Origin of the sequence: Pseudomonas citronellolis (assembly GCF_001586155.1) — a bacterium.
Lineage (GTDB): Bacteria > Pseudomonadota > Gammaproteobacteria > Pseudomonadales > Pseudomonadaceae > Pseudomonas > Pseudomonas citronellolis.
In genome coordinates, this window is record NZ_CP014158.1 from 5,966,590 (window position 1) to 6,080,126 (window position 113,537).

General features: G+C 66.3%; 98 protein-coding genes, 2 tRNA genes, 1 other RNA gene and 1 riboswitch (2 of these 102 only partly in view). Of the genes, 52 read left to right on the top strand and 49 right to left on the bottom strand.

Features of this window, described 5'->3' with window-relative positions; translation table 11 throughout:
- Window positions 1-139, bottom strand: partial view of a penicillin-binding protein 1B gene (gene mrcB, locus PcP3B5_RS26135; RefSeq protein WP_009612951.1) — the 5' end (the start) only. The gene continues 2,183 nt to the left of window position 1, outside the view; the window shows 139 of its 2,322 coding nt (coding positions 1-139); the start codon lies at window positions 137-139; its stop codon lies beyond the left edge, outside the window.
- Between the two features lie 219 nt (window positions 140-358).
- Here mrcB and PcP3B5_RS26140 point away from each other — a divergent pair, with 219 nt between their 5' ends.
- The 3 genes from PcP3B5_RS26140 to PcP3B5_RS26150 all read left to right on the top strand — a co-directional run bounded on the left by PcP3B5_RS26140 (window position 359) and on the right by PcP3B5_RS26150 (window position 3,311).
- Window positions 359-1,921 carry a bifunctional aminoglycoside phosphotransferase/ATP-binding protein gene (locus tag PcP3B5_RS26140; RefSeq protein ID WP_061562783.1) on the top strand — a complete coding sequence of 521 codons (1,563 nt, stop codon included), beginning with the start codon at window positions 359-361 and terminating at the stop codon, window positions 1,919-1,921.
- Window positions 1,922-2,130: 209 nt separating this feature from the next.
- Window positions 2,131-2,403 carry a TfoX/Sxy family protein gene (locus tag PcP3B5_RS26145; protein WP_009612953.1) on the top strand — a complete coding sequence of 91 codons (273 nt, stop codon included), beginning with the start codon at window positions 2,131-2,133 and terminating at the stop codon, window positions 2,401-2,403.
- A gap of 107 nt (window positions 2,404-2,510) precedes the next feature.
- Complete coding sequence (locus tag PcP3B5_RS26150) at window positions 2,511-3,311, top strand: Crp/Fnr family transcriptional regulator (protein ID WP_009612954.1); 801 nt, start codon at window positions 2,511-2,513, stop codon at window positions 3,309-3,311.
- 797 nt (window positions 3,312-4,108) lie between these two features.
- Here the strand turns inward: PcP3B5_RS26150 and PcP3B5_RS26155 are convergent.
- Genes PcP3B5_RS26155 through PcP3B5_RS26175 form a run of 5 tightly spaced genes read right to left on the bottom strand, consistent with a single transcriptional unit; the run spans window position 4,109 to window position 8,765 of the window.
- The gene (locus PcP3B5_RS26155; RefSeq protein WP_061562784.1) at window positions 4,109-4,993 is read right to left on the bottom strand and encodes a ChaN family lipoprotein; all 885 of its coding nucleotides are present in this window, start codon (window positions 4,991-4,993) and stop codon (window positions 4,109-4,111) included.
- Between the two features lie 11 nt (window positions 4,994-5,004).
- Window positions 5,005-5,772 (bottom strand): heme ABC transporter ATP-binding protein, encoded by a 768-nt coding sequence (locus tag PcP3B5_RS26160; protein WP_061562785.1) that lies wholly within the window; start codon window positions 5,770-5,772, stop codon window positions 5,005-5,007.
- Window positions 5,772-6,755, bottom strand: a complete 984-nt coding sequence (locus PcP3B5_RS26165) for a FecCD family ABC transporter permease (protein ID WP_099049139.1) — start codon at window positions 6,753-6,755, stop codon at window positions 5,772-5,774. Before PcP3B5_RS26165 ends, PcP3B5_RS26160 begins: the two co-directional genes overlap by 1 nt.
- Before the next feature lie 50 nt (window positions 6,756-6,805).
- Window positions 6,806-7,699: a heme/hemin ABC transporter substrate-binding protein gene (locus PcP3B5_RS26170; protein WP_061562786.1), complete on the bottom strand. Its 894-nt coding sequence runs from the start codon at window positions 7,697-7,699 to the stop codon at window positions 6,806-6,808.
- Between the two features lie 10 nt (window positions 7,700-7,709).
- Window positions 7,710-8,765, bottom strand: a complete 1,056-nt coding sequence (locus PcP3B5_RS26175) for a hemin-degrading factor (RefSeq protein WP_061562787.1) — start codon at window positions 8,763-8,765, stop codon at window positions 7,710-7,712.
- Between the two features lie 185 nt (window positions 8,766-8,950).
- On the opposite strand from PcP3B5_RS26175, the gene PcP3B5_RS26180 reads away from it, so the two are divergent.
- Together PcP3B5_RS26180 and PcP3B5_RS26185 are read left to right on the top strand one after the other, a co-directional pair.
- Window positions 8,951-11,161 carry a TonB-dependent hemoglobin/transferrin/lactoferrin family receptor gene (locus PcP3B5_RS26180; protein WP_061562788.1) on the top strand — a complete coding sequence of 737 codons (2,211 nt, stop codon included), beginning with the start codon at window positions 8,951-8,953 and terminating at the stop codon, window positions 11,159-11,161.
- A gap of 82 nt (window positions 11,162-11,243) precedes the next feature.
- Entirely contained in the window at window positions 11,244-11,573 is a 330-nt protein-coding gene (locus tag PcP3B5_RS26185) for a Rieske (2Fe-2S) protein (RefSeq protein ID WP_061562789.1), read from the top strand.
- A 147-nt stretch (window positions 11,574-11,720) separates the two neighbouring features.
- Here PcP3B5_RS26185 and sfsA read toward each other — a convergent pair whose 3' ends face one another.
- Window positions 11,721-12,428, bottom strand: a complete 708-nt coding sequence (gene sfsA / locus PcP3B5_RS26190) for a DNA/RNA nuclease SfsA (protein WP_061562790.1) — start codon at window positions 12,426-12,428, stop codon at window positions 11,721-11,723.
- A complete protein-coding gene (locus tag PcP3B5_RS26195; RefSeq protein WP_043269046.1) occupies window positions 12,428-13,600 on the bottom strand; it encodes a pyridoxal phosphate-dependent aminotransferase in 1,173 nt (390 codons plus the stop codon). The genes sfsA and PcP3B5_RS26195 overlap by 1 nt, the downstream gene beginning before the upstream one ends.
- Before the next feature lie 191 nt (window positions 13,601-13,791).
- On the opposite strand from PcP3B5_RS26195, the gene dksA reads away from it, so the two are divergent.
- From dksA to PcP3B5_RS26285, 19 genes are all read left to right on the top strand, one after another.
- Window positions 13,792-14,235, top strand: coding sequence for an RNA polymerase-binding protein DksA (gene dksA / locus PcP3B5_RS26200; RefSeq protein ID WP_009612973.1), 444 nt, complete (start codon window positions 13,792-13,794; stop codon window positions 14,233-14,235).
- 85 nt (window positions 14,236-14,320) lie between these two features.
- Window positions 14,321-15,208 (top strand): tRNA glutamyl-Q(34) synthetase GluQRS, encoded by an 888-nt coding sequence (gluQRS, locus tag PcP3B5_RS26205; protein WP_061562791.1) that lies wholly within the window; start codon window positions 14,321-14,323, stop codon window positions 15,206-15,208.
- 84 nt (window positions 15,209-15,292) lie between these two features.
- Entirely contained in the window at window positions 15,293-15,469 is a 177-nt protein-coding gene (locus PcP3B5_RS31705; RefSeq protein WP_003095129.1) for a hypothetical protein, read from the top strand.
- A complete protein-coding gene (locus PcP3B5_RS26210; protein WP_058070040.1) occupies window positions 15,453-18,404 on the top strand; it encodes a sensor histidine kinase in 2,952 nt (983 codons plus the stop codon). The genes PcP3B5_RS31705 and PcP3B5_RS26210 overlap by 17 nt, the downstream gene beginning before the upstream one ends.
- 26 nt (window positions 18,405-18,430) lie before the next feature.
- Complete coding sequence (locus PcP3B5_RS26215) at window positions 18,431-19,867, top strand: sigma-54-dependent transcriptional regulator (protein ID WP_061562792.1); 1,437 nt, start codon at window positions 18,431-18,433, stop codon at window positions 19,865-19,867.
- Window positions 19,868-20,624: 757 nt separating this feature from the next.
- A complete protein-coding gene (locus PcP3B5_RS26220) occupies window positions 20,625-22,028 on the top strand; it encodes a polynucleotide adenylyltransferase PcnB (RefSeq protein ID WP_061562793.1) in 1,404 nt (467 codons plus the stop codon).
- Window positions 22,025-22,510 (top strand): 2-amino-4-hydroxy-6-hydroxymethyldihydropteridine diphosphokinase, encoded by a 486-nt coding sequence (gene folK, locus PcP3B5_RS26225; protein WP_061562794.1) that lies wholly within the window; start codon window positions 22,025-22,027, stop codon window positions 22,508-22,510. Before PcP3B5_RS26220 ends, folK begins: the two co-directional genes overlap by 4 nt.
- 124 nt (window positions 22,511-22,634) lie before the next feature.
- Complete coding sequence (gene panB, locus PcP3B5_RS26230; protein WP_009613015.1) at window positions 22,635-23,435, top strand: 3-methyl-2-oxobutanoate hydroxymethyltransferase; 801 nt, start codon at window positions 22,635-22,637, stop codon at window positions 23,433-23,435.
- A complete protein-coding gene (gene panC, locus PcP3B5_RS26235; RefSeq protein WP_061562795.1) occupies window positions 23,432-24,283 on the top strand; it encodes a pantoate--beta-alanine ligase in 852 nt (283 codons plus the stop codon). Before panB ends, panC begins: the two co-directional genes overlap by 4 nt.
- 109 nt (window positions 24,284-24,392) lie before the next feature.
- Window positions 24,393-24,773: an aspartate 1-decarboxylase gene (gene panD, locus PcP3B5_RS26240; protein ID WP_009613020.1), complete on the top strand. Its 381-nt coding sequence runs from the start codon at window positions 24,393-24,395 to the stop codon at window positions 24,771-24,773.
- Window positions 24,774-24,841: 68 nt separating this feature from the next.
- Complete coding sequence (gene pgi / locus PcP3B5_RS26245; RefSeq protein WP_061562796.1) at window positions 24,842-26,506, top strand: glucose-6-phosphate isomerase; 1,665 nt, start codon at window positions 24,842-24,844, stop codon at window positions 26,504-26,506.
- Window positions 26,507-26,911: 405 nt separating this feature from the next.
- Window positions 26,912-28,849 (top strand): acetate--CoA ligase, encoded by a 1,938-nt coding sequence (gene acs / locus PcP3B5_RS26250; protein WP_061562797.1) that lies wholly within the window; start codon window positions 26,912-26,914, stop codon window positions 28,847-28,849.
- A gap of 87 nt (window positions 28,850-28,936) precedes the next feature.
- Window positions 28,937-29,815, top strand: coding sequence for an oxygenase MpaB family protein (locus tag PcP3B5_RS26255; protein WP_009613024.1), 879 nt, complete (start codon window positions 28,937-28,939; stop codon window positions 29,813-29,815).
- Window positions 29,816-29,930: 115 nt separating this feature from the next.
- Complete coding sequence (locus tag PcP3B5_RS26260; protein ID WP_061562798.1) at window positions 29,931-31,109, top strand: acetyl-CoA C-acetyltransferase; 1,179 nt, start codon at window positions 29,931-29,933, stop codon at window positions 31,107-31,109.
- Between the two features lie 77 nt (window positions 31,110-31,186).
- The gene (locus tag PcP3B5_RS26265; RefSeq protein WP_009613026.1) at window positions 31,187-31,807 is read left to right on the top strand and encodes a response regulator transcription factor; all 621 of its coding nucleotides are present in this window, start codon (window positions 31,187-31,189) and stop codon (window positions 31,805-31,807) included.
- 91 nt (window positions 31,808-31,898) lie between these two features.
- Window positions 31,899-35,081, top strand: a complete 3,183-nt coding sequence (locus tag PcP3B5_RS26270; protein WP_061562799.1) for a DUF748 domain-containing protein — start codon at window positions 31,899-31,901, stop codon at window positions 35,079-35,081.
- 11 nt (window positions 35,082-35,092) lie between these two features.
- Window positions 35,093-35,383, top strand: coding sequence for a DUF2845 domain-containing protein (locus PcP3B5_RS26275; protein WP_043318563.1), 291 nt, complete (start codon window positions 35,093-35,095; stop codon window positions 35,381-35,383).
- 16 nt (window positions 35,384-35,399) lie between these two features.
- Window positions 35,400-35,696, top strand: coding sequence for a DUF2845 domain-containing protein (locus tag PcP3B5_RS26280; protein WP_058488403.1), 297 nt, complete (start codon window positions 35,400-35,402; stop codon window positions 35,694-35,696).
- 59 nt (window positions 35,697-35,755) lie between these two features.
- Window positions 35,756-37,207, top strand: a complete 1,452-nt coding sequence (locus PcP3B5_RS26285) for a rhomboid family intramembrane serine protease (RefSeq protein WP_061562800.1) — start codon at window positions 35,756-35,758, stop codon at window positions 37,205-37,207.
- A 54-nt stretch (window positions 37,208-37,261) separates the two neighbouring features.
- Here the strand turns inward: PcP3B5_RS26285 and PcP3B5_RS26290 are convergent, their stop codons facing one another.
- The 18 genes from PcP3B5_RS26290 to rlmE form a co-directional block, all read right to left on the bottom strand.
- Window positions 37,262-37,459 carry a CsbD family protein gene (locus PcP3B5_RS26290; protein ID WP_061562801.1) on the bottom strand — a complete coding sequence of 66 codons (198 nt, stop codon included), beginning with the start codon at window positions 37,457-37,459 and terminating at the stop codon, window positions 37,262-37,264.
- Between the two features lie 52 nt (window positions 37,460-37,511).
- Window positions 37,512-37,862 (bottom strand): BON domain-containing protein, encoded by a 351-nt coding sequence (locus tag PcP3B5_RS26295; protein ID WP_009613032.1) that lies wholly within the window; start codon window positions 37,860-37,862, stop codon window positions 37,512-37,514.
- A 194-nt stretch (window positions 37,863-38,056) separates the two neighbouring features.
- On the bottom strand, window positions 38,057-39,475 hold the full coding sequence (locus tag PcP3B5_RS26300) for a hypothetical protein (protein WP_061562802.1): 1,419 nt from the start codon (window positions 39,473-39,475) through the stop codon (window positions 38,057-38,059).
- Window positions 39,476-39,565: 90 nt separating this feature from the next.
- Entirely contained in the window at window positions 39,566-41,671 is a 2,106-nt protein-coding gene (gene pnp / locus PcP3B5_RS26305) for a polyribonucleotide nucleotidyltransferase (protein WP_009613034.1), read from the bottom strand.
- A gap of 166 nt (window positions 41,672-41,837) precedes the next feature.
- The gene (rpsO, locus tag PcP3B5_RS26310) at window positions 41,838-42,107 is read right to left on the bottom strand and encodes a 30S ribosomal protein S15 (RefSeq protein ID WP_009613036.1); all 270 of its coding nucleotides are present in this window, start codon (window positions 42,105-42,107) and stop codon (window positions 41,838-41,840) included.
- A gap of 99 nt (window positions 42,108-42,206) precedes the next feature.
- Entirely contained in the window at window positions 42,207-43,121 is a 915-nt protein-coding gene (gene truB, locus PcP3B5_RS26315) for a tRNA pseudouridine(55) synthase TruB (protein WP_043269015.1), read from the bottom strand.
- Window positions 43,122-43,124: 3 nt separating this feature from the next.
- Window positions 43,125-43,514 carry a 30S ribosome-binding factor RbfA gene (gene rbfA, locus PcP3B5_RS26320; protein WP_009613040.1) on the bottom strand — a complete coding sequence of 130 codons (390 nt, stop codon included), beginning with the start codon at window positions 43,512-43,514 and terminating at the stop codon, window positions 43,125-43,127.
- A 103-nt stretch (window positions 43,515-43,617) separates the two neighbouring features.
- Window positions 43,618-46,143, bottom strand: coding sequence for a translation initiation factor IF-2 (gene infB / locus PcP3B5_RS26325; RefSeq protein WP_009613042.1), 2,526 nt, complete (start codon window positions 46,141-46,143; stop codon window positions 43,618-43,620).
- A gap of 27 nt (window positions 46,144-46,170) precedes the next feature.
- Window positions 46,171-47,652 (bottom strand): transcription termination factor NusA, encoded by a 1,482-nt coding sequence (nusA, locus tag PcP3B5_RS26330; protein WP_009613044.1) that lies wholly within the window; start codon window positions 47,650-47,652, stop codon window positions 46,171-46,173.
- Window positions 47,653-47,698: 46 nt separating this feature from the next.
- Window positions 47,699-48,157, bottom strand: a complete 459-nt coding sequence (gene rimP, locus PcP3B5_RS26335; RefSeq protein WP_009613046.1) for a ribosome maturation factor RimP — start codon at window positions 48,155-48,157, stop codon at window positions 47,699-47,701.
- 128 nt (window positions 48,158-48,285) lie between these two features.
- A tRNA-Met gene (locus PcP3B5_RS26340) sits at window positions 48,286-48,362 on the bottom strand.
- Window positions 48,363-48,451: 89 nt separating this feature from the next.
- Window positions 48,452-48,537: transfer RNA gene (locus PcP3B5_RS26345), tRNA-Leu, on the bottom strand.
- Window positions 48,538-48,550: 13 nt separating this feature from the next.
- Window positions 48,551-48,943, bottom strand: a complete 393-nt coding sequence (gene secG, locus PcP3B5_RS26350; RefSeq protein WP_043269011.1) for a preprotein translocase subunit SecG — start codon at window positions 48,941-48,943, stop codon at window positions 48,551-48,553.
- Between the two features lie 2 nt (window positions 48,944-48,945).
- Window positions 48,946-49,701 (bottom strand): triose-phosphate isomerase, encoded by a 756-nt coding sequence (gene tpiA, locus PcP3B5_RS26355; protein ID WP_009613048.1) that lies wholly within the window; start codon window positions 49,699-49,701, stop codon window positions 48,946-48,948.
- Window positions 49,702-49,766: 65 nt separating this feature from the next.
- The gene (glmM, locus tag PcP3B5_RS26360) at window positions 49,767-51,107 is read right to left on the bottom strand and encodes a phosphoglucosamine mutase (RefSeq protein WP_009613051.1); all 1,341 of its coding nucleotides are present in this window, start codon (window positions 51,105-51,107) and stop codon (window positions 49,767-49,769) included.
- On the bottom strand, window positions 51,104-51,973 hold the full coding sequence (folP, locus tag PcP3B5_RS26365; protein WP_061562803.1) for a dihydropteroate synthase: 870 nt from the start codon (window positions 51,971-51,973) through the stop codon (window positions 51,104-51,106). Before folP ends, glmM begins: the two co-directional genes overlap by 4 nt.
- A gap of 9 nt (window positions 51,974-51,982) precedes the next feature.
- Window positions 51,983-53,902, bottom strand: a complete 1,920-nt coding sequence (gene ftsH, locus PcP3B5_RS26370) for an ATP-dependent zinc metalloprotease FtsH (RefSeq protein ID WP_024128095.1) — start codon at window positions 53,900-53,902, stop codon at window positions 51,983-51,985.
- 198 nt (window positions 53,903-54,100) lie between these two features.
- Window positions 54,101-54,724, bottom strand: coding sequence for a 23S rRNA (uridine(2552)-2'-O)-methyltransferase RlmE (gene rlmE / locus PcP3B5_RS26375; protein WP_009613054.1), 624 nt, complete (start codon window positions 54,722-54,724; stop codon window positions 54,101-54,103).
- 78 nt (window positions 54,725-54,802) lie between these two features.
- On the opposite strand from rlmE, the gene PcP3B5_RS26380 reads away from it, so the two are divergent.
- Entirely contained in the window at window positions 54,803-55,117 is a 315-nt protein-coding gene (locus PcP3B5_RS26380; RefSeq protein ID WP_061562804.1) for a YhbY family RNA-binding protein, read from the top strand.
- Between the two features lie 49 nt (window positions 55,118-55,166).
- Here PcP3B5_RS26380 and PcP3B5_RS26385 read toward each other — a convergent pair whose 3' ends face one another.
- The 9 genes from PcP3B5_RS26385 to grpE all read right to left on the bottom strand — a co-directional run bounded on the left by PcP3B5_RS26385 (window position 55,167) and on the right by grpE (window position 66,055).
- Window positions 55,167-55,571 (bottom strand): hypothetical protein, encoded by a 405-nt coding sequence (locus tag PcP3B5_RS26385; RefSeq protein ID WP_024128096.1) that lies wholly within the window; start codon window positions 55,569-55,571, stop codon window positions 55,167-55,169.
- Window positions 55,572-55,581: 10 nt separating this feature from the next.
- The gene (gene greA, locus PcP3B5_RS26390) at window positions 55,582-56,058 is read right to left on the bottom strand and encodes a transcription elongation factor GreA (RefSeq protein WP_009613057.1); all 477 of its coding nucleotides are present in this window, start codon (window positions 56,056-56,058) and stop codon (window positions 55,582-55,584) included.
- The gene (gene carB / locus PcP3B5_RS26395) at window positions 56,055-59,276 is read right to left on the bottom strand and encodes a carbamoyl-phosphate synthase large subunit (RefSeq protein ID WP_009613059.1); all 3,222 of its coding nucleotides are present in this window, start codon (window positions 59,274-59,276) and stop codon (window positions 56,055-56,057) included. Before carB ends, greA begins: the two co-directional genes overlap by 4 nt.
- A 19-nt stretch (window positions 59,277-59,295) precedes the next feature.
- Window positions 59,296-59,946 (bottom strand): leucine efflux protein LeuE, encoded by a 651-nt coding sequence (gene leuE, locus PcP3B5_RS26400; RefSeq protein ID WP_099049140.1) that lies wholly within the window; start codon window positions 59,944-59,946, stop codon window positions 59,296-59,298.
- Window positions 59,947-59,972: 26 nt separating this feature from the next.
- On the bottom strand, window positions 59,973-61,109 hold the full coding sequence (carA, locus tag PcP3B5_RS26405) for a glutamine-hydrolyzing carbamoyl-phosphate synthase small subunit (protein ID WP_043269001.1): 1,137 nt from the start codon (window positions 61,107-61,109) through the stop codon (window positions 59,973-59,975).
- A 229-nt stretch (window positions 61,110-61,338) separates the two neighbouring features.
- Window positions 61,339-62,145: a 4-hydroxy-tetrahydrodipicolinate reductase gene (gene dapB / locus PcP3B5_RS26410; protein ID WP_009613065.1), complete on the bottom strand. Its 807-nt coding sequence runs from the start codon at window positions 62,143-62,145 to the stop codon at window positions 61,339-61,341.
- An 87-nt stretch (window positions 62,146-62,232) separates the two neighbouring features.
- Window positions 62,233-63,363, bottom strand: coding sequence for a molecular chaperone DnaJ (gene dnaJ / locus PcP3B5_RS26415; protein ID WP_009613066.1), 1,131 nt, complete (start codon window positions 63,361-63,363; stop codon window positions 62,233-62,235).
- Window positions 63,364-63,485: 122 nt separating this feature from the next.
- Complete coding sequence (gene dnaK / locus PcP3B5_RS26420) at window positions 63,486-65,402, bottom strand: molecular chaperone DnaK (RefSeq protein ID WP_009613067.1); 1,917 nt, start codon at window positions 65,400-65,402, stop codon at window positions 63,486-63,488.
- 89 nt (window positions 65,403-65,491) lie between these two features.
- Entirely contained in the window at window positions 65,492-66,055 is a 564-nt protein-coding gene (gene grpE, locus PcP3B5_RS26425) for a nucleotide exchange factor GrpE (RefSeq protein WP_009613068.1), read from the bottom strand.
- 169 nt (window positions 66,056-66,224) lie between these two features.
- On the opposite strand from grpE, the gene recN reads away from it, so the two are divergent.
- Window positions 66,225-67,901, top strand: a complete 1,677-nt coding sequence (recN, locus tag PcP3B5_RS26430; protein ID WP_061562805.1) for a DNA repair protein RecN — start codon at window positions 66,225-66,227, stop codon at window positions 67,899-67,901.
- A 384-nt stretch (window positions 67,902-68,285) separates the two neighbouring features.
- Here recN and fur read toward each other — a convergent pair whose 3' ends face one another.
- Complete coding sequence (fur, locus tag PcP3B5_RS26435; RefSeq protein WP_009613072.1) at window positions 68,286-68,690, bottom strand: ferric iron uptake transcriptional regulator; 405 nt, start codon at window positions 68,688-68,690, stop codon at window positions 68,286-68,288.
- A 96-nt stretch (window positions 68,691-68,786) separates the two neighbouring features.
- Here fur and PcP3B5_RS26440 point away from each other — a divergent pair, with 96 nt between their 5' ends.
- Window positions 68,787-69,320: an outer membrane protein assembly factor BamE gene (locus tag PcP3B5_RS26440; RefSeq protein WP_043268997.1), complete on the top strand. Its 534-nt coding sequence runs from the start codon at window positions 68,787-68,789 to the stop codon at window positions 69,318-69,320.
- A 60-nt stretch (window positions 69,321-69,380) separates the two neighbouring features.
- On the opposite strand, the gene PcP3B5_RS26445 is transcribed toward PcP3B5_RS26440, so the two are convergent.
- Both PcP3B5_RS26445 and PcP3B5_RS26450 read right to left on the bottom strand, forming a co-directional pair.
- Complete coding sequence (locus PcP3B5_RS26445; protein WP_061562806.1) at window positions 69,381-69,689, bottom strand: RnfH family protein; 309 nt, start codon at window positions 69,687-69,689, stop codon at window positions 69,381-69,383.
- Window positions 69,682-70,116 (bottom strand): type II toxin-antitoxin system RatA family toxin, encoded by a 435-nt coding sequence (locus tag PcP3B5_RS26450; protein ID WP_043268992.1) that lies wholly within the window; start codon window positions 70,114-70,116, stop codon window positions 69,682-69,684. Before PcP3B5_RS26450 ends, PcP3B5_RS26445 begins: the two co-directional genes overlap by 8 nt.
- A gap of 172 nt (window positions 70,117-70,288) precedes the next feature.
- On the opposite strand from PcP3B5_RS26450, the gene smpB reads away from it, so the two are divergent.
- Entirely contained in the window at window positions 70,289-70,768 is a 480-nt protein-coding gene (smpB, locus tag PcP3B5_RS26455) for an SsrA-binding protein SmpB (RefSeq protein ID WP_043268990.1), read from the top strand.
- A 150-nt stretch (window positions 70,769-70,918) separates the two neighbouring features.
- Here the strand turns inward: smpB and PcP3B5_RS26460 are convergent, their stop codons facing one another.
- Complete coding sequence (locus PcP3B5_RS26460) at window positions 70,919-71,683, bottom strand: FCD domain-containing protein (protein WP_009613080.1); 765 nt, start codon at window positions 71,681-71,683, stop codon at window positions 70,919-70,921.
- A 318-nt stretch (window positions 71,684-72,001) separates the two neighbouring features.
- Between PcP3B5_RS26460 and PcP3B5_RS26465 the strand changes: the two genes are divergently transcribed.
- The 9 genes from PcP3B5_RS26465 (at window position 72,002) to ssrA (ending at window position 83,074) form a co-directional block, all read left to right on the top strand.
- The gene (locus PcP3B5_RS26465; RefSeq protein WP_061562807.1) at window positions 72,002-73,678 is read left to right on the top strand and encodes a lactate permease LctP family transporter; all 1,677 of its coding nucleotides are present in this window, start codon (window positions 72,002-72,004) and stop codon (window positions 73,676-73,678) included.
- A gap of 70 nt (window positions 73,679-73,748) precedes the next feature.
- Window positions 73,749-74,894, top strand: coding sequence for an FMN-dependent L-lactate dehydrogenase LldD (lldD, locus tag PcP3B5_RS26470; protein ID WP_061562808.1), 1,146 nt, complete (start codon window positions 73,749-73,751; stop codon window positions 74,892-74,894).
- Window positions 74,895-75,033: 139 nt separating this feature from the next.
- Window positions 75,034-77,865, top strand: coding sequence for an FAD-binding and (Fe-S)-binding domain-containing protein (locus PcP3B5_RS26475; protein WP_061562809.1), 2,832 nt, complete (start codon window positions 75,034-75,036; stop codon window positions 77,863-77,865).
- 241 nt (window positions 77,866-78,106) lie between these two features.
- On the top strand, window positions 78,107-78,781 hold the full coding sequence (locus PcP3B5_RS26480; RefSeq protein WP_009613084.1) for a response regulator: 675 nt from the start codon (window positions 78,107-78,109) through the stop codon (window positions 78,779-78,781).
- A complete protein-coding gene (locus tag PcP3B5_RS26485; RefSeq protein ID WP_061562810.1) occupies window positions 78,778-80,163 on the top strand; it encodes a sensor histidine kinase in 1,386 nt (461 codons plus the stop codon). Before PcP3B5_RS26480 ends, PcP3B5_RS26485 begins: the two co-directional genes overlap by 4 nt.
- 92 nt (window positions 80,164-80,255) lie before the next feature.
- Window positions 80,256-80,507, top strand: a complete 252-nt coding sequence (locus PcP3B5_RS26490; protein WP_043268982.1) for a hypothetical protein — start codon at window positions 80,256-80,258, stop codon at window positions 80,505-80,507.
- 112 nt (window positions 80,508-80,619) lie between these two features.
- A riboswitch (yybP-ykoY riboswitch) is annotated at window positions 80,620-80,789 on the top strand.
- A gap of 63 nt (window positions 80,790-80,852) precedes the next feature.
- Window positions 80,853-81,863 carry a sodium:calcium antiporter gene (locus PcP3B5_RS26495; protein WP_061562811.1) on the top strand — a complete coding sequence of 337 codons (1,011 nt, stop codon included), beginning with the start codon at window positions 80,853-80,855 and terminating at the stop codon, window positions 81,861-81,863.
- Window positions 81,864-81,967: 104 nt separating this feature from the next.
- The gene (locus PcP3B5_RS26500) at window positions 81,968-82,645 is read left to right on the top strand and encodes a type 1 glutamine amidotransferase domain-containing protein (RefSeq protein WP_058488390.1); all 678 of its coding nucleotides are present in this window, start codon (window positions 81,968-81,970) and stop codon (window positions 82,643-82,645) included.
- Between the two features lie 73 nt (window positions 82,646-82,718).
- Window positions 82,719-83,074: a transfer-messenger RNA gene (gene ssrA, locus PcP3B5_RS26505) on the top strand.
- 10 nt (window positions 83,075-83,084) lie between these two features.
- Here ssrA and PcP3B5_RS31895 read toward each other — a convergent pair.
- Window positions 83,085-83,249 carry a hypothetical protein gene (locus tag PcP3B5_RS31895; RefSeq protein ID WP_159458823.1) on the bottom strand — a complete coding sequence of 55 codons (165 nt, stop codon included), beginning with the start codon at window positions 83,247-83,249 and terminating at the stop codon, window positions 83,085-83,087.
- Window positions 83,250-83,681: 432 nt separating this feature from the next.
- Here PcP3B5_RS31895 and PcP3B5_RS26510 point away from each other — a divergent pair, with 432 nt between their 5' ends.
- Window positions 83,682-83,936, top strand: coding sequence for a hypothetical protein (locus PcP3B5_RS26510; protein ID WP_061562812.1), 255 nt, complete (start codon window positions 83,682-83,684; stop codon window positions 83,934-83,936).
- Window positions 83,937-84,131: 195 nt separating this feature from the next.
- Here the strand turns inward: PcP3B5_RS26510 and PcP3B5_RS31710 are convergent, their stop codons facing one another.
- Entirely contained in the window at window positions 84,132-87,644 is a 3,513-nt protein-coding gene (locus PcP3B5_RS31710) for a PIN domain-containing protein (protein ID WP_145923949.1), read from the bottom strand.
- 608 nt (window positions 87,645-88,252) lie between these two features.
- Window positions 88,253-88,459: a hypothetical protein gene (locus PcP3B5_RS26520; RefSeq protein WP_061562814.1), complete on the bottom strand. Its 207-nt coding sequence runs from the start codon at window positions 88,457-88,459 to the stop codon at window positions 88,253-88,255.
- 160 nt (window positions 88,460-88,619) lie between these two features.
- Between PcP3B5_RS26520 and PcP3B5_RS26525 the strand changes: the two genes are divergently transcribed.
- From PcP3B5_RS26525 to PcP3B5_RS26550, 5 genes are all read left to right on the top strand, one after another.
- On the top strand, window positions 88,620-88,868 hold the full coding sequence (locus PcP3B5_RS26525) for a hypothetical protein (protein WP_009613099.1): 249 nt from the start codon (window positions 88,620-88,622) through the stop codon (window positions 88,866-88,868).
- 51 nt (window positions 88,869-88,919) lie between these two features.
- The gene (locus tag PcP3B5_RS26530; protein ID WP_061562815.1) at window positions 88,920-89,432 is read left to right on the top strand and encodes a hypothetical protein; all 513 of its coding nucleotides are present in this window, start codon (window positions 88,920-88,922) and stop codon (window positions 89,430-89,432) included.
- Between the two features lie 178 nt (window positions 89,433-89,610).
- Window positions 89,611-90,063, top strand: a complete 453-nt coding sequence (locus PcP3B5_RS31715) for a hypothetical protein (protein WP_070065516.1) — start codon at window positions 89,611-89,613, stop codon at window positions 90,061-90,063.
- 130 nt (window positions 90,064-90,193) lie between these two features.
- Window positions 90,194-90,454, top strand: a complete 261-nt coding sequence (locus PcP3B5_RS26545) for a hypothetical protein (protein ID WP_009613102.1) — start codon at window positions 90,194-90,196, stop codon at window positions 90,452-90,454.
- A 104-nt stretch (window positions 90,455-90,558) separates the two neighbouring features.
- Complete coding sequence (locus PcP3B5_RS26550) at window positions 90,559-90,903, top strand: hypothetical protein (RefSeq protein ID WP_061562818.1); 345 nt, start codon at window positions 90,559-90,561, stop codon at window positions 90,901-90,903.
- 15 nt (window positions 90,904-90,918) lie between these two features.
- Here the strand turns inward: PcP3B5_RS26550 and PcP3B5_RS26555 are convergent, their stop codons facing one another.
- On the bottom strand, window positions 90,919-91,839 hold the full coding sequence (locus PcP3B5_RS26555) for a LysR family transcriptional regulator (RefSeq protein WP_061562819.1): 921 nt from the start codon (window positions 91,837-91,839) through the stop codon (window positions 90,919-90,921).
- Between the two features lie 158 nt (window positions 91,840-91,997).
- Here PcP3B5_RS26555 and PcP3B5_RS26560 point away from each other — a divergent pair, with 158 nt between their 5' ends.
- Window positions 91,998-93,689 (top strand): AMP-binding protein, encoded by a 1,692-nt coding sequence (locus PcP3B5_RS26560; protein WP_061562820.1) that lies wholly within the window; start codon window positions 91,998-92,000, stop codon window positions 93,687-93,689.
- Complete coding sequence (locus PcP3B5_RS26565) at window positions 93,686-96,958, top strand: carboxyl transferase domain-containing protein (RefSeq protein ID WP_061562821.1); 3,273 nt, start codon at window positions 93,686-93,688, stop codon at window positions 96,956-96,958. The genes PcP3B5_RS26560 and PcP3B5_RS26565 overlap by 4 nt, the downstream gene beginning before the upstream one ends.
- A gap of 692 nt (window positions 96,959-97,650) precedes the next feature.
- Here the strand turns inward: PcP3B5_RS26565 and PcP3B5_RS26570 are convergent.
- From PcP3B5_RS26570 to gntR, 3 genes are all read right to left on the bottom strand, one after another.
- A complete protein-coding gene (locus tag PcP3B5_RS26570) occupies window positions 97,651-98,982 on the bottom strand; it encodes an OprD family porin (protein ID WP_061562822.1) in 1,332 nt (443 codons plus the stop codon).
- Between the two features lie 276 nt (window positions 98,983-99,258).
- Window positions 99,259-101,916, bottom strand: a complete 2,658-nt coding sequence (locus tag PcP3B5_RS26575) for a bifunctional diguanylate cyclase/phosphodiesterase (protein ID WP_061562823.1) — start codon at window positions 101,914-101,916, stop codon at window positions 99,259-99,261.
- A 255-nt stretch (window positions 101,917-102,171) separates the two neighbouring features.
- Entirely contained in the window at window positions 102,172-103,206 is a 1,035-nt protein-coding gene (gene gntR, locus PcP3B5_RS26580) for an HTH-type transcriptional regulator GntR (RefSeq protein ID WP_043318641.1), read from the bottom strand.
- A gap of 204 nt (window positions 103,207-103,410) precedes the next feature.
- Between gntR and PcP3B5_RS26585 the strand changes: the two genes are divergently transcribed.
- From PcP3B5_RS26585 to PcP3B5_RS26595, 4 genes are all read left to right on the top strand, one after another.
- Entirely contained in the window at window positions 103,411-103,932 is a 522-nt protein-coding gene (locus PcP3B5_RS26585; RefSeq protein ID WP_043268902.1) for a gluconokinase, read from the top strand.
- Between the two features lie 74 nt (window positions 103,933-104,006).
- Window positions 104,007-105,359, top strand: a complete 1,353-nt coding sequence (locus PcP3B5_RS26590) for a GntP family permease (RefSeq protein ID WP_061562824.1) — start codon at window positions 104,007-104,009, stop codon at window positions 105,357-105,359.
- Window positions 105,360-105,395: 36 nt separating this feature from the next.
- Window positions 105,396-105,545 (top strand): hypothetical protein, encoded by a 150-nt coding sequence (locus tag PcP3B5_RS32075; protein WP_203228532.1) that lies wholly within the window; start codon window positions 105,396-105,398, stop codon window positions 105,543-105,545.
- A 130-nt stretch (window positions 105,546-105,675) separates the two neighbouring features.
- Window positions 105,676-107,295 carry an NADP-dependent glyceraldehyde-3-phosphate dehydrogenase gene (locus PcP3B5_RS26595; protein WP_061562825.1) on the top strand — a complete coding sequence of 540 codons (1,620 nt, stop codon included), beginning with the start codon at window positions 105,676-105,678 and terminating at the stop codon, window positions 107,293-107,295.
- A gap of 19 nt (window positions 107,296-107,314) precedes the next feature.
- On the opposite strand, the gene PcP3B5_RS26600 is transcribed toward PcP3B5_RS26595, so the two are convergent.
- Together PcP3B5_RS26600 and PcP3B5_RS26605 are read right to left on the bottom strand one after the other, a co-directional pair.
- Window positions 107,315-107,614: a hypothetical protein gene (locus tag PcP3B5_RS26600; RefSeq protein WP_061562826.1), complete on the bottom strand. Its 300-nt coding sequence runs from the start codon at window positions 107,612-107,614 to the stop codon at window positions 107,315-107,317.
- Window positions 107,615-107,711: 97 nt separating this feature from the next.
- Window positions 107,712-108,389: a YceH family protein gene (locus tag PcP3B5_RS26605; RefSeq protein ID WP_061562827.1), complete on the bottom strand. Its 678-nt coding sequence runs from the start codon at window positions 108,387-108,389 to the stop codon at window positions 107,712-107,714.
- Between the two features lie 231 nt (window positions 108,390-108,620).
- Here PcP3B5_RS26605 and PcP3B5_RS26610 point away from each other — a divergent pair, with 231 nt between their 5' ends.
- A complete protein-coding gene (locus PcP3B5_RS26610) occupies window positions 108,621-110,114 on the top strand; it encodes an aldehyde dehydrogenase (RefSeq protein WP_061562828.1) in 1,494 nt (497 codons plus the stop codon).
- 1,073 nt (window positions 110,115-111,187) lie between these two features.
- Here the strand turns inward: PcP3B5_RS26610 and PcP3B5_RS26615 are convergent.
- Window positions 111,188-111,868: a type 1 glutamine amidotransferase gene (locus tag PcP3B5_RS26615; RefSeq protein WP_061562829.1), complete on the bottom strand. Its 681-nt coding sequence runs from the start codon at window positions 111,866-111,868 to the stop codon at window positions 111,188-111,190.
- Window positions 111,869-112,152: 284 nt separating this feature from the next.
- On the opposite strand from PcP3B5_RS26615, the gene PcP3B5_RS26620 reads away from it, so the two are divergent.
- Together PcP3B5_RS26620 and PcP3B5_RS26625 are read left to right on the top strand one after the other, a co-directional pair.
- Window positions 112,153-113,373 carry a cytochrome P450 gene (locus PcP3B5_RS26620; protein WP_009613127.1) on the top strand — a complete coding sequence of 407 codons (1,221 nt, stop codon included), beginning with the start codon at window positions 112,153-112,155 and terminating at the stop codon, window positions 113,371-113,373.
- A protein-coding gene (locus PcP3B5_RS26625; RefSeq protein ID WP_061562830.1) for an FAD-dependent oxidoreductase crosses the window boundary here: on the top strand, window positions 113,370-113,537 show its 5' end (the start). It continues 1,113 nt past the right edge of the window; 168 of the gene's 1,281 nt are visible here — the first part of the coding sequence; its start codon is at window positions 113,370-113,372; the stop codon falls past the right edge of the window. Before PcP3B5_RS26620 ends, PcP3B5_RS26625 begins: the two co-directional genes overlap by 4 nt.

Here is a 113,537-nt window from a genome sequence, read left to right on the forward strand (position 1 = left end):
CGACCGCATCGAGGTACACGGCGAAACCGGCCAGCACGACCAGGCCGACGAGGCTGAGCTTGAGCAGCCAGCCCAGCCACTTGCGCGACGGAGCTGCTTTTTGATTCTTACGGGAACGGGGGGATCGGGGACGCGTCATGGCGGCGCATTATACGTACTTTATCCACAGGGGACAGACGCCGCGCGAGGCGGTGTCCGGGCTCTGTCGCAGGCGCGCGGAAGTGCCCCGGCCAAAGCGACGCAGCTTCGACCAGCGGGCGGCCGATTGGTTGCCTGCGGCGCCAGGCAAGTTTGCAGCCACCGGCGATGCCGCCATAATGCCTGCCTCCCGAATCCGGACAGCCAAGGACAATATCCCGTGAGCCAGACTCTGATCGCTGCCCTGCAGAACCCTGCCCTGTACCCCCACCCGGTGGAGCAGGTGCGGGTCATCGAAACCCACATTTCCTGGGTCCTGCTCACCGGCCAGTACGTTTACAAGATCAAGAAGCCGGTGAACTTCGGCTTCCTCGACTTCACCGACCTCGCGGCGCGCAAGCACTTCTGCGAGGAGGAACTGCGCCTGAACCAGCGCCTCACCGAAGGCCTGTACCTGGAAGTGCTGCCGATCACCGGCAGCGAGGCCGCGCCACAACTGGGCGGTGAAGGCCCGGCGATCGAATACGCGCTCAAGTGCCGCGAATTCCCGCAGAACGCCCTGCTCAGCGAGGTGCAGACGCGCGGCGAGCTGAGCTCCGAGCACATCGACGCCCTGGCGAAGCAGATCGCCGGCTTCCACCTGCGCACCCCGCAGGTGCCGCAGGACAACCCGCTGGGCTCGGCCGAGGCGGTGATGGCGCCGGTGCGGCAGAACTTCGAACAGATCCGCCCGCTGCTCAGCGACAAGGCCGACCTGCTGCAGCTGGACGCCCTGGAAGCCTGGGCCGAAAGCTCCTACGACCGCCTGGAAGCGCTGCTGCAGGCGCGCAAGGCGAACGGCTTCATCCGCGAATGCCACGGCGACATCCACCTGGGCAACGCCGCGCTGATCGACGGCCAGGTGGTGCTGTTCGACTGCATCGAGTTCAACGAGCCGTTCCGCTTCACCGACGTCTGCGCCGACTACGCCTTCCTCGCCATGGACCTCGAGGACCGCGGCCTGAAGTGCCATTCGCGGCGCTTCGTCAGCCAGTACCTGGAGCAGACCGGCGACTACCAGTCCCTGGAAATCCTCAACTTCTACAAGGCCTACCGCGCCCTGGTGCGGGCCAAGATCGCCCTGTTCAGCCTGGCCCACCAGAACGACGCCGTGCAGAAGGCCGCGACCCTGCGCCAGTACCGCAACTACGCCAACCTGGCGGAGAGCTACAGCGCCATCCCCTCGCGCTTCCTGGCCCTGACCATGGGCGTTTCCGCGGTGGGCAAGAGCTCGGTGGCGCTGCGCCTGGTCGAGGCCCTGGGCGCCATCCGCCTGCGCTCGGACGTGGAGCGCAAGCGCCTGTTCGGCGAACAGCAGCAAGCCCAGCGCGGCGCCCTGCAAGGCGGCATCTACAATGCCGAATCCAGCGTGGCCACCTACGAGCGCCTCAACGCCCTGGCCGGCGACATCCTCCGCGCCGGCTACCCGGTGGTGCTCGACGCCACCTTCCTCAAGCACGCCCAGCGCCAGGCCGCGCGCCATATCGCCGACGACACCGGGGTGCCCTACCTGATCCTCGACTGCCAGGCGCCGGAAAGCGTGATCGCCGGCTGGCTGGCCCAGCGCCAGGCGCAAGGCGGCGACCCGTCCGACGCCACCCTCGAAGTGGTGCAGGCCCAACAGGCCGGACGCGAAGCCCTGGACGCCGACGAGCAGGCCCACAGCAAGCGCGTCGACACCCAGGACAGCGCCAGCCTGGATACCCTGGTGGAAAGCATCCGCCAGCGCCTGCCGGGCATCTGACCCCCTCGACGCAGCCCGGGCACGATCGATGCCCGGGCTGCCGTTCGTCATGCCGAGGGCGCTTTGGCGCCTGCCGATATCACAAAGCCACATTGCCCCGCCAAGGGCCCGCTACACTTCATCGTCAAGTGAGCCGGCCGTCTCCAGCAGTTCACGGCCCTCGCCGCCATGCATGACCCACCCCGAGTGCCGCATCGCAAGGACCGACGATGAACGACGAACTGCTGCATCTGAAGAATCTCGGCAAGACCTCGGCCCAGTGGCTGCACGCCGTGGGCATCCACAACGCTTCCGACCTCCGCCGCCTGGGGGCGGTTGGCGCCTACCGCGCCGTTCGGGCCCGCGGCTTCCGGGCCTCCAAGGTGCTGCTCTATGCCATCGAGGGCGCCCTGCTGGACGTCCACTGGAACGACCTGCCGCCGGCGCACAAGGCCGAACTATTGGGCCAATTGGAGACTTTTCCTCAAAGGAATCAGAGTTAGCTCACAAGCCTTCCAGGAAATGATTTACGGCCGCGGGCCAGAACCCTATCGTTTCAGGGCCCTTCGTGCGCCCCGACCGCCAACGTCCGTCCAAGGAATTACGGCCCATGTACCTACTCGGTGAACAACCGGCCTATGCCGACCAGCTGATCAGCCGTCTGCAGGGGATTCCCGCCCAGCTGCTTTCCGGCCTCGCCCCCTGCGCGGAGCCCATCCGCCTGGAACGTACCGACGACCTGTCGGCCGAGCTGCCGAACCAGCAGCTGTTCCTGATCGAGAACGGCCTGCTCCACGCGCTGGTCGACGAACGCCCGCTGTTCTACCTGCAAGAGGGCGACCTGGTAGGCCTGCGCCAGGGCATCGACCTGCCGCCGTGCCGCTACACCAGCGACGAGCCGCTGTGCCTGGTGCCCTACTCGCGCAGCGACGTGTTCCGCCACATCCACGCCGACGAGCAGCGCCAGGAACTCTTCCTGCACTACCTGATCGGCCACACCGCCCTGCTTTCCGACGCCCTGGCGCACCTCAAGCAGCCGGACATTCGCCCGTCCACCGGCTTCCGCCACTTCGCCGCCGGCGACCAGTTGATACAGCAAGGCGACGACGCGGAGCATGTGTTCATCATCATCGAGGGCCATGCCGAGGCCTTCGTCGACGGGCAGAAGGTCGGCGACGTGCAGAAGGACGAGATCTTCGGCGCCATGGCCGTGTTCACCGGCGAGAAGCGCAGCGCCAGCGTGGTCGCCAGCGAACCCTGCACCGTGATGGTGATCCCCAAGGACCAGTTCCTCAGCCTGATGCAGAGCAACCCGCGCATCGCCCACAGCCTGATCGAGGGCATGGCCCGGCGCATCGACCTGCTCAACCGCGAGGTCACCCAGCTGCGCCTGCAGCTCGGCGCCGGCTAGCCGAAGCCCGGTCCAGACGAAGCCCGGCCATGTGCCGGGCTTCGTCATTTCTGCAGGACAGACTTTTTTTGCGAAATGCTGTTGACTCACAAATGATAATAGTTATTATTACCACAGCTGGCCGCGAGGTCGGCGGGTAAGCTGAGAGCCCTACCGCAGTCGGACGCTCAGGTTATCTCCTCATCAGGCTAATCACGGTTTTCGACCCGGCTCATCGCCGGGTCTTTTTTTGCCCGCGTTTTTTCCAGGGCCCCTTCCCTCTGACCGTTCGCCGGAAATTGCCGGGGCGATGAAAAAAGCATTGACTCGCGAATGATAATTGTTATTATTAACTCAACTGGTCGCGAGGCCAGTCGGTAAGCTGAGCGACCACGCAGTCGGACGATCAGATTATCTCCTCATCAGGCTAATCACGGTTTTCGACCCGGCTCATCGCCGGGTCTTTTTTTGCCTGAAGGAAAGTCATGGGCGGGGGATTTCTTTTCGTAGGAGCGAGCTTGCTCGCGAAAGGCTCTGGCGCTGGCGTCCAGTCGAAGAGCGCCCTCTCCCTAACCCTCTCCCTGAAGGGAGAGGGGACCGTTCGGAGCGTGTGGATATTCCCGAGTTAGCCGGCAACACCGAAAGTTTCCGGCTGAAAGCATCACTTCTCTCGGCACGGACAAGCCCCCTCTCCCTTCAGGGAGAGGGATGGGGAGAGGGAACGGAATATCCCCGAAACACCAACGCAGCCGGGAGCGCTGTTCGCGAGCAAGCTCGCTCCTACAAAAGAGGAGCCCTCCCGTCAGGCTATGCCCACATCAACGCAACTTCGCACAATGATCCTGCGGCGGCAGCGCCGGCGTGTACCAGACGTAGTCGGCCTGCTGCGGCGACACCGTCTTGCCGACCTCGGCCAGCATCAGCACCTGCATGCCCTCCCCCGCCTCCAGGTCTTCCAGGTGCAAGGGCACGCCCAGGTCGCGGCGCACGTGGAAGCCGCCGGCGATCAGCACGGCGGGCGCGGGCGCCGCCTTCAGCCGTTCGGCCATGCGCCGGTCGCGCTGCTGCTGTACCGCCAGCATGGCCGGCATCTGGCTCTCCGGCAGCAGGCCGCAGTGGGACTCGCGGATGTCGTCGAGCAGCACCCGGCGGACTTCCTCGGCCGTCGAACGGGTACCGGCGAGGGCCGGTTGCTCCCCGTAGATGCGCTTGATCTCGCTGCGGTCCAGATTGGCCGCCAGCAACGGCGCCGGCTGCTTGACCAGCCAGGTCACCATCGGGCCGTAGAGCGACCAGTCCCAGCCCGGCTGCCAGGCCAATGCGGCGTACAGGTCCTGCGGCGCCTTGCCGGCAGCGCTGGCCTCCTGGGCCGCCGTCACCCGCTGCTGCTGGTTGGGATTGAGCATTTCCAGCAGCACGCTGCCCTGCTCGCGGCGCTGGGCCAGGGCGCGCACCAGCCACAGCTCCAGGGCGTGGTGGTCGGGATTGTCGTGCTGTTCGCCGACCAGCACGCGGGGCGCGGCCTGCAAGCGTTCGAGCAATTGTTCCGGGGTCAGCACCTGACCGCTGCGCAGGTCGCGGATGACGCCCAACTCGGCGCTGTCGCGGCCCTCAGGGCTCTGCCAGGCCGGCAGGGGCGGCGCGGACGGCAGGCTCTGGCAGGCCGCCAACAGCGCCACCAGCGGGATCAGCAGGTATTTCATGTGAACTCCTTTCAGCGGGCGACGATCAGCGGATGGCCGCGCTCGGGGTGGCGCTGCACCAGCACGTCCAGGCCGAACACCTCGCGCAGCGGTTCCGCGCGTAGTACCTCGTCAGGCGTACCGAACAGGTGCGGGCGGCCATCGTGCAACAACAGCAGGCGGTCACAGTAGCGCGCGGCGAGGTTGAGGTCGTGCAGGATGACCAGCACCGCGGCGCCGCGTCCGGCGAATTCGCGCACCGCATGCAAAGTGGTGTGCTGGTGCAGGGGGTCGAGCGCCGAGGTCGGCTCGTCCAGCAGCAGCACCTGCTCCGCGCCGCCCGGCCACAGCTGCGCCAGGACCCGTGCCAGGTGCACGCGCTGGCGCTCGCCGCCGGACAGCGCCAGGTAGCTGCGCCCGGCCAGGTGCGAGGCGTCGGCCGCCGCCATGGCTTCGGCGATGATCTGCAGGTCGCGCTGGCGGCCGCTGTCGTGGGGCAGCCGGCCGAAACCCACCACCGACTCGACGCTGAAGGCGAAATTCAGCGACGAGGACTGCGGCAGCACCGCCAGGCGCTGCGCCCGCGCCGTACCCTGCCATTGATCCAGCGCGCGACCATCGAGGCTCACGCTGCCGCCGGCCAGCGGCAGCTCGCCATTGAGGGCGCCCAGCAGTGTGCTCTTGCCCGCGCCGTTGGGCCCCAGCACGCCGAATACCTCGCCCGGCTGCAGCGCCAGGCTCACGCCTTGCAGGACGACCTGCTGCCCACGCTTCACCGTCAGGTTCTCCGCCGTCAGCATCAGGAACGCCCCCGGATCAGCAGATAAAGGAAGAAGGGCGCGCCGATCAGCGCCGTGACGATGCCGATCGGCAGCTCCGCCGGCGCCAGCGCCAGGCGCGCCACCAGGTCGGCGAGCAGCAGCAGGATGGCGCCGCCGAACATCGAGGCCGGCAGCAGCACCCGGTGATCGGGGCCGACGATCAGGCGCAGCAGGTGCGGCACCACCAGGCCGATGAAGCCGATCAGCCCGGCCGCGGCCACCGCGGCGCCAACGCCCAGCGCCGTGCAGAGGATCAGTTCGACCTTCAGCCGCTCGACGTCGAAGCCCAGGTGGCGCGCCTCGGACTCGCCCAGCAACAACGCGTTGAGCGCATCCACCCGGCGCGGCAGCCAGCAGGCCACCAGCAGCGTGACCAGCAGCAGCGGCCACAGCCGCGGGTAGCTGGCGCCGTTGAGGCTACCGAGGTTCCAGAAGGTCAGGGTGCGCAGCGTGGCGTCGTCGGCGAGGTAGGTGAACAGGCCGATCAGCGCGCCGGCCAGCGCGGTGAGGGCGATACCGGCGAGCAGCATGGTGGCCACGCTGGTCTGCCCATTGTGGCGGCCGAGGCGGTAGACCAGCGCGGTCACCAGCAAACCGCCGCCGAAGGCGCAGGCGGACAGCAGGTAGGGCGCGAAGGCTTCCGGCAGGCCACCCATGGAGGCGCCGAAGACGATAGCGATGGCAGCACCCAGCGCGGCACCGCTGGACACCCCGATCAGCCCGGGGTCGGCCAGCGGGTTGCGGAACAGCCCCTGCATGGCCACCCCGGCCAGCGCCAGCACGCCGCCGGTGGCGATGCCCAACAGGGTGCGCGGCAGGCGGATCTGCCCGACGATCAGCTCGGCCTGGCCGAGGTCGTCGGCGGACACCGGCAGGCCGCACAGGCGCGCCAGCGCCCGCAGCGTGTCGCCCAGCGGCAGGCTGACCGGCCCCAGGGCCAGGGACAGCCAGAGGACCAGCAGCAGAAGAAAACCAAGGAGCAGGAACAGCGGTCGGGCAGCGTGCTTCGCAGTCAAGGACGACCTTCCGGGTTCAGGGCCTGCGCGGAAGGATAAAAGGCCTTGGAGAGGCTGGCCAATGCGTCCGGAACGCGCGGACCGAGACCGCCGACCAGCAGCGTCGGATCGAGCACCAGCACGCGGGCCTCACGCGCCGCGCGGGTAGCGGCCAATCCGGGGTTCTGTCGGATCAGCGCCTCGCGGGCCTTGTCGCCATCCAGGCTGCGGTCGGCCAGCACCACCACCTGCGGATCGAGGGCGGTCAGGGCTTCGCCGGACAACGCCTTGTAGCCCTTGTGGCTGGCCAGGTTGCGCCCGCCGGCGTGCTGGATCATCCAGTCGCCGGCGGTGTCCTGCCCGGCCACCAGCAGGCTGCCGCCGGCGTTGCCGACCAGCAGCACCACGCCCGGCGCGGCCTGCCCGGCCTGGGCCTTGGCCACCCAGGCCTGCTGCGCCGCCAGGCGCGCCTGGAAGTCCGCCGCCGCCTTGCCGGCCTGCTCGGGCGCGCCCAGCAGCTCGCCCAGGCGTAGCAGGTTGTCGTGCACGGTCTTCTCGTCGGCCTTGGCCGACAGGGTTTCGATCCGCACGCCCGCCGCGCGCAGTTGCTGCAGCACCGGCGGCGGCCCCATCTCCTCGCTGCCGAGGAGGATGTCCGGCTTCAGCGCCAGGATACCTTCGGCTGCCAGCTGGCGCTGGTAGCCGATCTTCGGCAACGCCTTGAGGCTGGCCGGGTGCAGGCTGGTGGTGTCGACGCCGACCAGGCGCGACTCGCCGCCCAGGGCCACCACCCACTCGCTCAGCGAGCCGCCGGCGCTCACCCAGCGCTTGGGCAGGCTGTCGGCGATGGCGCTGGAGGCGGCGAGGCACAGCCCGGCGAAGAGGCCGATCAGCAGGGGACGCGCTGTCATGGTTGCCTCCTCAGATGGCCGCGAAGGATTCGGCGAGGCTACGCCATTCTTGCAGTTCCGGCACACCCGGCTTGCGTGCGCCGAACACCTGCAGGACCAGCTCGCCGTCGGCGTCGAAGGCTTCCCAACTGGTGACGATGCCGTCGCTGCTCGGCTTGCGCACGCGCCACAGCTCGCGCACGCCGGAGGTCTTCAGGTGCAGGTTGAACTGCGGGTCGAGCACGTTGAACCAGTCGTCCAGCCACTTCAGGTTGTCCACGGTGCCGGTGTGGATCTGAATGCAGTGGGCGTTGCCGACGAAGATCATGATCGGCAGGCGGGACTGGCTGGCGGCCTCCAGCAGGCGCGGCAGCTCGGCGACGTCCAGCGGCTCGGCCCATTCGCGGCCGGCCAGGCGCAGCGCCTGGGTGCGCTCGGCCTTGTGCTTCTTCAGCAGGGCGAAGAAGTGGTGGGTGTCCTTCAGCGCCGCCCAGCCCTGGCGCAGGGAAGCGACGTCGATCTCGCCGTCGGCCAGCGGCGCGGCTTTCGCCTCGGCCGGACGCAGCTCCAGGCGCTCGCTCTGTTCCTCGGCGCGGAAGCGCTCCACCAGCGGCGCCCAGGCGGCGACGTCGCTGTGCTCGGTGAGGAACACCTTGTGCACCGCGGTGCCCTGGCGGTCGAACACCTGGATGCTGCGCTGGGTGCCGTGGGCGGTTTCCTCGCCGATGGCGAACACGCTGTCCCAGCCGCCGAGGAACAGGCGCAGGTCGATGTCCGGGGACACCACCAGGCCCATCTGCCCATTGCCCGATACGGTGACCTCCTGGTACGGCCCCTTGCGCTCATGTACGCAGTGCTCGTTGCGCGTCAGCGCCATGATCGGGCCCAGCTCGCCGAGGGCCGGCAGCAGCGCGGCCCATTCCGGGCGCAGGCGCACGGCATCGACGCCGAGGCGGCTGGCGGTCAGCTCGGCCTCGCTCACATCCAGGTGTTGCGCGGCATCGCGGGCGCGCAGGCGCGGTTTCTCGGCACGCAGCGCCTGCCAGGCGCGGTACAGCTCGGAAGCCGGCGCGGAAAGGGTAGTCATCGCAGAAATCCTCGTTCGCAAGGGGACCTGCCGCATCGCGGCGGCACCGACGAACTGTGCCACAACAAATTTAATAAATCTATTTGATAATAATTTGCATTTAGATTTGAGAAGAATTATGGTCTGCGCCGCCTTCTGCCAACGGCCATTTGCCATCTGCCATTTCCAAGAAAAACAGGTATCCCATGTCGATCACGCCTCCGTTCGCCCGCCGACACTGGCTGGCCCTGCTGCTGTTGAGCCCTTCCCTCGCCCTGGCGGACAACGCGGTTTCCCTCGGGGAGACCACGGTCACCGCGACCCGTAGCGAACAGCCCGTGGATGCGGTGCCGAGCACCGTGAGCGTGCAGACCGAGCAGGACATCGACCGCAACAACGCCAACGACATCAAGCAACTGGTGCGCTACGAGCCCGGCGTGTCGGTGAGCGGCAGCGGCAGCCGCTTTGGCCTGTCGGGCTTCACCATCCGCGGCATCGGCGGCAACCGCGTGCTGACCCAGGTGGACGGCGTCGGCGTGCCCGGTGCCTTCGCCTTCGGCCCCTTCATGGACGCGCGGCGCAACTACATCGACCTGGACACCGTGAAACGCGTTGAAATACTTCGCGGCCCGGCCAGCTCGCTGTACGGCAGCGACGCCCTGGGCGGCGCGGTGAGCTTCCTGACCAAGGACGCCGCGGACTACCTGGAGGACGGCAAGGACTTCTACGCCCGCTTCAAGACCGGCTACGACGGCTCCGACGACAGTTGGCTGGGCAGCGCCACCTTCGCCGGGCGCCAGGGCCCGGTGGACGGCCTGCTGACCATCAGCCGCCGCGAAGGCCACGACAGCGAGACCTTCGGCGGCCAGAGCGGCATCGGCAGCAGCCGCGGCGAAGCCAACCCGGTGGACTTCGACACCGACAACCTGCTGGCCAAGGTCGGCTGGGACTACGCCGAAGGCAGCCGCCTGCAGCTGGCCTACGAGCGCTACGCCGACGACGCCGACACCCGCCTGCTCAACGAATACAGCGCCACCGGCACCACCCGCACCTCCGATGCCAGCGACAGCACCGACCGCGAGCGCATCAGCCTGCAGCACCGCTTCCAGCTCGACAGCGCGCTGGCCGACCTGGTGCAGTGGCAGCTCAACTATCAGGACAGCCAGATCCGCCAGCAGACCTACCAGGAGCGCTTCAGCGGCGGCCGCCTGCGCGACCGCACCCGGGATTCGAAATACCAGGAAACGCTCTGGGGCCTGAACAGCCAACTGGACAAGCGGTTCGCCCTGGCCGACACCCAGCATCACCTGATCTACGGCTTCGATCTCAAGCGCCTGGAGAGCAGCGACCTGCGCAAGGGTGGCGAGACCTTCCAGAACAACGGCCAGCCGGTGCCGCCGGCCTTCGGTAGCGAGACCTTCCCGCTCAGCGACTTCCCCGACCCGGTCACCCACGAATACGCGGCCTTCATCCAGGACAGCATCGACATCGGCCGCTGGACCCTGCTGCCGGGCCTGCGCTACGACTACTACGAGATGCGCCCGGAGGTCAGCCAGCGCTACCTGAACAGCAACCCGCTGGATACCAACCCGTCCAACTTCAGCGATCACGCGCTGTCGCCCAAGTTCGGCGTGACCTACCGCATCGACGACCACCACAGCGTCTACGGCCAGTATGCCGCCGGCTTCCGCGCACCCGAACCGGTGGATATCTTCGGCGAGTTCGTCAACACCGCCATCGGCTACCAGACCATCGCCAACACCGACCTCAAGCCTGAAACCAGCGACAGCTACGAGATCGGCCTGCGCGGCAAGTACGCCATGGGCAGCTTCGGCGTCGCCCTGTTCTACAACCGCTACGACGACTTCATCGAGCAGGTCACCCTGCCCAACGACCCCACCGGCAACGGCCGCCTGACCTACCAGTACACCAACCTGGACAAGGTCACCATCCGCGGCGCCGAGGCCCGCGGCGACCTCGACCTGCACCTGGCCGCCGGCCTGCCCGACGGCACCCGCCTGCGCGGCGCCGTGTCCTACGCGCGCGGCAAGGACGAGGAAACCGGCGAGCCGATCAACAGCGTCGACCCGCTCAAGGGCGTGTTCGGTTTGGGGTATGATGCGCCCGGCGGACGCTTCGGCAGCGAGCTGACCTGGACCCTGGTGCAGGCCAAGCAGCGCATCGACGACAACGAAGTCCCCAGCCAATTCAAGCCCGGCGGCTATGGTCTGCTCGACCTCAGCGGCTGGGTGCGGATCACCGACGGCGTGACCCTCAACGCCGGCCTGTTCAACCTCACCGACAAGAAGTACTGGCAATGGGGCGACGTACGCGGCCTCACCGAGAACAGCCCCAGCCTGGATCGCTACACCCAGCCCGGCCGCTACGCGGCGGCCAACCTGATCTGGGAGATCTGACCGACTTCAGCACAAGGACGTGCACCCTATCCCGACGTCAGAGGGCGCGATGCGCCCTGCTGTCGGCGCCGGGAGCGTCCGGATGATCCGGCTGTGCCATCCGGGCGAACTGGCCGAGGGGCGGACCCGCGGCTTCCAGGTCGAAGGCCTGAAGGTCTTCGCCGTGCGCCGCCAGGGCCGCGTCCATGTCTACCGCAACCGCTGCCCGCACCGCGGCGTGCCCCTGGAATGGGAGGCCGACCGCTTCCTCGACGCCAGTGGCGCGCTGCTGCAGTGCGCCCAGCACGGCGCGCTGTTCCTCATCGAATCCGGCGAATGCATCCAGGGCCCCTGCCTGGGCGAGGTGCTCGACAGCCTGCCGTGCCGCGAGGACGAGCAGGGGTTGTGGATAAGCCTGCCCGAGTATGACTGAGAACCAGCCTACGACCTGCTGCGCGTCGGCATAACTGCGTTAAAAACAGGCGAGCGATGCTCATTTGGCGGACTAAACCGCGCGCTCTCGCCTGTTTCAGCCTTGTTCTGCTCTAGCTCGCGAGATCGTAAACAGGCTCCGAGCGCCCTACAGCTCGATGCGCAGCGGCCGGCTCAGGCGGATTTCGCTGACGTCGATGTCCGCGCCGTAGGCCAACATCTCGACGCCAGCGTCACGCGCCTCGCGCAGCGCCGCGGCATAGGCCGGGTCGATTTCCTCCGCCGGGCGCACCGCCTCGATGCCGGACAGGTTCACGCAATACAGCAGCACCGCCCGGGTGCCCTGCCGCGCGAGCGTCGCCAGCTCGCGCAGGTGCTTGGCCCCGCGGGTGGTGACCGCATCGGGGAAGGCCGCCACCGGCGTGGCGTCGAAGCCCAGGGTGACGCTCTTCACCTCGACGAACACCGGCCCGGCGGCGAACTCCAGGCGGAAGTCCGCGCGGCTGTTCTCCATGCCGTATGCGACTTCCCGGCGCAGCGCGGCGAAGCCGGCCAGTTCGGCGACGCTCCCGGCCAGCAGGGCCTCCTCCACCAGGCGGTTGGCGCGCCCGGTGTTGACGCAGGCCAGGCGCCCCTGGGGCGTTTCGCTCAGCTCCCAGGTGCCCGGCAGCTTGCGCCTGGGGTCGTCCGAGCGGCTGAACCAGACCCGGCAACCCTCGCTCATGCAGTTGAGCATGGAACCGGTGTTCGGGCAGTGGATGGTCAACTGCTCGCCGCCGGCGGTTTCGATATCGGCGAGGAAGCGCTTGTAGCGGCGCAGCAGGCGCGCCTCTTCCAGTTCCGGAGCGAAGCGCATCAGGGCCGCCAGCTCTTCAGGCCGCGGGCGATGCGCTCCACCGCCTGTTCCAGGCGCTCCAGGTTCTGGGTGTAGGCGAAGCGCACGTGGTGGTCGGCCTGGTAGCGGCCGAAGTCCACCCCCGGGGTGAAGGCCACGTGCTCGGTCTCGATGAAGTGCTGGCAGAAGCGGTAGGCGTCGCCGCCGAAGGCGCTGATGTCGGCGTACAGGTAGAAGGCCCCTTCCGGCTCCACGGCGATGCCGAAGCCCAGCTCGCGCAGGGCCGGCAGCAGGTAGTCGCGGCGCCGGGCGAACTCGGCGCGGCGCTCTTCGAGGATGGCCAGGGTGCCTTCCTCGAAACAGGCCAGCGCGGCGTACTGGGCCATGCTCGGGGCGCTGATATAGAGGTTCTGCGCCAGCTTCTCCAGCTCGCCCACCGCTTCCGGCGGCGCCACCAGCCAGCCCAGGCGCCAACCGGTCATGCCGAAATATTTGGAGAAACTGTTGAGGACGAAGGCCTCGTCGTCCACTTCCAGCACGCTGCTGGCGTCCACGCCGTAGGTCAGGCCGTGGTAGATCTCGTCCACCACCATGTGCCCGCCGCGGGCCTTCAGCGCCTGCGACAACGCGGCCAGTTCATCCTTGTGCAGCAAAGTGCCGGTAGGATTCGCCGGCGATGCCAGCAAAGCGCCTACACTGTCCTGATTCCAGTGCGCATTCACCAGCTCCGGGGTGAGCTGGTAACGGCTCTGCGGGCCCACCGGCACCAGCTGTGCGGCGCCCTCCACCAGGCGCAGGAAGTGGCGGTTGCACGGGTAGCCGGGGTCGGCCAGCAGCCAGTGGCGGCCCGGGTCGACCAGCAGGCTGCTGGCCAGCAGCAGGGCGCCGGAACCGCCCGGGGTGACCAGGATGCGCTCGGGGTCGATGGCCAGGCGGTAGCGCGAGGCGTAGAAACCGGCGATGGCCTCGCGCAGCTGCGGCAGGCCACGGGCCGCGGTGTAGCGGGTATGGCCGGCGGCCAATGCGGCCTGGCCGGCGGCGACTATGGGCGCGGCGGTGCTGAAATCCGGCTCGCCGATCTCCAGGTGAATGACGTCGTGGCCGGCGGCCTGCAGCTCGTTGGCTCGCGCCAGCAACGCCATGACGTGGAAAGGTTCGATGGCGCGGCTGCGGGCACTGAAGGAAGAAACCATGGGAAATACCGAACTTTGCGACGAAGAGGCGATTCTAACCAAGCCATCGGCGGGTGGCAGCAGGCTCGACAACCGGGAGTAGCATCGCGATTATCGATCTGGTAAGTTCGCCCGCTTGCGAGCGCGGGGCCGGCGTCGACCGGAGAGGGACCATCCGCGACAGGATTAGCGAGAGTGAGAGGCGGCCACACATGCCCACCAATGCAAAACAGCAGAGCAGCCAACTGATTCGTGGCTTCGAGCCCTACCAGGAAACCAAGGGCGAGGAGTACATGAGCGAGCGCATGCGCGCCCACTTCACCTCCATCCTCAACAAGTGGAAAGTTGAGCTGATGGAAGAAGTCGATCGCACCGTGCACCACATGCAGGACGAAGCGGCCAACTTCCCGGACCCGGCCGACCGCGCCAGCCAGGAAGAGGAGTTCAGCCTCGAACTGCGCGCCCGCGACCGCGAGCGCAAGCTGATCAAGAAGATCGACGAGACCCTCCAGCTGATCGAGGACAACGACTACGGCTGGTGCGACTCCTGCGGCGTGGAGATCGGCATCCGCCGCCTCGAAGCCCGCCCCACCGCGACCCTCTGCATCGACTGCAAGACCCTCGCGGAAATCAAGGAAAAGCAGCTCGGCTCCTGATGCCGGCGGCTTTTCGCGAACGGGGCGCCTAGGCGCCCCGTCGCGTTTGTGCGGCGCTCCCCGCCCCTGACCACAAGCCTGCGCCATGCCCGACTCCCGCTACACCGGACGCTTCGCCCCCACCCCCAGCGGCTACCTGCATTTCGGCTCGCTGGTCGCCGCCGTCGCCTCCTACCTGGACGCCCGCGCCGTTGGCGGGCGCTGGCTGGTGCGCATGGAAGACCTCGACCCGCCGCGGGAAATGCCCGGCGCCCAGGCCGCCATCCTGCAGACGCTGGAGCGCTACGGCTTCGAATGGGACGGCCCGGTCGAACGCCAGAGCGAACGCGGCGAAGCCTACGCGGCGGTGGTCGAGCAATGGCTGCGCAGCGGCCTGGCCTACGCCTGCACCTGCTCGCGCAAGCAGCTCGAAGGCACGGGCGGCATCTACCCCGGCACCTGCCGCAACGCCGGCCACGACTGGCACGGCGAGGTGGCCATCCGCATCCGCGTGCCGGAACTGGAATACGCCTTCGTCGACCGCGTCCAGGGCGAGTTCCGCCAGCACCTGGGCCGCGCGGTGGGCGACTTCGTCATCCGCCGCCGCGACGGCCTCTATGCCTACCAGTTGGCGGTGGTGCTGGACGACGCCTGGCAGGGCGTGACCGACATCGTCCGCGGCGCCGACCTGCTGGACAACACCCCGCGCCAGCTGTACCTGCAGGAACTGCTCGGGGTGGCCCATCCGCGCTACCTGCACGTGCCGCTGATCGTCCAGCCCGACGGCCACAAGCTGGGCAAGTCCTACCGCTCGCCACCACTGGCCGCCGAGCAGGCCGCCCCGCTGCTGCTGCGCGCGCTGAAGGCCCTGGGCCAGGCCGCGCCGGCGGAACTGGCCGGAGCCACCCCGGCCGAGGTGCTGGCCTGGGGCGTGGCGCACTGGGACGCCGCGCGCATCCCCCGCGTACTGACGCTGGAAGACGCCCGGCTCTAAGATGATGGGAGGGGCCATGCGCCCCGGCTTGCAGGCGCCCATCGGCTGCCTGTAGCCTGCCGTCCGCACAACGAGAGGCATGACATGTACATCTACCGACTGGTGCTGCTCCTGGTCGTGGGCATCTACCTGTTCTCGCCCGCCATCATGGACTGGTGGATCGACCCCAACGGCGCCTGGTATCGCCCTTACCTGCTGTGGCTGATTCTCATAGTCGTGACCTTCATCCTGCAGAGCCAGCGCGATGCTGACGAGCTTTAGCCTCACCCAGCTGATCCTGATCAGCGCCGCCTACCTCACCACCCTGTTCGGTGTCGCCTGGATCACCGAGCGCGGCTACGTGCCGCGCCGCCTGGTGCGCCACCCGCTGGTGTACACCCTGTCGCTGGGCGTCTATGCCAGCGCCTGGGCCTTCTATGGCACCGTCGGCCTGGCCTACCAGTACGGCTATGGCTTCCTGGCCATCTACCTGGGGGTGTCCGGGGCATTCCTGCTGGCCCCGGTGCTGCTCTACCCGATCCTGCGCATCACCCGCGCCTACCAGTTGTCGTCGCTGGCCGACCTGTTCGCCTTCCGCTTCCGCAGCACCTGGGCCGGCGCGCTGACCACGCTGTTCATGCTGATCGGCGTGCTGCCGATGCTGGCCCTGCAGATCGAGGCGGTGACCAACTCCATCAGCCTGCTGACCCGCGGCGCCGACGCCCACAGCGCGGCGCTGGCGTTCTGCGCGCTGATCACCCTGTTCGCCATCCTCTTCGGCGCCCGCCACATCGCCACCCGCGAGCGCCACGAAGGGCTGGTGATGGCCATCGCCTTCGAATCCCTGGTCAAACTGATCGCCCTGGGCTCCATCGGCCTGTTCGCCCTCTACGGCGTGTTCGGCGGCCCCGACGGCCTGGAGGTCTGGCTGCTGCAGAACCAGGAGGCCCTGAGCACCCTGCACACGCCGCTGGCCGAAGGCCCCTGGCGCACCCTGCTGCTGGTGTTCTTCGCCTCGGCCATCGTGATGCCGCACATGTATCACATGACCTTCACCGAGAACCTCAACCCGCGCGCCCTGCTCAGCGCCAGCTGGGGCCTGCCGCTGTTCCTGCTGCCGATGAGCCTGGCGGTGCCGCCGATCCTCTGGGCCGGCCTGCACCTGGGCGCCTCGACCAACCCGGAGTACTTCACCCTCGGCCTGGGCATGGCGGTGGACAGCCCGGCCCTCGCCCTGGCCGCCTTCATCGGCGGCATCTCGGCGGCCAGCGGGCTGATCATCGTGATGACCCTGGCGCTGTCGGGCATGGTCCTCAACCACCTGGTGCTGCCGCTGTACCAGCCGCCGGCCGAGGGCAACATCTACCGCTGGCTGAAATGGACGCGGCGGGCGCTGATCGCCACCATCATCCTGCTCGGCTACGGCTTCTACCTGCTGCTGGGCTCGGAGCAGGAACTGTCGAACCTGGGCATCGTCTCCTTCGTCGCCACCCTGCAGTTCCTCCCCGGCGCGCTCTCGGTGCTCTACTGGCCGGCGGCCAACCGCCGCGGCTTCATCGCCGGCCTGGTGGCGGGCATGCTGGTGTGGGGCGCCACCATGCTGGTGCCGCTGATGGGCAACGTGCAGACCCTGCACATCCCGCTGTTCGACTCGCTGTACGTGCTCGACGAGGCCAGCTGGCACCTGGCTGCGCTGGCCTCGCTGGCGGCCAACGTGCTGGTGTTCACCCTGGTGTCGCTGTTCAGCGAGCCCAGCGACGAGGAAAAGGGCGCCGCCGAAGCATGCGCGGTGGACAACGTGCGCCGCCCGCAGCGCCGCGAACTGCTCGCCGTCTCGCCCCAGGAATTCGCCAGCCAGTTGGCCAAGCCGCTGGGTGCGAAGACCGCGCAGAAGGAAGTGGAGCAGGCCCTGCGCGACCTGCACCTGCCCTTCGACGAGCGCCGCCCCTACGCCCTGCGCCGCCTGCGCGACCGCATCGAGGCCAACCTCTCCGGGCTGATGGGCCCAAGCGTGGCCCAGGACATGGTCGAGACCTTCCTGCCCTACAAGGCCAGCAGCGAGAGCTACGTCACCGAGGACATCCACTTCATCGAGAGCCGCCTGGAGGACTACCACTCGCGGCTCACCGGCCTGGCCGCCGAACTGGACGCCCTGCGCCGCTACCACCGGCAGACTCTCCAGGACCTGCCGATGGGCGTGTGCTCGCTGGCCAAGGACCAGGAAGTGCTGATGTGGAACCGCGCCATCGAGGAACTCACCGGGGTGCCCGCGCAGCGCGTGGTCGGCTCGCGCCTGTCGGCCCTGCCGGATCCCTGGAAGGGCCTGCTGGAAGGCTTCATCGAGGCCCCCGACCAGCACCTGCACAAGCAGCGCCTGGCCATCGACGGCCAGACGCGCTGGCTGAACCTGCACAAGGCGGCCATCGAGGAACCCCTGGCGCCGGGCAACAGCGGCCTGGTGCTGCTGGTCGAGGACCTCACCGAGACGCAGTCCCTGGAAGACAAGCTGATCCACTCCGAGCGCCTGGCCTCCATCGGCCGCCTGGCCGCCGGCGTGGCCCACGAGATCGGCAACCCCATCACCGGTATCGCCTGCCTGGCGCAGAACCTGCGCGAGGAACGCGAGGGCGACGGCGAGCTGACCGAGATCAGCGCGCAGATCCTCGAACAGACCAAGCGCGTCTCGCGCATCGTCCAGTCGCTGATGAGCTTCGCCCACGCCGGCGGCAAGCAGGTGGCCGCCGAGCCGGTGTGCCTGGCCGACGTCACCCAGGAAGCCATCAGTTTGCTATCGTTGAACCGACGCAGCGTCGAAGTGCAGTTCTTCAACCTGTGCGACCCGGACCACTGGGTGGAGGGCGATGCCCAGCGCCTGGCCCAGGTACTCATCAACCTGCTGTCCAACGCCCGCGACGCCTCCCCGCCCGGCGGCGCCATACGGGTACGCAGCGAAGCCTCGGAGAACACCGTCGACCTCATCGTCGAAGACGAAGGCAGCGGCATTCCCAAGTCCATCATCGATCGCCTGTTCGAGCCCTTCTTCACCACCAAGGACCCCGGCAAGGGGACCGGCCTGGGCCTCGCACTGGTCTATTCGATCGTGGAAGAGCATTATGGGCAGATCACCATCGACAGCCCGGCCGATCCGGAACGCGAATGCGGCACCCGCATCCGCGTGACCTTGCCGCGGCATCCTGGCCCGACGGCCGAGCAGTAGACGAGCACGTCGAGAGAGCTGAATACATGGCACATATCCTCATCGTCGAAGACGAAACCATCATCCGTTCCGCCCTGCGACGGTTGCTCGAGCGCAACCAGTACCAGGTCAGCGAGGCCGGCTCGGTCCAGGAGGCCCAGGAGCGCTACAGCATTCCGTCCTTCGACATGATCGTCAGCGACCTGCGCCTGCCCGGCGCCCCCGGCACCGAACTGATCAAGCTGGCCCAGGGCACCCCGGTGCTGATCATGACCAGCTACGCCAGCCTGCGCTCGGCCGTGGACTCGATGAAGATGGGCGCGGTGGACTACATCGCCAAGCCCTTCGACCACGACGAGATGCTCCAGGCCGTGGCGCGCATCCTCAAGGACCGCCAGGAAGGCCGTGGCGCCAGCGCCGAAGCGCGGGGTAACACCCGCGCGGCGGGCGAGCGCGGTAACGGTAACGCCGCCCCGGCCGAGGGCGAGATCGGCATCATCGGCTCCTGTCCGCCGATGCTCGAGCTGTATTCGAAGATCCGCAAGGTCGCCCCCACCGACTCCAATGTCCTGATCCAGGGCGAGTCGGGCACCGGCAAGGAACTGGTGGCGCGCGCCCTGCACAACCTCTCCAAGCGCACCAAGGCGCCGCTGATCTCGGTGAACTGCGCGGCCATCCCGGAAACCCTGATCGAATCCGAACTGTTCGGCCACGAGAAGGGCGCCTTCACCGGCGCCAGCGCCGGCCGCGCCGGCCTGGTGGAAGCCGCGGACGGCGGCACCCTGTTCCTCGACGAGATCGGCGAACTGCCGCTGGAAGCCCAGGCCCGCCTGCTGCGCGTGCTGCAGGAAGGCGAGATCCGCCGTGTCGGCTCGGTGCAGTCGCAGAAGGTCGACGTGCGCCTGATCGCCGCCACCCACCGCGACCTGAAGATGCTGGCCAAGACCGGGCAGTTCCGCGAAGACCTCTATTACCGCCTGCACGTCATCTCGCTGAAGCTGCCGCCGCTGCGCGAGCGCGGCGCCGACGTGATGGAGATCGCCCGCGCCTTCCTGGCGCGCCAGTGCTCGCAGATGGGGCGCGCCCCGCTGAGTTTCTCCCACGAGGCCGAACAGGCCATCCGCCATTACCCGTGGCCGGGTAACGTGCGCGAGCTGGAGAACGCCATCGAGCGCGCGGTGATCCTCAGCGAAGGCCAGGAAATCCCCGCCGACCTGCTGGGCATCGACATCGAGCTGGACGATCTGGAGGACGACTTCGTCGACGAGGCGGAGGTGCGCAACGCCGTGGCGGCCAACAACCACGAGCCCACCGAGGACCTGTCGCTGGAGGACTACTTCCAGCATTTCGTCCTCGAGCACCAGGACCACATGACCGAGACCGAGCTGGCCCGCAAGCTGGGTATCAGCCGCAAATGCCTGTGGGAACGGCGCCAGCGCCTGGGCATCCCGCGGCGCAAGTCGGGGGCCTCGGCCGACTCCTGAGGTGCGCACAGCTGTTACCGCGGACATCCCGCGTAACAAAAGCCGGGTTCATCGGTAACGATAACCCGGCTTTTTTGTGCCTGCCCGAAACCCCTTCCTACAGCTAAACCCTTGAAAAATAAGGATTCTCAAAAGTTGGCACGGCATCTGCTTTGTTATTGGCACAACAACAATAACAAGCACGAAACCACAGAACAAAAACAACACGTAACGACTCCAGCACAACAAAAACAAAATCGCGGAGGCGCAGCTAACTGATTCTTTTGGAGGAGAGTAGCTGGCGGGAGAAATCCCGCAACCGATCGAAGAACAATAAAACTGCCTCGAGGCAGCGGCGAAATCGGTTGGATCGAAAGATCACTGCTCACTCAGCGACCAAAGCAATCCGTTTGCTCTTGTCGATCCCGAATGGGAATGCCTCGAAGCGGCTAGCCTCGAGGACGGGTCTACAAACAAAAACAACAAGCCCGGCATCATAACAAGAACAAAGCACGCACCTACTTGGGGGGGAGCTTCGGCTCCCCCAGTAGCTTTCCCCGCTCTCCCCTGCTTTCCTCTCCTTCCTTCGTTCCCCATCTCCTGCGCCCCGATGCTAGAATCCGAACCCGTTCGGATATACAACGCATCAGAATTACCGCCGATTGTTTCCGCTGGCCATGCTTTTCAAGCATGATGGGCTGCCTGCCGACTGCGACCACCGGCCAGGGCACGCTGCGTTGCGCGACGCAATCCACCCCAACCTGTTAATAGTGCCTCCATGCTGAAAAAGCTGATCTCCTCCCTTCGCTCTCCCTTGCGCCGCAAGCGCGCAGTCCGCACCACTCCGGAAATCGTCGGCAGCAACCAGCATCCGCTGCGTCGCGAGCAGTTCAGCCGGCATGCGGTGAGCGTGGTGGACCGGCTGCAGAAGGCGGGATACCAGGCCTACATCGTCGGCGGCGGCGTCCGCGACCAGTTGCTAGGCATCGCCCCCAAGGACTTCGACGTGGCCACCAGCGCCACCCCCGAGCAGGTGCGCGCCGAATTCCGCAACGCGCGGGTGATCGGCCGACGCTTCAAGCTGGTGCACGTGCACTTCGGCCGCGAGATCATCGAGGTGGCCACCTTCCGTTCCCACCACCCGCAGGAAGAAGGCGAAGGCGACAGCAACCAGGCGTCGCGCAACGAGGCCGGGCGCATCCTGCGCGACAACGTCTACGGCACCCTGGAAGACGACGCCCAGCGCCGCGACTTCACCATCAACGCCCTGTACTTCGACTGCAGCGACGAGCGCATCCTCGACTACGCCCACGGCGTGCACGACATCCGCAACCGCCTGGTGCGCCTGATCGGCGACCCCGAGCAGCGCTACCTCGAAGACCCGGTGCGCATGCTGCGCGCGGTGCGCTTCGCCGCCAAGCTGGACTTCGAGATCGAGAAGCACAGCGCCGCGCCGATCCGCAAGCTGGCGCCGCTGCTGCGCGAGATTCCCTCGGCGCGGCTGTTCGACGAAGTGCTCAAGCTGTTCCTCAGCGGCCGCGGCGAGCGCACCTTCGAACTGCTGCTCGAATACGAGCTGTTCGCCCCGCTGTTCCCGGCCAGCGCCAAGGCCCTGGCCCGCGACCCGGAATACACCGGCAAGCTGATCCGCCAGGCCCTGGCCAACACCGATCTGCGAATCCACCAGGGCAAGCCGGTCACTCCCGCCTTCCTCTTCGCCGCCCTGCTCTGGCCGGCCCTGCCGGCGCGCGTGGCGCAGCTGCAGGAGCGCGGCATGCCGCCGATCCCGGCGATGCAGGAAGCCGCCCACGAACTGATCAGCGAGCAGTGCCAGCGCACCGCCGTGCCCAAGCGCTTCACCATCCCGATCCGCGAGATCTGGGACATGCAGGAACGCCTGCCGCGGCGCCAGGGCAAGCGCGCCGATCTGCTGCTGGAGAACCCGCGCTTCCGCGCCGGCTACGACTTCCTGCTGCTGCGCGAGAGCGCCGGCGAGGAAACCGGCGGCCTCGGCGACTGGTGGACCGACTACCAGGACGCCAGCGACGGCGAACGCCGCGGCATGATCCGCAACCTGGCGGCCAGCCCGGACGATGGCGGCGCCGCCCCGCGCAAGCGTCGCCGCGGCGGTGCTAGCCGTCGCCGCCGTGGCCCGCGCAGCGAGGGGGCCGGCAACGAGTGAGCGAGCGCGTCTATCTCGGCCTGGGCAGCAACCTTGCCGATCCCCTGGGCCAACTGCGCGCCGCCATCGAAGCCCTGCGGGCCATCCCGCAAACCACGGTTGCCGCGGTTTCGCCCTTCTACATCAGCGACCCGCTGGGCCCGCCGGACCAGCCGCGCTACGTCAACGCCGTGGCCGCGCTGGACACCGAGCTTGCGCCCCTGGCCCTGCTCGATGCCCTGCAGCGCATCGAACTGGAACAGGGCCGCGTGCGCAAGGACGAACGCTGGGGCCCGCGCACCCTCGACCTGGATATCCTGCTGTTCGGCGAGCGCCAGCTCGACGAGCCGCGCCTGACCGTGCCGCACTACCACATGCACGCCCGCGCCTTCGTCCTCTACCCCCTGGCGGACCTGGCGCCGCAGCTGCGCCTGCCCGACGGCCGCAGCCTGTCGGAACTGCTGGCGGATTGCCCATTCGCCGGTCTCGAACGGCTATCCTGATCGTCACCCCAGTTGGCGGTAACGCCGTAACAGTCCGGTAACACCTGCGATTGACTTCGCTCCGCCCCATCCGGACTATAGGTGCCCCGCGCCGGCGCCAGCCGGCCCAACGAGGACCGTTTTCATGCCTGATGTCACCCTGACCACCCTGCAAGGCCTGAAGCAAAGCGGCGAGAAGATCGCGATGCTCACAGCCTACGATGCCACCTTCGCCCAGGCGGCCAGCGCCGCGGGCGCGGAGATGCTGCTGATCGGCGACTCCCTCGGCATGGTGCTGCAAGGCCACGACAGCACGCTGCCGGTCACGGTCGAGGAAATGGCCTACCACACCGCCTGCGTGAAGCGCGGCAACCAGGGCGCGATGATCGTCACCGATCTGCCCTTCGCCTCCGGCACCTCGCTGCAGCGCCTGCTGGACGACGCGGTCAAGGTCATGCAGGCCGGCGCCCACATGGTCAAGCTCGAAGGCGGCGCCTGGCTGGCCGAGCCCATCGTGCGCCTGGCGCAGATGGGCGTGCCGGTGTGCGCGCACCTGGGCCTGACCCCGCAATCGGTCAACCTGTTCGGCGGCTTCAAGGTCCAGGGTCGCCAGGAAGCCCAGGCCCGCCAGCTGCGCGCCGACGCCATCGCCCTGGAGCAGGCCGGCGTGGCCATGCTGCTGCTGGAGTGCGTGCCCAGCGCCCTGGGCCAGGAGATCAGCGAAGCGGTGAAGATCCCGGTGATCGGCATCGGCGCCGGCCCCGGCACCGACGGCCAGGTCCTGGTGATGCACGACATGCTGGGCCTGTCGCTGTCCGGCCGCGCGCCCAAGTTCGTGAAGAACTTCATGGAAGGCCAGGACAGCATCCAGGGCGCCTTCGCCGCCTACGTCAAGGCCGTGAAAGACGGCACCTTCCCCGGCCCCGAACACGGATTCTCCGCATGAACACCGTCAAGACCGTCCGCGAACTGCGCGCCGCCGTCGCCCGCGCGCGCGGCGAAGGCAAGCGCATCGCCCTGGTGCCGACCATGGGCAACCTGCACGCCGGCCACGCCGCCCTGGTGGCCAAGGCCGGCCAGCGCGCCGACTTCGTGGTCGCCAGCATCTTCGTCAACCCGCTGCAGTTCGGCCCCAGCGAAGACCTGGACAAGTACCCGCGCACCCTCGCCGCCGACCAGGCCAAGCTGCTGGAAGCCGGCTGCCACCTGCTGTTCGCCCCGGGCGTGGAAGAGATGTACCCCGACGGCATGCAAGGTCAGACCAAGGTCAGCGTGCCCGGGGTTTCCGAGGGGCTGTGCGGCGGCAGCCGCCCGGGCCACTTCGACGGCGTCGCCACCGTGGTCTGCAAGCTGCTGAACATGGTGCAGCCGGACATGGCGCTGTTCGGCGAGAAGGACTTCCAGCAACTGGCGGTGATCCGCAAGCTGGTGCGCGACCTGAACATCCCCGTGCAGATCTTCGGCGAACCCACCGTGCGCGCCGAGGACGGCCTGGCGCTGTCCTCGCGCAACGGCTACCTGAACGACGACGAGCGCGCCCGCGCGCCGGTCATCCAGCGCACCCTGCGGCAGCTCGCCGAGGCCCTGCGCGGCGGCTCGCGCGACTTTCCGGCGCTGCTCGAAGAGGGCCGCCGGCAGATCGAGGCCGCCGGCCTGCGCGTGGACTACCTGGAAATCCGCGAGGCCCTGAGCCTGCGCCCTGCCGACGCCGGCGACCGGCAGGTGGTGGTCCTGGCCGCCGCCTTCCTCGGCAAGACCCGCCTGATCGACAACCTGCCGCTGCAGCTCGACTGACCCGCCGTTACCCGCCCAGGCCGCGCCGCACGCGGCTTGAGGCCGGGTAACAGGTTGGGCATACTCTGCCGCCGTCCGCGCCAAGCCCCACAACAACAGGAGCGCCGCCATGCACAGCATCATGCTCAAGGCCAAGCTGCACCGCGCCGAAGTCACCCACGCCGTCCTCGACTACGAAGGCTCCTGCGCCATCGATGGCGAGTGGCTGGACCTCGCCGGTATCCGCGAGTACGAACAGATCCAGATCTACAACGTCGACAACGGCGAGCGCTTCACCACCTACGCCATCCGCGGCGAGGAAGGCTCGCGGATGATTTCGGTCAACGGCGCCGCCGCGCACAAGGCCAAGGTGGGTGACCGGGTGATCATCTGCGCTTATGCTCAGTACAGCGACGCCGAGCTCGCCAACTACCAGCCGCGCATGCTCTACATGGCCCCGGGCAACCAGCTCAGCCACACCAGCAACGCCATCCCGGTGCAGCTCGCCTGAACCGTCAAAGCCCGGAACCCCCGGGCTTTTTCACGCTCCAACGCACGTCACACCCCCGAAGGTACCGCATGGAACACCACCTCACCCCGCTGGATGCCACTCGCCTGCCGAGCTGGCAGGCACTGGCCGAGCACCGCAAGGATCTGCAGGACTTCAGCATGCGCCAGGCATTCGCCGGCGATCCGAAGCGTTTCGAGCGTTTCTCCCTGAGCGCCTGCGGCCTGTTCCTCGACTTCTCGAAGAACCTGATCCGCGAGGACACCCTCGGCCTGCTGGTCAAGCTGGCGGAAGAAGCCCAGCTGGGCGAGGCCATCCAGTCCATGTTCCGCGGCGACGTGATCAACGCCTCCGAGCGCCGCCCGGTGCTGCACACCGCGCTGCGCCGACCGATCGGCGACAAGGTGCTGGTGGACGGCGTCGACGTGATGCCGGAAGTGCACCGCGTGCTGCACCAGATGACCGAGCTGGTCAGCTACGTGCACAACGGCCTGTGGCGCGGCTACACCGAGAAGCCCATCACCGACGTGGTGAACATCGGCATCGGCGGCTCCTTCCTCGGCCCGCAGCTGGTCTCCGAGGCCCTGCTGCCCTTCGCCCAGAAAGGCGTGCGCTGCCACTACCTAGCCAATATCGACGGCAGCGAGTTCCGCGAGCTGACCAGCAAGCTGAACGCCGAGACCACCCTGTTCATCGTCTCCTCCAAGTCCTTCGGCACCCTGGAGACGCTGAAGAACGCCCAGGCCGCGCGCGCCTGGTACCTGGCCCAGGGCGGCAACGAAGCCGAGCTGTACCGCCACTTCATCGCGGTTTCCAGCAACAAGGAAGCGGCGGTGGCCTTCGGCATCCGCGAAGAGAACGTGTTCCCCATGTGGGACTGGGTCGGCGGGCGCTACTCGCTGTGGTCGGCCATCGGCCTGCCGATCGCCATGTCGGTGGGCATCAACAACTTCAAGGAACTGCTGTCCGGCGCCTACAGCATGGACCAGCACTTCCAGAGCGCGCCCTTCGCCCGCAACATCCCGGTGCTGCTGGGCCTGCTCGGCGTCTGGTACGGCGACTTCTGGGGCGCGCGCAGCCACGCCATCCTGCCCTACGACTACTACCTGCGGAACATCACCGACCACCTGCAGCAGCTGGACATGGAGTCCAACGGCAAGAGCGTGCGCCAGGACGGCACCCCGGTCAGCGCCGGCACTGGCCCGGTGATCTGGGGCGGCGTCGGCTGCAACGGCCAGCACGCCTACCACCAGTTGCTGCACCAGGGCACCCAGCTGATCCCGGCGGACTTCATCGTCCCGGTCTCCAGCTACAACCCGCTGGCCGACCACCACCAGTGGCTGTACGCCAACTGCCTGTCGCAGAGCCAGGCGCTGATGCAGGGCAAGACCCGCGCCGAAGCCGAGGCCGAGCTGCGCGCCAAGGGCCTGGACGAGGCCGAGGTGCAGCGCCTGGCGCCGCACAAGGTGATCCCCGGCAACCGCCCGAGCAACACCCTGGTGCTGGAGCGCATCAGCGCCCGCCGCCTGGGCGCGCTGATCGCCATGTACGAGCACAAGGTCTACGTGCAGAGCATTCTCTGGGGCATCAACGCCTTCGACCAGTGGGGCGTGGAACTGGGCAAGGAGCTGGGCAAGGCCGTCTACGGGCGCCTGGTCGGCAGCGAGGAAAGCCCGGCCGAGGACGCCTCCACCCAGGGCCTGATCGACTTCTTCCGCGGCCGTCACCGCGGCTGAGTCCCTGCCTTGGCAAAAAGCGCCGTTTCCTCCATGGGGGAAGCGGCGTTTTCATTTCCGGTACGGCATACGCCGCCCCACCATTCCCCTGTAGGAGCGCGCCCTGCGCGCGAAATCGCGGGCAGGGCCCGCTCCTACAATTCGCCGGAAGGCATGGTGTTCCCGTAGGGCGCATAACCGTCCGCGGTTATGCGCCGATACACCGGGGCCACAGCCAGCGCCCAGGTCAACCCCGGAGCTGCCGGGCACCAAGGCCAAACGGCGGATAACGCCGTGGGCGTTATCCGCCCTACGCCTCCCCAACCGAACTGCCGGCCATCCCTCCAAGGCTTGAACCGGGCCGCGCATTGGCCCAGTCTTGAACCAGACGCCTTAGCAAAACATCACAACAACAAGGATATCGTCATGTTCGAAATCACCGCTCACCCGGTGCCGGACGCCGTTCGCCAGCGTGCCTACCTCGACGAGGAGGGCTACCGGCGCCTCTACCGCCAATCCATCGAACAACCGGACGTGTTCTGGGGCGAACAGGCCAAGGCCCTGCTCGACTGGTTCAAGCCCTGGCACTCCGTGCACCACGGCGACCTGGCCCGCGGCCAGGCCAGCTGGTTCAAGGGCGGCCAGCTCAACGTCGCCTACAACTGCATCGACCGCCACCTGGAACAGCGCGGCGAACAGGTCGCCATCATCTGGGAAGGCGACAACCCCGCCGAGTCCGCCCACATCACCTACCGCAAGCTGCACAGCCACGTCTGCCGCCTGGCCAACGTGCTCAAGAGCCGCGGCGTGGAGAAGGGCGACCGGGTGTGCATCTACATGCCGATGATCCCCGAGGCGGCCTACGCCATGCTCGCTTGCGCGCGCATCGGCGCCATCCACTCGGTGGTGTTCGGCGGCTTCTCGCCGGACTCCCTGCGCGACCGCATCCTCGACGCCGACTGCCGCACCGTGATCACCGCCGACGAAGGCGTGCGCGGCGGCAAGTACATCCCGCTCAAGCAGAACGTGGAAAAGGCCCTGCAGGACTGCCCGAACGTCTCCACCGTGGTGGTGGTGCAGCGCACCCAGGGCAAGGTGCCCTGGGTCGAGGGCCGCGACCTCTGGTACCACGAGGCCCTGCACGGCGTCAGCGAGGACTGCCCGCCCGAGCCCATGGACGCCGAGGACCCGCTGTTCATCCTCTACACCTCCGGCTCCACCGGCAAACCCAAGGGCGTGCTGCACACCACCGGCGGCTACCTGCTGGGCGCGGCCATGACGCACAAGTACGTGTTCGACTACCACGAAGGGGACATCTACTGGTGCACCGCCGACGTCGGCTGGGTCACCGGGCACAGCTACATCGTCTACGGCCCGCTGGCCAACGGCGCCACCACCCTGATGTTCGAGGGCGTGCCCAGCTACCCGGACGCCTCGCGCTTCTGGCAGGTGATCGACAAGCACCAGGTGAACATCTTCTACACCGCGCCCACCGCCATCCGCGCCCTGATGCGCGAAGGCGAGGAGCCGGTGAAGAAAACCTCGCGCGCCAGCCTGCGCCTGCTCGGCTCGGTGGGCGAGCCGATCAACCCCGAGGCCTGGGAGTGGTACTACCACGTGGTCGGCGAGACGCGCTGCCCGATCGTCGACACCTGGTGGCAGACCGAGACCGGCAGCATCCTCATCACCCCACTGCCCGGCGCCACCTCGCTCAAGCCCGGCTCGGCGACCCTGCCGTTCTTCGGCGTGCAGCCGGTGCTGCTGGACGAGCACGGCAAGGAGATCGACGGCCCGGGCGCCGGCGTGCTGGCGATCAAGGCCAGTTGGCCGAGCCAGATCCGCAGCATCTACGGCGACCACCAGCGCATGGTCGACACCTACTTCAAGCCCTATCCCGGCTACTACTTCACCGGCGACGGCGCGCGCCGCGACGAGGACGGCTACTACTGGATCACCGGGCGCGTCGACGACGTGATCAACGTCTCCGGCCACCGCATCGGCACCGCCGAGGTGGAAAGCGCCCTGGTGCTGCACGACGGCATCGCCGAGGCCGCGGTGGTGGGCTACCCCCACGACCTCAAGGGCCAGGGCATCTACGCCTTCGTCACGCCGATGAACGGCGTCGAGCCCAGCGAAGAGCTGAAGCAGGAGCTGCTGGCGGTGGTCAGCAAGGAAATCGGCAGCTTCGCCAAGCCGGAAGCGCTGCAGTGGGCGCCGGGCCTGCCGAAGACGCGCTCGGGCAAGATCATGCGGCGCATCCTGCGCAAGATCGCCTGCAACGAGCTGGACAACCTCGGCGACACCTCGACCCTCGCCGACCCCAGCGTGGTCCAGGGGCTGATCGACAACCGCATCAACAGGTGAAGGGCGGCTGCAAGCTGCAAGACAGAGCGCCTGCGGTTAAGCTAACCGTATGCACCACTTGTAGCTTGAGGCTTGCAGCTCCCCGTCATGGAAACCGTTCGCCGTCATATCGAAAGCCAGGTCCTGAGCCTGACCGGACTCGCCCTCGGGGGCGTCGATTTCGAATCCCCCAAGGGCGACCCGGGCCTGTTCGGCCCCGACTCGGCCTGCTGGAAAGTCCATGGCGACTTCAGCTCCATGCTCATCGGCGGCATCAGCGCCCTGCTCCTGCAGATGCTCCATCCCGCCGCCCTGGGCGGCGTCTGGGACCACTCCAACTTCCGCGCCGACATGCTCGGCCGCCTGCGCCGCACCGGCCAGTTCATCTCCACCACCACCTACGGCTCGGTGGCCGACGCCGAGAAGCTGATCGCCCGGGTGCGGCGCATCCACGACAACGTCAGCGGCACCCTGCCCGACGGCACGCCCTATGCGGCCAGCGATCCGGACCTGCTGACCTGGGTGCACGTCGCCGAGGTCAGCTGCTTCCTCAAGTCGCACCTGCGCTACCTGAACCCCGAGCTGCCCGGCAGCGAGCAGGATCGCTACTACGACGAGATCGCCCTGGTCGCCGAACGCCTGGGCGCCCGCGACGTGCCGCGCTCGCGCCTGGAGGTGGCCGAGTACCTGGAGCGCATGCGCCCCCAGTTGCGCTACAACGAGCGCACCCGCGACGTGGTCGAGGTGCTGCTCGACGCCCCGGCGCCCAGTTCCCTGGCCAGGCCCTTCAGCGCGCTGATGATGCGCGCCGGCATCGACCTGCTGCCGGACTGGGCCGCCGACATGCTCGGCTTCTCCCTGCGCCCGCTGCAACGCCAGCTGATCCGCACCAGCGTGAAGCGCAGCGTGCCACTGCTGCGCTGGGCGGTGCGCAACGGCTCGCTGCACCGCGCGCGCCGGCGCATGGGCCTGCCGCCGCTGCGCTGACCGGCCGACCCCGCGCCGACTCAGCGGTTCGGAGAGTGGTCGGCCATGCCCGCCTGTGCAACCATGCCCGCTCGTTCGCCGCGGCCCGCGCCGCCCCATGCTGAGGATTCGTGTCATGCAAGATGTCGTCATAGTCGCTGCCACCCGCACCGCCATCGGCAGCTTCCAGGGTTCCCTGTCGGCCCTGCCGGCCCATGAGCTGGGCGCCGCGGTGATCCGCCGCCTGCTCGAACAGACCGGCGTCGCCGCCGAGGCGGTCGACGAAGTCATCCTCGGCCAGACCCTCACCGCCGGCGCCGGGCAGAACCCCGCGCGCCAGGCAGCCATCGCCGCCGGCCTGCCGAACAGCGTACCGGCGATGACCGTCAACAAAGTCTGCGGCTCAGGCCTCAAGGCCCTGCACCTGGCCGCCCAGGCCATCCGCTGCGGCGACGCCGAAGTGATCGTCGCCGGCGGCCAGGAAAGCATGAGCCTGTCGCCCTACGTGCTGCCCAAGGCCCGCACCGGCCTGCGCATGGGTCACGCGCAACTGCTCGACAGCATGATCGTCGACGGCCTGTGGGACGCCTTCAACGACTACCACATGGGCATCACCGCCGAAAACCTGGTGGACAAGTACGGCATCAGCCGCGAGGAGCAGGACGCCTTCGCCGCCGAGTCCCAGCGCAAGGCCGCCGAAGCCATCGCCGCCGGGCGCTTCGAGGCGGAGATCACCCCCATCGAGATTCCCCAGCGCAAGGGCGAGCCGCTGCGCTTCGCCACCGACGAACAGGTTCGCGCCGGCACCAGCGCCGAGTCCCTGGCCAAGCTCAAGCCGGCGTTCAAGAAGGACGGCAGCGTCACCGCCGGCAACGCCTCCAGCCTCAACGACGGCGCCGCCGCCGTGCTGCTGATGAGCGCCGCCAAGGCCGCCGAACTGGGCCTGCCGGTGCTGGCGCGCATCGCCGCCTACGCCAATGCCGGCGTCGACCCGGCGATCATGGGCATCGGCCCGGTCTCCGCCACCCGCCGCTGCCTGGACAAGGCCGGCTGGCAGTTGGCCGAGCTGGACCTGATCGAGGCCAACGAAGCCTTCGCCGCGCAGTCCCTGGCGGTGGGCAAGGAACTGGGCTGGGACGCCGCCAAGGTCAACGTCAACGGCGGCGCCATCGCCCTCGGCCACCCCATCGGCGCCTCCGGCTGCCGCGTGCTGGTCACCCTGCTGCACGAAATGCTCCGCCGCGACGCGAAGAAGGGCCTCGCCACCCTCTGCATCGGCGGCGGCCAGGGCGTCGCGCTGGCCCTGCAACGCTGAGCCTCGCCGGGCGCGGCCGCAAGGTCGCGCCAACTGGGCTATCTTCATTGGGCGGATCGCGCCTTAAAGGATTGCCCATGAACAAACGCGTCATCGTGGTGGAGGATCACCCGGCCATGCGCCTGGCGATTCGCTCGCTGCTCGCCCAGGACCCCCAGTTCGAAATCGTCGGCGAGGCCGACGACGGCAACGCCGGGCTCAACCTGGTGCGCCAGCACAAGCCCGACCTGGTCATCCTCGACCTCAACCTGCCGGGCATGGACGGCATGGACCTGCTGGCGCGGGTGCACATCTTCGACGAGAACATCCGCCTGCTGGTGCTCAGCTCCCAGGACGAGCGGCTCTACGCCAGCCGCGTGGAAGCCGCCGGCGGGCACGGCTTCGTCAGCAAGAACAAGGACACCACGGCCATCCTCAACGCCGCGCGCATGCTGGTCGCCGGCTACCGCTGCTTCCCCGAACGCCCCCTGGGCGCGCCCGGGCAGCCCGGCGACGACCCGGTGGCGGCGCTCACCCCGCGCGAGCTGGTGGTGCTGCGCAGCCTGGTGCGCGGCCAGAGCAACAAGCAGATCGCCGAGGAGCTGTTCCTCAGCCAGAAGACCGTCAGCACCTACAAGACGCGCATCCTCGAGAAACTGCAGCTGAACAGCCTGGTGGACCTGGTGGAGTTCGCCCGCCAGCACAACCTGCAGGCCTGAGCGCCGCGGCCGCGCTGCCACGGCTCAAGACTTGGAACTTTGCACGCGTGCCATACTCCGAGGTACGCCACGACGGAAAATGACTCCCGCTATGCCCAAAGGATTGATTCGCGCGATCGGCACCCTGGTGCTGCTGTTCCTCCTCTATTGCCTGCTGGGCTTCCTGATCCTCCCCGGCATCGCCCTGCGCGTGGCCAACCAGCAACTGGCCCAGTACGCCACCGTGCCGGCGCACATCGAGCGCATCGAACTCAACCCCTTCAGCCTGGAGCTGAACGTCTGGGGCCTGCGCATCGGCCAGCCCGGCCAGGAGCAGGTGGCCTTCGAGCGCCTGTACGCCAACCTGCAGCTCGACAGCCTGTGGACGCGCCAGCTGCACCTGGCCGACGTGCAACTGGACAAGCCCCATGGCGAAGTGGTGTTCGCCGAGGACGGCAGCCTCAACCTCGGCCGCCTGTTCAAGCTGCCGCCCAGCGAGCCCAAGCCCGAGCAGCCGGACAGCAAGCCCTTCCCGCTGCGCATCGAGCGCGTCGCCCTGAGCCAGGGCAGCGTGCACTTCCAGGACAACCGCCCGAGCGAGCAGGTGGATTTCGTCTTCGACCCGCTGGGCTTCGAGCTGCACAACCTCAGCACCCTGCCCGACAGCGGCGCGCAGATGACCCTGAGCGGCGCCGGCCCCCACGGCGGCAAGGTCGACTGGAAGGGCGACCTCAGCCTGACTCCGCTCGCCTCCAGCGGCAGCCTGTCGATCCAGGGCATTCCGCTCAAGGCCTGGTGGCCCTACGTGCGCGACAACGCGCCGCTGGAGTTGCAGAAGGGCATCCTCAGCGTTGCCACCGAGTACAAGCTGGACCTGAGCAAGGACACCCAGCTGCAGTTGGAAAAGACCAGCGCCAACCTGCGCGACCTCGACCTCAAGAGCCCGGCCGGCAAGCCGCTGGTCACCCTGGCCAGCCTCGATGTGGCCGAGACCAGCCTGGACCTGGCCAAGCGCGAAGTGCTGGTCGGCCAGATCCGCAGCCAGGGCCTGGAAACCTGGGCGGCCCGCGAGAAGGACGGCCAGCTCGACTGGCAGAAACTCTTCGCCGACTTCCAGAAGCCCGCGCGCAAGCCGGCCCCTGCCGAGCAGCCGGAACCCGCCGCCGATGCGGCAGCGCAACCCGCCGACACCGCGCCGGCCGCCAAGCCCGTAGCGGACGCGGCCAGCCCTGCGCCCGCCAAGACCGATGCGGCCCCGGGGGACAAAAGCGCAACCCAGGCCGCGGCGAAGCCCGAGGCCAAACCTGAAGCAGAGGCCCAAGCCCAAGCCCAAGCCCAAGCCCAAGCCCAAGCCCAAGCCCAAGCCCAAGCCGACCAGGCTGCGGCCGCCGCCGACAAGCCGGCAAGCCCGCCGCCGGAACCGGCCAAACCGACCGAACCGCAGAAACCCTGGCACGTGGTCCTGCGCGACACCCAGCTGCGCGGCTACAAGGTGCACCTGGCCGACCGCGTACCGGCCAGGTCGGTGGCCCTGGACATCGGCCCGCTGGACCTCGACCTGCAGGACCTCGACAGCTCGCTGACCCAGGCGCTGCAGCTCAAGCTCAAGACCGGCATCGGCAACCGCGGGCTGATCGAGGCCAGCGGCAGCGTCATCCCCAACCCGGTCAGCGCCAGGCTCAAGGTCGCCACCCGCGACATCGACCTGCGCCTGGCGCAGTCGTACCTGGAGCCCTTCATCCGCCTGGAGCTGCGCAGCGGCTTCCTCGCCAGCAAGCTCGACGTCGACCTCAAGAGCACCGAGCCGCTGGCCTTCAGCGTCGGCGGCAGCGCCGAGGTCAGCCAGCTGCACACCCTGGACACCCTGAAGAGCCGCGACTTCGTCAAATGGCAGAAGCTCACCCTCGACGGGCTGGCCTACAAGCATGGCGACAGCCTGGTGATCCAGAGCGTGTCCTTCGAGCAGCCCTACGCACGCTTCATCATCAACGAGGACCGCAGCACCAACGTCAGCGAGCTGATCATCGCCCAGCCCGAGCAGCCGGCGGCCAAGGGCGCCGCCAGCCCGGCCAAGGCCGGCAGCGACAAGCCCCTGGGCATCCACATCGGCGGCATCCGCATCAACGACGGCTCGGCCAACTTCGCCGACCTGACCCTGCGCCCGGACTTCGCCACCGCCATCCAGCAACTGGGCGGCGAGATCGGCACCCTGGACAACCGCAATCCGCAGCCGGCCAGCGTCGACATCAAGGGCAAGGTCGACAAGTACGCCCCGGTGACCATCAAGGGCAGCCTCAACCCCTTCTCGCCGCTGGAGAAGCTGGACATCGCCACCAGCTTCAAGCGCGTCGAGCTGACCACCCTGACGCCCTACTCCGGCAAGTTCGCCGGCTACCGCATCCGCAAGGGCCGGCTCAACCTCGACCTGCACTACCAGATCACCAAGGGCCAACTGAAGGCCGACAACAAGGTGCTGGTGGAACACCTGCAACTGGGCGAGAAGGTCGACAGCCCCGACGCCGTCGACCTGCCGGTGAAGCTGGCGGTGGCCCTGCTCAAGGACACCAACGGCAACATCGACATCCAGCTGCCGGTGGAGGGCGACCTGAACAACCCGCAGTTCAGCGTCATGCCCATTGTCTGGCAGACCCTGCGCAACCTGGTGCTGCGTGCCGTGCAGGCGCCCTTCAAGTTCATCGCCGGCCTGGCCGCCGGCGGTGGCGACGAGGACCTGGGCAACGTGCCCTTCGCCGCCGGCTCCAGCGAGCTGACGCCCGCGGCGCAAGGCAACCTCGACAAGCTCGCCGCCGCGCTCAAGCAGCGTCCGGCGCTGAAGCTGGAAGTCGAGGGCGTGAGCGCCGCCGCGGCCGACGGCCCGCTGCTGGCCGAGCAGCGCCTGCAGCAGGAATTCCGCAGCAACTACTACAAGATGCTGCAGCGCCGCGGCGACAAGGTGCCCAGCGACGCCAGCCAGCTGGAAGTGCCGGAAGACCTGCAGCCGGCCCTGCTCGAAGGCATCTACCGCACGCGCCTGAAGAAACAGCCGCCGGCCGAGTGGCAGGAACTGGGCAAGGACGAGCGCACCGCCAAGCTGCGCCAGGCGGTGGTCGACTCCTGGAGCGGCAGCCAGTTGCTGCTGCGCAAGCTGGCCCAGGAGCGCGGCGCGCACATCAAGGACTATCTGGTCACCAAGGGCGGACTGGGGGATGATCGCATCTACCTGATCGACGTCAGCCAGGCCGAGGCGGAAAAGGGCGGCGAGGTCGTCACCCAGCTCCACCTCGACAGCGAATGAGGCACGCCCCGATGAAGTCCCTTCCCCTGCTGGCCGGCGCCCTGCTGCTGGCCAGCGCCGCAGCCCAGGCCGACAGCATGCGCTGCGGCAGCGCCCTGGTCAGCGTCGGCGACCGCGCCTGGGAAGTGGAGCAGAAGTGCGGCGCGCCGGACCATCGCGACGACGTCGGCTATACCCTCGGCGGCTACGACCGCCGCGAATTCAAGGTCGAGGAATGGGTGTACGGCCCGCGCAACGGCGCCACCTACATCCTCACCTTCGAAGCCAACCGCCTCAAGCGCATCGAATTCAAGCGCGACTGACCGCAGCGGAGCCGCCATGCGCCTGTTCGTCCTCCCCCTGCTGCTGCTCGCCGCCGCCCCGGCGCTGGCCGACAGCCTGCGCTGCGGCAGCCGCCTGATCAGCAGCGGCGACAGCAGCAGCGACGTGCTCGAACGCTGCGGCCAGCCGGTGGACCGTTCCTACCTGGGCAACCGCATCGTCGTCGGCGACTGGGGCCAGCGCGAGGAGGTGCGGGTGGAGGAATGGATCTACGGGCCCTGGAACGGCATGCTGTATTTCGTGCGCTTGCGCGGCAACCGCGTCGACGCCATCCAGAGCAAGCGCAGCAACTGACAGACAGCGCCCGATGCCGGTGATAGTCTCGCGCCATCACCGCCAAGGACAGGTCGCCCATGCTCATCGTGCCCGCCGAACACCCGCTGGACTGGAAGAAGCCGCCGCTGGTCACGCTGCTGCTGATCCTGCTCAACTGCCTGATCTTCTTCGTCTACCAGGGTGGCGACCGGGCCCGCCAGGAACAGGCCGTCGGCGTCTACCTGGAACTGGACCTGCTGGGCCGCGAGCGCGCCCTGTTCGGCGAATCGCTGGCGCGCCGCGAGAAGCTGGACGACAACCAGAAACGCGCCATCGAGGGCCTGCGCCGCCAGGACCTGGCGTGGCTGATCCTCCGCGACCTGGAGTTCGGCCATGAACTGCGCGGCCAGCCGGCCTTCCAGCAGGACCCGGCCTGGCAAGCGGCGCGGGCCAGCGCCGAGGCCGCGCGGGACCGCCTGAGTTCACTGCGCTTCGGCTTCATCCCCGCGCAATTCAGCCTGCAGGGGCTGTTCGGCTCCATGTTCCTGCACGGCGACTTCTGGCACCTGGCCGGCAACATGGTGTTCCTGTTCATCTTCGGCTTCGCCCTGGAAATCGCCCTGGGCCGCCTCAAGTACCTCGCCCTGTACCTGGTCAGCGGGCTCTGCTCCGGGCTGCTGTGGTGGGCGCTGGACCCGGTGTGGATCACCGGCATCGGCGCCTCCGGCGCCATCTCCGGGCTCATGGGCATGTACATCGGCGTCTATGGGCTGCGGCGCATCCGCTTCTTCTACTGGCTGGGGCCGCTGCTCGGCTACTTCAGCGCGCCGGCGCTGTGGATACTGCCGCTGTGGATGGGCAAGGAGCTCTACGGCCTGCTGCGCGCCGCCGACCACGTCAACTACTACGCCCACCTCGGCGGCCTGGCCTCGGGCTTCCTGCTGGTGTGGCTGCCGCGCCGCTTCGGGCGGCTGAAGGTCGACGAAGCCTACCTGGCCAAGGAAGACCCCGACGCCGGCTTCAAGCGCGACCTGGCCGCCCTCGACGCCCTGATCGGCCGCTTCGCCCTGGACCAGGCGGCGAGCCGCGGGCAGGACCTGCTGCAACGCCACCCCGGGCGCCTGCTGCTGATCGAACGTCTGTACGGCGTGGCCGTCTCCCGCCAGGACGCGGCGCTGCTCGGCGCCGTGCTCAAGCAATTGTTCGCCCTGCCGCCGAGCGAGGCCGCAGCGCTGCTGCGCCGCCTGGCCGACGACAGCGCCGCGGAGAAACAGCGCCAGCTGGCCCACCCCGTGGTGCAACTGCACCTGCTGCAACGGCTCCTGCAACTGGAGGACGGACCACGAGCCCTGGGGGCCTGGCGGCGCCTGGCGAAAAGCGGCCAGCACCCGGCGCAGCTACCGCAGATGACGCTGCAACTGGCCAAGCGCCTCGGCGCCCAGCGCGACAGCCAGGGCCTGCGCGAACTGGCGCAGTTCCTTCGTCATCGCTACCCCGAGGCCGAGCAGACGCGCCAGCTGGCGCTCTACCAGCAGCAACTGGCGCGCTGACGAAAAGGCCCCGCCGGCTTGCGCCGGCGGGGCCCAGTGAAACCTCGCGCTGGATTACAGGCGGTCGCTGAAGTCGCGGACTTCCCGCTCCGCGCGGTCGCGGCTCCAGCCGTAGCGTTCCTGCAGCTTGCCGACCAGGTATTCGGCATGTCCGTCCGCCACTTGCAGGTCGTCGTCGGTCAGCTTGCCCCACTTTTCCTTCAGGGTGCCGGACAGCTGCTTCCACTTGCCCTTGATCACGTCGGAATTCATCACGCTATTCCTCGTTCGATGGGCAGGCCCGGCGCGAGCCGGGCCGCCATTGTCAGTCCACGGCCTTCAGGCCGTCGGCGGAAACCGCCTTGACGCCCTTGATGCCCTTGGTGGTTTCGATCGCCAGGTCACGCTCGGCGTCGGTCTTCACGGTACCGGACAGGGAGACCACACCCTGGTTGGTTTCCACCTTGATGCTGGTGCCGCTGATGTCCTTGTTGGCGATCAGGCTGGATTTCACCTTGCTGGTGATCCAGGTATCGGAAACCGCTTCCTCGGTCTTCTGCACGGTGTCATTCGCAGCGAGGGTCGTCGGTTGCGCGAACACCGGGCTGGCGAGCGAGAAGCTCAGGGCGGAAGCGGTGGCAGCGGCAAGGGCCAGTTTGCTGAAACGGTGTTTCATGGCGATCTCTCCTGTACTTTGCAAGGAACTGCGACCATGCCTGGCGGCAGTTTCACAAGGGATATCGCAAGCTCCGGGCCAGTTTTTCCGCGAAGGCTAATTCCTTTTAAATCAAACACCTAGCAAAAGCGCCCGGGGCCCCTGGACCGGCAAATTGCACACTGGGGGCCAAGGCGCCGTGCAATTTGCACGGGCTAACCGCCCTGGCGGGCCATCTTCTCCAGCACCTGTTCCAGGCTGGCCACCTCGGCGAGCAACGGCGTGTCCGGGTAGCGCTGGCGGATGAACGCCAGCAGCTTGCCGGCCGGCTCCAGTTGCCCGAGGCCTTCGGCGAAGCCGCGCGCGGCCAGCAGGTACGCCCGCGGAATCTGCGGGTACTGCGGGAAGCGCTGGTGCAGGTTGCGCAGCAGACTCAGGGCCTCGCGGGCCTTGTGCCGCTGCAGCAGCACCTCGGCGATGCGTTCGCACACCAGCGGGTCGTCCGGCAGGTAGTCAGCCTGCAACTGCCGGGCATTGAGCAGCGCGCCGGCCGCCAGTTGCGGGTTCAGCCGCGTCGCCAGGGGCAGGTAGTCCGCCAGGTGGGCCAGGCAGGCCTCGCGCTCGTTCAGCCCGTACAGCAGCTGGTGGTAGCGCTCGTTCAGGCGCAGGTCCTCGGGGTCCTGGCGCAGGGCCGCCGCCAGTGTCTCCACGGCCGCGCCGCCCTGCCCTTCCTTCACCCTCACCTCGGCTTCGGCCAGCGCCCGGCGCCGACGCCATTCGGCCTCGGGGAAGCCCTGCACGACGTCGTCGCCTGCCACCGCATAGCCCAGCGCGCCCTGGTACTGGAACACGGCGTAACCCATCATCGCGCACATCACCACACCGAAGTAGCCGAGCAGCGCCACCAGTATCGGCATCAGCACCACCTTGGGCAGGCCGAAGCCGAGCAGCCAGGCCAGGTAGTTCGGCGATTGCCAAAGGATGAACAGGAAGACGCAGAGGATCAGGTATCGCCAGCCCATGGCGCCGATCACCTGGCCGACTTCCACCGGGCTGAGCGCCGCGCCCAGGCTCTTGTCCAGGGCCAGGCGGATGACGCTGGCCGGCAGCACCAGCACCAGGGCGAGGTTCACCGCCCAGAACAGCGAGGGATTGTCGAAGTCCGCGGCCAGCCAGAGCACCACCGCGGCCACGACGAACACCGCCAGTTGGCGCAGGAAGGCGCCCAGGCTGGAGAGGTCGAAGGCCTCGCCCAGGCCGGGCGCATCGTTGCTGCCCAGGCTGACCACCTCGATGACGCTGTGCAGGTACTTGGTGGCCACGCTCAGCAGGGCCAGCCACAGCAGCAGCATGCTGGGCATGAACAGACTGGCCAGGGCCAGCGCCGCGGCGAACATCAGCGGGCCCGGTTGCAGGGCGTAGGCGAAGAACTTCGGCAGGCGCTCCCAGAACGGCTGGGCGCTGTTGGCCGCGCCCAGGTACTGCAGGCCGTTGCGGCACAGCGGGCAGGCCGGGGCGTATTCCGGTGCGTCGGCGTTCAGCGGCACGCAGCAGTCGCCGTAGTGGCGCTGGCACGGCAGGCAGAACCAGGTGGCGGGCTGCGCCTGGTGGTAGTGGCAGTAATGCTTGTCCATCGGCCTGGCTGTCCTTGCGTGCTGGCGAGACGCCATTTTCCAGGCAAAAAAAGAGGGCCCGCAAGGGGCCCTCTTTCATTTTGCTACCGCTTAGACGCCAGAGGCTTCGGCAGCGGCCACGTCCTTGATGGACAGCTTGATGCGGCCGCGGTTGTCGACGTCCAGAACCAGGACCTTGACTTCCTCGCCTTCCTTGAGCACGTCGGTGACCTTGTCGATGCGCTTGTCGCTGATCTGCGAGATGTGCACCAGACCGTCCTTGCCCGGCAGGATGTTGACGAAGGCGCCGAAGTCGACGATGCGCTCGACCTTGCCGACGTAGATCTTGCCGATCTCGGCTTCCGCGGTGATGCCCAGGACGCGCTGCTTGGCGGCCTCGGCGGCTTCCTTGGTTTCGCCGTAGATCTTCACGCTGCCGTCGTCCTCGATGTCGATCGAGGCCTTGGTCTCTTCGCAGATGCCGCGGATGGTGGCGCCGCCCTTGCCGATGACGTCGCGGATCTTGTCCGGATCGATCTTCATCGACAGCATGGTCGGGGCGTTTTCCGACAGCTCGGCGCGCGGCTGGGCGATGACCTGGTTCATCTGGCCGAGGATGTTCAGGCGCGCTTCCAGCGCCTGCTCCAGGGCGATCTCCATGATCTCTTCGGTGATGCCGTTGATCTTGATGTCCATCTGCAGGGCAGTGACGCCCTTGGCGGTACCGGCGACCTTGAAGTCCATGTCGCCCAGGTGGTCTTCGTCACCCAGGATGTCGGTCAGGACGGCGAACTTGTCGCCTTCCTTGACCAGGCCCATGGCGATGCCGGCAACCGGAGCGCGAACCGGCACGCCGGCGTCCATCAGCGCCAGGGAGGCGCCGCACACGGAAGCCATGGAGCTGGAACCGTTGGATTCGGTGATCTCGGAAACCACGCGGATGGTGTAGGGGAACTCGTCCTGCGACGGCAGCATGGCGGCGACGCCACGACGGGCCAGACGGCCGTGGCCGATTTCGCGACGGCCCGGGCTGCCCATGCGGCCGCACTCGCCCACCGAGAACGGCGGGAAGTTGTAGTGCAGCATGAACGGGTCCTTGCGCTCGCCTTCGAGGGTGTCGAGCAGTTGGGCGTCACGGGCGGTGCCGAGGGTGGCGACGACCAGGGCCTGGGTTTCGCCACGGGTGAACAGGGCCGAGCCGTGGGTCTTGCCGAGCACGCCGACTTCGATCTTCAGCGGACGCACGGTGCGGGTGTCGCGACCGTCGATACGCGGCTTGCCGTTGACGATGTTCTCGCGAACGGTGCGGTATTCCAGCAGGCCGAAGACGTCCTTGACCTCGCTGGCCGAGTACTGGCCTTCGCCTTCGCCGGCGAACCTGGCGACGATCTCTTCACGCAGGGCGTCCAGGGCGGCGTAGCGCTCCTGCTTGATGGTGATGGTGTAGGCGTCGGAAATGGCGGCGCCGAACTCGGCCTTGATGGCCTCGATCAGGGCGGTGTTCTCGGCCGGGGCGCTCCAGTTCCAGCTCGGCTTGCCGGCTTCGGTGGCCAGTTCGGCGACGGCGCGGATGACCGCCTGGAATTCTTCATGGGCGTACAGCACGGCGCCCAGCATCTGGTCTTCGGTCAGCTCGTCGGCTTCGGACTCGACCATCAGCACGGCGTCGGAGGTACCGGCCACGACCATGTCGAGGCTGGAGCTCTGCAGTTGCTCGTAGGTCGGGTTGAGGATGTAGCCGACTTCCGGGTGGAAGCCCACGCGGGCGGCGCCGATCGGGCCGGCGAAGGGAATGCCGGAGATCGCCAGGGCGGCGGAGGTGCCGATCATGGCGGCGATGTCCGGATCGGTCTTCTTGCCGGTGGAAACGACGGTGCAGACGACCTGCACTTCGTTCATGAAGCCTTCGGGGAACAGCGGGCGGATCGGACGGTCGATCAGGCGCGAGGTCAGGGTTTCCTTCTCGGAAGGACGGCCTTCACGCTTGAAGAAACCACCGGGGATGCGGCCGGCTGCGTAGGTCTTTTCCTGGTAGTGGACGGACAGCGGGAAGAAGCCCTTGTTCGGGTCGGCCTGCTTGGCGCCCACGACGGTGACCAGCACGGTGACGTCGTCCATGGTGACCAGCACGGCGCCGGTGGCCTGGCGGGCAATGCGGCCAGTCTCGAGGGTTACGGTCGATTGACCGAACTGGAATTTCTTGGTTACCGGGTTCACGGTGTCTTTACCTTCACTTAGTTGCCTTGGGGGAAATCGTGGAAATGCCGGGAGTCGGACCCAAAATCATTCCCTAAAAAAGCCGAAAGCTGGAAGCCGAAAACCGGAAGCAAGAGCAACGCCCCACTTCCAGCTTCCCACTTCCAGCTTCCGGCTCGCTCACGTCTTAGCGACGCAGGCCCAGGCGACCGATCAGGGCGCTGTAACGAGCAGTGTCCTTGTTCTTCAGGTAGTCCAGCAGCTTGCGGCGCTGGTTGACCATGCGGATCAGGCCACGACGGGAGTGGTGGTCTTTGCCGTTGGCCTTGAAGTGGTCCTGCAGCTTGTTGATGTTGGCGGACAGCAGGGCAACCTGCACTTCCGGGGAACCGGTGTCGCCTTCAGCTTGCTTGTACTCGTTTACGATCTGGGCTTTCTCTTGGACGCTCAGTGCCATGATGGGCTTTCCTCTGAGGTAACAGGCCAGGGACTTTTCCCTGTGTTCATAAAGGAGGTGTGACCGTGCCTGTTGACAGCCACCCTCGGGTTTCCGGCCTTACGACCGAATCAGTCGACGCGGCGCGATGCGCCCGTCGTCGGTCACCTCACCGATACCGATGAAGCGACCTTCGTGATCCTGTACCCGTAGCATGCCGAACTTCGGCGCCTCGGGTGCGCGTACCGGCTGCCCATGCAGCCAATAGTAGGCGCTGTGCTCGGACAGCTGCAGCAGCGGCCAGTGTTCCAGGCCGGCGTCCACCGGCAGCAGGAAGCGGTCGAGGGCCTCGTTGCCGCCCTCGGCATGGACCTGCACCAGTTCCTCCAGCGTCACCGCCTGGGCCAGGCCGAAGGGGCCCGCCTGGGTGCGCCGCAGCGCAGCCACGTGGGCGCCGCAGCCCAGCTCGCGGCCGATGTCCTCGACCAGGGTGCGGATGTAGGTGCCCTTGCTGCAGGAAACGGCCAGGGTGGCGCAAGGCGCCTCGAAGGCCAGCAGTTCCAAGCGCGCAATAGTAACAGAACGCGCCTCGCGCTCCACTACCTCTCCTGCGCGGGCCAACTTGTACAGCGGCTGGCCGTCCTTCTTCAGTGCCGAATACATCGGCGGCACCTGCTCTATTTCGCCGCGGAAGCGCGGCAGCAGGGCCTCTAGGGCCTCCCGACCGACGGTCACCTGGCGTTCCTCGAGCACTTCGCCCTCGGCGTCGCCGGTGGTGGTGGTGACGCCCAGCTGGGCCAGGGTCTCGTAGCCCTTGTCGGCATCCAGCAGGTACTGGGAGAACTTGGTGGCCTCGCCGAAGCACAGCGGCAGTACGCCGGTGGCCAGGGGGTCGAGGCTGCCGGTGTGCCCGGCCTTTTCCGCATTGAGCAGCCAGCGCACCTTCTGCAGGGCCTGGTTGGAGCTCATGCCGCGCGGCTTGTCGAGCACCAGCACGCCGTTGACCGCACGGCGGATACGTTTCACCTGGGCCACGCCTTACTCCTCGGAACCGCCACCGTGACGACGGTCTTCCGCCACCGCCCGCTCGATCAGCGCCGACAGCTCGGCGCCGCGGCGGATGCTGGCGTCGTAGCTGAAATGCAGCTGCGGCACGCTGCGCAGCTTCATCGCCTTGCCCAGGTGCATGCGCAGGAAGCCGGCGGCGTCGTTGAGGATCGAGACGTTCTGCTTGATCAGCTCGGCGTTGTCGTCCTGCCCCATCACGGTGATGAACACCTTGGCGTGGGACAGGTCGCGCGCCACGTCGACGCCAGTGATGGTCACCAGGCCCAGGCGCGGGTCCTTGACCTCGCGCTGGATCAGCAGCGCCAGTTCGCGCTGCATCTGATCGCCGATGCGTTGGGTACGGCTGTACTCTTTTGCCATTTTCCTAACCTGCTTCCGGTGGCCCATGGGCACCGGACGAATAAGCGGCAAACGCCCGGATCAGCAAGGCTGACCCGGGCGCTGCGTTCACGCTCGTCGGCCCTTACAGGGTACGAGCGACTTCGACCTTCTCGAACACTTCGATCTTGTCGCCGACGCGGACGTCGTTGTAGCTCTTCACACCGATACCGCACTCCATGCCGGCACGGACTTCGGCCACGTCGTCCTTGAAGCGGCGCAGCGATTCCAGCTCGCCTTCGAAGATCACCACGTCGTCGCGCAGTACGCGGATCGGACGGTTGCGGTGCACCAGGCCCTCGGTGACCATGCAGCCGGCGACCGCGCCGAACTTCGGCGAACGGAACACGTCACGCACTTCGGCGATACCCAGGATGTTCTCGCGGACATCGCTGCCGAGCATGCCGGTCAGGGCTTTCTTGACGTCTTCGATGATGTCGTAGATCACGTTGTAGTAACGCATGTCCAGGCCTTCGGCCTCGACGATCTTGCGCGCACCGGCGTCGGCACGGACGTTGAAGCCGAACAGCACCGCGTTGGAGGCCAGCGCCAGGTTGGCATCGGATTCGGTGATGCCACCGACGCCGCCGCCGACCACGCGGACCTGCACTTCTTCGTTGCCCAGACCGCTGAGCGAGCCCTGCAGGGCTTCCAGGGAACCACGCACGTCGGCCTTGAGGACGATGTTGAGGGTCTTTTTCTCTTCCTGGCCCATGTTCTCGAAGATGTTTTCCAGCTTGGCCGACTGCTGGCGAGCCAGCTTGACCTCGCGGAACTTGCCCTGGCGGAACAGCGCGACTTCGCGGGCCTTCTTCTCGTCGGCGACCACGGTCACTTCGTCACCGGCATCCGGCGTGCCGTCCAGGCCGAGGATCTCGACCGGGATGGACGGGCCGGCTTCCTTGATCGGCTTGCCGTTCTCGTCGAGCATGGCGCGCACGCGGCCGTAGTTCACGCCGCAGAGGATCATGTCGCCCTGGCGCAGGGTACCGTCCTGGACCAGCACGGTGGCTACCGGGCCACGGCCCTTGTCCAGGCGCGACTCGACCACCACGCCACGGCCGGGGGCCGACGGGGTGGCTTTGAGCTCCAGGACTTCGGCCTGCAGCAGCACGGCTTCGAGCAGCTCGTCGACGCCGGTACCCATCTTCGCCGAGACCGGCACGAAGGGTGCGTCGCCGCCCCACTCTTCCGGGATCACGTCGAGCGCGGCCAGGCCGTTCTTGATGTTGTCCGGGTTGGCGTCGGGCTTGTCGATCTTGTTGATCGCGACCACGATCGGCACGCCAGCGGCTTTCGCGTGCTGGACGGCTTCCTGGGTCTGCGGCATGACGCCGTCGTCGGCCGCCACCACCAGGATGACGATGTCGGTCGCCTGGGCGCCACGGGCACGCATCGCGGTGAACGCGGCGTGGCCGGGGGTGTCGAGGAAGGTGACCATGCCGCGGTCGGTTTCCACGTGGTAGGCGCCGATGTGCTGGGTGATGCCGCCGGCTTCGCCCGCGGCCACCTTGGCACGGCGGATGTAGTCGAGCAGCGAGGTCTTGCCGTGGTCGACGTGGCCCATCACGGTCACTACCGGCGCACGGGCTACCGCCTCGCCTTCGAACTTCAGCGACTCGGCCAGTTGCTCTTCCAGGGCGTTCTCGCTGACCAGCTTGACCTTGTGGCCGAGTTCCTCGGCGATCAGTTGGGCGGTCTCCTGGTCGAGTACCTGGTTGATGGTCACCGGGGTGCCCATCTTGAACATGAACTTGACGACTTCGGCGCCCTTCACCGACATCTGCTGAGCCAGCTCAGCAACTGTGATGGTCTCACCGATACTCACTTCACGCACAATCGGTCCTGTCGGGCTCTGGAACCCGTGCTGGTTACGCTTCTTCAGCTTCGACTTGCCGCGACCGCCGCCACGGCGACCGAAACTGTCGTCGTCATCCACACCGGTGCGAACAACGCGCGGCGCGGAGGTCTTTTCCTTTTCCTTGATCGACGGGCGATGCTGGGCATGCTTGCGATCGCGACGCTCGTCTTCCTCTTCGCGCTTGGGCGGACGGCGTACTTCGGCTTCCTTCTTGCGCTCCTCGCCAGCAGCCGGAGCGGCGGCGGGCGCGACAGGCGCGGCAGCCGGAGCCCCGGCAGCGACAGCGGGGGCCGCAGGCTGGGGAGCCTGGTCAGGCTGGCGACGAGCCGCTTCCTCGGCCTGACGGCGGGCTTCGGCTTCGGCCTTCTGACGGGCTTCTTCCTCGGCCTTCAGGCGAGCCGCTTCCTCGGCGGCGCGCTGCTCTTCCAGCTCGCGCTGGCGCTCGGCCTCGATCTCGTCGGGGCTGCGCTTGACGTAGGTCTTCTTCTTGCGGACCTCGACGCTCACCGTCTTGCTGCCGGCCACCCGCAGGGTGGAGGTGGTCTTACGCTGCAGGGTGATCTTGCGCGGTTCTTCCAGGCGATCGCCGTGGCTACCCTTGAGGTGCGCCAGCAGAGCCTGCTTTTCGTTATCGGTCACTACCTGCTCGGCACTGCTGTGCGGCAGGCCCGCCTCGCGCATCTGCTGCAGCAGGCGCTCGACCGGCGTATCGACCGTTTTGGCCAGTTCTTTCACCGTGACTTGCGTCATGCATTTCTCTCCTCAGGCCGCGAATGCTTACTCGAACCAATGGGCCCGGGCGGCCATGATCAACTTGCCGGCACGCTCTTCGTCCATGCCGTCGATGTCGAGCAGGTCGTCGATAGACTGCTCGGCAAGATCTTCACGGGTGGTTACGCCACGCAGCACCAGGTCCAAGGCCAGCTCTTTGGTCATGCCATCGAGGCTGAGCAGGTCTTCGGCCGGTTGCGCGTCGGCAAGTTTTTCCTCGGTCGCGATGGCTTTGGTCAACAGACGGTCCTTGGCGCGCGAGCGCAGCTCGTTGACGATGTCTTCGTCAAAGCCGTCGATGTTGAGCATCTCTTCCATCGGTACGTAGGCGATTTCTTCCAGGGTGGTGAAGCCTTCCTCGACCAGTACCTGGGCCAGCTCCTCGTCGACATCCAGCTCGTCGATGAAGCGCTGCAGGATGTCACCGGTCTCGGCCTGCTGCTTGGCCTGGATGTCGGCCTCGGTCATCACGTTCAGCGTCCAGCCGGTCAGCTGGCTGGCCAGGCGGACGTTCTGGCCGCTGCGGCCGATGGCCTGGGCCAGGTTGTCCTCGGCGACGGCGATATCCATGGTGTGGGTATCTTCGTCGACGATGATCGCCGCCACTTCGGCCGGAGCCATGGCGTTGATGACGAACTGCGCGGGGTTGTCGTCCCACAGGACGATGTCCACGCGCTCGCCGCCCAGTTCGCCGGACACGGCCTGGACGCGCGAACCGCGCATGCCGATGCAGGCGCCCTGCGGGTCGATGCGCTTGTCCTTGGAGCGTACCGCGATCTTGGCGCGCGAACCCGGGTCGCGGGCAGCGGCCATGACATCGATCAGCTGCTCGGCGATTTCCGGCACTTCGATGCGGAACAGCTCGACCAGCATCTCCGGCGCGGTGCGCGAGAGGACCAGTTGCGGGCCGCGGTTCTCGCTGCGGATTTCCTTGAGCAGGGCACGCACGCGGGTGCCGACGCGGAAGGTCTCGCGCGGGATGATCTGGTCGCGGGCCAGCAGCGCTTCGGCGTTGTTGCCCAGGTCGACGATGACGTTGTCGCGGGTGACCTTCTTGACGGTGCCGGAGATGATCTCGCCGACCTTCTCGCGGTAGGCGTCGACCACCTGGGCGCGCTCGGCCTCGCGGACCTTCTGCACGATGACCTGCTTGGCGGTCTGCGCGGCAATGCGGCCGAACTCGATGGACTCGATCTTCTCTTCGATGACGTCGCCGGCCTTGGTGCCCGGGTGGCTTTCCTGCACGTCCTCGACGGTCAGCTCGGCGGCCGGGTTGGAGTAGTCCTCGTCCTCGACCACGGTCCAGCGGCGGAAGGTGTCGTAGTTGCCGTTGGTGCGGTTGATCTGCACGCGCAGGTCGACCTCGTCCTCGAAACGCTTCTTGGTGGCGGTCGCCAGAGCCAGTTCCAGCGCCTCGAAAATCACGCCGGGCGGTACACCTTTCTCGTTGGATACCGACTCAACAACCAGCAGTACTTCTTTGCTCATCGTACGCCTCGCCTTTCAATCCATTGGAATCCGCTTGATCCGCGGCTCACTCAAATCGGGGAATGATGTTGGCCTTATCGATCGAATCGATCGGCAGCAGGTATTCATGGTCGTCCACCAGGACCACCACGTCCTGCTCCTCCACACCGCGGAGGACGCCCTGGAAGTTGCGGCGACGCTCGAAGGGCACGCGCAACTTGATCTTCACTTGCTCGCCAACGTAGCGGGCGAACTGCTCGAGGGTGAACAGCGGGCGGTCCATACCCGGGGAGGAAACTTCCAGGGTGTATTCGCCGCTGATCGGGTCCTCGACGTCGAGCACGCCGCTGACCTGACGACTGACCGTCTCGCAGTCCTCGATCAGGATGCCGTCGGCCTTGTCGATATAGACCCTCAGCAGGGAATGACGTCCCTGGGACAGGAACTCGAGGCCCCAGCACTCGTAGCCGAGCGCCTCTACCACAGGGGCCAGCAAGGCCTGCAACTGTTCTAGCTTGCTCGACACCTGATCGCCTCGCGTATGCCGTAGAAACGAAAAATGGGCGAAACGCCCATCCCTAAAGGGCCGCCCAGCAACGGCGGCGCGGACTGTCCAGCTAGCAAAAAGCCCCTGAAAAGGGGCTCTGCCATAACTGGTTGCGGGAGCTGGATTTGAACCAACGACCTTCGGGTTATGAGCCCGACGAGCTACCAGACTGCTCCATCCCGCGTCAAAGCTGGTGCGAAATTATACGGTTACACCCTATCCAGGTCAACCGACGCACCGGAAACGAAAGCCCCGCATGCGGGGCTTCGTATATGGTACCGAGGAGGGGACTCGAACCCCTACAGCCTATGGCCACTACCACCTCAAGGTAGCGTGTCTACCAATTCCACCACCTCGGCAAAAACCTTTGCCTTACTTCTGCTCAGGAGCTGCCGGAACGTCACCGTTACCAGCTGCCGGGGCTTGTTGCTGCCCCTGGGTCGCCGGCACGTCGGAGGTTGCCGGGACCTTCTCCTGATGCTGCTCCATCACTGCCGGATCAGGAAGTCCGATGTGACGTATCATATCAGCTTTTTCTTTAGCGAAATACGCTAAACCCAAGCTGGTAATGAAAAAAATTGCAGCCAGTACAGCAGTAAAACGACTGAGGAAGGTTGCGGAACCCTGGCTACCGAAAACGGTACCCGAAGCACCAGCGCCAAAGGAGGCACCGGCATCCGCACCCTTGCCATGCTGAAGCAGGACCAGTACAACCAGACCCAGCGCCATCAGCAGGTGAATCACGATTACAACTGTTTCCAGCATCTTCAGCTTCCCGCGGCGCGACAGATCGCACCGAACTCATCCGCATTCAGGGAGGCACCACCAATCAACCCCCCATCGATGTCCGGCATGCCGAACAGTTCGACCGCATTCGCTGCCTTGACGCTACCGCCGTAAAGCAGGCGAACCCCGCGGGCGACCTCGGCATTCTCTGCCGCCAATTGCGCACGGATGGCCGCATGTACTTCCTGGGCTTCTTCAGGCGAGGCGGTAAGCCCCGTCCCGATTGCCCACACCGGCTCGTAAGCCACTACGGCGCGGGAGAAAGCCCCGACGCCCAAATCTTCTATCACCGAGCTCAACTGACGCCCGACGACCTCGAGGGTCTTGCCGGCTTCGCGCTGCTCGCGGGTCTCGCCCACGCACAACACGGGAACCAGGCCACAGGATTGCGCCGCGGCGAACTTGCGACTGATGACACCGTCGCTTTCGCCCAGCACCTGGCGGCGCTCGGAGTGCCCCACCAGAACCAGGGAGCAACCGGCATCGGCCAGCTGGCTGGCAGCAATCTCGCCCGTGAGGGCGCCCTGCATCGGCTCGATCGCGCAGTTCTGCGCACCGACCGCAACCGCCTTGCCATCCAGGCCCTGAAGAACCTGGTTGATGTACAGACAGGGCGGCAGAACCGCCACGTCGACACCTGTAGGCAGAGCCAGTTGTCGCAAGCCTTTGATCAGCTCCGCAACACTGGAGCGGGTACCGTGCATTTTCCAGTTCCCGGCCACTAAGGGTCGACGCATGCTGTACCTCGCTGAGCAAAGTGGGCGCAGATGTTACTCGACAAAAATCGGACTGACAAGAGAAATCAAGCACATACCTCGGTTACGACCTTCGCCAGCTGTTCGGCGTAGGCACGCACCCGGGTCTCTTCGTCGCCCTCGACCATCACCCGCACCAGCGGTTCGGTGCCGGACTTGCGCAGCAGCACGCGGCCACGGCCGGCCATGCTTTCGGTGACGCGGGCGCAAGCCTCCTTGACCGCCGGATGCTCGATGGGATCGACGTCCTTGCCCTGGTAGCGCACGTTGATCAGCACCTGCGGGAACCTGCGGATGCCCTGGCGCGCCTCGGCGAGGGTCTGGCCGCGGCTCTTCAGCGCCATCAGCACCTGAAGCGCGGCGATGATGGCGTCGCCGGTGGTGGTGTGCTGGGCGCAGACCACGTGGCCGGAGTTCTCGCCACCCAGCTGCCAGCCGCGATCGAGCATTTCCGCCATCACGTAGCGGTCGCCGACCTTGGCCCGGGTGAAGGGGATCTGCAGGTCGGCCAGGGCCAGCTCCAGGCCCAGGTTGCTCATCAGGGTGCCGACCACGCCGCCCTGCAGGCGGTTGCGCTCCTGCATGTCGCGGGCGATCAGGAAGAGGATCTCGTCGCCGTCCACCACCGCGCCGGTATGGTCGACCATCATCACGCGGTCGCCGTCGCCGTCGAAGGCGATGCCCATGTCGGCCTGCTCGGCGATGACCGCCGCCTGCAGCGCGGCGACGTGGGTGGAGCCGCAGTTGTCGTTGATGTTCAGGCCGTTGGGCTGCGCGCCGATCACCGAAACCTGGGCACCCAGCTCGCGGAACACGCTGGGCGCGACCTTGTAGGTGGCGCCATGGGCGCAGTCGACGACCAGGCGCAGGCCGGAGAAGTCGGTGCTGGTGGGCACGCTGCTCTTGCAGAACTCGATGTAGCGGCCGGCGGCGTCGTTGATCCGCGAGACCTTGCCCAGGCGCGCGGAGTCGACCACCGTCATGGGCGTGTCGATCAGTTCCTCGATCATCAGCTCGACGTCGTCGGGCAGCTTGGTGCCCTGGCCGGAGAAGAACTTGATGCCGTTGTCGTCGTGCGGGTTGTGCGAGGCACTGATGACGATGCCCGCCTCGGCGTGGAAGGTCCGCGTCAGGTAGGCGATGCCGGGGGTCGGCATCGGGCCCAGCAGCATCACGTCGGCGCCGGCGGCCGACAGGCCGGCCTCCAGGGCCGATTCGAACATGTAGCCGGAAATCCGCGTGTCCTTGCCGACCAGCACGCGGCACTTGCCCTGCTGGCGGAAGGCCATGCCCACCGCCCAGCCCAGCTTGAGCACGAAGTCCGGCGTGATCGGCGGCGTGCCGACGCGGCCACGGATGCCATCGGTACCGAAATATTTCCTGCTCATGCTGTCAGTCCTTCTTCCTCAGCTTGTTCCACCGCATCGATCATGCGGACCACATCCACCGTTTCGGCAACGTCGTGCACGCGAATGATGCGCGCCCCCTTGGCCACGGCCAAGGCCGCCAGCGCCAGGCTGCCATACAGACGGACACCGACCTCGCGCCCCAGGGCGCGGCCGATCATGCTCTTGCGCGACACTCCGACCAGCAGCGGGCAGCCCAGTTCCAGCAGACGCTCCATGCGCCGGAACAGCACCAGGTTGTGCGCCTGGGTCTTGGCGAAGCCGAAGCCGGGGTCGAGCACCAGGCGCTCGCGCGCGATTCCCGCCGCCTCGCAGACGGCGATGCGCTCGGCGAGGAAATCATGCACCTCGGCCAGGATGTCGGAATAGCGCGGGTCGTTCTGCATGGTGCTCGGCTCGCCGCGCATGTGCATCAGGCACACGGCCAACCCGGTATCCACCGCGGCGTCCAGCGCGCCATCGCGCTGCAGCGAGCGCACGTCGTTGATCAGCCCGGCGCCCAGACGCGCGGTCTCGCGCATCACGGCGGGGGTCGAGGTGTCGACGGAAATCACCACGTCCAGTTCGCGGGCGATGGCTTCCACCACCGGCGCCACGCGCTCCAGTTCCTCGGTCGGCGACACCAGGCGCGCGCCCGGGCGAGTCGACTCGCCGCCCACGTCGATCAGGCTGGCGCCAGCCTCGACCATCGCGGCGGCGTGGCGCAACGCGACGTCGCGCTGGCTGAAGCGGCCGCCGTCGGAAAAGGAGTCCGGGGTGACGTTAAGGATACCCATGACATGGGTACGCCCTAAATCAAGAACCCGGTTGCCGCAAGGCAACCGGGTCGGGTACAGCTCGAAACTCATCTAGTGCTCTCAGTGCTCGCCGGCGGGCCCACCGATGGGGTTTTCCTTGCGGCCACCCTCGTCGCGGCTGGCTGTCGCCGAGCCGGAGGAACCGGAACCGCCGCCCTGCCAGTCGCGCGGCTCGCGCGGCACGCGGCCGGCCATGATGTCGTCGATCTGGTCGGCGTCGATGGTTTCGTACTTCATCAGTGCGTCGGCCATCATGTCGAGCTTGTCGCGGTTCTCTTCCAGCAGGCGCTTGGCGGTGCCGTAGCAGTCGTCGATGATGCGCCGCACTTCCTGGTCGATCAGCTTGGCGGTCTCGCCGGAGACGTTGGCGTGCTGGCTGCCGGCGCTGCGGCCGAGGAACACCTCGCCCTCCTCTTCGGCGTACATCAGCGGGCCGAGCTTCTCGGACAGGCCCCACTTGGTGACCATGTTCCGCGCCAGCTGGGTGGCACGCATGATGTCGTTGGAGGCGCCGGTGGTGACGCCTTCGAAGCCGAGGGTCATCTCTTCCGCGATACGGCCGCCGAACAGCGAGCAGATCTGGCTTTCCAGGGCGCGCTTGGACAGGCTGTAGCGATCCTCCTCGGGGAGGAACATGGTCACGCCCAGGGCGCGGCCGCGGGGGATGATGGAAACCTTGTAGACCGGGTCATGCTCCGGCACCAGGCGGCCGACGATGGCGTGGCCGGCCTCGTGGAAGGCGGTGTTCTTCTTCTCCTTCTCGGACATGACCATGGTCTTGCGCTCGGCGCCCATCATGATCTTGTCCTTGGCCAGCTCGAACTCGCGCATGTCGACGATGCGCTTGTTGGCGCGGGCGGCGAACAGCGAGGCCTCGTTGACCAGGTTGGCCAGGTCGGCGCCGGAGAAGCCCGGGGTGCCGCGGGCGATCACCGCCGCGTCGACGTTGTCGCCCAGCGGGACCTTGCGCATGTGCACCTTGAGGATCTGCTCGCGGCCGCGGATGTCCGGCAGGCCGACCACCACCTGGCGGTCGAAGCGGCCCGGGCGCAGCAGCGCCGGGTCGAGCACGTCCGGACGGTTGGTGGCGGCGATGACGATGATGCCGTCGTTCATCTCGAAGCCGTCCATCTCCACCAGCAGCTGGTTGAGGGTCTGCTCGCGCTCGTCATGACCGCCGCCCAGGCCGGCGCCACGATGGCGGCCGACGGCGTCGATCTCGTCGATGAAGATGATGCACGGGGCGTGTTTCTTGGCCTGGTCGAACATGTCGCGCACGCGGGAGGCGCCCACGCCGACGAACATCTCGACGAAGTCGGAACCGGAGATGGTGAAGAACGGCACCTTGGCCTCGCCGGCGATGGCCTTGGCCAGCAGGGTCTTGCCGGTACCGGGCGGGCCGACCATCAGCACGCCGCGCGGGATGCGGCCGCCCAGGCGCTGGAACTTGCCCGGGTCGCGGAGGAACTCGACCAGCTCGCTGACCTCTTCCTTGGCCTCGTCGCAGCCGGCGACGTCAGCGAAGGTGGTCTTGACCTGGTCCTCGGACAGCAGGCGCGCCTTGCTCTTGCCGAAGCTCATCGGGCCGCCGCGGCCACCGCCGCCGCCCTGCATCTGGCGCATGAAGAACATGAACACGGCAATGATCACCAGGATCGGGAAGCTGGCGACCAGCAGTTGCGTCCAGATGCTCTGCTGCTCGGGCTGCTTGCCCTCGATGACCACGTTGTTGTTGACCAGGTCGCCGATCAGGCCGTTGTCCTGGATCGCCGGACGGACGGTCTTGAAGGTATCCCCGTCCTGGCGCTTGCCAGTGATCACGTAGCCGTCGACGGTAACCCGCTCGACCTTGCCTTCCTTCACCTGTTGGATGAAGTCCGAGTAGTTGAGCGTCTGCGGCTCGCTCGGACTGGAGAAGTTGTTCATCACGGTGACCAGCACCGCCGCGATGATCAACCACAGGATCAGGTTCTTTGCCATGTCGTTCAATTGATTACCCTCTGAAGCCGGCTCCGCCCTGGAAACCGCTTCACACGACGGCCAGACTCCTGCCGGCCAAATTACTACACAACCCCTAGCGACGTAGGAGGCGTCTGTAACCCTTTATGAACCCCGGCGCGAGCCGGGACAAGCCCTACTTGCGTGCAGTGGACGGACAGACGGCCCATTCGTCGCAGTCTAGGCCCCGCGGAAGCCCCGCGCGAGCAGATATTGCTCGCGGGAGCGGTCGCGGGAGGACAGCGGCTTGCGCATCTGTACCTTCTCGAAATTCTCGCGGACCGTCTTCAGGTAGGTGTCGAAGCCCTCGCCCTGGAAGATCTTGATCAGGAAATCGCCGCCCGGTCGCAACACCCGGGCGCACAGGTCCAGCGCCAGCTCGCAGAGGAACATGGCACGGGGCATGTCCACGGCGGGCAGTCCACTCATATTGGGGGCCATATCGGAAATCACAAGGTCTACCGGATTTTCTCCGATGGCCTCGAGCAGCCGGGCGAAGACCTCGTCTTCGGTGAAGTCGCCCTGGATGAAGGTGACGTCCGGGATGCTGTCCATCGGCAGGATGTCCGAGGCGATCAGCGTGCCCTTGTCGCCGATCACCCGGCTGGTGACCTGCGACCAGCCGCCCGGCGCGGCGCCGAGGTCGACCACGGTCATGCCCGGGCGCAGGATGCGATCCTTCTCCTGGATTTCCAGCAGCTTGTAGCTGGCGCGCGAGCGGTAGCCGTCGCGTTGCGCCATCTTCACGTAAGGATCGTCGAAGTGTTCTTTCAGCCAGCGATGGCTAGTCTTGGAACGGGCCACTTGTTACCTCGTCTGAGCGGGCACCCGGTAAACCGAAACTCGGGTAGAATATCCGCCTTTTTTCCCAGGGGTCTGATTATGGCGCTCACTCAGGAGCAGAAGAAACAGTTCAAATCTATCGGCCACCACCTGAAGCCTGTATTGACCGTTGCCGAAAACGGTCTTACCGAGGGCGTCATGGCCGAACTGGAGCGTGCGCTCAACGATCACGAACTGATCAAGGTGCAGTTCCGCATCACCGAGCGCGACGACCGCCGCGTGCTGATCGACGAGCTGTGCCGGAACGGCAGTTGCGAGCTGATCCAGACCATCGGCAAGATGGCCCTGGTCTACCGCCGCAACCCCAAGCCGAACCGCAACCTGTCGAACGTCAGCCGCTACAGCGGCCTGTGACAGCATAGGCCGGGCGCCCAGGCGCCCGGCCGAGGCTCCCCGCCGGCGCTCAGCGCGCCGCGTCCCGCCCCGGTACCGGCTGCAGCACCAGCAGCACGCCGCACAGGGCCAGCACCAGGTAGTTGAACAGCAGCCAGCGCTGGGCATCCGGCGCCAGTTGGTTCACCACCAGGTAGCTCGCCACCATCGCCAGCACCGTCAGAAGCAATTGCCCGCGCATCTCGCGCCAGAGGCTCGACAGCCCCTGCGCAGTCACCAGCACCAATACCTGGAGCAGCGCGCAGAAGCCGGCGAACCCCACCAGCAACGGCGTCAGCGCGTCGGCCACCGACTGCACCAGCAGCGGCGCCAGGCCGACCTTCTGCAGCGCCGGCAGGACCACGAAACGCAACAGCCAGAGGCCGCCGACCCAGAAGGTCTGGGCCAGCAACCAACTGGCTGCGGCGGCTTTCAGCGGACGCGACTCAGGCGTGGCGGACTTCAACGATCTCGTACTCGACGTCGCCGCCCGGGGTCTTCACCAGCACGGCGTCGCCCTCGGTCTTGCCGATCAGCGCGCGGGCGATCGGCGAGTTGACCGAGATCTTGCGCGCCTTGATGTCGGCCTCGTCGTCGCCGACGATCTGGTAGGTCACGGTCTCGTCGGTCTCGACGTTGGCGATGTCCACGGTGGTGCCGAAGATCACCTTGCCGGTGTGCGGGATGGTGGTGACGTCGATGATCTGCGCGTTGGACAGCTTGGCCTCGATGTCGCGGATGCGCGCCTCGGACATGCCCTGCTGCTCGCGGGCGGCATGGTACTCGGCGTTTTCCTTGAGGTCGCCCAGCTCACGCGCTTCGGCGATGGCCTGGGTGATCTGCGGGCGCAGAACGGTCTTCAGGTGTTTCAGTTCTTCTTCCAGGGCGCGGGCGCCCTGGACGGTCATCGGGAATTTGCTCATGCGTTGATTCCTGCATGCAGGTCCTGCAGCCGGCGAACGGTCTTCTCGGGACCGAACTTGAGCGCCTCGCAGATCGCCTGCCCCGCCGCGATGGTGGTGGTGCAGTAGATCTTGTGCTGCAGGGCGTTACGACGGATCGAATAGGAATCGGCGATCGACTGGCGGCCTTCGGTGGTGTTGATGATCAGGGTGACTTCGTCGTTCTTGATCATGTCGACCACGTGGGGGCGGCCCTCGGTCACCTTGTTCACGCGACGCACCGGCAGGCCGGCCGCCTCGATCACCTTGGCGGTACCAGCGGTGGCGACCACCTCGAAGCCCAGCGCGACCAGGTCGCGAGCGACCTGCACGGCCTGCGGCTTGTCGTCCTCGCGGACGCTGATGAAGGCGCAACCGGCGTTCGGCAGGATCTCGCTGGCGCCCAGCTGGGCCTTGGCGAAAGCCTCGCCGAAGCTGTCGCCCACGCCCATGACCTCGCCGGTGGATTTCATTTCCGGGCCGAGGATGGGGTCGACGCCAGGGAACTTGGCGAACGGGAACACCGCTTCCTTGACGCTATAGTACGGCGGGATCACCTCTTCGGTGAAGCCGACTTCGGCGAGGCTCTTGCCAGCCATGACGCGCGCCGCGATCTTGGCCAGGGATTCGCCGATGCACTTGGAGACGAAGGGCACGGTACGCGAGGCGCGCGGGTTCACCTCGATCACGTAGATGTCCTCGCCCTGCACGGCCATCTGCACGTTCATCAGGCCGACCACGCCCAGCTCCAGGGCCATCTTCTTGACCTGTTCGCGGATCTCGTCCTGGATGTGCCTGGGCAGCGAGTACGGCGGCAGCGAGCACGCGGAGTCGCCGGAGTGCACGCCGGCCTGCTCGATGTGCTGCATGATGGCGCCGATCACCACGGTCTCGCCGTCGCAGACCGCGTCGATGTCCACTTCGATGGCGCAGTTGAGGAAGCGGTCGAGCAGCACCGGGCTGTCGTTGGAGACCTTCACCGCCTCGCGCATGTAGCGCTTGAGCTCTTCTTCCTGGTAGACGATTTCCATCGCCCGGCCGCCCAGTACGTAGGACGGGCGCACCACCATCGGGTAGCCGATGTTCTTCGACAGGCTCAGGGCCTCGTCTTCGCTGCGCGCGGTGGCGTTGGCCGGCTGGCGCAGGTTCAGGCGCTGGACCATCTGCTGGAAGCGCTCGCGGTCCTCGGCGCGGTCGATGGCGTCGGGGCTGGTGCCGATGATCGGCACGCCGGCCTCTTCCAGGGCGCGGCAGAGTTTCAGCGGGGTCTGGCCGCCGTACTGGACGATCACGCCCTTGGGCTGCTCGACGCGGACGATCTCCAGCACGTCTTCCAGGGTCACCGGCTCGAAGTACAGGCGGTCGGAAGTGTCGTAGTCGGTGGAGACGGTCTCCGGGTTGCAGTTGACCATGATGGTCTCGTAGCCGTCTTCGCGCATCGCCAGCGCCGCGTGCACGCAGCAGTAGTCGAACTCGATGCCCTGGCCGATGCGGTTCGGACCGCCGCCGAGGATCATGATCTTGTCGCGGCCGGACGGGTTGGCCTCGCACTCTTCCTCGTAGGTCGAGTACATGTAGGCGGTGTCGGTGGCGAATTCGGCGGCGCAGGTGTCCACGCGCTTGTACACCGGCACGACCTTCAGCTTGTGGCGGTGGCTGCGCAGGTTCTTCTCGGTCACGCCCAGCAGCTTGGCCAGGCGCGCGTCGGAGAAGCCCTTGCGCTTGAGCTTGCGCATCAGGTCGGCGTCGATGCCGGACAGGCCGAGGGTCTTGACCTTCTCTTCTTCCTTGATCAGGTCCTCGATCTGCACCAGGAACCATTCGTCGATCTTGGTCAGGGCGAAGACTTCTTCGATGCTCTTGCCGGCGCGGAAGGCATCGGCCACGTACCAGATGCGCTCGGCGCCCGGCACGGTCAGCTCGCGGCGCAGGATGCCCTCGGCTTCCGGGTCGGCCAGGTCGAGTTTCGGATCGAAGCCGGCAACGCCCACTTCCAGGCCGCGCAGGGCTTTCTGCACCGACTCCTGGAAGGTACGGCCGATGGCCATGACCTCGCCCACGGATTTCATCTGGGTGGTCAGGCGGGCGTCGGCCTTGGGGAATTTCTCGAAGGCGAAGCGCGGCACCTTGGTCACGACGTAGTCGATGGCCGGCTCGAAGGACGCCGGGGTGCGGCCGCCGGTGATGTCGTTCTGCAGTTCGTCGAGGGTGTAGCCGACGGCCAGCTTGGCGGCGATCTTGGCGATCGGGAAGCCGGTGGCCTTGGAGGCCAGGGCCGAGGAACGCGACACCCGCGGGTTCATCTCGATCACGACCATGCGCCCGGTGTCCGGGCAGATGCCGAACTGCACGTTGGAACCGCCGGTCTCCACGCCGATCTCGCGCAGCACCGCCAGGGAGGCGTTGCGCATGATCTGGTATTCCTTGTCGGTCAGGGTCTGCGCCGGGGCCACGGTGATGGAGTCACCGGTGTGCACGCCCATGGGGTCGAAGTTCTCGATGGAGCAGACGATGATGCAGTTGTCCTTCTTGTCGCGGACAACCTCCATCTCGTATTCCTTCCAGCCGATCAGCGATTCGTCGATCAGCAGTTCGTTGGTCGGCGACAGGTCCAGGCCGCGGGCGCAGATTTCTTCGAACTCTTCTCGGTTGTAGGCGATGCCGCCGCCGGTGCCGCCCATGGTGAAGGACGGACGGATGATGCAGGGGAAGCCGACCTGCTCCAGCACGCCGTAGGCCTCTTCCATGCTGTGGGCGATGCCCGAGCGCGGGCAGGCCAGGCCGATGGCCTTCATGGCCTTGTCGAAGCGCGAGCGGTCCTCGGCCTTGTCGATGGTGTCGGCATTGGCGCCGATCATCTCGACGCCGAACTTCTCCAGCACGCCGTGGCGCTCCAGGTCCAGCGCGCAGTTCAGCGCGGTCTGGCCGCCCATGGTCGGCAGCAGCGCGTCGGGGCGCTCCTTCTCGATGATCTTGGCCACGGTCTGCCACTTGATCGGCTCGATGTAGGTGGCGTCGGCCATGGCCGGGTCGGTCATGATGGTGGCCGGGTTGGAGTTCACCAGGATGACGCGGAAGCCTTCTTCCTTCAGGGCCTTGCAGGCCTGGGCGCCGGAGTAGTCGAATTCGCAGGCCTGGCCGATGACGATGGGGCCGGCACCGAGGATCAGGATGCTCTTGATGTCTGTACGCTTGGGCATGGGACTCTCGTTGCAATATTCAGGAAAGGGTTGCGCTGGCCAGCTTCACGCCGAAGCCGACGAACAGGGCGCCGACGCCGCTCGAGGCGCCGGCCGCCAGTCGTTGCCGGCGGCGGAACCAGGCCGCCAGGCGCACACCGGAAAAGATCAGGAAGCTGAGGTAGAGGGCGCTGATGACCTCGAGGATCGTGCCCAGCACCAGGAACGACACGCCGGGGTAGGCATAGCCCGGGTCGACGAACTGGATGAAGAAGGACACGAAGAAGAGGATCGCCTTGGGGTTCGACAGGCTCAGCAGCAGCGCCTTGCGGAACGGCTGGGCGACGTCCACTTCCTTCGCCGGGGCAGCCTGTTCCAGCGGCTGGCGCAGCTTCTGCAAGCCGCCGCGGAGCATGCCCAGGCCCAGGTAGAACAGGTAGGCGGCGCCGGCGTACTTCAGGCCGAGGAACAGCACCGGCTCGGCCTTGAGCAGCGAGGCGATGCCCAGGGCCGACAGCAGCATCAGGATGGCATCGCCCAGGAACACCGCGCTGGCCGCCCGGTAGCCGGCGCCGACGCCACGCTGGGCGGCGGTGGCCAGCACGAACAGCGAGTTCGGGCCCGGCAGCAGGACGATGAACAGCGTACCCAGGACGTAGGTCCAGAGGTCGGTGATTCCCAGGGTCGGCATCATCTTCGCTTACCTCTTCGCAGCCCTCAGCGACGCTCGGCCATGGCCGAGATGAAACGGTCGAACAGCGGCGCCACGTCGTGCGGGCCGGGGCTGGCTTCCGGGTGGCCCTGGAAGCTGAAGGCCACCTTGTCGGTGCGCTCGATGCCCTGCAGGGTGCCGTCGAACAGCGACTTGTGGGTGGCGCGCAGGTTGCCCGGCAGGGTTTCCTCGTCCACCGCGAAGCCGTGGTTCTGGCTGGTGATCATCACCACGCCGGTATCCAGGTCCTGCACCGGGTGGTTGGCGCCGTGGTGGCCGTGGCCCATCTTCATGGTCTTGGCGCCCGACGCCAGGGCCAGCAGTTGGTGACCGAGGCAGATGCCGAAGACCGGGATCTCGGTGTCAAGGAACTCGCGGATGGCCTGGATGGCGTAGTCGCACGGCTCGGGGTCGCCGGGGCCGTTGGAGAGGAAGATGCCGTCCGGGTTCAGCGCCAGCACTTCGCTGGCCGGGGTCTGCGCCGGCACCACGGTCAGGCGGCAGCCGCGGGCCACCAGCATGCGCAGGATGTTCAGCTTGACGCCGAAGTCGTAGGCGACCACGTGGTAGGGCAACTCGGCGGCGGGGATTTCCGGGTGGCTGTCGGTTTCCAGGTTCCACACGCTGGAGCGCCACTCGTAGCGCTCGGTGGAGGACACCACCTTGGCCAGGTCCATGCCCTTCAGGCCCGGGAAGGAACGCGCCAGTTCCAGCGCCTTCTCTTCGGTGGCGTCGTCGCCGGCGAGGATGCAGCCGTTCTGCGAGCCCTTCTCGCGCAGGATGCGCGTCAGGCGGCGGGTATCGATACCGGCGATGGCGACGGTGCCGTTTTCCTTCAGGTAGTCGGGCAGCGACTGCTTGTTGCGCCAGCTGCTGGCCAGCAACGGCAGGTCGCGGATGATCAGGCCGGCGGCCCAGACGCGGTTGGCTTCGGCGTCTTCCGGGGTGGTCCCGGTGTTGCCGATGTGCGGGTAGGTCAGGGTGACGATCTGTTGGGCATAGGAAGGATCGGTAAGGATTTCCTGGTAGCCGGTCATGGCGGTGTTGAACACCACCTCGCCGACGGTCTGACCGTCGGCACCGATGGCTTCACCGCGAAAAATGCTGCCGTCGGCAAGTGCAAGTATGGCTGGCTTAGTCAAGAAGACCTCCCGTGAATCAAGCCTGGCTGGGCGTGCGCAGGTTGTAAAAAAGCGGGATGACATCAGAAGAGGTCATCCCGCTTTTTATATGGTTCATGCTGCGCTGCTTTTAGTGGACACACTAAATCTGTAGTTTACAGAAACGCGACATAATGGTCCACCTTTTGCACGACGCGTAACGCTACCGCTGGGTCATTTTTGCCCCGTCATGCCGACGCGCGGCAGGCGCTCAGCGCAGCCCGAGCACGTCCTGCATGTCGTACAGGCCGCTGCCCTGCCCTTCCAGCCACAGCGCCGCACGCACCGCGCCGCGGGCGAAGGTCATGCGGCTGGAGGCCTTGTGGGTGATCTCCACGCGCTCGCCCTCGGCGGCGAACAGCACGGTGTGGTCGCCCACCACGTCGCCGGCGCGCACGGTGGCGAAGCCGATGGTCTCGCGCTCGCGGGCGCCGGTCTGGCCCTCGCGACCGTAGACCGCCACCTTCTCCAGGTCACGCCCCAGGGCATTGGCCACCACTTCGCCCATGCGCAAGGCGGTGCCGGACGGCGCGTCGACCTTGTGCCGGTGGTGGGCCTCGATGATCTCGATGTCCACTTCGTCGCCCAGCACGCGGGCGGCGGTGTCCAGCAGCTTCAGGCAGAGGTTGACGCCGACGCTGTAGTTGGCGGCGAAGACGATCGGGATGTCCTTGGCGGCTTCGGCCAGCAGGGCCTTCTCCTCCACGGAGAAACCGGTGGTGCCGATGACCATGGCCTTGCCGGCCTTGCGGCAGACTTCCAGGTTCTTCAGGGTCACGGTGGGATGGGTGAAGTCGATCAGCACGTCGAACTCGTCGACCACCTTCGCCAGATCGCCCGACAGCGGCACGCCGATGCGGCCCAGGCCGGCCAGTTCACCGGCGTCGGCGCCCACCAGGGTGCTGTCCGGGCGGTCGATGGCGGCGGTCAGGCCGGCGCTGCCGTTGGTCTGCTGCACCGCCTCGATCAGGTTCTTGCCCATGCGCCCGGCGGCGCCCATTACGGCTATACGTCGCATAACAGAAAGCTCCAAGCTGGAAGCCAGAAGCCGGAAGCCCGAGCCGGCCCGCTTCAAGCCTCCAGCTTCGAGCTTCCAGCCCATCACTTATAAATCGTCGAAGAAGCGCTTCATGCCTTCGAACCAGCCACTGGCGCGGGGCGAGTGGGAGGTGTCGCCCTGCAGGCTGCTGCGGAACTCCTCGAGCAGTTCGCGCTGGCGCTTGTCCAGGTTCACCGGGGTCTCGACCACCACGCGGCACATCAGGTCGCCGGCGCCACCGCCGCGCACCGGGGCCACACCCTTGCCGCGCAGGCGGAACAGCTTGCCGGTCTGGGTGCCTTCCGGGATCTTCAGCTTCACCCGGCCATCCAGCGTCGGCACTTCCAGCTCACCGCCCAGGGCGGCGTCGGCGAAGCTGATCGGCACTTCGCAGTACAGGTGCTTGCCGTCGCGCTGGAAGATGTCGTGCTCGCGCACGTTGACCACCACGTAGAGGTCGCCCGCCGGGCCGCCATGGGCCCCGGCCTCGCCCTCGCCGGTGAGGCGGATGCGGTCGCCGGTGTCGACGCCGGCCGGCACCTTGACCGACAGCGTCTTCTGCTCTTCCACGCGGCCCTGGCCATGGCAGGTGCCGCAGGGGTCGCTGATCATCTTGCCGCTGCCATGGCAGCGCGGGCAGGTCTGCTGCACCGAGAAGAAGCCCTGCTGCATGCGCACCTGGCCGATGCCGCCGCAGGTGGTGCAGGTGACCGGCGAGGTGCCGGGCTTGGCACCGCTGCCGCTGCAGGTCTTGCAGCCGACCAGGGTCGGCACGCGGATGGTCACGGTGGTGCCGCGGACCGCGTCTTCCAGGTCCAGGTCCAGGGTGTAGCGCAGGTCGGCGCCGCGCTGCGGGCCGCCGCGGCCGCCACGGCCACCGCCGCCGCCACCGAAGAAGTCGCTGAAGACGTCGCCGAAGATGTCCGAGAAGCTCGCGCCACCGAAGCCGGCGCCACCGCCGCCCATCTGCGGGTCGACGCCGGCGTGGCCGTACTGATCGTAGGCCGCGCGCCTGCTGGCGTCGGACAGGATCTCGTACGCCTCGTTGGCCTCCTTGAATTTATCCTCGGCTTCCTTGTCGCCGGGATTGCGGTCCGGGTGGTACTTCATGGCCAGCCGGCGGTAGGCCTTCTTCAGGTCCGACTCGCTGGCGCCACGCTCGACACCCAGTACCTCGTAGAAATCACGTTTGGCCATAAATTCTTTGCACCTTGAAAACCTCTCCCCCAGACACGCCGACGCGGGAGCAAGCCCCCGCGTGACGTTTCATGCGCACCGACACGCTGGTCGGTGCGCCGGAGCGCAAGCTTGCACGAGGCTTACTTGTTCTCCTTGACCTCTTCGAACTCGGCGTCGACCACGTCGTCGCCGGCCTTGTGGTCAGCATCGCCGGACTGGGCTTCGGCGCCCGGCTGCGGTTGCTCGGCGTACATCTTCTGCGCCAGCGGGGTGGACGCCTGGGACAGCGCGTTCATCTTCGCTTCGATCTCGGCCTTGTCGTCGCCCTTCACGGCGGCTTCCAGGTCGGCCAGCGCCTTCTCGATGGCAGCCTTCTCCTCGGCGGTGGCCTTGTCGCCAGCCTCGGTGACCATCTTGCGAGTCGCATGGACCAGCGCATCGCCCTGGTTGCGGGCAGCAGCCAGTTCCTCGAACTTGCGGTCTTCCTCGGCGTTGGCCTCGGCATCGCGCACCATCTGCTGGATCTCGTCCTCGGACAGGCCCGAAGAGGCCTTGATCACGATGGACTGCTGCTTGCCGGTGGCCTTGTCCTTGGCGGACACGTGCAGGATGCCGTTGGCGTCGATGTCGAAGGTCACTTCGATCTGCGGCACGCCGCGCGGCGCCGGCGGGATATCGGCCAGGTCGAACTTGCCCAGGGACTTGTTCTGCGCGGCCTGCTTGCGCTCGCCCTGCAGCACGTGGATGGTCACGGCGCCCTGGTTGTCGTCGGCGGTGGAGAACACCTGCGACTTCTTGGTCGGGATGGTGGTGTTCTTGTCGATCAGCGCGGTCATCACGCCACCCAGGGTCTCGATGCCCAGGGTCAGCGGGGTGACGTCGAGCAGCAGCACGTCCTTGACGTCGCCGGCCAGCACGGCGCCCTGGATGGCGGCACCCATGGCCACGGCTTCGTCCGGGTTGACGTCCTTGCGCGCTTCCTTGCCGAAGAACTCGGCGACGGTCTTCTGCACCAGCGGCATGCGGGTCTGGCCGCCGACGAGGATCACTTCGTCGATCTTCGACACGTCCAGGCCGGCGTCCTTCAGGGCCACGCGGCAGGGCTCGATGGTGCGCTGCACCAGGTCTTCCACCAGGGACTCCAGCTTGGCGCGGGACACCTTGACGTTCAGGTGTTTCGGGCCGCTGGCGTCGGCGGTGATGTACGGCAGGTTGACGTCGGTCTGCTGGGTCGAGGACAGCTCGATCTTGGCCTTCTCGGCAGCCTCTTTCAGGCGCTGCATGGCCAGCGGGTCGCCCTTGAGGTCCATGCCGGTCTCTTTCTTGAACTCGTCGACGAGGTAGTCGATCAGGCGCAGGTCGAAGTCTTCGCCACCGAGGAAGGTGTCGCCGTTGGTGGCCAGCACTTCGAACTGGTGCTCGCCGTCGACTTCGGCGATCTCGATCACCGAGACGTCGAAGGTGCCGCCGCCCAGGTCGTAGACGATGATGGTGTGGTCGCCCTTGGCCTTGTCCAGGCCGTAGGCCAGCGCAGCCGCGGTCGGCTCGTTGATGATGCGCTTGACGTCCAGGCCGGCGATGCGGCCGGCGTCCTTGGTGGCCTGGCGCTGGCTGTCGTTGAAGTAGGCCGGCACGGTGATGACCGCTTCGGTGACCGGCTCGCCCAGGTAGTCCTCGGCGGTCTTCTTCATCTTCTTCAGGACTTCGGCGGAAACCTGCGGCGGGGCCATCTTCTGGCCCTTGGCTTCGACCCAGGCGTCGCCGTTGTCAGCCTTGACGATGCTGTACGGCACCATCTTGATGTCTTTCTGCACGACGTCTTCTTCGAAGCGACGGCCGATCAGGCGCTTCACCGCGTACAGGGTGTTCTTCGGGTTGGTGACCGCCTGGCGCTTGGCCGGCTGGCCGACCAGGATTTCGCCGTCGTTGGCGTAGCCGATGATCGACGGGGTGGTGCGAGCGCCTTCGGCGTTCTCGATCACCTTGACGCTGCCGTTTTCCAGGATGGAGACGCAGGAGTTGGTGGTCCCCAGGTCGATACCAATGATTTTGCCCATATTCACTCTCCAGAAATTAGATTCCGTGCTGATCCCGCTGCGGACCTTGTGCTCGGTTGATTACCCAGATGGGGACCGGGTGGCGGATTTCAAGCCTTCTCGTCGATCGAAGGCGGGGTTTGCTCGGGTGCCTTGCTGACCACGACCATGGCCGGGCGCAGCAGGCGACCGTTGAGCAGGTAGCCCTTCTGGAACACCTTGACCACGCTGCCGGGCTCCAGGTGAACGCTCTCCTCCATCGCCATCGCCTGGTGGTGCTCGGGGTTGAACGGCTCGCCGTGGGGGTCGACCGGCTCCAGGTTGTAGCGCTTGAGGGTGTCGTGGAACATCTTGAGGGTCAGCTCGATGCCTTCGCGCATCGGCTTGATCGCCTCGTCGTCCGGGCTGGACATCTCCAGCGCGCGCTCCAGGGTGTCGACCACCGGCAGCAGGTCGCCGGAGAACTTCTCCAGGGCGAACTTGTGCGCCTTCTCGATATCCTGCTCGGCGCGGCGACGCACGTTCTGCAGCTCGGCGGCGACGCGCAGGCTCTGGTCCTTGGCCGCGGCCAGCTGTTCCTCGAGGTCCAGCACGCGGGCGTTCAGGTCGTCGCCGGCAACCTGTTCCGGCTGCTCGTTCAGGTGCGAATCCTGAGTCTGTTGCTCGTCAGACATGCCACTCTCCTAAAAAAGAAAAAGCCTTTGAAAACAAAGCGAACCCAATGGCTCGCGGCTCTGCCGGCTATATGGGGGCCATTTGCGCCGGTTCAAGGGGCGGGCGATGAATTGCCAGCGGCAAAAAATACTGTATAAATAAACAGACCTTTTCACCGGAGCCGCCTCCATGCTGGTTCATCTCTCCGTGCACAACTACGCCATCGTCGAGCACCTCGATCTCGAGCTCGCCGCCGGCATGACCGTGATCACCGGCGAGACCGGCGCCGGCAAGTCGATCATGCTCGACGCCCTCGGCCTGGCCCTGGGCGACCGCGCCGACAGCGGCGTGGTGCGCCCCGGCGCGGACAAGGCCGACATCCTCGCCAGCTTCGACGTCGGCGCCATCGCCGAGGCCCGCGACTGGCTCGCCGAGCGCGACCTGGAGCAGGACGGCCCGTGCATCCTGCGCCGGGTGATCACCGCCGAAGGCCGCTCGCGCGGCTACATCAACGGCACGCCCTGCACCCTGGGCGACCTCAAGGCCCTGGGCGAACTGCTGATCGATATCCACAGCCAGCACGAGCACCAGTCGCTGCTCAAGGCCGACACCCACCGCCGCCTGCTCGACGAATACGCCGGCAGCCAGGACCTGGCGCGCCAGGTACAGCTGGCCGCGCAGCGCTGGAAGCAGACGCGCCAGGAACTCGACCGCCTGTCGCGCAGCAGCGACGAACAGCGCGCCCGCCACCAGTTGCTCAGCTACCAGCTGGACGAACTGGAGAACCTGGCCCTGGGCGAGAACGAACTGGAGGCGCTGGAGGCCGAGCACAAGACCCTGAGCAACGCCGGCGCGCTGATCGGCGCCTGCCGCCAGGTGGTGGACATGTGCAGCGAAAGCGACGCCGGCAACGTGTTGTCGGTGCTGACCGCCAGCCTCAACCGCCTGACCGCCTTCCAGAGCCAGCCCGCGGCGCTGGCCGAGGCGGTCAACCTGCTGTCCAGCGCGCAGATCCAGGTAGAGGAAGCGGTGGGCGAGCTGAACCGTTTCGTCGACAACTTCGATGCCGACCCCAGCCGCCTGCAGCTACTGGAAGAACGCATGGACGCCATCTACAGCCTGGCCCGCAAGCACCGCGTGCAGCCCCACGACCTGCAAGCCCTGCAACAGCGCCTGCTGGAGGAACTGGAGGCACTGAACGCCGACGACGAAGCCGCGGAACGCCTGGGCGAGGAACTGGCCGCCTACGAGCGCCATTACCAGGAAAAAGCCGCGGAACTCAGCGCCCTGCGCCGCCAGGCCGCCCCGCAGCTGGCCACCCTGGTGGAAACGGAAATGCAGCGCCTGGGCATGCCTGGCGGGCGCTTCGCCATCGAACTGAGCGACGCCCCCGCCGACGAGCCCCAGGCCAACGGCCTGGAGCAGCTGGAATTCCTGGTCAGCGCCAACCCCGGGCAGCCGCTCAAGGGCCTGGCGCGGGTCGCCTCCGGCGGCGAACTGTCGCGCATCAGCCTGGCCATCCAGGTGATCACCGCGCAAACCTCGCGCACGCCCACCCTGGTCTTCGACGAAGTGGACGTCGGCATCGGCGGCCCCACCGCGGAAGTGGTCGGCCAACTGCTGCGCCGCCTGGGCGAAGGCGGCCAGGTGCTGACCGTCACCCACCTGCCGCAGGTCGCGGCCCAGGGCCACCAGCACCTGTTCGTGCACAAGGAGCGCGGCAGCAGCGAAACCCGCACCGCGGTGGCCAACCTGAAGAAGGCCGAACGCATAGAAGAGATCGCCCGCATGCTCGGCGGCGTGGACATGACCAAGGAATCCCTGGCCCACGCCCGCAAGATGGTGGACCGGGCGCTGCAGGGCTGAACGATCGCGAACAAAGCCCTACGAACACGGCGGCTTCTCGTAGGAGCAGGCCCTGCCTGCGATTCGCGCGCAGGGCGCGCTCCTACAAGGGCACGGCGCATGGGCAACCTGTAGGAGCGGATCTCATCCGCGAATCGCGCCGAGACCTCCGACTATCGCGGACAAGGTCCGCTCCTACCGCATGAGCGAGCATGGCTTTTCGTAGGATGGTGTTGAGCGAAGCGATACCCATCACCACCACCGCATGGGTTTCGCAAGCTCAACCCATCCTACGAAAAGCGCCTCGGCGCAGACAGTTGCGCCTACGCGCCAATCTCACCTGAAATCCCCCTGAAAATGAAAACGGCGGCCCCAGGGCCGCCGTTTTCCGTTCGTTGCAAGGCTTTATTTCTTCTTGCGCACGTACAGGACCAGGTTGTGGTCCACCAGCTCGAAGCCGCGCTCCTTGACGATTTCCTTCTGGCGCTTCTCGATCTCGCTGTCCATGAACTCGATGACCTCGCCGGTATCCACGCAGACCATGTGGTCGTGGTGGCCGCTGTCGGCCAGTTCGAACACGGCGTGGCCGCCGTCGAAGTTGTGGCGCACCACCAGGCCGGCTGCCTCGAATTGGGTCAACACGCGGTACACGGTGGCCAGGCCGACATCCTCGCCAGCCTCCATCAGCGCCTTGTAGACGTCCTCGGCGCTCATGTGGCGTTGCTCGGCGGAATCGAGCATCTGCAGGATCTTGACGCGCGGCAGGGTGACTTTCAGGCCGGCCTTGCGCAGTTCGCTATTTTCAACCATGTGTGCTTTCTCGGCGCGGAATGCTTCGCAGCATCCTTCAATGCGGGTATGATCGGGGTTTCGTCGCCCAGCCAAGATAGTGGAAGTCACCCCCCGATGCAAAACACCAAGCTCATGCTGACCAGTCTCGCATTCGCAATGGGACTAGCCGCACTCGCCGGTTGTTCGTTCCCGGGGGTCTACAAGATCGACATCCAGCAAGGCAACGTCGTAACACAAGACATGATAGACCAACTGAAGCCGGGAATGACCCGTCGGCAGGTGCGTTTCATCATGGGCAACCCGCTGATCGTGGATACCTTCCACCCCGACCGCTGGGACTACCTGTACAGCATCCAGCCCGGCGGCGGCCAGCGCCAGCAGGAGCGCGTCAGCCTGATGTTCAACGGCAACGACCAGTTGATCGGCCTGAACGGCGACTTCCGCCCGGGCGTCAGCCGCGACGAGGCCATCCTCGGCAAGGAATCCACCCCCGCTTCACCCGAGCAGCCGCAACAGCAGAAGCCGGAGCAGCCCAAGGAAGAGCCGGCCAAGCCGGGCTCGGTGGAAGAACAGCTGCAGCGCGAAGTCGACGAGGCCAAGCCGGTCGCCGTGCCCACCCCGGAACCGCTGGAAACCAATCCGCAGTAACCGGCACATCCATGAAAAAGCCCGGCATCGACCGGGCTTTTTCATGTCCGCGTGTTTCGCTCAGCCCTTTCTGGCCTTGGCGCGGGCGGCACGCTGCTTGCGCACTTCCTTGGGGTCGGCGATCAGCGGCCGGTAGATTTCCACCCGCTCGCCCTCCTCCAGCACCCGGCCGTCCGGGTCGGCGACCGCCTTGCCGAAGATGCCCAGCGGGCTGTCGAGCACGTCCAGCTCGGGGAACTGCGCAGCGATGCCGGACAACCTCACCGCCTCGCGCACCCGCGTGCCATAGGGCACACTCAGGCGCAGCAGGCGCTGGCGCTCGGGCAGCGCGCAGACCACCTCGATGGCGATGCTGCGCTTATCAGCCATACAGCTGCTTGGCGCGCTGGCAGAAGGCGTCGACCATGGTGTTGGCCGCCTGGGTGAACAGCGGCCCGAGGGTCGCCTTGACCAGGGCGCCGGCGTAATCGAAGGTCAGGTCCAGGGTGATCTTGCAGGCCTTGTCGCCCAGGGCCTTGAAGGTCCACACGCCGTGCAGCTCGGAGAACGGGCCGTCCTCGAGGTTCATCTCGATGCTCTGCCCGGGCACCAGCACGTTGCGCGTGCTGAAGCGCTGCGACAGGTTGCCCTTGGCCACACTGAGCTCGGCGCGCATCGCCGTTTCGCTTTCCTCCAGCACCTTGCTCGCCGAGCACCAGGGCAGGAACTCCGGGTAGCGCGCCACATCGTTGACCAGGTCGTACAGCGCCTTCGCGGGATAGGGCAGCAGGGCCGAACGCTGGATATGCGTGCTCATAGGGGTCTCGCTTCTTCAGTGGCGGACGCCGGCGAACCGGCCTCCAACGGTACGAAAAACAGCGCGCATTCTCCGAGATTAGCCACCCACCCTCAAGCGCGCATCCCGCCGCACCCGGAATTGGTCGTCCCCGATGGCGGCGCGACGAGCGACTCCCTATAATGCGCGGCCTATGGCTAAACAGAAGAAACACCCCCAGGGGACCATCGCGCAGAACAAGAAGGCTCTGCACGACTACTTCATCGAGCAACGCTTCGAGGCGGGCATCGCCCTGGCCGGCTGGGAGGTCAAGAGCCTGCGCGCCGGCAAGGCCCAGTTGGTCGACAGCTACGTCCTGCTCAAGGACGGCGAGGCCTGGCTGCTGGGCAGCCACATCACCCCGCTGACCACTGCCAGCACCCACGTGATCGCCGACCCGGTGCGCACGCGCAAGCTGCTGCTGCACAAGCGCGAGCTGGGCAAGCTGTTCGGCGCGGTGCAGCAGAAGGGCTACGCCTGCGTGGCGCTGTCGATGTACTGGAAGAAGCACCTGATCAAGTGCGAGATCGCGCTGGCCAAGGGCAAGAAGGAATACGACAAGCGCGACACCGAGAAGGAACGCGATTCCAATCGCGAGATCCAGCGCGCCATGCGACACGGCAAGGACGACTGACGCCAGGCTTTTCGTAGGATGGGTGGAGCGAAGCGATACCCATCACCGTGACAGCATGGGTTTCGCCAAGGCTCAACCCATCCTACGAAGCTGACGCCAGCCCCCGCTTTTCGTAGGAGCGAGCTTGCTCGCTCCTGCAGGTTCCTGCCGTTAAACCCCCAGCCTGCGCTGCGCCCGCTCCAGGCGCCGCACTTCGTCCTGTGCCTCCTCCAGCACTTCCCGCACATAGGAAATGTGCCGGTGGGAAATCTCCCGCGCCTCTTCCGCCCGGCCCTGCATGATCGCGTCGTACAGCTCGCGGTGCTGGCTCATCAGTTGCTCGCGGGTTTCCGTGCGCTGGGCGTACATGCCGCCGATGTTGGTCACCACGTTGTGCTTGAGCAGGTCGAACAGGCCGCGGATGGTATGCAGCAGCACGGTGTTGTGGCTGGCCTCGGCAATGGCCAGGTGGAAACTGGCGTCGGCCGCCCCCTCCTCCTCGCTGACCTTGTCGTTGCGCTGATAGCAGGCCTGCAGCGTCTCGAAGGCGCTGGTCAGGCGCTGGTGGTCCACCTCGGTGGCGCGCAGCGCGGCGTAGTAGGCGCAGGAGCCTTCCAGGGTGTGGCGGAACTCCAGCAGGTCGCGCTGCGCCTCGGGGTTGCTCTCCAGCAGGTGCAGCAACGGGTCGCTGAAGGTCGAGCCCAGGGACTGCGCGACATAGTTGCCGCCGCCCTGGCGGCTGACCAGCAGCCCCTTGGCCACCAGCTTCTGGATCGCCTCGCGCAGCGAAGGCCGCGACACGCCGAACTGCTCGGCCAGCACCCGCTCGGCCGGCAGGCGTTCGCCCGCCTTGAGCGTGCCCTCGAGGATCATCGCCTCCAGACGCTCGACGATATCGTCCGACAAGCGGCGCTGCCGTACCTGATTGAAAGCCATCTTTTCCCCACCTCTCGGCCCGCCTGGCGGAAGGCCCCGTTTCGCAGGGGCGGCAGCCTAACCAGCGGCGCCCACCACAACAAGCCCGGCGATCGCCTGGATCGCCCGGTCCGACAAAAGTTGTAGCGCCGCAAATTGACAGCCTACAGGGATGCTTTTACTCTGAGCGCTCGCTTTTGTAAATTGGTATTACCAATTTTCGCGAGATACGCCGAGACGGTCGTCCGCCTGCCGCCAACCCCGCCCGGGGCGGCGCCAAACCCACGACACGGCGCAAGACTAGACTCCAATCAAAAAACAATTAGGAGCCAAAACAGCATGCAAACCTGGCAGCAGATCTATACCCCGCTCGGCAGCCTCGGCCTGTCCGCGCTGGTCGCCGTGATCCCGATCGTCTTCTTCTTCCTCGCCCTCGCCGTGTTCCGCCTCAAGGGCCACGTCGCCGGCACCATCACCCTGATCCTCTCCATCGTCGTCGCCATCGCCGCCTACGGCATGCCGGTCGGCAAGGCCCTGGGCGCCGCGTTCTACGGCTTCCTCTACGGCCTCTGGCCGATCGCCTGGATCATCGTCGCGGCGGTGTTCCTGTACAAACTGACGGTCAAGAGCGGGCAGTTCGAGATCATCCGCAGCTCGGTCCTGTCGATCACCTCCGACCAACGCCTGCAGGTGCTGCTGATCGGCTTCTCCTTCGGCGCCTTCCTGGAAGGCGCGGCCGGCTTCGGCGCGCCGGTGGCGATCACCGCCGCCCTGCTCGTCGGCCTGGGCTTCAACCCGCTATACGCCGCCGGCCTGTGCCTGATCGCCAACACCGCGCCGGTGGCCTTCGGCGCCCTGGGCATTCCGATCATCGTCGCCGGCCAGGTCTCGGGCATCGACGCCTTCAAGATCGGCGCCATGGCCGGCCGCCAGCTGCCGCTGCTGTCGCTGCTGGTGCCGTTCTGGCTGGTGTTCATGATGGACGGCCTCAAGGGCGTGAAGGAAACCTGGCCGGCCGCCCTGGTCGCCGGCGGCAGCTTCGCCGTCAGCCAGTACTTCACCTCCAACTTCATCGGCCCGGAACTGCCGGACATCACCTCCGCGCTGATCAGCCTGGTGTGCCTGACCCTGTTCCTGAAAGTCTGGCAACCGGCCAACGCCGTCGAAGTGGTCGGCGTCTCCGGCGGCGCAGCCGTGGTCGGCGGCGGCAACGCGCCGCGCTCCGAACCCTCGCCCTACAGCACCGGCGAGATCATCAAGGCCTGGTCGCCGTTCCTGGTGCTCACCGTGCTGGTCACCATCTGGACGCTGAAGCCGTTCAAGGCCATGTTCCTGCCCGGCGGCGCGCTCTACAGCCTGGTGTTCAACTTCCCGATCCCGGGCCTGGACCAACTGGTATTCAAGGGCCCGCCGATCGCTGCCGCCGCCACCGCGCTGCCGGCCGTGTTCAAGTTCGACCCGCTGGCCGCCACCGGCACCGCGATCATGATCTCCGCGATCGTCTCGATGTTCATCCTGCGCATCGCCGCGAAAACTGGTCTGACCACTTTCAAGGAAACCCTGGTCGAGCTGAAGTGGCCGGTGCTGTCCATCGGCATGGTGCTGGCCTTCGCCTTCGTCACCAACTTCTCCGGCATGTCCACCACCCTGGCCCTAGTCCTGGCCGGCACCGGCGCGGCCTTCCCGTTCTTCTCGCCGTTCCTCGGCTGGCTGGGCGTGTTCCTGACCGGTTCGGACACCTCGTCCAACGCACTGTTCGGCGCCCTGCAGGGCACCACCGCGCACCAGATCGGCGTCAACGACACCCTGCTGGTGGCCGCCAACACCACCGGTGGCGTGACCGGCAAGATGATCTCGCCGCAATCCATCGCCGTGGCCTGCGCCGCCACCGGCATGGTCGGCAAGGAATCCGACCTGTTCCGCTTCACCCTGAAGCACAGCCTGCTGTTCGCCGCGGTGATCGGCGTGATCACCCTGCTGCAGGCCTATGTCTTCACCGGCATGCTCGTTCACTAAGCTGTACCTGCCGGGTCCCAGCGCTACGGGGCCCGGCCTTCACCGTCCACCCCAACCGGTGCCCTGCCAGATGATCATTTCCGCCTCCACCGACTACCGCGCCGCGGCCCAACGCAAGATTCCGCCCTTCCTGTTCCATTACGCCGACGGCGGCGCCTACGCCGAGCACACCCTGCGCCGCAACGTGGCGGACCTGTCGGACATCGCCCTGCGCCAGCGCGTGCTGAAGAACATGTCCGAGCTGAGCCTGGAAACCCGGCTGTTCAACGAGACACTGGCGATGCCGGTGGCCCTGGCCCCGGTCGGCCTGACCGGCATGTACGCCCGCCGCGGCGAAGTGCAGGCGGCGCGCGCCGCGGCCTCCAAGGGCGTGCCCTTCACCCTGTCGACCGTCTCGGTGTGCCCGATCGAGGAAGTGGCGCCGGCCATCGACCGGCCCATGTGGTTCCAGCTCTACGTGCTGAAGGACCGCGGCTTCATGAAGAACGCCCTGGAGCGGGCCAAGGCCGCCGGCTGCTCGACCCTGGTGTTCACCGTGGACATGCCGGTGCCCGGCGCCCGCTACCGCGACGCGCACTCCGGCATGAGCGGCCCGAACGCCCCGCTGCGGCGCATGTGGCAGGCCATGACCCACCCGCAGTGGGCGCTGGACGTGGGCCTGCTGGGCCGCCCGCATGACCTGGGCAACATCTCCAAATACCGCGGCAACCCCACGGGCCTGGCCGACTACATCGGCTGGCTGGGCGCCAACTTCGACCCGTCGATTTCCTGGAAGGACCTGGAGTGGATCCGCGACTTCTGGGAAGGCCCGATGGTGATCAAGGGCATCCTCGACCCCGAGGACGCCAAGGACGCGGTGAAATTCGGCGCCGACGGCATCGTCGTCTCCAACCACGGCGGCCGCCAGCTCGACGGCGTGCTGTCCAGCGCCCGCGCCCTGCCGGCCATCGCCGACGCGGTGAAGGGCGATTTGACCATCCTCGCCGACTCCGGCATCCGCAACGGCCTGGACGTGGTCCGCATGATCGCCCTGGGCGCCGACAGCGTGCTGCTCGGCCGCGCCTTCCTCTACGCCCTGGCGGTGGATGGCGAGGCCGGCGTGCGCAACCTGCTGGAGCTGATCGAGAAGGAAATGCGCGTGGCCATGGTGCTCACCGGCGCCAAGTCGATCGGCGAAATCACCCGCGATTCGCTGGTGCGCGAACTCGGCGCCTGAAGGCGCCCCCCTGTAGGAGCGAGCTTGCCCGGCTCCGAGCCGCCCAGCGGGTTCGCGAGCCAGCTCGCTCCTGCAAAATCAAAAGAACACCGATGGGCCGTCCAGCGGTCCACGCTCACCGATGATGACTGGAGCCGCCATGAGCCTGCCCGCCGCGTTCCTCGACACGGTAGAACACCTGATCCCCCGCGAGCGCCGCTTCGACGACCCGCTCTCGACCCTGGCCTTCGGCACCGACGCCAGCTTCTACCGGCTGATCCCCAAGCTGGTGATCCGCGTGGAGAGCGAAGACGAGGTGCGCACCCTGCTGCGCGCCGCCCACGCCCAGCAGGTGGCGGTGACCTTCCGCGCCGCCGGCACCAGCCTTTCCGGCCAGGCGGTCAGCGACTCGGTGCTGCTGGTGCTGGGCGACAACTGGAACGGCCGCGACATCCGCGCCAGCGGCGGGCAGATCCGCCTGCAGCCCGGTGTCATCGGCGCCCAGGCCAACGCCTGGCTGGCGCCCTTCGGCCGCAAGATCGGCCCGGACCCGGCCTCGATCAACGCCTGCAAGATCGGCGGCATCGTCGCCAACAACGCCAGCGGCATGTGCTGCGGCACCGCGCAGAACAGCTACAACACCCTGGCCGGCCTGCGCCTGGTGCTGGCCGACGGCACCCTGCTGGACAGCGAGGACGCAGCCAGCATCGAGGCCTTCCAGGCCAGCCACGGCGAGCTGCTGGAACAACTGGCCGAACTGGGCCGGCAGACCCGCGCCAACACCGAGCTGGCGGCGAAGATCCGCCACAAGTACCGCCTGAAGAACACCACCGGCTTCTCGCTCAACGCCCTGGTGGACTACGACCAGCCGCTGGACATCCTCACCCACCTGATGGTCGGCTCCGAAGGCACCCTGGGCTTCATCAGCGCAGTGACCTACGACACCGTGCCGGACCACCCGCACAAGGCCAGCGCGCTGATCGTCTTCCCCGACGTGGAAACCTGCTGCAAGGCCGTGCCGCTGCTCAAGCAGCAGCCGGTGTCCGCCGTGGAGCTGCTGGACCGCCGCAGCCTGCGCTCGGTGGAGAACATGCAGGGCATGCCGGTGTGGGTGAAGAGCCTGTCCGTCGGCGCCTGCGCGTTGCTCATCGAATCCCGCGCGGCGACGCAGACGCTGCTGCACGAACAGCTCGCGCAGATCATGGCCTCCATCGCCGAATTCCCGGTGGAGAAGCAGGTCGACTTCAGCGAAGACCCGCTCGTCTACAACCAGCTCTGGCGCATCCGCAAGGACACCTTCCCGGCCGTTGGCGCGGTGCGCGAGACCGGCACCACGGTGATCATCGAAGACGTCACCTTCCCCGTCGAACAACTGGCCGAGGGCGTGAACCGCTTGATCGAACTGTTCGACAAGCACGGCTACGACGAGGCGATCCTGTTCGGCCACGCGCTGGAGGGCAATCTGCACTTCGTCTTCACCCAGGGCTTCGACTCGCCCGAGCAGGTGGCGCGCTACTCTGCCTTCATGGACGACGTGGCGCACCTGGTGGCGGTGGAATACGGCGGCTCGCTGAAGGCCGAGCACGGCACCGGGCGCAACATGGCGCCCTTCGTCGAACTGGAATGGGGCCACGACGCCTACCAGCTGATGTGGCAGCTCAAGCGCCTGCTCGACCCCAAGGGCATCCTCAACCCCGGCGTCATCCTCACCGACGACCCGCAACTGCACCTGAAGAACCTCAAGCCGCTGCCGGCCGCCGACGAGATCGTCGACAAGTGCATCGAGTGCGGCTTCTGCGAGCCGGTCTGCCCGTCCAAGGGCCTGACCTTGAGCCCGCGCCAGCGCATCGTCATGTGGCGCGACATCCAGGCCAAGCGCCGCAGCGGCGTCGACACCACGCAACTGGAGCGCGACTACCAGTACCAGGGCATCGACACCTGCGCCGCCACCGGCCTGTGCGCCCAGCGTTGCCCGGTGAACATCAACACCGGCGAGCTGGTGAAGAAACTGCGCGGCGAGCAGGCCCGCCACGCCGGCACCGCCACCTGGCTGGCGCGCAACTTCGCCACGGCTATGCAAGGTGCGCGCTTCATGCTGCATGCCGCCAACGGCGCGCGCAGGCTGCTCGGCGCCCCGCGCCTGGCCAGCCTCAGCGCCTCCATCAGCCATGCCAGCAAGGGCCGCGTGCCGCAGTGGACGCCGGCCATGCCGCAGCCGGTGCGCTTCAGCCTGCCGGCAGCCAGCGATATCGCCGACAAGCCGCGGGTGGTCTACCTCACCGCCTGCGTGTCACGCGCCATGGGCCCGGCGGCCGGCGACGAGGAACAGGTGCCGCTGATCGACAAGACCCGCCAGTTGCTGGAGAAAGCCGGCTACCAGGTGGTGTTCCCGGACAACGCCGACAACCTCTGCTGTGGCCAGCCCTTCGCCTCCAAGGGCTACAAGCAGCAGGCCGACGACAAGCGCGACGAACTGCTGGCCGCGCTGCTGCAGGCCAGCCGCGGCGGGCTCGACCCGATCTACTGCGACACCAGCCCCTGCACCCTGCGCCTGGTCCAGGAGCTGGCCGACAGCCGGCTGCGGATCTACGACCCGGTGAAGTTCATCCGCAGCTTCCTGGTCGAACGCCTGGACTTCCAGCCGCTGGACAAACCGGTGGCGGTGCACGTCACCTGCAGCACCCAGCACCTGGGCGAAAGCCAGGCGCTGATCGACCTGGTGCGCCGCTGCACGAACGAAGTGGTGATCCCCGAAGGCATCCACTGCTGCGGCTTCGCCGGCGACAAGGGCTTCACCACCCCGGAACTCAACGCCCACTCGCTGCGCAGCCTGAAGGACGCGGTGCAGTACTGCGAAGAAGGCATCTCCACCAGCCGCACCTGCGAAATCGGCCTGAGCGCCCACAGCGGCATCGACTACCACGGCGTGGTCTACCTGGTGGACCGGGTAACCCGCCCCCGCGCGCAGGCGCAGCGGATCGACGCACCGTAGGGCGAATAACCGTTCGCGGTTATCCGCCGTTGCCCCGGCACGCAACCATCCGGCGAGCTCCCCGTAGGATGGGTTGAGCGAAGCGATACCCATCGCCACCACCGCATGAGTTTCGCAAGCTCAACCCATCCTACGAAAAGCGCCGGCCTTAACTCCACGTTAAGCGAGCCCTGCCAGCCTCTGCCGCGAAGCCGCCGCTGCGGCTATCCTGCTCGGCGACAGCATGCGAATGGGGGTGAAGATGAGAATCCTGCTGGCTGAAGACGACCCGCTGCTGGGCGACGGCATCCGCGCCGGGCTGGGCCTGGAAGGCGACACCGTGGACTGGGTGACCGACGGCGTGGCCGCCGACCAGGCCCTGGCCACCGACGAGTTCGACCTGCTGGTGCTCGACCTCGGCCTGCCGCGGCGCGACGGCATGGAAGTGCTGCGCGGCCTGCGCAAGCGCGGCGACATGACCCCGGTGCTGATCCTCACCGCCCGCGACAAGGTGGCCGACCGCGTGGCCGGCCTGGACGCCGGCGCCGACGACTACCTGAGCAAGCCCTTCGACCTCGACGAACTGCTGGCCCGCGTGCGCGCCCTCACCCGCCGCCACACCGGCCGCGCCCAGCCGCTGCTGGAACACGGCCAGCTGCGCCTGGACCCGGCCACCCACCAGGTCAGCCTGGGCGGCGAGCCGGTGGAACTGGCCCCGCGCGAATACGCCCTGCTGCGCCTGCTGCTGGAACAGCGCGGCAAGGTGCTCTCGCGCACTCGCCTGGTCGAGGCCCTGTATGGCTGGGACGGCGAGCTGGAAAGCAACGCCATCGAAGTCCACGTCCACCACCTGCGGCGCAAGCTGGGCAACGAGCTGATCCGCACCGTGCGCGGCATCGGCTACGGCATCGACCGCCCGGCCAAGGACGCGCCTTGAGCGCCACGCCCGGCCGCACGCGCCGCGCCGGCTCGCTGAGTCGGCGCCTACTGCTGCTGCTGATCGGCGGCGTGACGCTGTGCTGGCTGCTGGCCGGCACCCTCACCTACCACCTCGCCTCGCGCCAGGTGGACCGGCTCTACGACGAAGACATGATCGACTTCGGCGAGGCCGCCCTGCGCCTGGTGGACGTCGCTGGCGGCCAGGGCGAGCTGATCGCCCGCAGCCGCAAGGCCATCGAGGGCCTGCCGCTGATCAAGCGCGAATCCGCCCTGGGCTACAGCCTCTGGTACCAGGGCCAGCCGCTGTTCGCCACGCCCGGCCTGCCCACGGGCCTGGAAACCCTGGAGACCGGCTTCTCCGAAATCAGGCACGGCGGCATCACCTGGCGCGTCCTGCAACTGAGCACCCGCGACGAAAACGCGCGCATCTGGGTAGTGGAAAACCTCCACCACCGCAGCCACACCCTGCACCTGCTGCTGCTCAGCGCCCTCTTCCCGCTGCTGCTGGCCCTGCCGCTGCTGGCCCTGCTGGTGTGGTTCGGCGTCAACAACGGCCTGGCGCCGCTGCGCAGCCTCACCGCGCAACTGCACCAGCGCAGCGCGCGCAGCCTGCAGCCGCTGGCGCTCAACCGCGCACCGGTGGAAGTGCACAGCCTGGTCAACGAACTCAACCTGCTGCTCGAACGCCTGGGCACCGCCATGGAGGCCGAGCGCCGCCTGACCAGCGACGCCGCCCACGAAATCCGCACGCCCCTGGCCAGCCTGCGCACCCATGCCCAGGTGGCGCTGCGCTCCTCCGACCCGGCGGTGCTCGCCCACGGCCTGCAGCAGGTCAGCCGCAGCGTCGAGCGCATCGGCACGCTGATGGAGCAGATCCTCCTGCTGGCGCGCCTGGACAACGAGGAACTGCACGAGACCTTCACCCGCGTCGACCTCGGCCAGCTCAGCGAGGAAACCATCGCCGACCTGGCGCCCCAGGCCATCGACAAGGGCATCGAACTGACCCTGGAGAGCCAGGGCGCCGTGGTCATGGGCGTGCCGGTGTGGCTGGGCATCATGCTTGGCAACCTGGTGAGCAACGCCCTGCGCTACACCCCCGAGGGCGGCCGCGTGGAAGTGCGCCTGGGCACCGAGGGCAGCAAGGTGCAGCTGTGGGTGCTGGACTCCGGCCCCGGCGTGGCCGCCGCCGAGCAGGCCGCCATCTTCACCCGCTTCTACCGCAGCCCCGGCGTCGCCTCCGGCACCGGCGGCAGCGGCCTGGGGCTGCCCATCGTCAAGCGCGTGGTGGAAATCCACCAGGGCCACATCAGCCTGCACCCCGGCCTGGACGGGCGCGGCCTGGGCGTGCGGGTGGAACTGCCGTCCGCGCAACTTTCCTGAACCCCGGCACCTGCGGTGCAGTCCACCGTGCAGGCCCCGCTCGCCTGGCGAGTCGCCGCCTGTGACATGTTCAGCCGTACAGGTACCGCATCATGAAAACCACCATCCTGTTCATCAGTGCTGCGCTGCTCGCGTCGCCGGTGTTCGCCGCCGACCGCTGCAGCGACAACCTGCAGAGAATCGACGAGAGCATGCAGAGCACCAACCGCAGCGACAGCGTGCAGGAGCAGGCCATGCGGCTCCAGGAAAAGGCCGCCCAGGCCCAGGAACAGGGCAATACCCAGGCCTGCGTGGCCATGACCGAGAAGGCCCTCAAGCTGCTGAAAGCCTCGTCCAGCAGCTGAACCGACGCCCGGCGGGCGCCGCCGCGAGCGGGGAAACGCGGCGGCCCCGGGCCGCGGCAATCGACACATGAGGAAACAACCCCTTGAGCGCGCCGGGCAATCCGCTAGAATGCCCGGCGTCATTGGGGAGTAGCCGCCCGCCCGGAACACCGGCGGGGACCACGTCAACATCCTTGGCCGGCAGGCCATGGCGTGGCCAGCGCAAAGCCTGGCAAGACCTTTGACCATGCAACCTCCGCAACGGCCGGGGAGGCGCATGGTCATGGGTACTACACCGGCCGGGAGTTCCACCGTGATGCACCGCCTCCGCCCCGAATCGCCCTCCATCCGCGAGGAGCGCGCGCCATGCTGACCTTCGTCCTCGAACTGCTCGGCATGCTGTTGCTGATCCTGATCGCCGCCGAACTCTTCACCAACGCCCTGGAACACCTGGGCGAGCGCCTGGGCATCTCCGAAGGCGTCACCGGCTCGCTGTTCGCCGCCATCGGCACCGCCCTGCCGGAAACCCTGGTGCCGCTGCTGGCGCTGGTGGCCGGCACCAGCAACGTCTCGCTCAACGAAGAAGTGGGCGTGGGCGCCATCCTCGGCGCGCCGCTGATGCTCTCCACCCTGTCCACCTGCCTGATGGCCTGCTTCGTCCTCCGTGGCCGCGGCCTGCGCGGGCGCCTGGTGCCCGAGCGCAGCGGCCTGCTGCGCGACCTCAACTTCTTCCTCCTGGCCTTCTGCCTGGCCACGGTGGCGATGTTCGTGCCCTCGCAACTGCACAGCTACCGCATTGGCCTGAGCCTGCTGCTGGTGCTCACCTACATCGGCTACATCACCCTCACCCTGCGCGCCTCCCGCGACCTGGTGGAAGACGGCCACGGCACCGCGGCGGAAAACCCCATGTTGCTGTCGCGCCTGGGCCTGCCGACCAACGTCGTCACCATCCTCGTGCAACTGGCGCTGGGCCTGGCCCTGCTGGTGCTCGGCGCCAAGGGCTTCATCCACGGCGTGGAGGGCCTGTCCGATCTGCTCGGCATCTCCGCCCTGCTGCTCTCGCTGCTGATCATCCCCATCGCCACCGAACTGCCGGAGAAGGTCAACAGCATCCTCTGGGTGCGCCGCGGCAAGGACACCCTGGCCTTCGGTAACATCACCGGCGCCATGGTCTTCCAGGGCACCCTGCTGCCGGCCATCGGCATCCTGCTGACGCCCTGGCAGCCGCGCATCGAAGTGCTCACAGGGGTGCTGGTGACCCTCGGCGCGGCGCTCTGGCTGCGCCTCAACGCCCGCCACGACGGCATCGCCGCCTGGGCGCTGCTGGGCAACGGCGCGCTCTACGTCGCCTACCTGGCCATCACCCTCGGCCGCTGAACGCCGGCGCCGCCGTGCAAGCCACGGCGCAGCGCCTAAACTGACGGTTCCGCCAGGCGCCCGGCCGGCGCCTGCCGACACACCGCTGCATGCAAGGAGAGGCCATGAAGATCCTGGTAGTGCTCACATCCCACGACCAACTGGGCGACACCGGCAAGAAAACCGGCTTCTGGCTGGAGGAGTTCGCCGCGCCCTACTACGTGTTCAAGGACGCCGGCGCCGAGCTGACGCTCGCCTCGCCCAAGGGCGGCCAGCCGCCGCTGGACCCGAAAAGCGACGAGCCCGACGCCCAGACGCCGGCCACCGAGCGCTTCCGCAAGGACCCCGAAGCCCAGGCCGCCCTGGCCAACACGCGCAAGCTGGCCGAGGTGAACGAAGCCGACTACGACGCCGTGTTCTACCCCGGCGGCCACGGCCCCCTGTGGGACCTGGCCGAGGACAGGTACTCCATCGCCCTGATCGAATCCTTCGCCAGCGCAGGCAAGCCGGTCGCCGCCGTCTGCCACGCCCCCGGCGTGCTGCGCCACGTGAAGAACGGCGACGGCAAGCCGCTGGTCGAGGGCCGCCACGTCACCGGCTTCTCCAACAGCGAGGAAGAAGCCGTGGGCCTGACCGCCGTAGTGCCCTTCCTGGTGCAGAGCGAACTCAAGGCCAAGGGCGGCCGCTACGCCAAGGCCGACGACTGGCAAAGCCACGTGGAAGTGGACCGCCTGCTGATCACCGGGCAGAACCCCGCATCGAGCGAAGCGGTGGCCGCCGCCGTGCTGAAACTCCTGGTCTGACAGGGGCTTGCAGAGCCCCCGGTGGACTCGCCGGGGGCTTTGCCGTACACTGGCCGGGACCTTCAAAGGTTCTGGGGCCGATTAGGATTCGACGCCGGTAACAAAACTTGAGGGGCATGCCGAGTAGGTGACAGTTCTCGTAAATCCGCTGCCACAATTCATAGTTGCCAACGACGACAACTACGCTCTGGCCGCCTAAGGGCGCCAGCAGACCCTAGGGGATGCCTGTAAACCCGAAGATTAGGTCTGTCAGATAGAACAGGATCGCCGCCAAGTTCGCTGTAGACGTAACGGCTAAAACTCATACAGCTCGCTCCAAGCGCCCTGCCACTCGGGCCGCGCGGAGTTAACTCAGTAGAGATGGCTAAGCATGTAGAACCGATAGCGGAGAGCTGGCGGACGGGGGTTCAAATCCCCCCGGCTCCACCAAACAGACAGATCAGGCACTTGGCGACTCACGCAAGTGCCTTTTTTGTGCCTGCGATTCTTGCTCTGGCTGGTCCGTCGACGACATTTCGTCCAACAAGGCCTTGGCTTTGGCCTCAAGGCGGGCCTGAGCTTGCTGCGACATCTTAGCCTTGAGCTCAGAAAACTTTCTGGCCATCAGAACCTCCTTCCACACCACTTCCTGACAGACGCCAATTAGCGCTGCTTGCTAATCAACACTTTCACTTGGTCGGCAAACCTTGTCGTTGAAGCGTTCGGCGTTCAGCCGTCCCAAATCGACCAAGCGAATGCCAGCGATAGTCCGGCTCGGCAACACGCCAGCCTCGATCCACTCGGCTACCACCTCGTCAGGCAAAACACACATCCCGCCAAAGGCTTCGATGGGTGCACAAGTCGAGGTTCAGGTCTGGTTGGCTCATAGCACTCCCCCTTATGGGCTTTCTTCCATCTCCATGGCTTTTTGCTGCACTATTCGGGCGTGATTCAGCGGCGCCGGGCTCCTCAACCCAGAAGGCTTACCTCACCCCCTTTGTAATATACGAAAGACACAGAGGTATTTGTATATTACAAATGTAAAATACCATTTCACATGGATTCGATAGACGACCGAGTGAGAGCGCTTGTCGACAGGACAGGCCTGGACGAACTGGTGAAGCGCACCGAGATCAGCGGCACCCGCTGGCGAACGGTCCGCTACGACAAGCGAACCCGGATCAGCACCCAGGAAGTGGAAACGCTGGTGCGTTTGTATCCGCAGTACGCGCTTTGGTTGGCGAGCGGGGAAGTGGCGCCAGAGGTTGGGCAGATTAGTCCGGATGGCGAGGGGTCTGAGCGAGATGTTTAAGTCTTGGGGCGTGCAGGGACTGCAAGGATTAGAGCAGGAAAAATAAAGTGGAGTTTCTCCACGTGTGCGAGCAGATATGTGCAGATCCGCACGAGGTAATCCAAAAGCTGCTTGATGGAAATAGATGAAAAAGAAAGGGGCCGCAGTTACTTCGGGATCAACAAAGCGGCCCTAGAGAGCACAAACTAAATGGGCCTAAGAGCGTGCTCTCGCTTCCGCAGACTCCCAGTCCTCCCTGCTCAGCAAGAAATGCCCTTCAATCCACCGGTAAATATAATCGCTGATCCTCAACGCAGGGGTTTTGCTCAAATAACCAAGGAGCCCGAGCGGTTCCGGCATACGGATGACGTTTTCCAATAGGATACTGGTAGCCTTCATCGCCTTGACGCTCGGGTTCTCTCTACTTGCAGACCGATTTAAGTAAAACTTCACTACCGAGTTACTATTAGGAATGACATCATCGGACCAGAGCATTTTCAAGAACTGCTTGCTTACGCTAATGTGGCTCGATACCTCCGCATTTTCAATCCCTATATATTTCGCAGCAGCGGAAAACTCAATCAAATCTGAAGTACTATCATCCTCATATATTTTATAGAGGGTATGCGGAACCAGCGAAATATGACTATGACGATGAAATGCCAGATTAACAATAGATGCACAGTACTCAGCAGGGGTTATTCGACCATCATTAGCTGCAAAATCTAGCAGAGGCTGCAACCATGTAGATGAGCCAAGTTGAAAAAGCCCCTTTGCAAAATCTCTTGAACAGAAGTCATCAGAGCAAAAAACCGCATTATATTTAAGAGCAATAAAGTACGGCTCAAATATTTCAAACCCTAGCAACTCTACAAGCTGATCCGTCATATTATCAACGGACTCAGGAAGGTTATAAGTCTCAATAGAGCATAGCTCTTCCAAAACTTTCAAACGTCGTTGGGCTTCGGCGATGAAAGAGTCTCTTTCTTCGGGACTATTTATAGTCCTCTGAAATTGCCCGTTCATCCAACCTAGTGAAAGGCTTGACCCAGCCGCACCTTTTAGCTCTTCGCAAAGATGCATTAACTCCACTATTGTTGCTCGACCAACAATTACTTTACCAAAACACCTCTGTAAAATCTCGAGAATCTTGGAACCTGAGACTACCCAGGCTGTATAAGTATCTAAAACAATTCCATTATCGGAATACTCGTCAATTACTTTGTACGCTGCATGACGCTCTTCCAATGTACCGGCGCAGGTAAAAATCTCTCCATTCTGACCTCGTACAAGATCAGATACCTTAATAGTATTTTTCTTCCATATTCGACTCATCGCGCCAAGAGGAAACCTCTTCTCGCAGAGTTCAGATATTATACTCTGATCCTTTTCAGAGCTGCGCTTTACAAAGTCCAAGATGGGTTGTACATCGCCCTCCTTCATCTTTATCGCCCAGAGACCTCCAGCCTGGGGGAAATCAATCTCATAATTTGCAAGAATATAATGAAAAGCTCTTAAATACTTATGTTTAATCTCTGAGACCGTCCAAACCACGTCACCTTGGAGCTTTGACTGAGTAAAGCTCTCACCTGATTTGAACCCATAGACCTTTCTAACATATTCATCTATACTATCTGGATCAAGTTGAAATATATCATTATAATTCTCATCGACAATTCGCTCTAAATTAACGCCATCACTTGAAACGAGAGAGAACCAAACTCCTGGCGAAACTGTATCTATCGATTCAATTTCTATGCTCTTTCCTGAAAAGAGGAATATATGAGCATATCCAAGTGCCACTTCTGCGCTCTTTGGATTCTCACTATATATCTTAAAACCCAACTCCAAGCCAGTTCTTGCATCACCGTGCAATGTCAGCAGCCTAGATAAATGGATAATTTGCTCCGGCGACCCAATAATTTCTCGCGGATCATATTTCTTAAGGAGTTCACCCAAAACGGCTTCATCGTTTTCAAGCCTAGCAATATCTGTCAGCGACAATAGTCCGAAAGCATCTCTCCCACCACTTTCAAAGTATTGATTCAGATGCTTTTTAGCGGACGCGAAGTCTTTATGTTTGTAGCTAAAAATTCCTGCAAGAAGCCTAAGATGGTTTGATGCATGGTTAGCCTTCATGAGGGAGTCAAAAAACTTTACAGCACCCTCTCGGATTGGATATTCGTTAGTATAAGCAAGAGCCAGAAGCCGAGTCTCTTCACAATTTTTTGTTGGCTCCGCAACATTTTTAAGAAGCTCAACAATTCGGCGCCAATCGTGAAGACTCTGGGCGACCCTACAATAAGCAAGGATCTCAGAGTGAGTGCTCTTTTCGGTAACATCAGAAAGCCCATAATCATAGGCAATTTGAATAATTGGCTTTATCTCTGACGCTATCGCAAGTTCGTAAAGAGAGAGTTTCGCACGAACGGGAAGTACTTCCTCTGTCAGAAGCGACTCTAGATCAAGTTTTCCTTTTGCACTTCCTTGCTTAGCCTGAGCGATAAAGGTAGCTACCTTAGCAGCTGACCTGAATTCCATATCAAATTTTTCAAGAGCATAATCTTGGTATTTTGCAATCTCGCTCCAGTTTCTCTCTTGAAGCAGATTCACAAACTTATATCGCCTAGACATTTCATCTGGAAGCAATTGGATGGCTTGATGGAATATTTCGCCAAGGTGAAAGTCTAAGGAGATCTGAACTATAGCCTCGATTATCTTGCTGCTGGAGGGATATTTCTTTATAAAGTTCGAACTAAATTCAACCAATTTTTCTACATCAGCACGAAGTGCATAGCAAAGCAGCAGATTGTTCGCATCCGCTTCATTGGTCTGATGAATCACTCTCTCGCTATTTTCAAAAAAACTCCAGCTTCGTTCTAGAACATTAACCGCGTCATCTAGTTTCGATGAATTCTCAATAGGAAATATATTGGTTCCCAACTCATTGTGCTTATCTACGACAGCCTCCATCGCTGTCAGCGCAACAATATTGCGAATAGATTCATTATTTGGGAATCGCTCAAGATATTCTTGAGCGATATCAGCCAACCCCTCAGCCTTGCGACTTGAGAGATAGTCAATGTGAGCAGTACAAACACATTCACTTTCTTTAACTTCGTCCGCTATAAGAGTATAGACATCCTCGTCATCTGAACAAAGCCTAGCCGCTTGAAGAGCATTAGCTGCTAGCCATTCATTCTTTGGATTTTCTTTTAACGAAGCTACTGCTAGTCTGTATGCTTCCTCTACCTTGCTCTCCAAAAGAAATGCGAGAACTTGGTTTGCAATGGCCTTTGGTTCGTTTGGCGCAAAAGAACAAGCTTCATGTAACAGACAGGCCGCTAAGGGAGCATTTCCCAAATGAAGTTGACAAATTGCTATATTTGCTTTTATCCGAAAAATTTGAATTGATGAGAGCTTTTCGCTTTGCCGTGAGAAGAGATCGTTGAAAAGCTCGAGGGCTGTCCTTGCCTTTCCAGCCTCGATTTTCCGCCTATATTCGTCGATAAGCTCTTCAAACTCACCACGTAGAGCCTGATCAATATCAACTTGAGAAGAATTTGCACTAGCAAATCCAGCTTCCTGTATAACCGATCTGAAAACTCTTTCCATTGCCTCCACATCATTGTGGGTATAGGTTACTGGAGCATTAATTCCTCCAGAAACAGCAATGCTTCCGCTCTCAGCGTGAACGTTTGTTACTTCACTATCTGTTTTCTTACCCATGCTCGCATCCGTACGACAGGCCTATTTTTTCTCTGTTTTTTTCATCGTTATCGGTGCATTAACCCCACCATCAACAGCAATAGACCCATCCGTTGCCGTGATGCTCTTATTGACACTAACTTTATTTCTTACAATTTTCACGGTGACAAAGATTGATAGTGCGAATACAAGCACTATACCTAGATATAACTTCCAGTTTTCTAGAAAGGAGAAATTAACATCCATTTTTTCACCTAAATCGTTAGGAAATGTGCCGACCCACATAAGAATATATCAGTGTTGCGCCTAACGGGCACATCGCCAGCGTGGAGGCAATTGGTTCGTTTGCCAAGCAGCTTCTCTGGCGCCTCTATCGGCTAAAAGCGATACTGCCGCAATTTCACGTACGCGTCAGGGGCGGCAATTTCTGCGCAGAAAGGGAGGTTTCCGGGGATCGGACTAATGCCTAACCATTTGATAAATAAATACATTTATCAGAATGATCAGCAGCATTCTCTTCCCCCTGGCTCCACCAAACAGACAAATCAGGCACTTGGCGACTCATGCAAGTGCCTTTTTTGTGCCCGCTCGATCACTGGCAGCCTTCCCCTTCGTCCAGCGTCTCCCGCCTATTTCCCACACGCCGAAGCGCTCTCCTTGCCGCTAAGCTGCGCAACAAAAAGCTTCCGCAGATCGACCAAGCAGATACCGGCAATGCTCCGGCTCGGCAACACGCCAACCTCGATCCACTCGGCTACCACCTCGTCAGGCAAAACGCACATCCGACCAAAAGCTTCGATGGTGCACAGGTCGAGGTTCAGGTCTGGTTGGTTCATAACACCCACTCCCTAATGGCTTTCTTCCACACCCATAGCCTTTGCTGCACTATGGCGGCTTATGGACGACTTATTTCATGAACTATGTTCATGCACATAGTCAAAATACCTTCCAGGCCTATGCTTTGTACATAGTCCAAAACAATCAGTTACCAATTGAATGAGCATCACCGAGAGAGCACTTCGACTGATAAGCCAGAGCAACCTGAGCGAACTGACGCGCGCAGGCGACACGGACTACAACCGCTGGGTCAGCATCAAACGCGGGAGGGCGCGGGTCGGCGCCGATGAGGTGGAAATCCTCGGCAAGGTCTACCCGCACTACCGCTGGTGGCTGAGCACGGGCGAGGTGCTGCCGGAGATCGGGCAGACAAGTCCCGATCACGACCAGGCCAACCCTGCGGGCTAGGGATATCCACAAGGTTCGATCACAGGAAGTGCGGCAAGGAACGCGGCAGGTATGGCAAAGCGCGAAATCGACGAGCAACTGAAAAGCCTCAGCCTCGACATGGACGAGGAAATAGACGATCGCAACGAACGTCTTGGCCGCAGGCTGGCCCCAACCCGCCGCGCCCATCAGCCGATGGACCCCAGCCACGCCATCATCCTGGCCGCCTTCATCGTCGTGGGCGGTATCTGGGGCGGAAAGCTGCTTTACGACTACATCCAGGAGCAGCGCATCAAGGCCGCGCTCAATGACGCCGGCCTCTACCTGCAGCAAGCCATGCGCCAGGCCGAACGGGATTCGCAAAGAGCCCAGGCCGAGTTACGCCAACGAGTAGCGCAGGAAGAAGAGGCGCTGCGACAGCAGAAAGCCGAACAACTCGCCCAGGCTCAGGCGGAACAGGCCAGGGTGGCGCAGGAGAAACGCTTCGCGTCAGCGCAGTGTCAATTCTGGTGGCAGCAGCATGAGCAGCATCCAACCGAGAGAACTGCGCAGAAAAAAGCCGAGGCGTGCGCAGGCGGTAATTGAAATCGGACATACTTCGGCATCGAGTTCGATCCACATGAATCGGCCGCCCTCCTCTTCCGCTTTCGCGTCCTTCCCGAACGAAGTATCCAGACCGATACCAAGCCGCTAACAAACCCCACTAAAGGTTTCCCCGCGAAGGCCGCCATGCCGGGTATCCATCACGATCCGGAGCCTTCCGATGTCCAGCATCTCGTCCGTCAGCAACATGAATCTCCGCTTCACCACCTCCTCAAACTCATCCACCACCACCGCGTCGACGAGTGACGACAGCAGCACCGCCTCTAGTGCAACGAGCACATCCCAAACCAATGCAAGCGGTTCGGCGCAGGGTGCTGGTGGGGCCGGTGGAGCCGGGGGAAGCGGCAGCAGTTCCAGCAGCACCTCGGACAGCACGCTGGAGAAGCTCAAGGAGGCTGTGGAACAGGCGCAGAAGGAACTACAGGAAGCCGAACAGGAACTTGCCAAGGTCAGCCAGAGTGGCGGAAACCAGACCGAGGAAGAGAAGCAGGCCCGCCAGGTTCAGGAGCAAGCAGCCCGGGCGCGTGTCGCGACGGCCTATGCGGCGTACTCCGAGGCGTTGACGGAGTCCGGCAGCAGCACCAGCGGGACCGGGGTGAATACCACGGCTTGAAAGCGAAAAAGGGGGAGTATTCCCTTCTGGCACAGCCTGGAGCAGCGACACCGCCGCCAGCTCTGGCATAATCCCCCCCATTCAGCCGATGGACTCGGCGCTCGCTTTCATCAACGACACGGAGGTCGCCATGCGCGCCATCAAGACCGTTCTGTTCCACCTGCTCTACACCTTCCGCGGCCTGGTACGGCTGGTCTGCAAGCTCCTTTCCGGGCTGTTCCTGTTCGGTTTCATCTTCGGCCTGTTCGCCATCGCCGACCGCGACGGCATGGTTGGCGGCACCTTGAGCATGTTGGTGTTCTGCGTCGGCTTCGGTGCGCTGGCGTTCTACTACGACGTGCTGCTACTCAAGCTGAAGCCCGAAGGCATCGACCTGGTGCTGCTGCAGTAAGCGCTGCGCCGCCGCCATAAGCCCTCGCCTCGTCGGGGGCTTTTTGTTGCCGGGCCTGTAATTACACACTGTGTTCCATCCCTCCCCCACCACGAGGCAAGGCAATGGAAGTGCTCTGCGCCCTCATCCTGCTTTCGACGAGCTACTGGTATTTCAAGACTGCGCCTGCCGGCACCCCGATGGCCCTGCGGCTGATTTCATCTGCCCATGGGGTGTGCGCGCTGTTGCTGTTTTCGCTCGCGCTCGTCATCGGGTTCGGCGGTTGGCATCGGGAGGTGAATGGGCAACTGTTCGCCTGGCTGCAGTTGCTCCCCCTGGCCTTGATAGCCTCGTCCTTCTGGTCGTTCCGCGGCCCCAGGGCGCTTCATTGGCTGCAGTTGCTCAACGTCCCGGCCACGCTGTGGCTGGCGCTGATCGACAGCATGCTGGTCAGCGGGAAATGGCTTTAGGCGTAGCCACCGGCCTCAACGCATCCGCTTCACCACCGCCATCAACTGCCCCCGCAGCCACTGGTTCCCAGCCTCGCCATCGGCGTGCCGTGACCAGTAGAGGTTCAGCGTCACCGGCGGCAGTTCCAGGGGCATTGGCAGCAGGCGGTTGCCCAGGCCGCGGTTGAGCAGTTCGGCGTAGCGCCTGGCCATGGTCAGCAGGCAATCGCTTTGCGACACCAGCAGCGCGGCCGACAGGTAGTGCTGGCAATGCTGGCGCACCTGTCGGGTCAGGCCGAGTTGGCCGAGCGCCAGGTCTTCTATGCAGATGCCGCGGCGCCGTGAGGTGACGGCGACGTGTTCGGCGGCCAGGTAGCGTTCTGCCGTCAGTTCGCCGGCGAAGGCCGGGCCGGCCATTACGCACAGGTCGTCGCGCCACAGTTGCCGGTGGCGCAGGGTGGCGTCGGTGGGGCGGGCGATCTCGATGGCGAAGTCGATGCGGCCGGCGGCCAGTTCCTGTTTCAGTTCCGCCCAGTGCACGCTGCTGCTGCGCACGCCGACCTGCGGGGCAGTGCGCTGCAGGTGGTCGAGGATGCCCGGCAGCACCACCGGCTCCAGCTGTTCGGGCATGTTCAGGTGGAAGGTGCGTTGGTCGCGCTGCGGGTCGAAGTCCTGGCGGCGGATCACGCTGCGGCGCAGGCCGTTGAGGGCATGCTGAATGTCCGGCGCCAGCTGTTCGGCCAGCGGTGTCGGCGCCACGCCGCGGCCGTGGCGGACGAACAGCGGGTCGCCGATCTGCTCGCGCAGGCGCGCCAGGGCGTGGCTGACCGCCGACTGGCTCAGGTGCAGGACGTCCGCCGCGCGGGTCAGGTTGCGCTCGCGGTAGACCACCTCGAAGACGCGGAACAGGTTCAGGTCCAGACGACCGAGAGTCGACCATTCATGCGCTTGATTCATGCCTATCACCCTCTATCCCCAGCCGCTCCATCCTAGCAGCGATCCCTACCGGAGCAACCATGCATAGCGTTCATGGATATCGATGAATAGGCGTCAGTTCTTTCGCTCTCCCCGGCTTTTTAAGATGCAGCACAACAAGAACGACAAGAGTGCCCGCCATGAACGAAGCCCGTTACCTCCAGGCGCTGCATCGCCTCCAGGCCGCCGCCTGGCCAGCCGGCACGCCGCGTGAGCCACACTACCCGCATGGGCAGCAGCCGCTTGGCGACTACCTGCGCACCTGGGCACGCCTGAAGCCGGAAGCGCCCGCGCTGGACTTCTATGGCCACAGCCTGGCCTGGGCCGAGCTGGACCGCCTGGCCGACCGCTGCGCCGCGTTGCTGGCCGAGCTGGGCGTGCGCCCCGGCGAGCGCGTCTCCGTGTTCCTGCCCAACTGTCCGCAGTTGCACATCGCCTTCTACGGCATCCTGCGCGCGGGGGCGGTGTACGTGCCGGTCAGCCCGTTGTCGAAGGCGCTGGAGCTGGGCTACCAGCTCAACGACAGCGGCGCCGAAACCCTGCTGTGCTTCGACCAGTTGCTGCCGATCGTGCGCCAGGTGCGCGGTGAAACGCCGTTGCGCCGGCTGCTGGCCACCAGCCTCAGCGAGCTGTGCCCGGCCACACCCAGCCTGCCACCGCCCGACATGCTGCTGGCGCCGAAACTGGCCGGGGACGACTTCATCGACTTCCTCCCGGCCCTGGAGGCTTGCCGGGGACCGGTGCCGCAGCACCAGGCGCGGCTCGACGAGGTGGCGGCGCTCAACTACACCGGCGGCACCACCGGCCTGCCCAAGGGCTGCGTGCATACCCACGGCGACATGCTCTACACCTGCGCCAGCTACCTGTCGGTGGCGAACCGGCTGGAGCAGGACAGCGTACTGCTGAACTTCCTGCCGGAATTCTGGATCGCCGGGGAGAACGGCGGTCTGCTGTTCCCGGTGTTCGCCGGCTGCCGCCTGGTGCTGCTGGCGCGCTGGGACGCCGAGGCCTTCATGGCCGCCGTGCAGCGCTACCGCGTCAGCCACTGCACCCTGCTGGTCGACAGCGCGGCCGAGGTGCTGGAGCACCCGCGGGTCGGTGAATTCGACTTCTCCTCGCTGCGGATGTCGGGCGCCATTTCCTTCATCAAGAAGCTGACACCCAGCTACCGCCGGCGCTGGCGCGAGCTGACCGGCACCACGCTGGTGGAAACCAGCTTCGGCATGACCGAGACCCACACCTGCGACACCTTCATCGTCGGCTTCCAGCAGGACGATTTCGACCTCAACAGCGCGCCGACCTTCGTCGGCCTGCCGGTGCCGGGCACCGACTTCAAGGTCTGCGATTTCGAGACCGGCGAGCTGCTGCCCCTGGGCGCGGAAGGCGAGCTGTGCATCCGCAGCCCGTCGCTGCTCAAGGGCTACTGGAACCGCCCCGAGGCCAGCGCCGAGGCGCTGCGCGACGGCTGGCTGCATACCGGCGACCTCGGCCAGATCACCGAGCTGGGCTTCATCCGCTACCTGGGCCGGCGCAAGGAGATGATCAAGGTGAACGGCATGAGCGTGTTCCCCAGCGAGCTGGAGGCGCTGCTCGGCCAGCACCCGGCGGTGCTCGCCAGCGCGGTGCTGGCCCGCCCCGACGCGCGCCGCGGCCAGCAGCCGGTGGCCTTCGTGGTGCTCAAGCCGGGCGCCGGCGAAAGCGCCGAGAGCCTGCTCGCCTGGTGCCGCGAGGCCATGGCCGTCTACAAGGTGCCGGAGGTCCGCATGGTCGCAAGCCTGCCGATGACCGCCACCGGCAAGATCAAGAAGAACGAACTGGAGCCTCTGCTGTGACCCCGCCCTTCGCCAAGCTGCTGATCGCCAACCGTGGCGAAATCGCCATCCGCATCGCCCAGGCCTGCGCCGACCTGGGCATCCGCAGCGTCGCGGTGTTCGCCGAGGACGACGCCGCCAGCCTGCACACGCGCAAGGCCGACCTGGCCGTGCCGCTCAAGGGGCGCGGCGTGCCCGCCTACCTGGACATGGAGCAGTTGATCGCCATCGCCCGCGAGCAGGGCTGCGACGCGGTGCATCCCGGCTACGGCTTCCTCGCCGAGAACCCCGGGTTCGCCCGCCGTAGCCAGGCCGCCGGGCTGACCTTCGTCGGGCCGGCGGCCGAGGTGCTGGAGCTGTTCGGCGACAAGGCCGCCGCCCGCGCCCTGGCCGAGCGCTGCGGCGCCCCGCTGGTGGCCGGCCTGAACCACGCCATTGACCTGGCCGAGGCGCAGGCGTTCGCCGCGCAGCACGGCGCGGTGATGCTCAAGGCCCTGGCCGGCGGTGGCGGCCGGGGGATGCGCGCAGTACGCGAGCCGGCGGAATTGGCCGAAGCCTATGCCCGCTGCCAGTCCGAGGCGCAGGCCGCCTTCGGCAATGACGCGCTGTATGTGGAGCAGTTGCTGGAGCAGGCCCGGCACATCGAGATTCAGGTGCTCGGCGACGGCACGGGCGCCGTCAGCCACCTGTGGGAGCGCGACTGCAGCCTGCAGCGCCGCCACCAGAAGCTGGTGGAAATCGCCCCCAGCCCCGGCCTGGACGCGGGCCTACGCGAGGCCATCATCGCCTGCGCCCTGCGCCTGGCCGGCGCGGTGAACTACCGCGGCCTGGGCACCTTCGAATTCCTGGTGGCCGACGGGCGCTTCTACTTCATGGAGGCCAACCCGCGGATCCAGGTGGAGCACACGGTCACCGAGCAGGTCACCGGCGTCGACCTGTTGCACGCCCAGCTGCGCCTGGCCGCCGGCGCCACGCTCGGCGAACTCCAGCTGGACAAGCCGCCCGCCGTGCGGGGCTGCGCCATACAGCTGCGACTGAACCTGGAAACGCTCCAGGCCGACGGCAGCGCGCGGCCGGCCGCCGGCGTGCTGAGCGCCTACCAGCCGCCGTCCGGCCCCGGCCTGCGTGTCGACGGCTACGGTTACGCCGGCTATGCGGTCAGCCCGGCCTACGACTCGCTGCTGGCCAAGCTGATCGCCAGCGCCGGCGACTATCCCGGTGCCCTGCGCCGCGCCTACCGCGCGCTGTGCGAGTTCCGCCTGGAAGGCGTGGCGAGCAACCTGCACCTGCTGCAGAACCTGCTGCAACGCGAGGAGGTCGCCGCCAACCAGGTCGATACCCGCTTCGTCGAGCGCCACCTGGGCGAACTGCTCAGCGCGCGCGGCGAGAGCCACCCGCACCGCTATTTCAGCGGCGCCGGCAGCGTGGCCGAAACCCGGCGCCAGAACGTCGATGCGCCGCCCGGCACCATCGCCCTGAACGCGCCGAGCACCGGGGTGGTGGTGGCCCTGGCAGTCGCGGAGGGCGACAGCGTGGCCGCTGGCCAGACCGTCGCCGTGCTGGAGGCGATGAAGATGGAGTTCGAAGTCAAGGCCACAAGCGGCGGCATCGTCCGCCTGCTGGCGGCGGCCCCGGGCGATGCGCTGGCCGAGGAGCAGCCGCTGCTGTTCCTCGAACCGGCCGAGGTCGAGGGCGGCGCGATGCTGAGCGAGCAGGCCGTCGACCTCGCCCACATCCGCGCCGACCTGGCCGAGGTCAGGGAACGCCACGAGCGCCTGAGCGATGCGCGCCGCCCCGCGGCGGTGGCCAAGCGGCGCAGGACCGGCCAGCGCACCGCCCGGGAGAACCTGGCGGACCTGCTGGACGAAGGCAGCTTCAGCGAATACGGCGCCATGGCCCTGGCCGCGCAGCGCCGGCGCCGCTCCACCGAGGAACTGCTGGAGCTGAGCCCGGCCGACGGCCTGGTGGCCGGCATCGGCACCGTGGGCGCCGCGCGGTTCGGCGAGCAGGCGGCGCGCTGCATGGCCATCGCCTACGACTACACGGTGTTCGCCGGCACCCAGGGGGTGATGAACCACAAGAAGACCGACCGCCTGCTCGCCCTGGCGGCGCAGTGGCGCCTGCCGGTGGTGCTGTTCGCCGAGGGCGGCGGCGGCCGCCCGGGGGATACCGATTTCGTCGGCGTGGCCGGGCTGGACTGCCACACCTTCGTCAGCTTCGCGAAGCTCTCGGGGCGGGTGCCGACCGTCGGTGTCGTGTCCGGCCGCTGCTTCGCCGGCAACGCCGCCCTGCTCGGCTGCTGCGAGGTGATCATCGCCACCCGCAACGCCAGCATCGGCATGGCCGGCCCGGCGATGATCGAGGGCGGCGGCCTGGGCAGCTACACGCCGGAAGAGGTCGGCCCGACCAGTGTGCAGGGCCCCAACGGGGTGATCGACGTGCTGGTGGAGGACGAGGCCGAGGCGGTGCGGGTGGCCAAGCAGTACCTGGCGTACTTCCAGGGCGAGACGGGCGACTGGCAATGCGCCGACCCACGCGAGCTGCGCCATGTGATCCCGGAAAACCGCCTGCGCATCTACGACATCCGCCGGGTGATCGAGCTGCTCGCCGACCAGGGCAGCGTGCTGGAGCTGCGCCGCCAGTTCGCCCCCGGACTGGTCACCGCGCTGGTGCGCATCGAGGGCAAGCCGTTCGGCCTGATCGCCAACAACCCCGCGCACCTGGGCGGCGCCATCGACGCGGTGGCCGGCGACAAGGCCGCGCGCTTCATGCAGCTGTGCCAGGCGCGCGGCCTGCCGATCGTCTCGCTGTGCGACACCCCCGGCTTCATGGTCGGCCCCGAGGCGGAAAAACAGGGCACGGTGCGCCACGTCTCGCGCATGTTCGTCACCGCCGCCAGCCTCAGCGTGCCCTTCTTCACGGTGGTGCTGCGCAAGGGCTACGGCCTGGGCGCCCAGGCGATGGCCGCCGGCAGCTTCCACGCGCCGCTGTTCACCGCCGCCTGGCCCAGTGGCGAGTTCGGCGCCATGGGCCTGGAGGGCGCGGTGCGGCTGGGCTTCGCCAAGGAGCTAAGCGCGCAGCCGGACGAAGCGGCGCGCCAGGCACTGTTCGACAAGCTGGTGGCCAAGGCCTACGAGAGCGGCAAGGCGCTGAACATGGCGAGCTACCTGGAGATCGACGCGGTGATCGACCCGGCGGATACCCGCGCCTGGCTGCTGCGCGGCCTCAACGCCGCCTCCGGCGCCGCGCCCGCGGACGCCGGCGGGCGGTCGTTCATCGATACCTGGTGACGGCAGCAGCGGGGCGAAATCGCGCCGTTGGTTCCGGTTATCGAGGACAAGGGCACGGCCTCTCGTAGGATGGCGTTGAGCGAAGCGATACCCATCGCCACGGCAGCATGGGTTTCGCAAGCTCAACCCATCCTACGAAGAGCACCTCGGCGCAGCCTGCAAGACCGCGCTCTACGACGCCGTCGTAGGATGGCGTTGAGCGAAGCGATACCCATCGCCACGGCAGCATGGGTTTCGCAAGCTCAACCCATCCTACGAAGAGCACCTCGGCGCAGCCTGCAAGACCGCGCTCTACGACGCCGTCGTAGGATGGCGTTGAGCGAAGCGACATCCATCGCCATGGCAGCATGGGTTTCGCAAGCTCAACCCATCCTACGAAGAGCACCTCGGCGCAGCCTGCAAGACCGCGCTAGGTGGAGGAGAAACACCGTCGCAAAAAAAAGCCGCCCCTGGCGGAGCGGCTGGAAGGACGTTGAATTGAGCAATCACGATTTAATCAACGTCAGGAGCAGGGATTCGGGAATAACCGCTATGCGGCAGGCCGAATCGGATGGGTAATACATTAACGACCAGCCGGCGTCAGATAAATTCCCTGTCCTGGGAAACACCTTCAGCGAAAACGTAACAATCTGCGGGGAACTCTTGGGGAAGCTGCGTTCATCGCGCGGCAACTTCCCCAAGAAAGAGGCGCCTCAGAGGATCGACAGCGGGTAGTCGACGATCAGCCGTAGTTCGTTGTTGTCGTCCTCGGCCTGATCGGCGTTGCTGCGGTGGAAGGCCTGGCGCAGGCGCAAGGACAGGTCCTTGGCCGGGCCGGACTGGACCACGTACTTGGCCTCCAGGTCGGTTTCGTGGTGGCTGCCGTCGCGGCCGTATTCGTAGCCGCGGTACGAGCTGTCGGCGGCCATGTGCTCGCCGTTGATGTTGGTGCCGTTGATGTAGCGGGCCATGAAGCTCAGGCCGGGCACGCCGTAGGTGTCCATCGCCAGGTCGTAGCGGGCCTGCCAGCTGCGCTCGCCCGGGCCGTTGAAGTCGGAGTACTGCACCGAGTTGGCCAGGAAGATGGAGTCGCCGGCGGCGCCCGCGCCGTTGTCGCCGAAGCCCACGTAGTCGAACGGGGTGTCGCCCTGCACCTTCTGGAAGGCCAGGGTCAGGGTGTGCGCCTGCAGGAAGGAGTAGGCGGTGGCGAACGACCAGGCGGTGTTGTCGATGCGCCCGGCCTTGGCCTGGCCGTAGTCGTTGGTGCGGTAGATGTTGAAGTCAAAGCCCAGCGACTGGTCGCCGCCCAGCGCCAGGCTGTAGTTGGCGTTGCCGTAGTACTGGCGCCAGATGTCTTCCAGCTCGGCGGCGTAGAGCGACACGCTCAGGTCCGGGGTGATGGCGTAGCGGCCACCGACGAAGTCGGCGCTGTCGGCCTCGACGTTGGCGTAGGTGGCCCAGATGCCGCCGGTGTGGCTGGTGGTCACCGGGCTGGTGCCGGCGGTGTAGTGGCCGGCTTCCAGGTCCAGGCCCTGCAGTTCGCTGCTCATCAGCGCGAAGCCCTTGGCGGTCTGCGGCATCAGGCGGGTGCCGCCGGCGGCGAAGACCGGGGCGGTGGGCTGCATGTCGCCGAATTTCAGCTCGGTCCTGGAGATGCGCACCTTCAGCGCGCCGCCGGCCTTGCCGTAGTCGTCCTCGGGGTTGCCGTCGCGGTCCACCGGAAGGTTGCCGCTGTCGGCGGTGCCGGAGCCGCCGTCGAGCTTGATGCCCAGGTAGCCGAAGGCGTCGACGCCGAAGCCGACGGTGCCCTGGGTGTAGCCGGAGCTGTAGGTGGCGAAGATGCCCTGGGTCCAGTCGCGCTGGTCGCCGGCGCCGTTCTTGCCGTCGTGGTCGTAGTAGAAGTTGCGCAGCAGCAGGTCGAGGTGGCTGTCTTCGAGGAAGCCCTTGGCGTCGGCCTGGTCGCTGACGAAGGGTTCGGCCTGGGCCAGTTGCATGGCGGCGGTGGAAACGGCGAGCACGAGCATGCTGCGTTTGAGGTGCTTCATGGAGTTGCCCCTTGAGTCTTGGAGTGCCGGCCAGTGGTAAGCGTGATGGCCGACTTTTCTTGTAGGCAGGAACAAATGTTCGGCCATGCGTAACAGTCATGGTCGAGCGAACGTAAGTTTCTGTAGTGGAAGTACTTCCGCGCCCCGCTCTATTCCCCTGGCGGAGTGGGGACATGATGCCGGATCGAAGCGCTATTTGAATCCGGATATGGACAAAGGTCTTTTAACAAATACGTAACAATTACCCGACCTTGTCCGCGCGCCACGCGGCGCGCCTCAGCTCAGGCCGAGGGCTTCCAGCTGGCGCTGCAGGCGCCAGTCCATCACCTGGGCGGCGCCCATCGGGCGGCCGAAGTGGTAGCCCTGGGCAATGTCGCAGCCCAGCCGCGCCAGGGCGGTGGCCGTGGCCGCGTCCTCCACGCCCTCGGCCACCACCTGCATGCCGAAGTTGTGCCCGAGGGCGATGGTCGACTGCACGATCATGGCGTCGGAGAAGTTGTCGGCCATGCCGGAGACGAAGGTGCGATCGATCTTCAGCACCTGTACCGGCAGGCGCTTGAGGTAGGCCAGGGACGAGTAGCCGGTGCCGAAGTCGTCGATCGACAGCGTCACCCCGAGGTCGCGGATCGCCTGCAGGCTGCGCAGGGCCATCTCCGGGTCTTCCAGCAGGGTGCCTTCGGTGACTTCCAGCTCGACCAGGGCGCCGGCGATGCCGTGGCGGGCCAGCAGGCCCTGCAGCTCGCTGACGAAGTGCGGGTTGCGCAGGTTGTTGGCGCTGATGTTCACCGCCATGCAGGTTTCCAGGCCATGTTCGCTCCAGGCGCGCAGTTGGCGCAGGGCCTCGTCCAGCACCCAGCGGGTGAGCGGGTGGATCAGCTCGGTGGACTCGGCCATGGGGATGAACTCGCCGGGCGGGATCATGCCGCGCTCGGGGTGTTCCCAGCGCAACAGGGCCTCGAAGCCGATTACCTGGCCGTCTGCCAGGCTCACCTTGGGCTGGTAGTGCAACTGCAGCCCGCCCTCGCGGATGGCCCGCCCCAGGCCGGTGTGCAGGGCCAGGCGCTCGGGGGTGTAGGTGTCGTCGCAGCGCTGGTAGAGGAGGAAGTCGCGGCGCCCGTGCTTGGCCTGGTACATGGCGATGTCGGCGCAGCGCAGCAGGTCGCTGGGGGTATCGCCATGCTCCGGGTAGAGGGCCACGCCGATGCTGGCCGACAGCTCCAGCTGGATGCCGCCGGCGAACAGCGGCTGGCGCAGCACGCGGGCGATGCCCTGGCACAGGCCGGGCACGCTGCGCTCGTCGTCCAGCTCGCGGGTGATCACCGCCATCTCGTCGCCGCCCAGGCGGGCGATGCCGGCCTCCTGGGTGCGCAGCCAGGCGCCCAGGCGCGCGCCCACCTGCTGCAGCACGCTGTCGCCGTGCTGGTGGCCGAGGGTGTCGTTGACTTCCTTGAAGCGGTTCATGTCCAGCAGCAGGATGGCGAAGCGCCCGTCGCCGCGGGCGATGCGCTGCTCGATGTGGCGGCGGAACCAGTAGCGGTTGGGCAGCCCGGTGAGCGAGTCGTGGTTGGCCAGGTACTCCTGCTCGGCGAGGTAGCGCTTGCGTTCGGTGATGTCGTGCAGCACCAGCAGCAAGAGGATGTTCTGCTGCCAGCTGAACAGCGTGGCGTGCGCCTCGCAGTCGAACGGCAGACAGGTGTCGCGGCGCTGGAACTGCCATTCGCTGTCCACTTCGTGCAGCTCGCCGCTGAGCAGCCCTTCGAGGTTGGCGCGGCTGGCCACCAGCGACAGGCGCCCGTCCGGCTGGCGCTCCGGCGACAGCTCCGAGGGCAGCAGGCCGATCAGGCGCTCCGGCGAGTCGACGCCGAACATGCCCGCGGCGCGTTCGTTGGCGGCGCGCACCCGGCCGTCCACGCCAATCAGCAGCACGCCGTCGTTGATGTTGGTGAACAGCTGGCGGTAGAAGCGCCCGTTCTGGCTGATCTCGCCGATCAGCCGGCGCAGCTGCCAGGCGGAAAGGCCCAGGGCCAGGGCGCAGATGGCCAGCAGCACGGCGCTGAAGCCGGCGCGCTTGAGCCAGGGCTGCAGGTAGCTGGCCGAGGCCTGGCCGACCACGGCATGGATCGGGAAGCTCGCCGAGGGGGCGTCGGCGAACAGCGACGGCTCGCCGGTGATGCTCAGGCCTTCGACCAGGGCGAAGTCGGTGCTCCCCAGGCGCGGGAACAGCGGCGACCACTCCGGCAGGCGGCGACCGATGGAGTTCAGGGTGTCGGGGGTGCGGTAGAGCACGGTGCCGAGGTTGTCGAACATGCCGGCGTTCATGTGCTCGGCCAGGCCCAGGCGGCGCAGCAGGTCGCCGACGCGCTCGGTGTCGATCAGCGCGCCGACGCGCTGGGTGCGGCCGTCGGCGCCGCGCTGGCCGACGTACATCGGCAGCAGGAAGGCGCCGTTGGGGCCGCGCAGCGTGTGGCCGAAGGCCGGGCGCTCGCTGGCCGGCAGGTCGCCCAGGGCGAGCAGCGGGCGCAGGTGCTCCTCGGCCGGCTGGCCGTGGCCGTCCACGGCGTAGAGGTGGCCGTCGCGGAGCACGAACAGGTAGGTCGACACCGGGTCGTAGCGCATCGCCTGCGCCAGCTTCCCGCGCACCTGGCCGGCGTCGGCGACCTCGCCCAGGCCCTGCAGGTCTTCCGACACCGCGTAGATGCTGCCGTAGCTCTGCAGCAGCAGCGCGCTGATGTAGCCCTCCAGCGAGCGGGCCAGCGCCGAGAGGTTCTGCCGCACCTGGTCGGTGCTGCTGCGGTAGTCGCGGTACACGCTCCAGCCGCTCAGCCCGACCAGCAGGGTGAGGACCAGCAGCACGCCGGCATAGAAGAGCACGCCGATGCGCTGCCGGCGCGAGCCTCCCCGGGCGTGGGTGAAGACATCGAAATTGCTGGTCATGTAGATCCGTCTGTGACTGCAGCGAGAGTGTCGAACCCGGTTATGTCACTTAGCCATCATCCGATCAACCACCGGGCGGGTACCTGATGCCTATCGGCAGACCGGCGGCATTCCCCAGTACCGGCCGTCGAACGATGGGCGGGGCGCTCTGCAACGCGCCTGGCCGGCCGTGAAACAGGGCGACCGCAAGGCCCGGGAAATGAAGCGCGGCGGCAGCGGACGCAGCGAGATCGGCAGAAATACCCTGTGCATGTTTCAACTGCTCTCGCGCACCATCAGTTCGAAGCCCAGGTCCTGCACCGGCTCGGCGATCGGCCGCCCGGCGATCAGCGCCAGCAGCGTCTCGGCGGCACGGCGGCCGATGGCCTCGCGCGGGGTGCGGATGCTGGACAGGCGCGGCACCATGTAGGCCGAGCTGGGCAGGTCGTTGAAGCCGACCACGGCGACCTGCCGCGGCACTTCGATGCCCTGGCGCAGCGCCTCCAGCAGCGCGCCCTGGGCCAGGTCGTCGTTGCCGAAGAAGATGCCTTCCACGTCCGGCCGCGCGGCCAGCAGCTGGCGGAACAGCTCGCCGCCCAGGCCCACCGAGGACGGCCGCGGCGTCAGCATCTCCAGCGCCGGGTCGTAGCAGCCGGCCTTCTGCAGGGCGCGGCGGAAGCCCTCGCCGCGCAGCAGGGTGCGCTGGTCCAGTTGCGCGCCGACATAGGCCAGGCGCTTGCGCCCGCCGGCCAGCAGGTGTTCGGCGGCGGCCATGCCCGCGGCGATCTGCGAGAAGCCCACGCAGTGCAGGCCGGGGCTGTGGTCCAGGTCCATCATGTAGACGCAGGGCACGCCGCTGGCCTCGACCATCCGTCGCGCGCTCTCGGTGCGCTCGAAGCCGGTGAGCAGCAGGCCGCGGGGCTGGTAGGCCAGGTAGTTGCGGATCAGGTCTTCCTCTTCGTCGCGCGAGTAGTGGAAGTTGCCGATCAGCACTTCCAGGCCCTGGGGCCGCAGCACGCCGTGGATGGCCTCCAGGGTGTCGACAAACAGTTGGTTGGACAGCGACGGCACCAGCACCACCACGCTGTGGCTCTGCGCCGAGGCCAGCGCGCGCGCCGCGGGGTTGGCCACGTAGCCCAGCTCGGCGGCAGCCTCGCGGACCTTCAGCACCAGTGCCTCGGCGACGCTGCTGACGCCGCGCAGGGCGCGGGAGGCGGTGATGGGGCTGACGCCGGCGCGCTGCGCCACTTCGTTCAGGGTGGGGCGGCCGCTGGCGCGGGAGTGCTTGTCGTTCTTCTTCTGTGAGGACATCGGCTGGCTTGCCAAACGAAAATCGAGGCACTAAGGTAGCGCTGTCTCGCGAACCCGGCAATTGCCTGAAAGCCCCGGATCGCGCTGCGGCGAAAAAACCGCGGAGACCATACGCAAACACTAGAATGACAAGAAAGCGGAGGCAGCCCCATGCTCTTGGCTTCGACTTTTAAAGACAGCGCTGTCTCCCCACCGAGGTGCGATATGCTCCCCCCCATCCACGCCCTGCTGATCATGGGTGTCTCCGGTTGCGGGAAGACCAGCGTCAGCCAGGCGCTGTGCCGCGCCAGCGGCGCCCACGAGATCGAAGGCGACACCTTCCACCCGGCCGAGAACATCCGCAAGATGAGCGCCGGCATCCCCCTGACCGACGACGACCGCGCCGGCTGGCTGGCCACCCTGGCCGAGCTGCTGCGCCAGGCCGTGGCCGCCGGCCAGCGCCCGGTGCTGACCTGCTCGGCGCTCAAGCTGGCCTACCGCGAACGCCTGCGCGAGGCCGTGCCGGGCCTGGGCGTGGTGTTCCTCGAACTGCCCCGCGAGGAAGCCGCGCGCCGCGTCGCAGAACGCCCCGGGCACTTCATGCCGGCGACCCTGGTGGACAGCCAGTTCGCCGCCCTGGAACCGCCCCACGACGAACCGCTGACCCTCGCCGTCGATGCCACCCTGCCGGTGGAGCGCATCGTCGAGCAGGCCCTGGCCTGGTGGCGCGCCCACGAGCCGGCCTGAACCGTTTTTTGCCGCGCGCTGAAGACAGCGCTATCCCAAAACGCCCGTAAAAACAACGACAAGGGAGCCCCGCCATGTTCGGTCTGTCCCACGACACCTACCTGCTGCTGGATGCGCTGGTCACCATCATCGGCCTGATCCTGCTGATCACCCGCTTCAAGATCCACCCCTTCCTCGCCCTGATCATCGCCGCCGGCTTCCTCGGCCTGACCTCGGGCATGCCCGTGGCGCAGATCGTCAAGGCCTTCCAGGACGGCTTCGGCGGGGTGCTCGGCTTCGTCGGGGTGATCCTCGCCCTGGGCACCATGCTCGGCAAGCTGATGGCCGAGTCCGGCGGCGCCGACCAGATCGCCCGCACCCTGATCGACGCCTTCGGCGAGCGCAAGGTGCACTGGGCGATGATGCTGGCGGCGTTCCTGGTGGGCATCCCGCTGTTCTTCGAGATCGGCTTCATCCTGCTGATCCCGCTGGTGTTCATCGTCGCGCGGCGCAGCGGCGTGTCGCTGATCAAGATCGGCATCCCGCTGCTGGCCGGGCTTTCCGCGGTGCACGGGCTGGTGCCGCCGCACCCGGGCCCGCTGCTGGCCATCGGCGTGTTCGGCGCCGACATCGGCAAGACCATCCTCTACGGCCTGATCGTCGCGCTGCCCACCGCGGCCATCGCCGGCCCGCTGTTCGGCGCCTGGATCGCCCGGGTGATCCCCGGCAGCCCGTCCGAGGAACTGGTGGCGCAGATCGCCCACGAGCCGGAGAGCAGCGACCTGCCCAGCTTCGGCATCACCCTGCTGACCGTGCTGCTGCCGGTGTTCCTGATGCTGCTGAAGACCTTCGCCGACGTGCTGCTGCCCGACGGCCACGCCTTCCGCGCCTGGATGGACATGCTCGGCCACCCGATCACCGCCCTGCTGCTGGCGCTGCTGCTGGCCCTGTACACCTTCGCCTACGCCCGCGGCTTCGGCTCGCAGAAGATCCTCAAGCTGCTCGACCAGAGCCTGGCGCCCACCGCGGCCATCGTGATGATCATCGGCGCCGGCGGCGGCTTCAAGCAGATGCTGGTGGCCAGCGGCGTGGGCGACGTGATCGGCCACCTGGCCGTGCACGCGCAGATTTCGCCGATCCTGCTGGCCTGGCTGGTGGCGGCGGTGATCCGCGTCGCCACCGGCTCGGCCACGGTCGCCACCATCACCGGCGCCGGCATCGTGGTGCCGGTGGTGGGCATGATCCCGGGGGTCAACCGCGAGCTGCTGGTGCTGGCCACCGGCGCCGGCTCGCTGATCCTCTCCCACGTCAACGACGCCGGGTTCTGGCTGGTCAAGCAGTACTTCAACATGAGCGTCGCCGAGACCTTCAAGACCTGGACGGCCATGGAAACCATCCTCTCCGTGGTCGGCCTGGTGTTCATCCTGCTGCTTTCGCTGGTGGTCTGAGGACCGCCGGCTTCCCCCGTGAAAGGAGTACCGCCGATGTCCACCCAAGCCCGCGATCCCAAGCCTTCCCCCGCCAACGACTGGCCGCGCGACTTCGACGTGCGCGAGCGCTATGCCGAGCAGCAGGAGTTGCTCGGCGAAGCCAGGGCGCCAGCCGCGCCCCGGCCGTCCGGCCGCACCCGCTGAAAGCCCCTTGCCGGGCTTTCCGACGAACGCAGGCTGAAACGATTCACCTTCAGGCCGATCCAGGCTAAAAACAACATTCCGGGCGCCCTTCCCTTCTGCCCCAGCGGCGCCCGTTCCTGAGGGAGGAACCATGAGCCACAACCTCGACACCCTGTTCCCCGCCATCGACGACATCCCCGAGGCCTGGCGCCCCGACGCCCCGGTCGAGCAACGCGACTACCTGGTGAACGGCCAACTGCGCCGCTGGGACGGCCCGCTGGCGCCGGTGCGCAGCCCGATCTTCCTGAAGACCGCCGAGGGCGAGCGCCAGGTGATCCTCGGCAGCACCCCGCTGCTGGACGCCGACGCCGCGCTGGCCGCCCTCGACGCCGCCGTGGCCGCCTACGACAACGGCCAGGGCCTGTGGCCCAACCTGCGGGTGGCCGAGCGCATCCAGCACGTGGAGACCTTCCTGGCGCGCATGCGCGAGCAGCGCGAGGCGGTGGTGCGCCTGCTGATGTGGGAGATCGGCAAGAACCTCAAGGATTCGGAGAAGGAATTCGACCGCACCTGCGACTACATCGTCGACACCATAGACGCGCTCAAGGACCTGGACCGCCGCTCCAGCCGCTTCGAGCTGGAACAGGGCACCCTCGGCCAGATCCGCCGCGTACCGCTGGGCGTGGCGCTGTGCATGGGCCCGTACAACTACCCGCTGAACGAGACCTTCACCACGCTGATCCCGGCGCTGATCATGGGCAACACCGTGGTCTTCAAGCCGGCCAAGTTCGGCGTGCTGCTGATGCGCCCGCTGCTGGAGGCCTTCCGCGACAGCTTCCCGCCGGGGGTGATCAACATCATCTACGGCCGCGGCCGCGAGACCGTCTCGGCGCTGATGGCCAGCGGCAAGGTCGACGTGTTCGCCTTCATCGGCACCCACAAGGGCGCCGCCGATCTCAAGCGCCTGCACCCGCGCCCGCACCGCCTGCGCGCGGCCCTGGGCCTGGACGCGAAGAACCCCGGCATCGTCCTGCCGCAGGTGGACCTGGACAACGCCGTGGAAGAAGCCATCACCGGCGCGCTGTCGTTCAACGGCCAGCGCTGCACCGCGCTGAAGATCCTGTTCGTCCACGAAAGCGTGCTGCAGGGTTTCCTCGACAAGTTCAGCGCGCGCCTGGCCCAGCTCAAGCCGGGCATGCCCTGGGAGCCGGGCGTGGCACTGACGCCGCTGCCCGAGCCGGGCAAGGTGGACTACCTCAACGGCCTGCTGGAAGACGCCCTGGAAAAAGGCGCCAGGGTGATCAACGCCGGCGGCGGCCAGTCGCGCGAGAGCTTCTTCTACCCGGCGCTGCTCAGCCCGGTGACGGCGCAGATGCGCCTGTACCACGAGGAGCAGTTCGGCCCGCTGGTGCCGGTGGTGCCGTACCGCGAGCTGGAGGAAGTGATCGACTACGTGCTGCAGTCCGACTACGGCCAGCAGCTGAGCCTGTTCGGCAGCGACCCCGGGCAGGTCGGCCGGCTGGTGGACGCCTTCGCCAACCAGGTCGGCCGCATCAATATCAACGCCCAGTGCCAGCGCGGCCCGGACAGCTACCCGTTCAACGGCCGCAAGAACTCCGCCGAGGGCACCCTGTCGGTGCACGACGCGCTGCGCACCTTCTCCATCCGCACCCTGGTGGCGACGCGCTTCAATGCCGCCAACAAGGCGCTGATCAGCGAGATCATCCAGGGCCGCGAGTCGAACTTCCTGACCACCGACTACATCTTCTGAAGCCTGCGCAGGCGCCGCCCTAGATACGGATCAGTGTCTCGGTCGGCGGCGCCTGCTCGTTCAGTTCCTCCATCTGCAGCGCGTAGGGGCGGCGCAGGCGCAGCCGCTCGGCATCGCAGAGCAGCGGGCCCTGCGCGTCCTCGACGCCGAAGGGGTCGTCACGCAGCACGCCGGTGATGCGCCCCTGGCGGAACAGCTCGCGGATCGCCAGCAGGTTGTTCTCGCGCTGCCCGCTCAACTCGGCGAGCGAGCGCGGCTGGCTTTCGGACAGCTGGCACAGCACCGACACCAGCAGCGCCTGCGTAAGTCTGGGCCCCATGGAAGCTCCCCTGTGCAGCCATGAAAACGGTCCTGGCACTATGCGGACGAATTCTTAAAGAATGCTTATCCGGCCGTTTCCATGGCCATCGCTGGTTTCAGTCCAGACCGTTGTCGCGGTCCTGTTCCAGGCGCGCCAGGCGTTCCTCCAGGGCGGCCACGCGGGCCTCCAGCTCGAGGATGCGCGCCTCGTCCTGCACGCTGTGCTCGCCGCGCGGCGCCGAAGCGCCACGGCCACTGGCGGCAATGGCCGCCTCGCGGTCGGCGGCGCTGCCCAGCAGGTGCATGTAGCGGTCCTCGCGCTGGCCGCTCTGGCGTTCCAGCTGCACGGCGAAGCCACGGGCGGCCAGGCGTTCCAGCTGGTGGCGGACTTCCTCGGTGTCGTCGAAATCGTGCATGCGCATGCTGCGGGTGAGCAGCTCGTTGAGCGTCTGCGGGCCGCGCAGGAACAGCAGGCCGAGCAGCACCCACTGCGGCTTGACCAGCTCCAGCGCCTTGTCCAGGCGCTGCTCCCAGCGGTCGGCGCGGCTGCCCATCACCAGGCGCACCATCTCCAGGCCCTCCAGCCTGCGCAGGGCCTGGCCGACCTGGCCGGGGTTGAGGTCCATCACCGGCTCGCGACTGGTCTTCTGGTTGCAGGCGGTGACCAGGGCATTGAGCGTCAGCGGATAGGTTTCCGGCGTGGTCAGCTGCTTCTCGATCAGGCTGCCGAGCACGCGGATGTCCACCGCGCTGAGGGGCTCACGCTCGGGCAGGCTTGTGGATTCTTCGTTCATGTTGTTTCCAGGGGTCGCGTCGAGGCCCTTAGCCTAGCCGCGTCCGTCGGCTTTGGCACCCTCCATGGCGTCGCGCCTCATGCCGAGCCTCCTTGCTGGCGGCTGACCGGCAGCGCTTCGCAGGCGACTATTGGCACTGGCGAGGGCTTAAGATATGGTCTCATATGTATTATTCGGCTCGCCTACCCGGCGGCCATCCACACCACAACAACGATCAGGAGCGACCCCACCATGACCCAAGCGACCCGAGCCGACTGGGAAGCCCGCGCCAGCCAACTGTGCATCGAAGGCCGCGCCTTCATCGACGGCCAGTACCGCGACGCCGCCGACGGCGCCACCTTCGACTGCCTCAGCCCGGTGGACGGGCGCCTGCTGACCAAGGTCGCCAGCTGCGACGCCGCCGACGCCGAGCGCGCCGTGCACAGCGCCCGTGCCGCCTTTGAGTCCGGCGCGTGGTCGCAGCAGGCGCCGGCCGCGCGCAAGGCCGTGCTGGTGCGCTTCGCCGAGCTGCTGGAAGAACACGCCGAGGAACTGGCGCTGCTGGAAACCCTGGACATGGGCAAGCCCATCGGCGATTCGCTGAACGTCGACCTGCCCGGCGCGGTGGACAGCCTCCGCTGGAGCGGCGAGGCCATCGACAAGGTCTACGACGAGGTGGCCGCCACCCCGCGCGACCAGCTCGGCCTGGTCACCCGCGAGGCGGTGGGCGTGGTCGCCGCCATAGTGCCGTGGAACTTCCCGCTGATGATGGCCAGCTGGAAGCTCGGCCCGGCCCTGGCCACCGGCAACTCGGTGATCCTCAAACCGTCCGAGCGCTCGCCGCTGACCGCCATCCGCATCGCCCAGCTGGCGCTGGACGCCGGCCTGCCCAAGGGCGTGCTCAACGTGCTGCCGGGCTACGGCCACACCGTCGGCAAGGCCCTGGCGCTGCACATGGACGTGGACACCGTGGTGTTCACTGGCTCGACCAAAATCGCCAAGCAGCTGCTGGTCTACGCCGGCGAATCGAACATGAAGCGCGTGTGGCTGGAGGCCGGCGGCAAGAGCCCGAACATCGTCTTCGCCGACGCCCCGGACCTGCAGGCGGCCGCCGAAGCCGCGGCAGCTGCCATCGCTTTCAACCAGGGTGAAGTCTGCACCGCGGGCTCGCGCCTGCTGGTGGAGAAGTCCATCAAGGCGCAGTTCGTGCCCATGGTGGTCGAGGCCCTGAAAGGCTGGAAAGCCGGCCACCCGCTGGACCCGGACACCAACGTCGGCGCCCTGGTGGACAGCCGCCAGCTGGAGCAGGTGCTGGGCTACATCGAAGCCGGCAAGGCCGAGGGCGCCCAACTGATGACCGGCGGCCGCCAGGTGCTGGAGGAAACCGGCGGCACCTACGTGGAGCCGACGCTGTTCGACGGCGTGAGCAACGCCATGAAGATCGCCCGCGAGGAAATCTTCGGCCCGGTGCTCTCGGTGATCGAGTTCGAAGGCGCCGAGGAAGCCATCCGCATCGCCAACGACACCCAGTACGGCCTGGGCGCGGCGGTCTGGACCCGCGACATCACCAAGGCCCACCAGACCGCCCGCGCCCTGCGCGCCGGCAGCGTGTGGGTGAACCAGTACGACGGCGGCGACATGACCGCGCCCTTCGGCGGCTTCAAGCAGTCGGGCAACGGTCGGGACAAGTCGCTGCATGCGTTCGACAAGTACACCGAGTTGAAGGCGACTTGGATCAAGCTCTGAGGCGGCGCTTGCCGGCTGCGTCGAGGCGCCTTTCGTAGGATGGGTTGAGCTTGTGCGAAACCCATGCGGTGGCGTTGATGGGTATCGCTTCGCTCCACCCATCCTACGGGGCTGACGACACGGCGCTTTTCGTAGGAGCGAGCTTGCTCGCGAACGGCGTTTCCCGGCGGCTACGGTGTGTGGGGTTAGCTCCGTCCCCTCTCCCCAACCCTCGGCTGCGCGCCCCGCCCTGAAGGGAGAGGGGGCTGTCCGTGCTGCCGGGAAACATGGTTTACGCCGATACCTCCGGGGCAGCCGGCTAACGCCAGCACAGCCAAGCGCACCGAACGGTCCCCTCTCCCTCTGGGAGAGGGTTAGGGTGAGGGAACGAAGTCCAGCCGTGCTCTGGAGCGTCGTCGAAGTCCGTCACCCTCACCCCAGCCCTCTCCCAGAGGGAGAGGGAGCTATCCGTGCGGCCGGGAAACATGGTTTACGCCGATACCTCCGAAGCAACCGGCTAACGCCAGCACAACCAAGCGCACCGAACGGTCCCCTCTCCCTCTGGGAGAGGGTTAGGGTGAGGGAGCGGAGCCCATCCGTGCTCCGGAACGTCGTCGAAGTCCGTCACCCTCACCCCAGCCCTCTCCCAGAGGGAGAGGGGGCTGTCCGTGCGGCCGGGAAACATGGTTTACGCCGGCTCCTCCGGGGTAGCCGGCTAACTCCAGAACAGCCAAGCGCACCGAACGGTCCCCTCTCCCTCTGGGAGAGGGTTAGGGTGAGGGAACGAAGTCCAGCCGTGCTCCGGAGTGTCGTCGAAGTCCGTTACCCTCACCCCAGCCCTCTCCCAAAGGGAGAGGGAGCTGTCCGTGCCAAAGGGGAATGTGGCTCACGCCGGCACCTCCGGAGTAGCCGGCTAACGCCAGAACATCCGAGCACACCGAACGGTCCCCTCTCCCTTCAGGGCGGGGCGCGCAGCCGAGGGTTAGGGAGAGGGGACGGAGCCAAACCCCACACACCGCAACCGCCGGCAGACTCCGTTCGCGAGCAAGCTCGCTCCTACAACAAGCAACAAGCAACAAGCACCAAGCCCCCCCTCACAACCGCCCCAGAAAATCCCCCAGCAACCCCCGGCAATTCCCCTTGTTCACCCCCTCCCGCTCGGCGATCTCCGCACGAATCCGCTCCGGCAAATCCCCCGCCTCGGCCATGAAGCGCCGCCCCTCCTCGCTGCGCCGCCAATAGGCGATCCAGGTATCGAACATCGCCGTGTCGATCTCCGGGTGGAACTGCACGCCCAGGCTGCGCCCATGGCGGTATGCCTGGGCCGCCAACTCAGTGGCACCCAACAGGGTGGCACCCGGCGGCGGAGTGAAGGCATCGAAATGGAAATTCAGCCAGGGACCACGGAAGGCCCAGTCCGCCTGCGGGGTGTCGATGGGCGTCCAGCCGATCTCGGCCTGGCGGTTGCGGTACACCTCGCCGCCCAGGGCGCGGGCCAGCAGTTGGCTGCCGAAGCAGATGCCCCAGGTCGGCACGCCGCGCGCCTGCACGGCCTTCAGCCAGACCAGTTCGCCGCCCAGCCAGGGCACGCGGTGGTCGTAGGCCGACTCGGGGCTGCCCAGCACCAGCAGCAGTTCCAGGCTCTCCGGCGACGGCAGGCCTTCCTCTACGCAGCGCAGTTCCAGGTCGATGCCCTGCTCGGCGAACAGTTCCGGCAGGCAACCGGCGACGTCGGCGGCGTCGTGCAGCACGGCGATGGCACGGGATGGTTTCATGGCGCTTCCTCCTTAAAAGATTTTAAAACAGATTTTTTATTTGCCTTACCCGCGGCGCTGAAACCCGCATGAAACCTGGACTCTCACTTTCACGAGCAACCAGGCCCCACCCAAAAGGCACCGGAAAGGCGAAAAAAGTCTGTTGAAAACTATGAAACCATATTTTAAATTCAAATCCATTCCCCGCCGCCCACCGACGGCGGATGGCGGCGCCGCCCGGCATCGCCCATCACAACAACAGCGCACCGCTCACTGGCGGCAAGCGCCAGAACGGAGGTGTCCGAATGACCACCAGCGCCCCTACCCGCCTCGATGACGCGCCCTACCTGGATGTCAGCGACCCGAGCTTCTCGATCCGCTCCCAGGCGGTGATGGATGCCCGCGCGCAAAGCTGGTTCGCCCGCACGCCCTATGGCATCGCCGTGCTGCGCTACGACGAGGTGAACAAGCTGCTGCGCGACCAGCGCCTGCGCCAGGGCAGCTACGCCTGGCCCGCGCACAACAACGCCAGCGGCAGCTTCGCCGACTGGTGGATGCGCATGCTGCTGAGCAAGGAAGGCGCCGACCATTCGCGCCTGCGCCGCCTGGCCAACCCGGCCTTCGCGCCCAAGCTGGTGAAGCAGATGATGCCGGACTTCCAGCGCCTGGCCGGCGACCTGATCGCCCAGTTCGAAGGCCGCGGCGAGTGCGAGTTCGTCAGCGAGTTCGCCGAACCCTACGCCACTCAGGTGATCTGCCTGCTGCTCGGCCTGCCGATCAGCCAATGGAAGGGCCTGGCGGACCTGGCGGTGGAGATGGGCCTGGCCCTGGGCGTCACCTTCAAGCGCGACGAGGCGCGCATCAACGCCGCCACCGACAAGCTGTTCGGCTACGCCCGCCAGGCGGTGGAAGCGCTCAAGCGCAACGGCCTGGGCGAGGACTTCCTCAGCAGCCTGGTGCGCGCCAACGAAGAGGACAAGAACGCCCTCAGCGACCAGGAGCTGTACGACATGATCGTCCTGGCGATCTTCGGCGGCATCGACACCACCCGCAACCAGCTCAGCCTGGCCATGGACACCTTCCTCCAGCACCCCGCGCAATGGGAGCTGCTGGGCAACGACGCGGAACTGGCCCGCGCCGCCGTGGAAGAAGTGATGCGCGTGCGCCCGACCGTCACCTGGGTCACCCGCGAGGCGCTGGAAGACTTCGAGTACCAGGGCCTGCACATCGCCAAGGGCACCACCGTGCACCTGTTCAGCCAGGCCGCCGGCAGCGACCCGCACGCCTTCGAGGACGCCAGCTTCGACATCACCGCCAAGCGCCTGCCGCACTTCGGCTTCGGCGCCGGCGCGCACCACTGCATCGGCCACTTCATCGCCCGCGGCGACATGACCGCGGCCCTGGCCCTGCTCGCCCAGCACCTGAAGCATCCGGCGCCCAACGGCGAGGCCGAGTGGCTGCCGGACAGCGGCAACACCGGCGCCACCCGCCTGCCGATCCGCTTCGACGCGGTGCCGGCGAAATGAACGCACCCAGCGTAGCCATCGTCGGCAGCGGGCCCTCGGCCTGCTACCTGGCCCAGGCCCTGCGCAAGCACTGGGCGGACGCGCAGATCGTGCTGATCGAGCGCCTGCCCGCGCCCTTCGGCCTGGTGCGCTACGGCGTAGCGCCGGACCACCAGGGCACCAAG

Excerpts from the sequence above, each read along its gene's own strand:
- PcP3B5_RS26220 (WP_061562793.1), top strand. The coding sequence starts at position 20,625 with ATGCTGAAAAAGCTGATCTCCTCCCTTCGCTCTCCCTTGCGCCGCAAG.
- PcP3B5_RS31710 (WP_145923949.1), bottom strand. The coding sequence starts at position 87,644 with ATGGGTAAGAAAACAGATAGTGAAGTAACAAACGTTCACGCTGAGAGC.
- PcP3B5_RS26560 (WP_061562820.1), top strand. The coding sequence starts at position 91,998 with ATGAACGAAGCCCGTTACCTCCAGGCGCTGCATCGCCTCCAGGCCGCC.
- PcP3B5_RS26460 (WP_009613080.1), bottom strand. The coding sequence starts at position 71,683 with ATGGCTTTCAATCAGGTACGGCAGCGCCGCTTGTCGGACGATATCGTC.
- PcP3B5_RS26520 (WP_061562814.1), bottom strand. The coding sequence starts at position 88,459 with ATGAACCAACCAGACCTGAACCTCGACCTGTGCACCATCGAAGCTTTT.
- PcP3B5_RS26500 (WP_058488390.1), top strand. The coding sequence starts at position 81,968 with ATGAAGATCCTGGTAGTGCTCACATCCCACGACCAACTGGGCGACACC.
- folP (WP_061562803.1), bottom strand. The coding sequence starts at position 51,973 with ATGAGTTTCGAGCTGTACCCGACCCGGTTGCCTTGCGGCAACCGGGTT.
- PcP3B5_RS26180 (WP_061562788.1), top strand. The coding sequence starts at position 8,951 with ATGTCGATCACGCCTCCGTTCGCCCGCCGACACTGGCTGGCCCTGCTG.
- PcP3B5_RS26610 (WP_061562828.1), top strand. The coding sequence starts at position 108,621 with ATGACCCAAGCGACCCGAGCCGACTGGGAAGCCCGCGCCAGCCAACTG.
- PcP3B5_RS26575 (WP_061562823.1), bottom strand. The coding sequence starts at position 101,916 with ATGACCAGCAATTTCGATGTCTTCACCCACGCCCGGGGAGGCTCGCGC.
- dnaK (WP_009613067.1), bottom strand. The coding sequence starts at position 65,402 with ATGGGCAAAATCATTGGTATCGACCTGGGGACCACCAACTCCTGCGTC.
- PcP3B5_RS26545 (WP_009613102.1), top strand. The coding sequence starts at position 90,194 with ATGCGCGCCATCAAGACCGTTCTGTTCCACCTGCTCTACACCTTCCGC.
- PcP3B5_RS26525 (WP_009613099.1), top strand. The coding sequence starts at position 88,620 with ATGAGCATCACCGAGAGAGCACTTCGACTGATAAGCCAGAGCAACCTG.
- PcP3B5_RS26275 (WP_043318563.1), top strand. The coding sequence starts at position 35,093 with ATGAAGTCCCTTCCCCTGCTGGCCGGCGCCCTGCTGCTGGCCAGCGCC.
- PcP3B5_RS26530 (WP_061562815.1), top strand. The coding sequence starts at position 88,920 with ATGGCAAAGCGCGAAATCGACGAGCAACTGAAAAGCCTCAGCCTCGAC.
- dnaJ (WP_009613066.1), bottom strand. The coding sequence starts at position 63,363 with ATGGCCAAACGTGATTTCTACGAGGTACTGGGTGTCGAGCGTGGCGCC.
- smpB (WP_043268990.1), top strand. The coding sequence starts at position 70,289 with ATGGCTAAACAGAAGAAACACCCCCAGGGGACCATCGCGCAGAACAAG.
- PcP3B5_RS26510 (WP_061562812.1), top strand. The coding sequence starts at position 83,682 with ATGGATTCGATAGACGACCGAGTGAGAGCGCTTGTCGACAGGACAGGC.
- PcP3B5_RS26380 (WP_061562804.1), top strand. The coding sequence starts at position 54,803 with ATGGCGCTCACTCAGGAGCAGAAGAAACAGTTCAAATCTATCGGCCAC.
- panD (WP_009613020.1), top strand. The coding sequence starts at position 24,393 with ATGCACAGCATCATGCTCAAGGCCAAGCTGCACCGCGCCGAAGTCACC.
- PcP3B5_RS26210 (WP_058070040.1), top strand. The coding sequence starts at position 15,453 with ATGCTGACGAGCTTTAGCCTCACCCAGCTGATCCTGATCAGCGCCGCC.
- greA (WP_009613057.1), bottom strand. The coding sequence starts at position 56,058 with ATGAGCAAATTCCCGATGACCGTCCAGGGCGCCCGCGCCCTGGAAGAA.
- PcP3B5_RS26450 (WP_043268992.1), bottom strand. The coding sequence starts at position 70,116 with ATGAGCACGCATATCCAGCGTTCGGCCCTGCTGCCCTATCCCGCGAAG.
- PcP3B5_RS26155 (WP_061562784.1), bottom strand. The coding sequence starts at position 4,993 with ATGAAATACCTGCTGATCCCGCTGGTGGCGCTGTTGGCGGCCTGCCAG.
- PcP3B5_RS26465 (WP_061562807.1), top strand. The coding sequence starts at position 72,002 with ATGCAAACCTGGCAGCAGATCTATACCCCGCTCGGCAGCCTCGGCCTG.
- PcP3B5_RS26585 (WP_043268902.1), top strand. The coding sequence starts at position 103,411 with ATGCTCCCCCCCATCCACGCCCTGCTGATCATGGGTGTCTCCGGTTGC.
- gntR (WP_043318641.1), bottom strand. The coding sequence starts at position 103,206 with ATGTCCTCACAGAAGAAGAACGACAAGCACTCCCGCGCCAGCGGCCGC.
- PcP3B5_RS26600 (WP_061562826.1), bottom strand. The coding sequence starts at position 107,614 with ATGGGGCCCAGACTTACGCAGGCGCTGCTGGTGTCGGTGCTGTGCCAG.
- PcP3B5_RS26605 (WP_061562827.1), bottom strand. The coding sequence starts at position 108,389 with ATGAACGAAGAATCCACAAGCCTGCCCGAGCGTGAGCCCCTCAGCGCG.
- tpiA (WP_009613048.1), bottom strand. The coding sequence starts at position 49,701 with ATGCGTCGACCCTTAGTGGCCGGGAACTGGAAAATGCACGGTACCCGC.
- PcP3B5_RS26290 (WP_061562801.1), bottom strand. The coding sequence starts at position 37,459 with ATGAATTCCGACGTGATCAAGGGCAAGTGGAAGCAGCTGTCCGGCACC.
- PcP3B5_RS31715 (WP_070065516.1), top strand. The coding sequence starts at position 89,611 with ATGTCCAGCATCTCGTCCGTCAGCAACATGAATCTCCGCTTCACCACC.
- PcP3B5_RS26495 (WP_061562811.1), top strand. The coding sequence starts at position 80,853 with ATGCTGACCTTCGTCCTCGAACTGCTCGGCATGCTGTTGCTGATCCTG.
- PcP3B5_RS32075 (WP_203228532.1), top strand. The coding sequence starts at position 105,396 with ATGTCCACCCAAGCCCGCGATCCCAAGCCTTCCCCCGCCAACGACTGG.
- PcP3B5_RS26490 (WP_043268982.1), top strand. The coding sequence starts at position 80,256 with ATGAAAACCACCATCCTGTTCATCAGTGCTGCGCTGCTCGCGTCGCCG.
- nusA (WP_009613044.1), bottom strand. The coding sequence starts at position 47,652 with ATGAGCAAAGAAGTACTGCTGGTTGTTGAGTCGGTATCCAACGAGAAA.
- PcP3B5_RS26440 (WP_043268997.1), top strand. The coding sequence starts at position 68,787 with ATGCAAAACACCAAGCTCATGCTGACCAGTCTCGCATTCGCAATGGGA.
- fur (WP_009613072.1), bottom strand. The coding sequence starts at position 68,690 with ATGGTTGAAAATAGCGAACTGCGCAAGGCCGGCCTGAAAGTCACCCTG.
- PcP3B5_RS31705 (WP_003095129.1), top strand. The coding sequence starts at position 15,293 with ATGTACATCTACCGACTGGTGCTGCTCCTGGTCGTGGGCATCTACCTG.
- PcP3B5_RS26170 (WP_061562786.1), bottom strand. The coding sequence starts at position 7,699 with ATGACAGCGCGTCCCCTGCTGATCGGCCTCTTCGCCGGGCTGTGCCTC.
- sfsA (WP_061562790.1), bottom strand. The coding sequence starts at position 12,428 with ATGCGCTTCGCTCCGGAACTGGAAGAGGCGCGCCTGCTGCGCCGCTAC.
- PcP3B5_RS26145 (WP_009612953.1), top strand. The coding sequence starts at position 2,131 with ATGAACGACGAACTGCTGCATCTGAAGAATCTCGGCAAGACCTCGGCC.
- PcP3B5_RS26555 (WP_061562819.1), bottom strand. The coding sequence starts at position 91,839 with ATGAATCAAGCGCATGAATGGTCGACTCTCGGTCGTCTGGACCTGAAC.
- PcP3B5_RS26160 (WP_061562785.1), bottom strand. The coding sequence starts at position 5,772 with ATGCTGACGGCGGAGAACCTGACGGTGAAGCGTGGGCAGCAGGTCGTC.
- grpE (WP_009613068.1), bottom strand. The coding sequence starts at position 66,055 with ATGTCTGACGAGCAACAGACTCAGGATTCGCACCTGAACGAGCAGCCG.
- infB (WP_009613042.1), bottom strand. The coding sequence starts at position 46,143 with ATGACGCAAGTCACGGTGAAAGAACTGGCCAAAACGGTCGATACGCCG.
- PcP3B5_RS26300 (WP_061562802.1), bottom strand. The coding sequence starts at position 39,475 with ATGGACAAGCATTACTGCCACTACCACCAGGCGCAGCCCGCCACCTGG.
- PcP3B5_RS26195 (WP_043269046.1), bottom strand. The coding sequence starts at position 13,600 with ATGGTTTCTTCCTTCAGTGCCCGCAGCCGCGCCATCGAACCTTTCCAC.
- PcP3B5_RS26150 (WP_009612954.1), top strand. The coding sequence starts at position 2,511 with ATGTACCTACTCGGTGAACAACCGGCCTATGCCGACCAGCTGATCAGC.
- panB (WP_009613015.1), top strand. The coding sequence starts at position 22,635 with ATGCCTGATGTCACCCTGACCACCCTGCAAGGCCTGAAGCAAAGCGGC.
- PcP3B5_RS26550 (WP_061562818.1), top strand. The coding sequence starts at position 90,559 with ATGGAAGTGCTCTGCGCCCTCATCCTGCTTTCGACGAGCTACTGGTAT.
- PcP3B5_RS26255 (WP_009613024.1), top strand. The coding sequence starts at position 28,937 with ATGGAAACCGTTCGCCGTCATATCGAAAGCCAGGTCCTGAGCCTGACC.
- secG (WP_043269011.1), bottom strand. The coding sequence starts at position 48,943 with ATGCTGGAAACAGTTGTAATCGTGATTCACCTGCTGATGGCGCTGGGT.
- ftsH (WP_024128095.1), bottom strand. The coding sequence starts at position 53,902 with ATGGCAAAGAACCTGATCCTGTGGTTGATCATCGCGGCGGTGCTGGTC.
- PcP3B5_RS26260 (WP_061562798.1), top strand. The coding sequence starts at position 29,931 with ATGCAAGATGTCGTCATAGTCGCTGCCACCCGCACCGCCATCGGCAGC.
- PcP3B5_RS26175 (WP_061562787.1), bottom strand. The coding sequence starts at position 8,765 with ATGACTACCCTTTCCGCGCCGGCTTCCGAGCTGTACCGCGCCTGGCAG.
- panC (WP_061562795.1), top strand. The coding sequence starts at position 23,432 with ATGAACACCGTCAAGACCGTCCGCGAACTGCGCGCCGCCGTCGCCCGC.
- pgi (WP_061562796.1), top strand. The coding sequence starts at position 24,842 with ATGGAACACCACCTCACCCCGCTGGATGCCACTCGCCTGCCGAGCTGG.
- carB (WP_009613059.1), bottom strand. The coding sequence starts at position 59,276 with ATGCCCAAGCGTACAGACATCAAGAGCATCCTGATCCTCGGTGCCGGC.
- PcP3B5_RS26285 (WP_061562800.1), top strand. The coding sequence starts at position 35,756 with ATGCTCATCGTGCCCGCCGAACACCCGCTGGACTGGAAGAAGCCGCCG.
- PcP3B5_RS26590 (WP_061562824.1), top strand. The coding sequence starts at position 104,007 with ATGTTCGGTCTGTCCCACGACACCTACCTGCTGCTGGATGCGCTGGTC.
- PcP3B5_RS26280 (WP_058488403.1), top strand. The coding sequence starts at position 35,400 with ATGCGCCTGTTCGTCCTCCCCCTGCTGCTGCTCGCCGCCGCCCCGGCG.
- PcP3B5_RS31895 (WP_159458823.1), bottom strand. The coding sequence starts at position 83,249 with ATGGCCAGAAAGTTTTCTGAGCTCAAGGCTAAGATGTCGCAGCAAGCT.
- PcP3B5_RS26480 (WP_009613084.1), top strand. The coding sequence starts at position 78,107 with ATGAGAATCCTGCTGGCTGAAGACGACCCGCTGCTGGGCGACGGCATC.
- rpsO (WP_009613036.1), bottom strand. The coding sequence starts at position 42,107 with ATGGCACTGAGCGTCCAAGAGAAAGCCCAGATCGTAAACGAGTACAAG.
- gluQRS (WP_061562791.1), top strand. The coding sequence starts at position 14,321 with ATGCCCGACTCCCGCTACACCGGACGCTTCGCCCCCACCCCCAGCGGC.
- PcP3B5_RS26620 (WP_009613127.1), top strand. The coding sequence starts at position 112,153 with ATGACCACCAGCGCCCCTACCCGCCTCGATGACGCGCCCTACCTGGAT.
- PcP3B5_RS26270 (WP_061562799.1), top strand. The coding sequence starts at position 31,899 with ATGCCCAAAGGATTGATTCGCGCGATCGGCACCCTGGTGCTGCTGTTC.
- recN (WP_061562805.1), top strand. The coding sequence starts at position 66,225 with ATGCTGGTTCATCTCTCCGTGCACAACTACGCCATCGTCGAGCACCTC.
- PcP3B5_RS26265 (WP_009613026.1), top strand. The coding sequence starts at position 31,187 with ATGAACAAACGCGTCATCGTGGTGGAGGATCACCCGGCCATGCGCCTG.
- lldD (WP_061562808.1), top strand. The coding sequence starts at position 73,749 with ATGATCATTTCCGCCTCCACCGACTACCGCGCCGCGGCCCAACGCAAG.
- rbfA (WP_009613040.1), bottom strand. The coding sequence starts at position 43,514 with ATGGCAAAAGAGTACAGCCGTACCCAACGCATCGGCGATCAGATGCAG.
- dksA (WP_009612973.1), top strand. The coding sequence starts at position 13,792 with ATGCCCACCAATGCAAAACAGCAGAGCAGCCAACTGATTCGTGGCTTC.
- PcP3B5_RS26295 (WP_009613032.1), bottom strand. The coding sequence starts at position 37,862 with ATGAAACACCGTTTCAGCAAACTGGCCCTTGCCGCTGCCACCGCTTCC.
- PcP3B5_RS26185 (WP_061562789.1), top strand. The coding sequence starts at position 11,244 with ATGATCCGGCTGTGCCATCCGGGCGAACTGGCCGAGGGGCGGACCCGC.
- PcP3B5_RS26475 (WP_061562809.1), top strand. The coding sequence starts at position 75,034 with ATGAGCCTGCCCGCCGCGTTCCTCGACACGGTAGAACACCTGATCCCC.
- PcP3B5_RS26570 (WP_061562822.1), bottom strand. The coding sequence starts at position 98,982 with ATGAAGCACCTCAAACGCAGCATGCTCGTGCTCGCCGTTTCCACCGCC.
- dapB (WP_009613065.1), bottom strand. The coding sequence starts at position 62,145 with ATGCGACGTATAGCCGTAATGGGCGCCGCCGGGCGCATGGGCAAGAAC.
- acs (WP_061562797.1), top strand. The coding sequence starts at position 26,912 with ATGTTCGAAATCACCGCTCACCCGGTGCCGGACGCCGTTCGCCAGCGT.
- glmM (WP_009613051.1), bottom strand. The coding sequence starts at position 51,107 with ATGAGCAGGAAATATTTCGGTACCGATGGCATCCGTGGCCGCGTCGGC.
- PcP3B5_RS26615 (WP_061562829.1), bottom strand. The coding sequence starts at position 111,868 with ATGAAACCATCCCGTGCCATCGCCGTGCTGCACGACGCCGCCGACGTC.
- leuE (WP_099049140.1), bottom strand. The coding sequence starts at position 59,946 with ATGCCGACCCTGGGAATCACCGACCTCTGGACCTACGTCCTGGGTACG.
- PcP3B5_RS26595 (WP_061562825.1), top strand. The coding sequence starts at position 105,676 with ATGAGCCACAACCTCGACACCCTGTTCCCCGCCATCGACGACATCCCC.
- PcP3B5_RS26215 (WP_061562792.1), top strand. The coding sequence starts at position 18,431 with ATGGCACATATCCTCATCGTCGAAGACGAAACCATCATCCGTTCCGCC.
- PcP3B5_RS26445 (WP_061562806.1), bottom strand. The coding sequence starts at position 69,689 with ATGGCTGATAAGCGCAGCATCGCCATCGAGGTGGTCTGCGCGCTGCCC.